Origin of the sequence: Roseomonas sp. HF4 (assembly GCF_005222755.1) — a bacterium.
Lineage (GTDB): Bacteria > Pseudomonadota > Alphaproteobacteria > Acetobacterales > Acetobacteraceae > Neoroseomonas.
Genome location: NZ_STGD01000015.1, coordinates 1 through 112,571, shown reverse-complemented (window position 1 = coordinate 112,571; position 112,571 = coordinate 1). Strand labels below are relative to the sequence as shown.

112 protein-coding genes are annotated in these 112,571 nt (G+C 69.8%); 83 read left to right on the top strand and 29 right to left on the bottom strand.

Annotated elements, in window-relative coordinates:
- Window positions 1-255: 255 nt before the first annotated feature.
- The 3 genes from E8M80_RS20680 (at window position 256) to E8M80_RS20670 (ending at window position 4,573) form a co-directional block, all read left to right on the top strand.
- Window positions 256-1,983: a DUF3363 domain-containing protein gene (locus E8M80_RS20680; RefSeq protein WP_137127619.1), complete on the top strand. Its 1,728-nt coding sequence runs from the start codon at window positions 256-258 to the stop codon at window positions 1,981-1,983.
- 154 nt (window positions 1,984-2,137) lie between these two features.
- Window positions 2,138-4,114 carry a conjugal transfer protein TraG gene (locus tag E8M80_RS20675; protein ID WP_137127618.1) on the top strand — a complete coding sequence of 659 codons (1,977 nt, stop codon included), beginning with the start codon at window positions 2,138-2,140 and terminating at the stop codon, window positions 4,112-4,114.
- 9 nt (window positions 4,115-4,123) lie between these two features.
- On the top strand, window positions 4,124-4,573 hold the full coding sequence (locus E8M80_RS20670; protein WP_137127617.1) for a CopG family transcriptional regulator: 450 nt from the start codon (window positions 4,124-4,126) through the stop codon (window positions 4,571-4,573).
- Window positions 4,574-4,907: 334 nt separating this feature from the next.
- Here E8M80_RS20670 and E8M80_RS20665 read toward each other — a convergent pair whose 3' ends face one another.
- Entirely contained in the window at window positions 4,908-5,486 is a 579-nt protein-coding gene (locus E8M80_RS20665; protein ID WP_137127616.1) for a bifunctional transcriptional activator/DNA repair enzyme AdaA, read from the bottom strand.
- 116 nt (window positions 5,487-5,602) lie between these two features.
- Between E8M80_RS20665 and E8M80_RS20660 the strand changes: the two genes are divergently transcribed.
- From E8M80_RS20660 to E8M80_RS20650, 3 genes are all read left to right on the top strand, one after another.
- Window positions 5,603-6,511, top strand: a complete 909-nt coding sequence (locus tag E8M80_RS20660; RefSeq protein WP_137127615.1) for a DMT family transporter — start codon at window positions 5,603-5,605, stop codon at window positions 6,509-6,511.
- Window positions 6,512-6,578: 67 nt separating this feature from the next.
- Window positions 6,579-7,382 carry an AraC family transcriptional regulator gene (locus tag E8M80_RS20655; protein ID WP_137127614.1) on the top strand — a complete coding sequence of 268 codons (804 nt, stop codon included), beginning with the start codon at window positions 6,579-6,581 and terminating at the stop codon, window positions 7,380-7,382.
- A 63-nt stretch (window positions 7,383-7,445) separates the two neighbouring features.
- The gene (locus E8M80_RS20650; protein WP_137127613.1) at window positions 7,446-8,375 is read left to right on the top strand and encodes a DMT family transporter; all 930 of its coding nucleotides are present in this window, start codon (window positions 7,446-7,448) and stop codon (window positions 8,373-8,375) included.
- Between the two features lie 124 nt (window positions 8,376-8,499).
- On the opposite strand, the gene E8M80_RS20645 is transcribed toward E8M80_RS20650, so the two are convergent.
- The gene (locus E8M80_RS20645) at window positions 8,500-9,516 is read right to left on the bottom strand and encodes a GlxA family transcriptional regulator (RefSeq protein WP_137127652.1); all 1,017 of its coding nucleotides are present in this window, start codon (window positions 9,514-9,516) and stop codon (window positions 8,500-8,502) included.
- A gap of 63 nt (window positions 9,517-9,579) precedes the next feature.
- On the opposite strand from E8M80_RS20645, the gene E8M80_RS20640 reads away from it, so the two are divergent.
- The 3 genes from E8M80_RS20640 (at window position 9,580) to E8M80_RS26095 (ending at window position 11,016) form a co-directional block, all read left to right on the top strand.
- A complete protein-coding gene (locus E8M80_RS20640; protein WP_137127612.1) occupies window positions 9,580-9,891 on the top strand; it encodes a DUF1272 domain-containing protein in 312 nt (103 codons plus the stop codon).
- Between the two features lie 74 nt (window positions 9,892-9,965).
- Entirely contained in the window at window positions 9,966-10,565 is a 600-nt protein-coding gene (locus E8M80_RS20635) for a LysE family translocator (protein WP_170979541.1), read from the top strand.
- 214 nt (window positions 10,566-10,779) lie between these two features.
- A complete protein-coding gene (locus E8M80_RS26095; RefSeq protein WP_170979540.1) occupies window positions 10,780-11,016 on the top strand; it encodes a hypothetical protein in 237 nt (78 codons plus the stop codon).
- A gap of 211 nt (window positions 11,017-11,227) precedes the next feature.
- Here E8M80_RS26095 and E8M80_RS20630 read toward each other — a convergent pair whose 3' ends face one another.
- Window positions 11,228-11,662, bottom strand: coding sequence for a 4-oxalocrotonate tautomerase (locus E8M80_RS20630; RefSeq protein WP_206035699.1), 435 nt, complete (start codon window positions 11,660-11,662; stop codon window positions 11,228-11,230).
- A gap of 66 nt (window positions 11,663-11,728) precedes the next feature.
- Here E8M80_RS20630 and E8M80_RS20625 point away from each other — a divergent pair, with 66 nt between their 5' ends.
- The 11 genes from E8M80_RS20625 to E8M80_RS20575 all read left to right on the top strand — a co-directional run bounded on the left by E8M80_RS20625 (window position 11,729) and on the right by E8M80_RS20575 (window position 22,071).
- Entirely contained in the window at window positions 11,729-12,562 is an 834-nt protein-coding gene (locus E8M80_RS20625; RefSeq protein ID WP_137127610.1) for a LysR family transcriptional regulator, read from the top strand.
- 386 nt (window positions 12,563-12,948) lie between these two features.
- Window positions 12,949-13,917 carry a P-type conjugative transfer ATPase TrbB gene (trbB, locus tag E8M80_RS20620; protein WP_137127609.1) on the top strand — a complete coding sequence of 323 codons (969 nt, stop codon included), beginning with the start codon at window positions 12,949-12,951 and terminating at the stop codon, window positions 13,915-13,917.
- Window positions 13,914-14,234, top strand: coding sequence for a TrbC/VirB2 family protein (locus E8M80_RS20615; protein ID WP_137127608.1), 321 nt, complete (start codon window positions 13,914-13,916; stop codon window positions 14,232-14,234). Before trbB ends, E8M80_RS20615 begins: the two co-directional genes overlap by 4 nt.
- Complete coding sequence (locus tag E8M80_RS20610; protein WP_137127607.1) at window positions 14,234-14,506, top strand: VirB3 family type IV secretion system protein; 273 nt, start codon at window positions 14,234-14,236, stop codon at window positions 14,504-14,506. Before E8M80_RS20615 ends, E8M80_RS20610 begins: the two co-directional genes overlap by 1 nt.
- 7 nt (window positions 14,507-14,513) lie before the next feature.
- A complete protein-coding gene (gene trbE, locus E8M80_RS20605) occupies window positions 14,514-16,952 on the top strand; it encodes a conjugal transfer protein TrbE (protein ID WP_137127606.1) in 2,439 nt (812 codons plus the stop codon).
- Complete coding sequence (gene trbJ / locus E8M80_RS20600) at window positions 16,949-17,698, top strand: P-type conjugative transfer protein TrbJ (RefSeq protein ID WP_137127605.1); 750 nt, start codon at window positions 16,949-16,951, stop codon at window positions 17,696-17,698. Before trbE ends, trbJ begins: the two co-directional genes overlap by 4 nt.
- Window positions 17,699-17,742: 44 nt before the next feature.
- Window positions 17,743-19,002, top strand: coding sequence for a P-type conjugative transfer protein TrbL (gene trbL, locus E8M80_RS20595; RefSeq protein WP_137127604.1), 1,260 nt, complete (start codon window positions 17,743-17,745; stop codon window positions 19,000-19,002).
- On the top strand, window positions 19,002-19,697 hold the full coding sequence (trbF, locus tag E8M80_RS20590; protein WP_137127603.1) for a conjugal transfer protein TrbF: 696 nt from the start codon (window positions 19,002-19,004) through the stop codon (window positions 19,695-19,697). The genes trbL and trbF overlap by 1 nt, the downstream gene beginning before the upstream one ends.
- Window positions 19,694-20,653 carry a P-type conjugative transfer protein TrbG gene (gene trbG, locus E8M80_RS20585; RefSeq protein ID WP_137127602.1) on the top strand — a complete coding sequence of 320 codons (960 nt, stop codon included), beginning with the start codon at window positions 19,694-19,696 and terminating at the stop codon, window positions 20,651-20,653. Before trbF ends, trbG begins: the two co-directional genes overlap by 4 nt.
- Window positions 20,650-21,810, top strand: a complete 1,161-nt coding sequence (locus E8M80_RS20580; protein ID WP_137127601.1) for a TrbI/VirB10 family protein — start codon at window positions 20,650-20,652, stop codon at window positions 21,808-21,810. Before trbG ends, E8M80_RS20580 begins: the two co-directional genes overlap by 4 nt.
- 3 nt (window positions 21,811-21,813) lie before the next feature.
- A complete protein-coding gene (locus E8M80_RS20575; protein WP_137127600.1) occupies window positions 21,814-22,071 on the top strand; it encodes a DUF2274 domain-containing protein in 258 nt (85 codons plus the stop codon).
- On the opposite strand, the gene E8M80_RS20570 is transcribed toward E8M80_RS20575, so the two are convergent.
- The 4 genes from E8M80_RS20570 to E8M80_RS20555 form a co-directional block, all read right to left on the bottom strand.
- A complete protein-coding gene (locus tag E8M80_RS20570; protein ID WP_137127599.1) occupies window positions 22,050-22,931 on the bottom strand; it encodes a LysR family transcriptional regulator in 882 nt (293 codons plus the stop codon). The genes E8M80_RS20575 and E8M80_RS20570 overlap by 22 nt on opposite strands.
- A 325-nt stretch (window positions 22,932-23,256) precedes the next feature.
- On the bottom strand, window positions 23,257-23,733 hold the full coding sequence (gene cueR, locus E8M80_RS20565; RefSeq protein WP_137127598.1) for a Cu(I)-responsive transcriptional regulator: 477 nt from the start codon (window positions 23,731-23,733) through the stop codon (window positions 23,257-23,259).
- Window positions 23,733-26,243, bottom strand: a complete 2,511-nt coding sequence (locus tag E8M80_RS20560) for a heavy metal translocating P-type ATPase (RefSeq protein WP_137127650.1) — start codon at window positions 26,241-26,243, stop codon at window positions 23,733-23,735. Before E8M80_RS20560 ends, cueR begins: the two co-directional genes overlap by 1 nt.
- Before the next feature lie 46 nt (window positions 26,244-26,289).
- The gene (locus tag E8M80_RS20555) at window positions 26,290-26,490 is read right to left on the bottom strand and encodes a heavy-metal-associated domain-containing protein (RefSeq protein ID WP_137127597.1); all 201 of its coding nucleotides are present in this window, start codon (window positions 26,488-26,490) and stop codon (window positions 26,290-26,292) included.
- 340 nt (window positions 26,491-26,830) lie between these two features.
- On the opposite strand from E8M80_RS20555, the gene E8M80_RS20550 reads away from it, so the two are divergent.
- From E8M80_RS20550 to E8M80_RS20475, 16 genes are all read left to right on the top strand, one after another.
- Window positions 26,831-28,021 (top strand): TolC family protein, encoded by a 1,191-nt coding sequence (locus E8M80_RS20550; protein ID WP_137127596.1) that lies wholly within the window; start codon window positions 26,831-26,833, stop codon window positions 28,019-28,021.
- Window positions 28,022-28,047: 26 nt separating this feature from the next.
- The gene (locus E8M80_RS20545; RefSeq protein WP_170979538.1) at window positions 28,048-29,733 is read left to right on the top strand and encodes an efflux RND transporter periplasmic adaptor subunit; all 1,686 of its coding nucleotides are present in this window, start codon (window positions 28,048-28,050) and stop codon (window positions 29,731-29,733) included.
- Between the two features lie 12 nt (window positions 29,734-29,745).
- Window positions 29,746-32,859 (top strand): efflux RND transporter permease subunit, encoded by a 3,114-nt coding sequence (locus E8M80_RS20540; RefSeq protein ID WP_137127594.1) that lies wholly within the window; start codon window positions 29,746-29,748, stop codon window positions 32,857-32,859.
- A 21-nt stretch (window positions 32,860-32,880) separates the two neighbouring features.
- The gene (locus E8M80_RS20535; protein WP_137127593.1) at window positions 32,881-33,267 is read left to right on the top strand and encodes a hypothetical protein; all 387 of its coding nucleotides are present in this window, start codon (window positions 32,881-32,883) and stop codon (window positions 33,265-33,267) included.
- A 10-nt stretch (window positions 33,268-33,277) separates the two neighbouring features.
- Window positions 33,278-34,012 carry a response regulator gene (locus E8M80_RS20530; protein WP_137127592.1) on the top strand — a complete coding sequence of 245 codons (735 nt, stop codon included), beginning with the start codon at window positions 33,278-33,280 and terminating at the stop codon, window positions 34,010-34,012.
- 62 nt (window positions 34,013-34,074) lie between these two features.
- The gene (locus tag E8M80_RS20525; RefSeq protein ID WP_240790148.1) at window positions 34,075-35,379 is read left to right on the top strand and encodes an ATP-binding protein; all 1,305 of its coding nucleotides are present in this window, start codon (window positions 34,075-34,077) and stop codon (window positions 35,377-35,379) included.
- 173 nt (window positions 35,380-35,552) lie between these two features.
- Window positions 35,553-35,993 (top strand): DUF305 domain-containing protein, encoded by a 441-nt coding sequence (locus E8M80_RS20520; RefSeq protein WP_240790147.1) that lies wholly within the window; start codon window positions 35,553-35,555, stop codon window positions 35,991-35,993.
- A gap of 15 nt (window positions 35,994-36,008) precedes the next feature.
- Window positions 36,009-36,635 (top strand): RNA polymerase sigma factor, encoded by a 627-nt coding sequence (locus E8M80_RS20515; RefSeq protein WP_137127591.1) that lies wholly within the window; start codon window positions 36,009-36,011, stop codon window positions 36,633-36,635.
- 81 nt (window positions 36,636-36,716) lie between these two features.
- Window positions 36,717-37,166 carry a hypothetical protein gene (locus tag E8M80_RS20510; protein WP_137127590.1) on the top strand — a complete coding sequence of 150 codons (450 nt, stop codon included), beginning with the start codon at window positions 36,717-36,719 and terminating at the stop codon, window positions 37,164-37,166.
- 5 nt (window positions 37,167-37,171) lie between these two features.
- Window positions 37,172-37,420, top strand: a complete 249-nt coding sequence (locus E8M80_RS20505; RefSeq protein ID WP_240790146.1) for a DUF2933 domain-containing protein — start codon at window positions 37,172-37,174, stop codon at window positions 37,418-37,420.
- On the top strand, window positions 37,417-38,076 hold the full coding sequence (locus E8M80_RS20500; protein WP_137127589.1) for an isoprenylcysteine carboxylmethyltransferase family protein: 660 nt from the start codon (window positions 37,417-37,419) through the stop codon (window positions 38,074-38,076). Before E8M80_RS20505 ends, E8M80_RS20500 begins: the two co-directional genes overlap by 4 nt.
- A 38-nt stretch (window positions 38,077-38,114) precedes the next feature.
- Window positions 38,115-40,217 carry a heavy metal translocating P-type ATPase gene (locus E8M80_RS20495; RefSeq protein ID WP_206035698.1) on the top strand — a complete coding sequence of 701 codons (2,103 nt, stop codon included), beginning with the start codon at window positions 38,115-38,117 and terminating at the stop codon, window positions 40,215-40,217.
- An 18-nt stretch (window positions 40,218-40,235) separates the two neighbouring features.
- On the top strand, window positions 40,236-40,715 hold the full coding sequence (locus E8M80_RS20490; RefSeq protein ID WP_137127588.1) for a hypothetical protein: 480 nt from the start codon (window positions 40,236-40,238) through the stop codon (window positions 40,713-40,715).
- 106 nt (window positions 40,716-40,821) lie between these two features.
- Window positions 40,822-41,670 (top strand): Spy/CpxP family protein refolding chaperone, encoded by an 849-nt coding sequence (locus E8M80_RS20485; protein WP_137127587.1) that lies wholly within the window; start codon window positions 40,822-40,824, stop codon window positions 41,668-41,670.
- A gap of 57 nt (window positions 41,671-41,727) precedes the next feature.
- Entirely contained in the window at window positions 41,728-43,503 is a 1,776-nt protein-coding gene (locus E8M80_RS20480) for a DUF3141 domain-containing protein (RefSeq protein ID WP_240790145.1), read from the top strand.
- 93 nt (window positions 43,504-43,596) lie between these two features.
- Entirely contained in the window at window positions 43,597-45,033 is a 1,437-nt protein-coding gene (locus E8M80_RS20475) for a multicopper oxidase family protein (RefSeq protein WP_137127585.1), read from the top strand.
- A 310-nt stretch (window positions 45,034-45,343) separates the two neighbouring features.
- Here E8M80_RS20475 and E8M80_RS20470 read toward each other — a convergent pair whose 3' ends face one another.
- The 3 genes from E8M80_RS20470 to mntR all read right to left on the bottom strand — a co-directional run bounded on the left by E8M80_RS20470 (window position 45,344) and on the right by mntR (window position 46,838).
- The gene (locus tag E8M80_RS20470) at window positions 45,344-45,763 is read right to left on the bottom strand and encodes a hypothetical protein (RefSeq protein WP_137127584.1); all 420 of its coding nucleotides are present in this window, start codon (window positions 45,761-45,763) and stop codon (window positions 45,344-45,346) included.
- Window positions 45,764-45,942: 179 nt separating this feature from the next.
- Window positions 45,943-46,386, bottom strand: a complete 444-nt coding sequence (locus tag E8M80_RS20465; RefSeq protein ID WP_137127583.1) for a helix-turn-helix domain-containing protein — start codon at window positions 46,384-46,386, stop codon at window positions 45,943-45,945.
- Window positions 46,383-46,838 carry a manganese-binding transcriptional regulator MntR gene (gene mntR / locus E8M80_RS20460; protein WP_137127582.1) on the bottom strand — a complete coding sequence of 152 codons (456 nt, stop codon included), beginning with the start codon at window positions 46,836-46,838 and terminating at the stop codon, window positions 46,383-46,385. Before mntR ends, E8M80_RS20465 begins: the two co-directional genes overlap by 4 nt.
- A gap of 83 nt (window positions 46,839-46,921) precedes the next feature.
- Here mntR and E8M80_RS20455 point away from each other — a divergent pair, with 83 nt between their 5' ends.
- Window positions 46,922-48,262 carry an Nramp family divalent metal transporter gene (locus tag E8M80_RS20455; protein ID WP_137127581.1) on the top strand — a complete coding sequence of 447 codons (1,341 nt, stop codon included), beginning with the start codon at window positions 46,922-46,924 and terminating at the stop codon, window positions 48,260-48,262.
- Between the two features lie 8 nt (window positions 48,263-48,270).
- Here E8M80_RS20455 and E8M80_RS20450 read toward each other — a convergent pair whose 3' ends face one another.
- From E8M80_RS20450 to E8M80_RS20435, 4 genes are read right to left on the bottom strand one after another with little or no spacing between them, the layout of a single operon-like run.
- Window positions 48,271-48,708, bottom strand: a complete 438-nt coding sequence (locus E8M80_RS20450) for a YqaA family protein (protein WP_137127580.1) — start codon at window positions 48,706-48,708, stop codon at window positions 48,271-48,273.
- 16 nt (window positions 48,709-48,724) lie between these two features.
- A complete protein-coding gene (locus tag E8M80_RS20445) occupies window positions 48,725-50,050 on the bottom strand; it encodes an MFS transporter (protein ID WP_137127579.1) in 1,326 nt (441 codons plus the stop codon).
- Window positions 50,051-50,075: 25 nt separating this feature from the next.
- Complete coding sequence (locus E8M80_RS20440; RefSeq protein WP_137127578.1) at window positions 50,076-50,354, bottom strand: metal-sensing transcriptional repressor; 279 nt, start codon at window positions 50,352-50,354, stop codon at window positions 50,076-50,078.
- A 44-nt stretch (window positions 50,355-50,398) separates the two neighbouring features.
- Window positions 50,399-50,593, bottom strand: coding sequence for a hypothetical protein (locus tag E8M80_RS20435; protein ID WP_137127577.1), 195 nt, complete (start codon window positions 50,591-50,593; stop codon window positions 50,399-50,401).
- Window positions 50,594-50,808: 215 nt separating this feature from the next.
- Between E8M80_RS20435 and E8M80_RS20430 the strand changes: the two genes are divergently transcribed.
- The 3 genes from E8M80_RS20430 to E8M80_RS20420 all read left to right on the top strand — a co-directional run bounded on the left by E8M80_RS20430 (window position 50,809) and on the right by E8M80_RS20420 (window position 52,783).
- On the top strand, window positions 50,809-51,531 hold the full coding sequence (locus tag E8M80_RS20430) for a HupE/UreJ family protein (RefSeq protein WP_137127576.1): 723 nt from the start codon (window positions 50,809-50,811) through the stop codon (window positions 51,529-51,531).
- A 12-nt stretch (window positions 51,532-51,543) separates the two neighbouring features.
- On the top strand, window positions 51,544-52,191 hold the full coding sequence (locus E8M80_RS20425; protein WP_137127575.1) for a transmembrane anchor protein: 648 nt from the start codon (window positions 51,544-51,546) through the stop codon (window positions 52,189-52,191).
- A 127-nt stretch (window positions 52,192-52,318) separates the two neighbouring features.
- Window positions 52,319-52,783: a DUF411 domain-containing protein gene (locus E8M80_RS20420; protein ID WP_137127574.1), complete on the top strand. Its 465-nt coding sequence runs from the start codon at window positions 52,319-52,321 to the stop codon at window positions 52,781-52,783.
- Window positions 52,784-52,835: 52 nt separating this feature from the next.
- On the opposite strand, the gene E8M80_RS20415 is transcribed toward E8M80_RS20420, so the two are convergent.
- Entirely contained in the window at window positions 52,836-53,852 is a 1,017-nt protein-coding gene (locus E8M80_RS20415) for a YncE family protein (RefSeq protein WP_240790143.1), read from the bottom strand.
- 202 nt (window positions 53,853-54,054) lie between these two features.
- On the opposite strand from E8M80_RS20415, the gene E8M80_RS20410 reads away from it, so the two are divergent.
- The 17 genes from E8M80_RS20410 (at window position 54,055) to E8M80_RS20330 (ending at window position 68,235) form a co-directional block, all read left to right on the top strand.
- Window positions 54,055-56,349: a heavy metal translocating P-type ATPase gene (locus E8M80_RS20410; RefSeq protein WP_240790142.1), complete on the top strand. Its 2,295-nt coding sequence runs from the start codon at window positions 54,055-54,057 to the stop codon at window positions 56,347-56,349.
- A gap of 88 nt (window positions 56,350-56,437) precedes the next feature.
- On the top strand, window positions 56,438-56,869 hold the full coding sequence (locus E8M80_RS20405; RefSeq protein WP_170979537.1) for a copper chaperone PCu(A)C: 432 nt from the start codon (window positions 56,438-56,440) through the stop codon (window positions 56,867-56,869).
- A gap of 131 nt (window positions 56,870-57,000) precedes the next feature.
- Window positions 57,001-58,515 (top strand): apolipoprotein N-acyltransferase, encoded by a 1,515-nt coding sequence (gene lnt, locus E8M80_RS20400; RefSeq protein ID WP_240790141.1) that lies wholly within the window; start codon window positions 57,001-57,003, stop codon window positions 58,513-58,515.
- Entirely contained in the window at window positions 58,512-59,234 is a 723-nt protein-coding gene (locus E8M80_RS20395; protein WP_137127572.1) for a cytochrome c biogenesis CcdA family protein, read from the top strand. Before lnt ends, E8M80_RS20395 begins: the two co-directional genes overlap by 4 nt.
- A complete protein-coding gene (gene lspA, locus E8M80_RS20390) occupies window positions 59,213-59,734 on the top strand; it encodes a signal peptidase II (RefSeq protein WP_170979536.1) in 522 nt (173 codons plus the stop codon). Before E8M80_RS20395 ends, lspA begins: the two co-directional genes overlap by 22 nt.
- 29 nt (window positions 59,735-59,763) lie before the next feature.
- Window positions 59,764-60,432, top strand: a complete 669-nt coding sequence (locus E8M80_RS20385) for a thioredoxin domain-containing protein (RefSeq protein ID WP_240790140.1) — start codon at window positions 59,764-59,766, stop codon at window positions 60,430-60,432.
- Window positions 60,433-60,478: 46 nt separating this feature from the next.
- A complete protein-coding gene (locus E8M80_RS20380; protein WP_240790139.1) occupies window positions 60,479-60,910 on the top strand; it encodes a M23 family metallopeptidase in 432 nt (143 codons plus the stop codon).
- 62 nt (window positions 60,911-60,972) lie between these two features.
- Entirely contained in the window at window positions 60,973-61,299 is a 327-nt protein-coding gene (locus E8M80_RS20375; RefSeq protein WP_137127570.1) for a YnfA family protein, read from the top strand.
- Window positions 61,296-61,688 carry a DUF2946 family protein gene (locus E8M80_RS20370; protein WP_137127569.1) on the top strand — a complete coding sequence of 131 codons (393 nt, stop codon included), beginning with the start codon at window positions 61,296-61,298 and terminating at the stop codon, window positions 61,686-61,688. The genes E8M80_RS20375 and E8M80_RS20370 overlap by 4 nt, the downstream gene beginning before the upstream one ends.
- Window positions 61,689-61,740: 52 nt before the next feature.
- Window positions 61,741-62,238, top strand: a complete 498-nt coding sequence (locus E8M80_RS20365) for a copper chaperone PCu(A)C (protein ID WP_137127568.1) — start codon at window positions 61,741-61,743, stop codon at window positions 62,236-62,238.
- Window positions 62,239-62,245: 7 nt separating this feature from the next.
- A complete protein-coding gene (locus E8M80_RS20360; protein ID WP_137127567.1) occupies window positions 62,246-62,866 on the top strand; it encodes an SCO family protein in 621 nt (206 codons plus the stop codon).
- 212 nt (window positions 62,867-63,078) lie between these two features.
- A complete protein-coding gene (locus E8M80_RS20355) occupies window positions 63,079-64,515 on the top strand; it encodes an amidase (protein ID WP_240790138.1) in 1,437 nt (478 codons plus the stop codon).
- 66 nt (window positions 64,516-64,581) lie between these two features.
- Window positions 64,582-65,139: a DNA-3-methyladenine glycosylase I gene (locus E8M80_RS20350; protein WP_137127566.1), complete on the top strand. Its 558-nt coding sequence runs from the start codon at window positions 64,582-64,584 to the stop codon at window positions 65,137-65,139.
- Window positions 65,140-65,153: 14 nt separating this feature from the next.
- Complete coding sequence (locus tag E8M80_RS20345; RefSeq protein WP_206035697.1) at window positions 65,154-65,522, top strand: ArsC family reductase; 369 nt, start codon at window positions 65,154-65,156, stop codon at window positions 65,520-65,522.
- Between the two features lie 43 nt (window positions 65,523-65,565).
- On the top strand, window positions 65,566-66,213 hold the full coding sequence (locus tag E8M80_RS20340) for a Hint domain-containing protein (RefSeq protein WP_137127564.1): 648 nt from the start codon (window positions 65,566-65,568) through the stop codon (window positions 66,211-66,213).
- 121 nt (window positions 66,214-66,334) lie between these two features.
- Complete coding sequence (gene ispD / locus E8M80_RS20335; protein ID WP_137127563.1) at window positions 66,335-67,501, top strand: 2-C-methyl-D-erythritol 4-phosphate cytidylyltransferase; 1,167 nt, start codon at window positions 66,335-66,337, stop codon at window positions 67,499-67,501.
- Between the two features lie 41 nt (window positions 67,502-67,542).
- The gene (locus tag E8M80_RS20330; protein ID WP_137127562.1) at window positions 67,543-68,235 is read left to right on the top strand and encodes an HD domain-containing phosphohydrolase; all 693 of its coding nucleotides are present in this window, start codon (window positions 67,543-67,545) and stop codon (window positions 68,233-68,235) included.
- Between the two features lie 17 nt (window positions 68,236-68,252).
- On the opposite strand, the gene E8M80_RS20325 is transcribed toward E8M80_RS20330, so the two are convergent.
- The 3 genes from E8M80_RS20325 to E8M80_RS20315 form a co-directional block, all read right to left on the bottom strand.
- The gene (locus tag E8M80_RS20325) at window positions 68,253-69,923 is read right to left on the bottom strand and encodes a bifunctional diguanylate cyclase/phosphodiesterase (RefSeq protein ID WP_137127561.1); all 1,671 of its coding nucleotides are present in this window, start codon (window positions 69,921-69,923) and stop codon (window positions 68,253-68,255) included.
- Window positions 69,924-70,224: 301 nt separating this feature from the next.
- Entirely contained in the window at window positions 70,225-71,337 is a 1,113-nt protein-coding gene (locus tag E8M80_RS20320) for a Hint domain-containing protein (RefSeq protein WP_137127560.1), read from the bottom strand.
- A gap of 132 nt (window positions 71,338-71,469) precedes the next feature.
- A complete protein-coding gene (locus E8M80_RS20315; RefSeq protein ID WP_137127559.1) occupies window positions 71,470-72,645 on the bottom strand; it encodes an acetyl-CoA acetyltransferase in 1,176 nt (391 codons plus the stop codon).
- 175 nt (window positions 72,646-72,820) lie between these two features.
- Between E8M80_RS20315 and dusB the strand changes: the two genes are divergently transcribed.
- The 16 genes from dusB (at window position 72,821) to E8M80_RS26330 (ending at window position 86,348) form a co-directional block, all read left to right on the top strand.
- The gene (gene dusB / locus E8M80_RS20310; RefSeq protein ID WP_137127558.1) at window positions 72,821-73,885 is read left to right on the top strand and encodes a tRNA dihydrouridine synthase DusB; all 1,065 of its coding nucleotides are present in this window, start codon (window positions 72,821-72,823) and stop codon (window positions 73,883-73,885) included.
- Window positions 73,882-74,199 carry a hypothetical protein gene (locus tag E8M80_RS20305; protein WP_137127557.1) on the top strand — a complete coding sequence of 106 codons (318 nt, stop codon included), beginning with the start codon at window positions 73,882-73,884 and terminating at the stop codon, window positions 74,197-74,199. Before dusB ends, E8M80_RS20305 begins: the two co-directional genes overlap by 4 nt.
- Complete coding sequence (locus tag E8M80_RS20300; protein WP_240790137.1) at window positions 74,196-75,329, top strand: nitrogen regulation protein NR(II); 1,134 nt, start codon at window positions 74,196-74,198, stop codon at window positions 75,327-75,329. The genes E8M80_RS20305 and E8M80_RS20300 overlap by 4 nt, the downstream gene beginning before the upstream one ends.
- Window positions 75,330-76,772 (top strand): nitrogen regulation protein NR(I), encoded by a 1,443-nt coding sequence (gene ntrC, locus E8M80_RS20295; RefSeq protein WP_137127556.1) that lies wholly within the window; start codon window positions 75,330-75,332, stop codon window positions 76,770-76,772.
- A gap of 19 nt (window positions 76,773-76,791) precedes the next feature.
- Complete coding sequence (locus E8M80_RS20290) at window positions 76,792-79,110, top strand: PAS domain-containing sensor histidine kinase (protein ID WP_137127555.1); 2,319 nt, start codon at window positions 76,792-76,794, stop codon at window positions 79,108-79,110.
- The gene (locus E8M80_RS20285; RefSeq protein ID WP_137127554.1) at window positions 79,100-80,518 is read left to right on the top strand and encodes a sigma-54 dependent transcriptional regulator; all 1,419 of its coding nucleotides are present in this window, start codon (window positions 79,100-79,102) and stop codon (window positions 80,516-80,518) included. The genes E8M80_RS20290 and E8M80_RS20285 overlap by 11 nt, the downstream gene beginning before the upstream one ends.
- 11 nt (window positions 80,519-80,529) lie before the next feature.
- The gene (locus tag E8M80_RS20280) at window positions 80,530-81,402 is read left to right on the top strand and encodes a D-amino-acid transaminase (RefSeq protein ID WP_137127553.1); all 873 of its coding nucleotides are present in this window, start codon (window positions 80,530-80,532) and stop codon (window positions 81,400-81,402) included.
- Window positions 81,399-81,806, top strand: a complete 408-nt coding sequence (locus E8M80_RS20275) for an ester cyclase (protein WP_170979534.1) — start codon at window positions 81,399-81,401, stop codon at window positions 81,804-81,806. The genes E8M80_RS20280 and E8M80_RS20275 overlap by 4 nt, the downstream gene beginning before the upstream one ends.
- Complete coding sequence (locus tag E8M80_RS20270; protein WP_137127551.1) at window positions 81,803-82,453, top strand: HAD family hydrolase; 651 nt, start codon at window positions 81,803-81,805, stop codon at window positions 82,451-82,453. Before E8M80_RS20275 ends, E8M80_RS20270 begins: the two co-directional genes overlap by 4 nt.
- A gap of 92 nt (window positions 82,454-82,545) precedes the next feature.
- Entirely contained in the window at window positions 82,546-82,866 is a 321-nt protein-coding gene (gene hfq / locus E8M80_RS20265; protein ID WP_137127550.1) for an RNA chaperone Hfq, read from the top strand.
- A complete protein-coding gene (gene hflX / locus E8M80_RS20260) occupies window positions 82,850-84,166 on the top strand; it encodes a GTPase HflX (protein WP_137127549.1) in 1,317 nt (438 codons plus the stop codon). The genes hfq and hflX overlap by 17 nt, the downstream gene beginning before the upstream one ends.
- A complete protein-coding gene (locus E8M80_RS20255) occupies window positions 84,163-84,990 on the top strand; it encodes an inositol monophosphatase family protein (protein WP_137127548.1) in 828 nt (275 codons plus the stop codon). Before hflX ends, E8M80_RS20255 begins: the two co-directional genes overlap by 4 nt.
- Complete coding sequence (gene greB, locus E8M80_RS20250) at window positions 84,987-85,520, top strand: transcription elongation factor GreB (protein WP_137127547.1); 534 nt, start codon at window positions 84,987-84,989, stop codon at window positions 85,518-85,520. The genes E8M80_RS20255 and greB overlap by 4 nt, the downstream gene beginning before the upstream one ends.
- A 93-nt stretch (window positions 85,521-85,613) precedes the next feature.
- On the top strand, window positions 85,614-85,799 hold the full coding sequence (locus E8M80_RS26340; RefSeq protein ID WP_206035696.1) for a hypothetical protein: 186 nt from the start codon (window positions 85,614-85,616) through the stop codon (window positions 85,797-85,799).
- A 12-nt stretch (window positions 85,800-85,811) separates the two neighbouring features.
- Entirely contained in the window at window positions 85,812-86,183 is a 372-nt protein-coding gene (locus E8M80_RS26335; RefSeq protein ID WP_206035695.1) for a bifunctional 2-polyprenyl-6-hydroxyphenol methylase/3-demethylubiquinol 3-O-methyltransferase UbiG, read from the top strand.
- Window positions 86,184-86,201: 18 nt separating this feature from the next.
- Entirely contained in the window at window positions 86,202-86,348 is a 147-nt protein-coding gene (locus E8M80_RS26330) for a hypothetical protein (RefSeq protein WP_206035694.1), read from the top strand.
- A gap of 285 nt (window positions 86,349-86,633) precedes the next feature.
- Here the strand turns inward: E8M80_RS26330 and E8M80_RS20240 are convergent, their stop codons facing one another.
- The 3 genes from E8M80_RS20240 to E8M80_RS20230 all read right to left on the bottom strand — a co-directional run bounded on the left by E8M80_RS20240 (window position 86,634) and on the right by E8M80_RS20230 (window position 91,130).
- A complete protein-coding gene (locus tag E8M80_RS20240) occupies window positions 86,634-87,854 on the bottom strand; it encodes an acyltransferase (RefSeq protein ID WP_137127546.1) in 1,221 nt (406 codons plus the stop codon).
- 281 nt (window positions 87,855-88,135) lie between these two features.
- The gene (locus E8M80_RS20235) at window positions 88,136-89,374 is read right to left on the bottom strand and encodes an outer membrane beta-barrel protein (RefSeq protein ID WP_170979533.1); all 1,239 of its coding nucleotides are present in this window, start codon (window positions 89,372-89,374) and stop codon (window positions 88,136-88,138) included.
- Between the two features lie 46 nt (window positions 89,375-89,420).
- The gene (locus E8M80_RS20230) at window positions 89,421-91,130 is read right to left on the bottom strand and encodes a sensor histidine kinase (RefSeq protein WP_137127544.1); all 1,710 of its coding nucleotides are present in this window, start codon (window positions 91,128-91,130) and stop codon (window positions 89,421-89,423) included.
- A 330-nt stretch (window positions 91,131-91,460) separates the two neighbouring features.
- Between E8M80_RS20230 and E8M80_RS20225 the strand changes: the two genes are divergently transcribed.
- Window positions 91,461-92,096 (top strand): response regulator transcription factor, encoded by a 636-nt coding sequence (locus E8M80_RS20225; protein ID WP_170979532.1) that lies wholly within the window; start codon window positions 91,461-91,463, stop codon window positions 92,094-92,096.
- A 127-nt stretch (window positions 92,097-92,223) separates the two neighbouring features.
- Window positions 92,224-92,847, top strand: coding sequence for a helix-turn-helix domain-containing protein (locus tag E8M80_RS20220; protein ID WP_170979531.1), 624 nt, complete (start codon window positions 92,224-92,226; stop codon window positions 92,845-92,847).
- Here E8M80_RS20220 and E8M80_RS20215 read toward each other — a convergent pair.
- The 4 genes from E8M80_RS20215 to E8M80_RS20200 are packed head-to-tail and all read right to left on the bottom strand — an operon-like array spanning window position 92,834 to window position 98,722.
- The gene (locus E8M80_RS20215; RefSeq protein ID WP_137127541.1) at window positions 92,834-94,276 is read right to left on the bottom strand and encodes a hypothetical protein; all 1,443 of its coding nucleotides are present in this window, start codon (window positions 94,274-94,276) and stop codon (window positions 92,834-92,836) included. The two genes, E8M80_RS20220 and E8M80_RS20215, sit on opposite strands and share 14 nt — an antisense overlap.
- Window positions 94,273-96,513, bottom strand: a complete 2,241-nt coding sequence (locus E8M80_RS20210; protein ID WP_137127540.1) for a polysaccharide biosynthesis tyrosine autokinase — start codon at window positions 96,511-96,513, stop codon at window positions 94,273-94,275. The genes E8M80_RS20215 and E8M80_RS20210 overlap by 4 nt, the downstream gene beginning before the upstream one ends.
- Complete coding sequence (locus E8M80_RS20205; protein WP_137127539.1) at window positions 96,510-97,475, bottom strand: glycosyltransferase family 2 protein; 966 nt, start codon at window positions 97,473-97,475, stop codon at window positions 96,510-96,512. Before E8M80_RS20205 ends, E8M80_RS20210 begins: the two co-directional genes overlap by 4 nt.
- Window positions 97,472-98,722, bottom strand: a complete 1,251-nt coding sequence (locus tag E8M80_RS20200; RefSeq protein WP_137127538.1) for a glycosyltransferase family 4 protein — start codon at window positions 98,720-98,722, stop codon at window positions 97,472-97,474. Before E8M80_RS20200 ends, E8M80_RS20205 begins: the two co-directional genes overlap by 4 nt.
- A gap of 287 nt (window positions 98,723-99,009) precedes the next feature.
- Between E8M80_RS20200 and E8M80_RS20195 the strand changes: the two genes are divergently transcribed.
- On the top strand, window positions 99,010-99,579 hold the full coding sequence (locus E8M80_RS20195; protein WP_240790136.1) for a polysaccharide biosynthesis/export family protein: 570 nt from the start codon (window positions 99,010-99,012) through the stop codon (window positions 99,577-99,579).
- A gap of 126 nt (window positions 99,580-99,705) precedes the next feature.
- Window positions 99,706-100,419 carry a sugar transferase gene (locus E8M80_RS20190; RefSeq protein ID WP_137127536.1) on the top strand — a complete coding sequence of 238 codons (714 nt, stop codon included), beginning with the start codon at window positions 99,706-99,708 and terminating at the stop codon, window positions 100,417-100,419.
- A 10-nt stretch (window positions 100,420-100,429) separates the two neighbouring features.
- On the opposite strand, the gene E8M80_RS20185 is transcribed toward E8M80_RS20190, so the two are convergent.
- On the bottom strand, window positions 100,430-101,710 hold the full coding sequence (locus E8M80_RS20185; protein ID WP_137127535.1) for a DUF4910 domain-containing protein: 1,281 nt from the start codon (window positions 101,708-101,710) through the stop codon (window positions 100,430-100,432).
- The gene (locus E8M80_RS20180; protein WP_137127534.1) at window positions 101,707-102,783 is read right to left on the bottom strand and encodes an NAD(P)-dependent oxidoreductase; all 1,077 of its coding nucleotides are present in this window, start codon (window positions 102,781-102,783) and stop codon (window positions 101,707-101,709) included. The genes E8M80_RS20185 and E8M80_RS20180 overlap by 4 nt, the downstream gene beginning before the upstream one ends.
- Before the next feature lie 369 nt (window positions 102,784-103,152).
- On the opposite strand from E8M80_RS20180, the gene E8M80_RS20175 reads away from it, so the two are divergent.
- From E8M80_RS20175 to E8M80_RS20155, 5 genes are read left to right on the top strand one after another with little or no spacing between them, the layout of a single operon-like run.
- Complete coding sequence (locus E8M80_RS20175) at window positions 103,153-104,031, top strand: hypothetical protein (protein WP_170979530.1); 879 nt, start codon at window positions 103,153-103,155, stop codon at window positions 104,029-104,031.
- 11 nt (window positions 104,032-104,042) lie between these two features.
- On the top strand, window positions 104,043-105,395 hold the full coding sequence (locus E8M80_RS20170; protein ID WP_137127639.1) for a glutamate-1-semialdehyde 2,1-aminomutase: 1,353 nt from the start codon (window positions 104,043-104,045) through the stop codon (window positions 105,393-105,395).
- Complete coding sequence (locus E8M80_RS20165) at window positions 105,392-106,738, top strand: DUF4038 domain-containing protein (RefSeq protein WP_137127532.1); 1,347 nt, start codon at window positions 105,392-105,394, stop codon at window positions 106,736-106,738. The genes E8M80_RS20170 and E8M80_RS20165 overlap by 4 nt, the downstream gene beginning before the upstream one ends.
- Window positions 106,695-107,939 carry a polysaccharide pyruvyl transferase family protein gene (locus E8M80_RS20160; RefSeq protein WP_206035693.1) on the top strand — a complete coding sequence of 415 codons (1,245 nt, stop codon included), beginning with the start codon at window positions 106,695-106,697 and terminating at the stop codon, window positions 107,937-107,939. Before E8M80_RS20165 ends, E8M80_RS20160 begins: the two co-directional genes overlap by 44 nt.
- Window positions 107,939-109,435 carry an oligosaccharide flippase family protein gene (locus E8M80_RS20155; RefSeq protein WP_137127530.1) on the top strand — a complete coding sequence of 499 codons (1,497 nt, stop codon included), beginning with the start codon at window positions 107,939-107,941 and terminating at the stop codon, window positions 109,433-109,435. Before E8M80_RS20160 ends, E8M80_RS20155 begins: the two co-directional genes overlap by 1 nt.
- Here the strand turns inward: E8M80_RS20155 and E8M80_RS20150 are convergent.
- Window positions 109,381-110,580, bottom strand: a complete 1,200-nt coding sequence (locus tag E8M80_RS20150; protein ID WP_137127529.1) for a glycosyltransferase family 4 protein — start codon at window positions 110,578-110,580, stop codon at window positions 109,381-109,383. The two genes, E8M80_RS20155 and E8M80_RS20150, sit on opposite strands and share 55 nt — an antisense overlap.
- Before the next feature lie 143 nt (window positions 110,581-110,723).
- Between E8M80_RS20150 and E8M80_RS20145 the strand changes: the two genes are divergently transcribed.
- Complete coding sequence (locus E8M80_RS20145; protein WP_170979528.1) at window positions 110,724-111,707, top strand: glycosyltransferase family 2 protein; 984 nt, start codon at window positions 110,724-110,726, stop codon at window positions 111,705-111,707.
- A 6-nt stretch (window positions 111,708-111,713) separates the two neighbouring features.
- Here E8M80_RS20145 and rfbC read toward each other — a convergent pair whose 3' ends face one another.
- Window positions 111,714-112,244, bottom strand: coding sequence for a dTDP-4-dehydrorhamnose 3,5-epimerase (rfbC, locus tag E8M80_RS20140; protein ID WP_137127527.1), 531 nt, complete (start codon window positions 112,242-112,244; stop codon window positions 111,714-111,716).
- Window positions 112,245-112,571: the final 327 nt, after the last annotated feature.

The following is a 112,571-nucleotide window of genomic DNA, read 5'->3' as shown; positions in this document are numbered from 1 at the left end:
TGCGCGCAGGCTCGAGTGCTTCTGTCGTGCTGCCGGCTACTCCAGGACCGACCACCAAAGCGGCGGAGGCGGCGAACCAAGGAACCCCGACCGCAGATTGCAAGATAAAGGCCGCGATGTGCGCGGCGTCGGTCGGGGCGGAGCAGGCAGGCAGATCAACATACTCGCGCGAGGTGCCTCCTGCTCTCGCAGCCTGCGCAACGCGGCAACCCGCTGCACCAGCATCACCTTGCGCGAGGTGCGCACAGGCGGCACATGACCCGCGACGATGATCTGCGCGTCCGGCCTGGCCGCATTCGCGACGTCAAGGCGCCGCGCCGGGCGCGCACCTTCGTCGCTCAGGCGCTCGCAGCCACGGAGAAGGCCGGCGGCTTTCAGCGTAGCAGCCAGCGCCACCCCTCCAGCCGCAGCACCTTCGGCAGAGGCCGCGCAGCCGCGGTGCAGGCCCGCGCGCGGCTCCGGCCCGAAAGCCGCGTCGTCGCCATCAAGGCACGTGTCGTCCGACACGGCATCCGCGCTGCACCTCTGTCGACGCACCTTTCCTACCTCCGGCGCGATGGCGTGACCCGTGACGGCGCGCCGGGACGCATGTTCGACTCAACCGGCGACGCCGATCACCGGGCCTTCGCCGAACGCTGCGAGGACGACCGCCACCATTTCCGCTTTATCGTCTCGCCAGAGGGTGCGGCCGAACTCTCCGACCTCCGCGCCTACACGCGCGACCTGATGGCGACCGCCGAGCGTGACCTCGGCACGCACCTCGACTGGGTCGCCGTCGATCACTGGAACACCGAGCATCCCCACATCCACGTCATCGTCCGTGGCCGGGCCGACGATGGCGAGAACCTGGTCATCTCGCGCGACTACATCAGCGACGGTCTGCGCGCCCGAGCGGCGGAGCGTGCAACGCTGGAGCTGGGTCCGCGGACCGAACAGGACATCCGCCGGGCCATTGAGCGAGACGCCGCTGCCGAGCGCTGGACGGGCCTGGACCGTGATATCGTACAGCGCGCCGATGGTGGGATCGTGGACCTGCGATCGGCAGCGGGCATCGCGGATCGCGCCGACACGGCCATTCGGATCGGGCGGCTTCGGACCCTGGAGCGCCTCGGCCTCGCGGAGCCGATGGGCCCGGCCCGTTGGCGCATCGCCGATGATCTGGAGCCCCGCCTGCGCGCACTCGGGGAGCGCGGTGACATCATCAAGCGCATGCACCGTGAGCTGACCGGCAGAGGCTGGCATCGCGGCGCGGAACGCTACGTGCTCGACGGCGAGCGTAGCACCATCGTCGGGAGGCTCGTCGCACGGGGCCTGGACGACGAGCTCAAGGGCACGGCCTTCGCCATCGTGGATGATGTGGACGGCCGCGCACATCATCTCCGATTCCGCGACCTCGAAGCCACAAGCGACGCCGCACCCGGTGCCATCGTCGAACTCCGGCACTTCACCGACGCCAAGGGGAGCGAGCGCTCCGCGCTGGCGGTTCGCTCCGACCTGTCGATCGAGGCGCAGGTGACCGCAAGGGGAGCGACTTGGCTTGATCGCCGCCTGCTCGATCGGGCGCCCAGCGCCCTGAGCGGGGACGGCTTTGGTGGCGAGGTCCGTGCCGCCCTTGCCGCGCGAGCCGACCATCTGGTCTCGGAGGGTCTCGCGCGCCGGCAGGGTCAGCGCGTGGTTTTCGCGCGCGACCTGCTCGACACGCTGCGTCAGCGTGAGGTGGAGTCGGTCGCGGCGCGCGTGACGGCCGAGACGGGGAAGGCGTGGCGCCCGGCACGGGAGGGTGACTCCGTCTCTGGGGTGTTCACCCGCCGCCTCGATCTAGCGTCGGGTCGCTTTGCAATGATCGACGACGGGCTCGGCTTCCAGCTGGTGCCGTGGAAGCCGTCGATGGAGCAGCAGCGCGGATTGGCCGTGGCGGGGAGCATTGCGCCGGGCGGCGGTCTGGAGCTCACGCCCACGCGCAAGCGAGGCCTTAGCCTCTGACCGGATGCCGCGCCGCGGTACTGGACTGGCACCACCCGCCGCCGTTTCGTACGACGCGCTCGCCGCCGGCACGATGCCGACTTCTGGCCGCTTGAAGGTCACCGCGTCGATTGCGCACCTCTCGCGCCATGGTCGTTGCGCAGCCCACCCACCCATGACCGCCACCAAGATCCTCTGGGGCCAGGTCCTGATCGTCTTCCTGATTGTGCTCGCCGCGGTCTGGGGCGCGACGCAGTGGGTTGCCTGGCGACTTGGCTACCAGGCCCAGCTCGGTCAGCCGATGGACGTCTGGGCGGACGTGCCGGTCTATCCGCCGCCCGCCTTCTTCCTGTGGTGGTACTGGTACGACGCCTACGCACCGCAGGTCTTCTACGAGGGCGCCATCATCGCTGCGGCCGGTGGCTTCGCGGCGATCGGCATCGCCATCGGCATGTCCGTCTGGCGCGCCCGCGAGGCGCGGGACGTGACCACCTACGGCTCGGCCCGCTGGGCAACCGAACGGGAAGTCCGCGAGGCTGGACTGCTTGCCCCCGATGGCGTTGTCCTCGGCTGGTTCGCGCAGCGCTACCTCCGGCACGATGGGCCAGAGCACGTCCTTTGCTTCGCGCCGACGCGCTCCGGCAAGGGCGTGGGCCTCGTCGTGCCCACGCTGCTGACCTGGCCGGGCTCGGCCATCGTCCACGACATCAAGGGCGAGAATTGGCAGATCACCGCCGGCTGGCGGGCGCGGTTCGGGCGCGTGCTGCTCTTCGATCCGACCAACCCGGCGAGCGCCGCCTACAACCCGCTGCTGGAGGTCCGCCGCGGCGACAGCGAAGTGCGCGACGTCCAGAACATCGCCGACATCCTGGTCGACCCCGAGGGCGCCCTGGAGCGCCGAAACCATTGGGAGAAGACCAGCCACTCGCTGCTAGTCGGCGCCATCCTGCACGTCCTCTACGCCGAGCAGGACAAGACTCTCGCCGGCGTGGCGGGCTTCCTCTCTGATCCGCGCCGCCCGATCGAGCGGACGCTGGCCGCGATGATGACGACGCCGCATCTTGGCGATCGGCCTCACCCTGTCGTCGCCTCCGCCGCGCGCGAGCTGCTCAACAAGTCGGACAACGAACGATCGGGCGTCCTGTCGACCGCGATGAGCTTCCTCGGCCTCTATCGCGATCCGGTCGTTGCGCAGGTCACCCGCCGGTGCGACTGGCGGATCGCCGACCTGGTCGAGGCGCGCGCGCCGGTCACACTCTACCTCGTCGTCCCGCCTTCCGACATCGTACGGACCAAGCCGCTGGTGCGGCTCGTGCTCAACCAGATCGGCCGCCGGCTGACGGAAGCGCTGGAGAACGAGCGGCGTCGGCATCGGCTGCTGCTCATGCTCGATGAGTTCCCCGCGCTCGGTCGGCTCGACTTCTTCGAGAGCCAGCTCGCCTTCATGGCGGGCTATGGCATCCGGTCGTTCCTGATCGCGCAGTCGCTGAACCAGATTGAACGTGCCTATGGGCCGAACAACGCGATCCTGGACAACTGCCACGTCCGCGTCGCCTTCGCGACGAACGACGAACGCACTGCCAAGCGGGTCTCCGATGCGCTCGGCACGGCGACGGAGATCCGCGATAGCCGGAACTACGCGGGGCACCGACTGTCGCCGTGGCTCGGCCACCTGATGGTCAGCCGCCAGGAGACCGCGCGGCCGCTGCTGACGCCAGGCGAGGTGATGCAGTTGCCACCAACTGACGAGATTGTCCTGGTGTCAGGCTGCCCTCCGATCCGTGCACGGAAGGCACGCTACTACGAAGACCGGCAGCTTCGTGCACGGGTGGTCTCGCCGCCTGACCCCACATCAGCTGAGCCATCCATGCCCCGCCTGGATGACTGGAGCGCGCTCCAGCCGTTCGCGCGCGAGGCAATGACGTCCGCCGCCGCTGCGGCCGACGATGCTGACGGCGGCATCCGTCGAGAACCGACACTGCCTGAGCACGAGCAGGTCGCACCCGAGCCAGGGGCACCGCCCGAGAAGGAACTGCCGCTGCTCGACGAGGACCAGGAAGACGATACAGCGCGGGCACGTGCGCTGCGCGTCCGCTCCGGGCGGCTGGCGCGCCAAGCGGCGCTCGACCCCGATGACGGCATCGCGCTCTGAGGCGCCGTCGTGAAGAAGGTGCGCCTCTCCGTCTATCTCGACCCGAACCTCGCAAAACAGCTCGAAACCTATGCGCAGGAGCGGCGCCGGTCACTTTCCGTCGTCGCTGAAGCCTCGATCGCCTCGTTCCTCTCGCCCGACGCACCGGACCGGATGGAGGCGGTCATGGCAAAACGCCTCGACAGGATGAGCCGCCAGATCGAGCGCCTGAACCGCGACACCAATATAGGCCTTGAGACGCTCGCGCTCTTCGTGCGGCACTGGCTGGTCGCCGTACCTGCGCCGTCGGAGGCGCACTACGCCGCCGCGCAGGCCAAGGGCCGAGAACGCTACGAGCGTTTCCTCGAAGCGCTTGGTCGCCGCCTGTCGAAGGGGCCGACGCTGCTGCGCGAGGTTTCCGTCGACGTTGCGGGAACGGAGGATAGGATGGCTGAGAGCGAAGGTGACGACGATGCTTGAGCGCGGATGAGCCCGTCCGATCCTTTACTCCAGCTGAAATTCATCAGGTTTGGCCAACTCCGCAACATCCCAGGGATTTCAGCACCGCGAAGGCGGTTCGCGGCAAGCTGGCAGCCTTGTCCTGGATCGCGCGCGGTGCCGTTTCGATCGCACTCGCCACCCCGAAGACAACTGACGCACCGCCCTGCACCCAGAGGGTCGGTGCAGCATGTGCCGCTAAATGGTCCCGGCATCATTCGCGGTATTGCCGAGCGCAAAGCGTTCCATTAGTGAGATTATCTTGGGTTTGGATCCCGCGCCGCCTATGCCACGCCCGAGGGCCACTTGCACGCCTCTACCGCTTCCGCGGGCCGCGTCTGATCGCACTCGGAGGCCGCCCATACACGTCGGCGAAGGCCGCGTTGAAACGCCGCAGGCTTCCGAACCCCGCGGCCATCGCGATCTCGGTCATTGTCAGATCCGTATCGGTCAGCAGCCGCTTTGCCCTTTGCACGCGAGCAGTCCGCGCGACGGCGCTCGGGCTAGCGCCCAGGTGGTGCGCGAATAGCCGACGCAGGTGCCGCTCGGTCACGCCCAGGCGGGCAGCCAGTCTCTCGACCGTGCTGTCTTCGCCGTCCAGCGCGCCGTCCTCGATGATAAGCCTCAAGCCCCGCTCCACGGTTGCCAAGGTGCCGTTCCAGGCGGGCGAGAAGGGTATCGTCTCGGGCCGGCACCGCAGGCAGGGCCGGAAGCCGGCAGCCTCTGCCGCCGCTGCGCTCGGGACGAAGTGCACGTTGCGGCGGAACGGCAGGCGCACGGGGCAGGTGCAACGACAATACACGCCGGTGGTCCTGACGCAGACAAAGAAGCGTCCATCAAAGGCGGGATCGCGCTCCGCCCAGGCCCTCTCCCATTTTTCAGCTTCAATGATCATGCAGCCGATCCTACCGCACGCGATCCCAGCTTGGAGGATGAGGTCCGATTACGGCGAGGCAAGTCCTGCACGATGCGCAATCCATGGGCGCATGTCCTGCTCTGAGGTCTCTTCGCATGTCCGATACAAGGCCGATCGTTCCGGGGGATTGGGGGCTCCTCTGCCTGCTTTCCCTCCTGTGGGGTGGCTCGTTCTTCTTTGCCAAGGTCGCGCTATCAGAGGTGCCGCCACTGACGATCGTGCTGGCGCGCGTGGCCATCGCCGCCAGTGCCCTTTGGCTCTACCTACGACTGCGCGGCACCCCGATCCCGTCCACCGCAGCGACCTGGTGGGCCTTCTGCGGCATGGGGTTCCTGAACAACCTTCTTCCCTTCACGCTGATATTCTGGGGCCAGACATTCATCGAAAGCGGCTTGGCCTCGATCATCAACGCCACGACACCGCTGTTCTCGATCCTTGTCGCGCACTTCCTCGCCGCTGATGAACGTCTTTCCCTCTACAAGCTGACGGGGATCGCACTCGGGATTGCAGGCGTCGTCGTGCTGCTGGGAGCACAGACATCGTCGGCGGCTGATGGTGCGGTGTGGGGTGTCCTGGCCTGCCTCGGCGCCGCCTTGTCGTATGGCTTCGCCAATACCTTCGGCCGCCGCTTCAAGCGCATGGGCATCGCGCCTGCCGTGGGCGCCTTCGGGCAGATCACGGCCACCGCGTGCATGGCGCTGCCGCTTGTCCTGATTGTCGATCGGCCTTGGCAGCACGGCATGCCCGGCCTCGCCACATGGGGCGCGCTGATCGGCTTGGCGCTGCTATCCACTGCGCTGGCCTACATCATCTTCTTCCGCCTGATCGCGACGGCCGGGGCGACGAACACGTCGCTCGTCACGCTGCTGATCCCGATCAGCGCGGTCCTTCTCGGTGCGGCGTTTCTCGGCGAGCGGCTGTCGGCACTGCAGCTTGGGGGCATGGCTCTCATCGGGCTTGGCCTGGTCGTTCTGGACGGGCGGCTCCTGCCCCGAAGCAGGTGACGGAGAAACCACAGGATTGCACGCCCGGTCTCGAAGGCCTGCGCCGCAGCATGGTAGAGGAGCGCCCATGCGTCAGGAACGGATCATCGTCCAGCGTTGCTTCCTGCCAGGCATCGAGGCCACACAGGCAGCCAGCGGCTTAGCGTTCGGACGCCACACGCATGACCAGTTCGGTATCGGCGTGCTGCGCCAGGGCGCGCAGCGCTCGGCCAGCGGGCGGGGCCCGGTCGAGGCCGTCGCCGGCGAGGTCATCACTGTCAACCCCGGCGAGGTGCATGACGGCGCACCGCTCGGCGGGCCACGCGCCTGGCGCATGCTGTACTTCGATCCGAGCCGCTTCCTGCAGTCGGCGGCGGAAGCCGGAACGCCAGATGCCGCGGGCGTCGTGTTCGGGCGCCCAGTGATCCGTGACGCGGTGCTCGCCGCGCGGGTGCTCCGCGCGCACGCGCTTGTCACTGATGGATCCGCTGATCCCTTGGCGCAAGAGACGGCGTTGCTCGACATGCTGCATGTCGTGCTGCGCCATCACACGTCGCGCCGGTCGCCGCCTGCCGGCGCCGCCGCGATAACGCGCGCGCGTCAGCGCATCGAGGACGACCCGGCCGCACCCGCCACGTTGGCCGAACTCGCCGCCGAGGTCGGCCTAAACCGCTTTCAGCTGTTGCACGGCTTCCGCCGCGAGATCGGCCTCCCACCGCACGCCTTCCGGATCGTCCGGCGCGTGCAGCGCGCGCGGGCGATGATCCGCGCCGGCGTTCCGCTTGCCGAAGTGGCGGCGGCGCTCGGCTTTGCCGACCAGAGCCACATGAACCGCGCCTTCCTGCGCGTCACCGGCGCTACTCCGGGCGCCTGGGCCGCGACGCGCGGCTGAAATTTCGTCCAAGACCCTATCTCCGCCAGCGCGTCCTCTCTTGGCGAGCGAGGGAGGTGGCTTGTGTCGGAGAAGCTTCTGGGATTCTTGCTGTGCGGCGCGGCGATGGTGACCGTCGGCAGCACAGTCGTGGCCAGCAAGGTGATTGGTTCGGGGATGCCGCCCTTCACTGCCGCAGCGATGCGCTTTGCGCTGGCCCTGCCGGTGTTCCTCCTGCTGATGCGCTTGGCGCGCCAGGGTCTGCCGCTGCCGGACCGCCGTGACGGCGTTCTGCTTATGACCCAGGCAGCCCTCGGCAGCGTCGGCTACATGCTGCTGCTCGTCCTCGGCCTGCGATTCACCGCGGCGGCCGATGCCGGCGTGGTGGCGGGCAGCCTGGCGGCGATGGTCGCCCTGCTTGCCTGGCTGCTCCTGCGCGAGCGGCCCTCGCACACACAGTTCGGTGCGATCGGGCTGGCGAGCGCAGGCCTCGCGCTGGTGACCGCGGGCGGCACGGCAGAGGTTCTCCGCGTGGATGTTGCAGCGCTGATCGGCAACCTGCTGGTGCTCGCCGCCGTCGCGTGCGAAGCCGCCTTTCTGCTGCTGAACAAGCGGCTGCGCGTGCCGGTCCCGCCGCTCGCCCTGTCCACCGTCATGACCGGCTTGGGGCTGGTGCTCGCCGCGCCCTTCGCGCTGTTGGAACGGCCGTGGGAGGCCGATCTCGCCGCGCCGGCCCTGCTTGCGGTGCTGTGGTACGCAATGGTGCCGACAGTGGGCGGCTTTCTGCTGGGGTATGCGGGCGCGGCGCGGCTTACGGGGGCGCAGGCTGCGTTGGCGACAGCGATCCTGCCGCTGTCAGCCGTGACGCTCGCGGCGCTGGTCCTTGGGGAACCGATCTCTCTCCCGCAGGGCATAGGGATGGCCTTTGTCCTCGCTGCGGTGGCGCTCGGCGCGCGCGACCGTCCGCGGTCTGTCCCGCGAGTGCCACCTGCTGTCACCGAGCGAAGGTCGTGATGCCCGCGGAGGCATCCGCGCCAGGTCAGCGACGCGGTGGCCGCCGTCGGAGTATCCGCCTGACGTACCGGCGAAGCGGGCGTTGTCACGACCTGGTGGTGCGTCGTGTACGGTTGAGCGGCAATCAAGGCCGGCTGCGGTTCCTCGATCCTCGGTCGAGCCGCCAGAGCTGCCGGTATTCTCTTGGCGTAACGGATGTCTGGCGAAGGAAGCACCGACGCAGGACGTCCTCGCTCGCGAAGCCGCAGCGCGCGGCGATCGTCTTCAGCGGCTCCGCGGTTTCGGTGAGAAGACGCTGCGTTGCCTCGATCCTCATTTGCTCCACCATCCGGGCAGGACTCAATCCCACCTCTGCCCGGTATCGGCGACCAAAGGTGCGCTCGGTCATCCCACAGCGCGTCGCGAGGACCTGGACCGAGAGATCGCCCGCGAGGTTCCCGCGAATCCAGTGGTGGAGATCGTCGAACTGCCCCGCGCGCTGGAGCGCGAGCGCCTCGCTGAACTGCGCCTGGTCACCGGGCCGCTTCAGGAACATCACGAGGTCGCGGGCGACCGCGAGCGCGATGTCGCGTCCCACATCCTCCTCGACGAGAGCGAGGCAGAGGTCCATCCCCGCGGTTACGCCTGCGGAACTCCAGACTCGGCCGTCACGCACGAAGATGGGCTTCGGCCGCACGTCGATTGACGGGAAGCGGCGTGCCAGCTCGCCGCAGCGGGCCCAATGGGTGACGGCCGAGCGGCCGTCGAGCAGCCCCGCTTCGGCCAGCAGGAAGGCACCCGTGCACACCGAGACCATGCGTTGTGCCATGCGCGACCGGCGCCGGATCCATGCCAGCAGGCGCGCATCCGACATTGCGGCATCCACGCCTGCGCCACCGGGCACGATCAGAGTGTCCACGGCGCGCCGCACGCCCCGGAACGGCGTCGCCGCAAGGCTCAGCCCGGCAGAGGTCGGAACCAGTTGCGCCGCGGCGACCAGCGAAAGGGCGTAGCGACAGGGCATGTCCCGGGCCGCAAGTGCCTCATTTGCCGAGGCGAAGATCTGCATCGGGCCCGTCACATCGAGCAACTGGACATCGGGGAACGCCAGGAGCTCGACCGCATGGATCGGGTGTGGCGGAAATCGTCGTCTTTGTGTCATCGCCGCCAAGCTCACCATGATGCATCACCGTCCGGAAGCCGGAATCCTGTGGGGCATGAAGCCGTGGCTCTCGAACTGAGACCGAACTGCGAATACTGCGACCGTGACCTTCCGCCGCACGCCGAGGACGCGCGTATTTGCACCTATGAATGCACCTTCTGCGCGCGGTGCGTTGACCAGCACCTCAGGAACGTCTGCCCGAACTGCGGCGGCGGCTTCCAACCGCGACCCATCCGGCCGAAGACGGCATGGCGCCCAGGTCTCTCGCTCGCGCAGCGCCCGGCATCGACGCAGCGGATCGCGCTGAGCTACGCGCACTCTGATATCATCGCGTTCACCGAGCGTCTGTCGCACATTCCGCCGGCCTCGCGCTGACTGGCCATGGCGGCGTGCGCGCTTCAGCCAGCAACCGCTGCACAATGACGGTATCCGTGCTGTCTCTCGGCACGATGCTGCTCGCCATGCTGACCCTCGCGGCGCTGCCGGGTGTCAGTGTTGCGACGGTGGTGTCCCAGGCGGTAGCCGGCGGCCTACGGGCCGCACTCGCGTGCACCTTCGGGATCATTCTTGGCGATGGCCTGTATCTCTCGGTCGCCCTGTTCGGCCTCGCCTGGCTGGAACCGGTGGCCGGGCGTTGGGCGTGGCTGCTCGCGCTGTGCGGCGGGCTGTATCTGCTCTGGCTCGGGGCCGCCATGCTCCGCGCCAAGCCCGCAGTGCGGTGGCAGGCGGTACCGCGCACGCCGCTGCTGCGCAGCATGTTGGCCGGCCTTGGCATCACGCTCATGGACCAGAAGGCGATCCTCTTCTATCTCGCCTTTGTCCCCGCATTCATCGACCTGCAGCAGGTCACTGCGATCGACCTCGCGTTGATCATTGCGACAATGACGTTGGGCGTGGCGATACCCAAGTTGGCGTACGCCGCCCTCGCCAGCGCCGTGGTGCAGCGCTCGGCGACATACGCACTCGTCTTGCATCGGGTCGCCGGGGCGCTCCTACTTGCCGTCGGTGCCTGGCTCGTCGTCCGGGGCTTGCGAGCGCTGCTCTCGTGACTGGCCACAAAGGGCTGTTCCACAGATTATTCGGGTGGAGCGTGACCCAAGCGCCGCTACCTGGGTCTACCCCCAATCGTAGGCGCGCTCGCTGTGGTGCTCGCCACCACCGTTCCCGCAAGGTCGCTACCGAACTAGACGCGCGCATGTTGAAGGACATTGGCAGGCCGCGCATTGATGCGCGCGGCGGAACAAGCCGATGGTCCGGGCAGCCATGACGGTCGTGTGGCTGCGAACCCGCTCCAGACAAGACTTGCCCGACAGAGACCTGTTGCGCCCCGGCTTTGAAGGGCTCGGCATGCCACGTCCACTGCTTTGGGCGTGCCGCATCTGGTACCGATCTGCGCTGCGCCGCCAGGTCCTGAACGAGCCCGAGGAGGTGTTGCGCGATTTCGGCGTGACCGGTGACACCCTGCGGACCTATCTCAACCGACGCTTCTGGGAGCCATGAACGCTCCCATGCCCCGCTTTCGCCCATGGTCGGCGTCCTGCGCGCCCGATCGCTAAGGGACGCAACATCCTCGTTGTCCGTCGTGCCCGCTTTGCGCGAGGTGACGATACTAACGACAACGGCCTTCACTTCGCGAACTTTCCCGCACGCGTGCCAGCGCCCGCAAACTGCGCGGCTTCAGTGCCGACCTCTGCCACGCAACGCCCGGGCGTCACCCAGGGTTTGCCTCGGCCCATCGCGCCTCCTGCGTCCGGCCGCCATAGCCGTAGGCGTGGCCGTCGGCTGCCTGCACCAGCACGTAGCTCTCCGCGTGCAACGGCCCCAGGAGCGCCTCCAACTCCACGAACGCCTCACGGACGAAGTGCGCGGTCTCCGCCTTGGTGTTGGTGCCAGCGGTAATGGTGATGGTGAGCCAGAACGCCGAGAGACCCACCTCGGTCGGGCGCTGGTCGGCGATGAACCACGCGGCTGGATCCGCCGGTTCGACGAGGACGGCGGTCAGCGTCCGTGCCTTGCCGAGCGTTTCCGCGGCGAGGCGCGCGGCCAACGCGGCGATGCTCTCCCGCAATTCCGGACGTGGCGTCGGCGTTACATAGCGCAGCGTGATCATCGGCATGGCGAGCTCCTGGTTCGTGTCGGCCGCCATGTCGCACGTCTCGGTGACATAAGAGAACGCTATCAATAACGATACCTGACATCGTAGTATGCAATCATGCTCGACCTTGCCTCAATCCGCCTGTTCGTGCTCGCGGCGCGCTTTGGAAACCTCACCCGCGCCGCCGAGGCAGCGGGGACGGTGCAGCCGGTCGTCAGCCAGCGCCTGAAGCAACTGGAGGAACGGCTGGGTCGGAGGCTGCTCGAGCGCACCCCCCGGCGCGTGCGGCTGACGCCGGAAGGCGAGGCGTTCCTGCCGCGGGCGGAGGCCCTGCTGGCCGCGCACGATGCCGCCGTCGCGCCCGAAATGCCGCGCCAGCGCTTCGCCATCGGCATCAGCGACCATGCCACCGGCCTCGCGCTCGAAGGCCTGCTTCGACGCGTGCGGTCGGCCCTGCCTGTGGAAGCCGAGCTTGAGGTTCGCGTCGGACTCTCCCATGCCATGCGCGCTGCGTGGGAGGAGGGGACCTGTGATGCCTGCATCCTTCGCCGCGACGGCGGCGGCAAGGATGGCGAGGTCCTGGGGACCGATCCGCTGGGCTGGCGCGCGGTGGCAGGTTTCGTGCCGACCACGAGCGTGCCGCTCGCCGTGCTGCCCGCGCCCTGTGGTGTGCGGGCGGCAGCGGTGCAGGCGCTGGAGGCCGCACGCTTGCCCTGGCGCGAAGCCTTCGCGGCCGGCAGTTGTGCCGCGTTGCTGGCAGGCGTCCGCGCCGGCTTCGGTGTCGCGCCGATGGGGCGTCTGGCAGCTGGGGATCTTCCCGATCGCGGGCCTGAGCTCGGTCTGCCGGCGTTGCCACCTTCGGAGATTGTGCTGTTCGGCCGCGCCGGAACGCCGCTACGGACAGCCGTGTTGCGGGCGATCGCGGCAGGACTGCGCACCAGCCTCGAGTGAAAAACTGATTGGCGCGATCAGGGGACCTCGCGCTCTGCAAGCGAGGTGCCGCGGTCGCGATTCTCAACGGGACGAATGTCTCGATCGCAACCGCAAGATCGGCGAGCTAGGCAATGCTGAAGCCGAACCGAAGCCGGGAGGATGCAGCGTCCTGATCGGCGAACGACGCGCGGCAGTAGTTGCTATAACGGAACGTTAGCTCTGCTTCGTGTCGCTGCCGTGTTGTCTAGCCGGCAAGCAATGCGCTCCGATCCGCCCCGGAGCCTGCCCTTTCTCGCCGCACCGCTACTACGCCCTCCCGCTTGTTGAACTCGCTTGGTTCTGCCGCTCTCTAATCGTCCCCGCCTGCTGCAGCACATGCGCCGCAGCAACACCACGGGGACCGCATGTCGCTGCTTCCGCTCAAGGCCGAGACGACTGCGCGTGGTGCGCGGATGCTGCGCACGGCTTTCGGTCCCGGCATCGCCGCGTGGCTCGAGGACCCCGCCGTCGTCGAGGTGATGCTGAACCCCGACGGCCGGCTGTGGATCGACCGTCTTGCGGAAGGCCTCGCGGATACCGGGCAGCGCCTCGCCTTCGCCGATGGCGAGCGCATCATCCGCCTCGTCGCGCATCATGTGGGCGCGGAGGTGCATGCGGACCGCCCCTGCGTATCCGCAGAACTGCCCGAGACAGGTGAACGCTTCGAGGGCCTGCTGCCGCCCGTGGTCGCTGGTCCCGCCTTCGCGATCCGCAAGCCCGCCGTCGTAGTCTTCACGCTGGAGGACTACGTCGCCGCCGGCATCATGACGGCCGCCCAAGCCGCCGCGCTGCGCACCGCCGTCGCGGAGCGCCGCAACATCCTCGTGGCCGGCGGCACCTCCACCGGCAAGACCACGCTGACCAACGCCCTTCTCGCCGAGGTCGCCGGCGAGGGCGGCCGCGTCGTGCTGATCGAAGATACGCGCGAGCTCCAATGCCGCGCGCCGAACCTGGTCGCGCTGCGCACCAAGGATGGCGTCGTCTCGCTTTCCGAGCTCGTCCGCCGCGCGCTCCGCCTGCGCCCCGACCGCATCCCCATCGGCGAGGTGCGCGGTGCCGAGGCGCTCGACCTTCTCAAGGCCTGGGGCACCGGTCACCCTGGCGGTATCGGCACGATCCACGCCGGCTCCGCCCTCGGCGCGCTGCGCCGCCTCGAGCAGCTGATCCAGGAAGCCGTCGTCACCGTCCCGCGGGCGCTGATTGCGGAGACGATCGACGTCATCGCCGTGCTCGCCGGTCGCGGCGGGGACCGCCGCCTTGCCGAGCTCGCCCAGGTCCGCGGCCTGACCGTGGCCGGCGACTACGACCTCACCCCAGCAGGAGACACCTCATGACGTCCACGCTGCGCACGCGCCTCGCCGGCGCGGCCGCCTTCGCGCTCTGCCTCGCGCTCACCGCACCCGCCCATGCCGCCGGCTCCAACATGCCCTGGGAGCAGCCGCTGCAGCAGGTGCTGGAGTCGATCGAGGGACCGGTCGCCAAGATCATCGCCGTGATCATCATCATCGTCACCGGCCTGACACTGGCCTTCGGGGATACCTCGGGCGGCTTCCGGCGGCTGGTGCAGATCGTCTTCGGGATCTCGATCGCCTTCGCGGCGTCGAGCTTCTTCCTGTCGTTCTTCCAGTTCGGCGGCGGGGCGCTGGTCTGATGGCCGCGCCGGCCGATTCCGTGCCGGGCTTCTCGGCGCCGGTGCACCGCGCGCTGATCGAGCCGATCCTGCTCGCCGGCGCCCCGCGCGCGGTCGCCATCGCCAACGGCACACTCGCCGCGGCGATCGGGCTCGGGCTGCGGCTCTGGGTCGCCGGCGTGCTCATCTGGCTTGTCGGCCACCTTGCCGCCGTCTGGGCGGCGCGACGCGATGCGCAGTTCGTCGAGGTGGTGCGCCGGCACCTGCGCTACCCCGCCTGGCTGCGCGCGTGAGGCGGCGATGCTGAACCTCGCCGAGTACCGCCGGAAGCCCCACACCCTCGCGGACTTCCTCCCTTGGGCCGCGCTGGTCGCGCCGGGCGTCGTGCTGAACAAGGACGGCTCCTTCCAACGCAGCGCGCGCTTCCGCGGCCCGGACCTGGACAGCGCCACGCCGTCAGAGCTCGCGGCCACCGCCGCGCGGCTGAATGGCGCGCTGCGGCGCCTCGGCTCAGGCTGGGCGGTCTTCGCTGAGGCGCAGCGGGTGCCGGCGCGCGGCTACCCCGCCAGCACCTTCCCCGACCCCGTCTCGGCCCTGGTCGACGCCGAGCGCCGCGCCCAGTTCGAAGAGGCCGGCGCGCATTTCGAGAGCAGCTATGTCCTCACCTTCGCCTGGCTGCCGCCCGCCGACGACGCCGCCCGTGCCGAGGGTTTTCTCTATGAGGGCACAGCGGGCGCCGAGGTGGCGGGTGGCCGCGAGGCGCTCAAAAACTTCATCGACCGCACCGACCGCCTGCTCGACCAGATAGAGGCCTTCGTGCCGGAGGCGCGCTGGCTCGACGATGCCGAGACGCTGACCTTCCTGCACTCGACGGTCTCGACCCGCCGCCACCTCGTCCGCGTGCCCGAGACGCCGATGCATCTCGACGCGCTGCTGGCCGACCAGCCGCTGGTGGGTGGCCTCGCACCCCGGCTGGGCGACGCGCACTTGCGCGTGCTCACCATCATCGGCTTCCCGAGCGCGACCTTCCCCGGGATCCTCGACGAGCTGAACACGCTCGCCTTCGAATACCGCTGGTGCACCCGCGCCATCTGCCTCGACCGCACCGACGCGCAGAAGCTGCTCACCCGCATCCGCCGGCAGTGGTTCGCCAAGCGCAAGTCCATCGCGGCGATCCTCAAGGAGGTGATGACCAACGAGCAGAGCGTGCTGCTCGACAGCGACGCCGCCAACAAGGCCGCCGACGCGGACGAGGCGCTGCAGGAACTCGGCCAGGACATCGCCGGCTGGGCCTACGTCACGGCGACCGTGACGGTGTGGGACGAGGATGCCCGCGCCGCGGACGACAAGCTCCGCCTGGTCGAGAAGGTCATCCAGTCCCGCGACTTCACGGTCATCCGCGAGGGGGTGAACGCCGTCGAGGCCTGGCTCGGCAGCCTGCCGGGGCACCTCTATGCCAATGTCCGGCAGCCGCCGATCTCGACGCTGAACCTCGCTCACATCGTGCCGATCTCGGCGGTCTGGGCCGGGCCGGAACGCAACGAGCATCTCGGCGGGCCGCCGCTGTTCCATGCGAGGACGGAGGGGGCGACACCGTTCCGCTTCTCGCTGCATGTCGGCGATGTGGGGCACACGCTGGTGATCGGCCCGACCGGCGCGGGCAAGTCGGTGCTGCTGGCGCTGATGGCCCTGCAGTTCCGCCGGTACGCCGGCGCGCAGGTCTTCGCCTTCGACTTCGGCGGCTCGATCCGCGCCGCCGCGATCGCCATGGGCGGGGACTGGCACGACCTCGGCGGCGCGCTGGCCGGCGAGATGGCCGAGCCGGTCGCGTTGCAACCGCTCGCGCGGATCGACGCACCGGAGGAGCGCGCCTGGGCGGCGGAGTGGATCGCGGGCCTGCTCGCCCGCGAGGGTGTGGCGATCGATCCGGCGGTGAAGGACCATCTTTGGTCCGCGCTGACCAGCCTTGCCTCAGCGCCCGTGCACGAGCGCACCCTGACCGGCCTCGCCGTGCTGCTGCAGTCCCAAGCGCTCAAGCGGGCGCTCGAGCCCTACACCCTCGCCGGCCCCTGGGGCCGGCTGCTCGACGCCGAGGCGGAGCGGCTGGGCGAGGCAGACGTGCAGGCCTTCGAGACCGAGGGGCTGATCGGCGCCGCTGCCGCGCCCGCCGTGCTCGCCTATCTCTTCCACGCCATCGGCCGGCGCCTGGATGGCCGGCCCACGCTGATCATCGTCGACGAGGGTTGGCTGGCGCTGGACGACGCCACCTTCGGCGCGCAGCTGCGCGAATGGCTCAAGACGCTCCGCAAAAAGAACGCCTCGGTGGTCTTCGCGACGCAGTCGCTGGCGGACGTGGATGGCTCGGCCATCGCGCCGGCGATCATCGAGAGCTGCCCGACCAGAATCTTCCTGCCGAACGAGCGCGCGCTTGAGCCGCAGATCGCTACCATGTACGCGCGATTCGGGCTGAACGACCGACAGACAGAGATCCTCGCCCGGGCGACGCCCAAGCGCGACTACTACTGCCAATCCCGCCGCGGCAACCGGCTCTTCGAGCTGGGGCTTTCGGAGGTCGCGCTCGCCTTCTGCGCCGCCTCCTCCAAGACCGACCAGGCCGCCATCGCGGAGATCCTCGCCACCCATGGCCGCGCCGGCTTCGCGCGCGCCTGGCTGCTGCGCCGCGGCCTCGACTGGGCCGCCGAGCTCCTGCCCGACCCTCCGGAGGACACCGTTCCATGATCCGCCGCCCGCTCCGCGCCGCGCTGCTCGGCGCAGCTCTTGTTGCGTCGCCTCTCCCCGTCACGGTCACCCCCGCGCAGGCGCAGTGGACCGTCTTCGATCCGTGGAACTACGCGCAGAACATCCTCTCCGCCGCCCGCGCGCTCGACCAGATCAACAACCAGATCGCCTCACTTCAGAACGAGGCGCAGATGCTGATCAACCAGGCACGCAACCTCGCGAGCCTGCCCTACTCCTCGCTCATGCGGCTGCAGCAGTCCTTCGCGCGCACGCAGCAGCTGATCGCCCGCGCACAGCGCCTCGCCTACGAGGTCACCGACATCGAGCGCGCCTTCACGCAGGGCTACGGCAGCGCCGCCTCGCTCGGCTCCAGCCAGCAGATGTTCGCCAATGCGCGCGAACGCTGGCAGACCTCCGTCGCCGGCTTCCAGGACGCGCTGATGACCCAGGCGACCGTGGTCGGCAACCTGACCGGCACGCGCGCCGAGATCGAGGCGCTGATCGGCCAGAGCCAGGGTGCGACCGGCGCGCTCCAGGCCGCGCAGGCGGGCAACCAGCTGCTCGCCTTGCAATCCCAGCAGATCGCCGACCTCACCGCGCTTCTCGCCGCGCAGGGCCGCGCCCAGGCGCTCGAGGCGGCGCGTGTGGCCAGCGGCGAGGAGCAGGCGCGCGAGCAGCTGGAGCGCTTCCTCGCCCCGGGCGCCGGCTACCAGCCGGGCTCGGCGCAGATGTTCCATGGCCGCTGAGCCGTGGTCGTGGCGCCGTATCTCCGCACATCTCGGGACGTGCCATGAACGGCACCGGCGTCATCGACCGCTTCCTCGACGTCTTCACCCGCTACATCGACAGCGGCTTCGGGCTGCTCGGCGGCGAGGTGGCCTTCCTCGCCGCGACGCTCATCGTCATCGACATCACCCTGGCCGCGCTCTTCTGGGCCTGGGGTGCCGACGACGACATCATCGCGCGCCTGATCAAGAAGACCCTCTTCGTCGGCGTCTTCGCCTGGATCATCGGCAACTGGAACTTCCTCGCCCAGGTCATCTTCGACAGCTTCGCCGGTCTCGGCCTGGTCGCGTCGGGCTCGACCATCACGGCACAGCAACTGCTCCAGCCGGGCCGCGTCGCGCAGGTCGGCCTTGATGCCGGGCGGCCGCTGCTCCAGGCCGTCTCCGGCCTGATGGGCTACATCTCGTTCTTCACGAACTTCGTCCAGATCGCGATCCTGATGTTCGCCTGGGCGGTCGTACTGTTGTCCTTCTTCATCCTGGCGATCCAGCTCTTCGTCACGCTGATCGAGTTCAAGCTGACGACGCTCGCGGGCTTCGTGCTGGTGCCCTTCGGGCTGTTCGGCAAGACGGCCTTCCTCGCCGAGCGCGTGCTCGGCAACGTCGTCTCCTCCGGCGTGAAGGTGCTGGTACTCGCCGTCATCATCGGCATCGGCTCGACGCTCTTCGCGCAGTTCACCGCCGGGTTCGGCGCGAACCAGCCGACCATCGACGAGGCGATGTCCATCGTGCTCGCGGCGCTGGCGCTGCTGGCGCTCGGGATCTTCGGGCCCGGCATCGCCAACGGGCTGATCTCGGGCGGGCCGCAGCTCGGCGCTGGCGCGGCGGTCGGCACGGGCCTCGCGGCGGGAGGCGCCATGATCGCCGGCGCCGCGGCCGTGCGCACGGGCGCGGCGGCTGTCGGCGCGGCGGGCTCCGCCATCGGCGCCGGCGCGCGCGGCTCAGCCTACGCGCTCGGCGCCACCAGCACGGCCTACCGTCGCGGGGGCGCGTCCGGCGTGGTGATGGCCGCGGGCTCCGGCGCGACCAGCCCGCTGCGCAGTGCCGCCGGCAGCCTTCGCGCCAGCCACGCCGCCGGCAGCGCAGCCGTCTCCGGCGGCGCACCGCCGCCCGCGGATCCGCCATCCTCCGGGGCCCCCGCCTGGGCCCGCCGCATGCGGCGCGGCCAGGCGCTGAGCCACGGCGTCACCACCCTCGGCCACGCCATCCGCTCCGGCGATGGCGGTGGCGCCGGCTCCTCCATTCGCCTCTCGGAGGATCGCTGATGTCATCCTCTCCCTTTCGGCGTCCCTCCGTCCGCTACGGCCGCACGCCGGAGCCCGAGACACCCTACCAGCGCGCCGCCCAGGCCTGGGACGAACGCATCGGCTCCGCCCGCATCCAGGCGCGCAACTGGCGCCTCATGGCGCTCGGCGAGCTTTTCCTGATCGCGGGGCTGGCCGGCGCCCTGGTCTGGCAGTCCGCCCGCGGCACCATCGTGCCCTGGGTCGTGCAGGTGGACCGGCTCGGCGAGGCGCAGGCCGTCGCCCCCGCCATCGCCAATTTCCGCCCGACCGACCCGCAGATCGCCTGGCACCTCGCGCGCTTCATCGAGCAGGTGCGCGGCATCGCCGCCGACCCGATCATCGTCCGGCAGAACTGGCTGCGCGCCTATGACTTCGCGACCGATCGCGGCGCGCTGGCGCTGAACGACTTCGCGCGCGCCAGCGATCCCTTCGGCCGCGTCGGCCGTCAGCAGGTGGCCGTCGAAGTCTCCAGCGTCATCCGCGCCTCCGACGACAGTTTTCGGGTCGCCTGGATCGAACGCACCTACGAGAACGGCCAGCTCGCCCGCACCGAGCGCTGGACGGCGATCCTGACCATCATCGTCCAGCCCGCACGCGACGCCGAACGCCTGCGCAAGAACCCCCTCGGCATCTTCGTCCACGCCATCAATTGGTCGCGGGAGCTCGGGCAATGAGGCACGCAACCCCCACCCTGGCGCTCCTCCTGCTCGGCCTCGGCGCCTGCGCCTTCCGCCCGCCCGAGATCAGCTACGACGACGAGCCGATCCAGGCGACGCAGATCCCGGAGCCGCCGCGGCCCGTGGAAATCGTCGAGGTGCCGACGCCGCTGCCCTTGCCGGGCCAGCTCCAGCGCATCCCACCCTCTCGCCGCACGCCGGAGCCCCCCGATCCGACCGTGCGCGTCAACCAGGCCAACGCCGCCGCGCGCGTGCAGCCGGTCCGCGCGGGCTTCATCAACGCGGTGCAGGTCTACCCCTTCACGCCCGGCGCGCTCTATCAGGTCTACACCGCGCCCGGCCAGGTCACCGCCATCATGCTGCAGGAGGGCGAGACGCTGGTCGGCAACGGCCCCGTCGCCGCCGGCGACACGGTGCGCTGGATCATCGGCGACACCGAGAGCGGCACCGGTCCCACGCGCCGCGTGCACATCATCGTCAAGCCGACGCGGCCCGACCTCACCACCAACCTCATCATCAACACCGACCGCCGGACCTACCTTCTGGAGCTGCGCTCCACCGAGCGCACCTACATGGCCTCCGTCTCCTGGCAGTATCCGCAGGACGCGCTGATCGCGCTGCGCCGGCAGAACGCCGCCGCACCCGTCGAGCAGGGGCTCGATCTCGCCCGTCTGCGCTTCCGCTACGAGATCGACGGCGACAGCCCCGCCTGGCGGCCGCTGCGCGCCTTCGACGACGGGCGCCAGGTCTTCATCGAGTTCCCGCGCGGCATCGGCCAGGGCGAGATGCCGCCGCTCTTCGTCATCGGGCCGGAGGGCGAGGGGCAGCTCGTCAACTACCGCGTCCGGCAGAATTTCATGATTGTCGACCGGCTCTTCGCCGCGGCCGAGCTGCGTCTCGGCGACCGGCAGCAGCGCGTGCGCATCGTGCGCACCGATGGCCGGGCGCGATGAGCGGGGCGGCGCCGGAACGGGGCGGGAGCGAGCGCGACATCGCCGCGGCGCTCCGCCTGCGCCCCGATCCGCCGCGCGTGGTGCGGCTCTCCCGGCGGGTGCTGATCGGGCTCGGCGTTGCGGCGGGGCTGGGGATCGGCGCGGCGCTGATCGTGGCACTTCAGGGCCGCGGCGGCGGCGAGGGGCCGCGCGAGCTCTACAGCACGGACCGGAACCCGCAGGCCGGCGGTCTCGCCACCCTGCCGCGTGACTATGCCGGCATTCCGCAGCTGGGGCCGCCGCTGCCAGGCGATCTCGGCCGACCGATCGTGCGGGCGCAGGAGCGCGGCCAGCCGGTCGTGCCGCCGGCCTCGCCCACAAGCGCCGATCCGGCCGAGCAGCGGCGGTTGCAGGAGATCGAGGCGGCGCGCACCAGCCGGCTCTTCGTGCAGGTCGAGGCGCGGGGCGAGCCGCGCGGCGCCACGCCCGCCGGACCCCTGGCAGCGGATCAGGGCGCGATGCCGATCGGCCCCGACGCCACCGACCGGCGGCTCGCCTTCCTGGGCGGGCCTGCCGATCGCCGCACGACCTCGCCGGATCGGCTCCAGGCGCCGACGAGCCCCTTCGTCATCCAGGCCGGCAGCGTCATCCCCGCTGCGCTGCTGACCGGCCTCCGCTCCGACCTGCCGGGGCAGATCACCGCCCAGGTCACGGCAAACGTCTTCGACAGCCCGACCGGGCGGCACCTGCTCATCCCGCAGGGCACGCGCCTGATCGGCGCCTACGACAGCCGCATCAGTTTTGGGCAGCGCCGCATACTGCTGGTCTGGAACCGGCTCATCCTGCCCAACGGCCGTTCCATCGTGCTGGAGCGCATGCCCGGTGCCGACGAGGCAGGCTATGCCGGGCTCGAGGACGGCGTGGACTACCACTGGGGACGGCTCTTCCTGGCCGCAGGGCTGGCGACGCTGTTGAACCTCGGCCTGGAACTCGGCCGCGACGACGAAAGCGACATCGCCCACGCCATTCGCGAAAGCGGCCAGGACACCGTTGGCCGCGCCGGCGAGGAGATCGTCCGCCGGCAGCTCTCCGTCCCGCCGACGCTGACCGTGCGCCCTGGCTTTCCCGTCCGCGTCATCGTCCACCGCGACCTTGTGCTCGAGCCCTACGGAGGCTGACCTATGCCGAAGCTGAAGCTCGGCCCGATCCTTGATGACCGTCCGGTGAAGCTCACCGTGGAGCTGCCGGCGGATCTCCACCGCGACCTGGTCGCCTACGCCGAGGCGCTCTCACGCGAAACGGGGCAGCAGGTCGAGCCCACGAAGCTGGTGGCGCCGATGCTGGCGCGGTTCCTGGCGAGCGACCGAGGCTTCCGCTCTGCACGCCGGCCCGCGCCTCGATCGCGCGGACCACAGGCTCAGCCAGCGCGCGATCCCTGAGTCGCGCGCAGTTGCGCTAGGAACCGACGCAAGGCGGGGTTGTCGCGCTTGGGGTCCCAGTACGCCGCGGCCTCTACCATCGTCGGGCCGGTCTGGTCGCCAACGGGCCGGAACACGACGCCCGGATAGGACGCGCCTGACGCGGATTCAGCGAGCACGGCGACGCCAAACCCCGCGCCGACCAAATTGAACATGCCCTCCCGACTGACATCATGCGCTGCGAAGCGAGCTGTCGTCCCAGGCGGCAGCAGTCCTTGGACCGTGATGCGGGCCTCTGGTCCGGAACCACGCGACGTGACTATGAATGTCTCGTCCACCAAGTCCCGCCATCGAATGAAGTCGGCGTCGGCAAGGGGATGGCGTTCGGGCAAGGCCACCATGCCGGCCTCTTGCCAAAGCGTCAGGCGGTCCAGCGCCGCCTCATCCATCGGCCCCAGCAGCAATGCGAGATCCACCTCGCCGCGGCGCAGGGTCAACAGGAGCTCATCGCGGCTTCCCTCACGAAGCCAGATCTCGACGCCTTGGTTCTGCTCGACGAACCGCATCAGCGCCTCTCGGAACCGTCCGATCGAGGCCGAGAAATATGTGCCTATCACCAATCGGCCCGTCGCTGCCGATCCAGCCCCCCGCGCCCGCAATACGGCAGATTGCAGGCCGCCGAGCACGCGCGTTGCCTCAACAAGAAACTCGTCGCCGGCGGCTGTCAGCTTCACGCCCGACGGACGCCGCTCGAAGAGCGATACCCCGAGCCCGTCCTCAAGCGCCCGAATACTGCGGCTGACGGCCGAAACAGTTCTGCGCGCCTCGCGTGCCGCCAAACGGATGCTCCCGGTGCGTGCGACCAAGATTGCCAACGACATTCCACGCAGGTCAATTTCGCCCCGAAGTGGTTCGCCTCGTTTCGGCCGCTGTAGCCGTTGCGGCACTTGCCCCAGCCTCCAATGCCGGCCGACCCCGATCCCGGTCGTGCGCGGGCCTTGGAGCGCGCTCCAGACGCGCAGGACCGGCCTTCATCTTCTACGATGACGGGAGCATGCCGAACTCAGTTGTCCGTGTGCAATCACAAACGAGATGAAATAACCGTGCCCGAGGTCATCGGTTCTCGGCCCGCTGCTTGCGGTCCTCGGCTGCAGCGTGGGAACCCAGGCCTCGATTGCAAATCCGTAAAGAGCATCGCCAACACATTCACCCGCGCGGTTCGGCGCTGATCCCGCTGTGTCGCAGTCCTCCTCCGGACCGTGAGGCGCGCGTCGCCGAGGGCGCCGCTGGCGGCTCGCGTTCGGAAAGACCCTGCAGGATCGGGCACTCGGGCCGGCCATCTCCGTGGCAGGCTTTCGCAAGGTGTCGCAGAGTCTCACCGACTGCCTGCAACGCCCTGACTTTCTGTTCGATCGTCGCGAGATGGCCAAGGGCAAGACGTTTCACGTCCGCACTGCTTCGCTCCCTGTCTCGCCACAAGCCAAGCAGCTCCTCGATCTCCGCGAGCGCGAAGCCAAGGTCGCGAGCATTTCGGACGAACCTCAGCGCGTGCACATCCTCGGGTCGGTAGACGCGGTAGCCGCTCTCGGTCCGCGTCGCCGCCGGCAGCAGGCCGATCGCCTCGTAGTGGCGGATCATCTTCACCGAGACGCCCGAGGCCTTCGCCGCATCGCCGATGTTCATCACGCATCCTCCCGCGCGGTGGCTGCGGCGGGTTGGAACCGCCGCAGCCGGAGTGCATTCGCCAGCACGAAGACGCTGCTGAGCCCCATCGCCCCCGCCGCCAACATGGGCGAGAGCAGCGTGCCGCCGAAAGGCCAGAGTATGCCCGCGGCGACCGGGATCAGCGCAACATTGTAGGCGAAGGCCCAGAACAGGTTCTGCCGGATGTTCGCCATGGTGGCCCGGCTGATCCCGAAGGCGGTCGCCACCGCGCCGAGGTCGCCCGACATCAGCACCACGTCGGCGCTCTCGATCGCGATGTCCGTGCCGGTGCCGACCGCGAGGCCGACATCGGCGGCGGCAAGCGCCGGCGCGTCGTTGATGCCGTCACCGACGAAGGCGACCTTCCGCCCGCCCTCACGCAGGCCCTGCACGGCGGCAACCTTGCCGTCCGGCAGCACCTCGGAGACCACCTCATCGATGCCGAGGCCGCGGGCGATCGCTTCCGCCGTGCGCCGGTTGTCGCCGGTCACCATAGCGATGTGCAGCCCCTGTGCCCGCAGCGCGGCGAGAGCCGCCGGCGTGCCCGGCTTGACCGGATCGGCCACCGCGAGCGCCGCGACGAGGCGCCCATCCACCGCGGCGTAGAGCGGCGTGCGGCCCTGGTCCGCGAGCGCGGCCGCCGTGGCGGCGAAGTGCGCGACGTCGAGGCTGAGCCGCGCCATATAGCGGTCTGCGCCGACCGCGACGCGCCGCCCGTCCACCAGCGCGGTCGCGCCGTAGCCGGGCACGGCCTCGAAGGCCGTCGCCTCCGGCAGGACCAGCCCGCGCGCCCGCGCCGCGGCGACGATGGCCTGGGCGACCGGGTGCTCGGACTGTGCCTCCACCGCGGCGACGAGCGTCAGGATCGCGGCCTCATCCTCGCCCGGCACGACCGCGAGGTCGGTCAGGGTCGGGCGGCCTTCCGTGAGCGTGCCGGTCTTGTCGAGAGCGACGACCTCAACGTCCCGCAGGGACTGAAGCGCCTCGCCCTTGCGGAACAGCACGCCGAGCTCCGCCGCGCGACCGGTGCCGACCATGATCGAGGTCGGCGTCGCCAGGCCCATCGCACAGGGGCAGGCGATGATCAGCACCGCGACCGCGTTCACCAACGCGAAAGCCAGCGCCGGATCGGGGCCGAACAACAGCCACACGCCGAAGGTCAGCGCCGCGATGGCGAGCACCGCGGGGACGAACCACATCGTCACCTGGTCCACCAGCGCCTGGATCGGCAGCTTCGATCCCTGCGCCTGCTCGACCATGCGGACGATCTGCGAGAGCACCGTCTCCCCGCCCACGGCGGTGGCGCGGAAGCGGAAGGCGCCGGTGCCGTTCACCGTGCCGCCGGTCACGCGCGCGCCAGGGGTCTTCTCCATCGGCACGGGCTCGCCGGTGATCATCGCCTCGTCCACGAAGGAGGCGCCGTCGGTCACCTCGCCATCGGCGGGGATGCGCTCGCCCGGCCGCACCAGGACGATGTCGCCGGTCAGCAGTTCCGCCGCCGGGATCTCCTGCTCCTGCCCGTCGCGCAGCACGCGCGCGGTGGGCGGCTGCAGGCCCATCAGCCGCCGGATCGCCTCCGACGTGCGGCCCTTGCTCCGCGCCTCGAGCCAGCGGCCGAGCAGGATCAGCGTCACGATCACCGCCGCCGCCTCGAAGAAGACGTGTCGCGCGCCTTCCGGCAGCAGGGCGGGTGCAAAAGTTGCGACGGTGGAATAGACGAAGGCCGCGCCGGTGCCGATCGCGACCAGCGAGTTCATGTCGGGCGCGCCGCGCAGCAGCGCACGCCAGCCTTTGGTCTGGAAGCGCAGGCCGGGGACGAACATGACGAGTGCTGCCAGCACGAACTGGATCTGCCAGCTCAGCGCGAAACCGATGCTGTCACGGATCACGTGGTGCAGCGGCATCGAGAGATGCGCGCCCATTTCCAGCACCACCAGCGGCGCGGTCAGGACCGCGGCGAGGCCAAGGCTGCGCGCTAGGCCGCGGATCTCGGCCGAGCGCGCGGCGCGCTCGCGGTCGCCACGGTCGGATGGGATTTCATCACCGATGCGCTCGGCGCCGTAGCCCGCCTTGCGCACCGCCTCGATCAGCGTTGCCGCAGTGACCGAGGGCAGGTGCGTGACGCGGGCGCGGTTGGTGGCGAGGTTCACCACGGCCTCCGTCACGCCGGGCACGGCCTTGAGCGCCCGCTCGACGCGGCCGACGCAGGAGGCGCAGGTCATGCCCTCCACGGCGAGGTCGGTCGCCTCGGTGCCGATGTCGTAGCCAGCCCCACTAACGGCGCCGAGCACCGCCGCGAGGTCCGGCGCGCCGTCGAAGCGCACCTCCGCACGCTCGGTCGCGAGGTTCACAGAGGCGTCGGCCACGCCGGGCACGGCCGCGATGGCCCGCTCGACGCGGCGCACGCAGGACGCGCAGGTCATTCCCTCGATCGGGACCGAGAGCGTTGCGTCCAGCGAAGTGGAGGTGGAGGCCGCGAGCGCGGGCATCCACTCCTTGACGTTGGTGTCTGGGGCCATCCCGGCTGCTCCTGCCTCAGGCCCGGGGGGTGTTGGCGTAGCCAGCGGCGGCGATGGCGGCCGCGAGGCTGGCCGCGCTCGCGCTGCTGGTCACGCTTATGCTGTGCGTGGCGAGGTCCGCCTGGACCTGCGCCGCCGCGTCAACCGATTGCACGGCCTGCGTGATCGTCTTCACGCAATGGCCGCAGGTCATATCCGGAACGTTGAAGTGCTGCATGTGTGTCTCCTGTTCAGAAGCTGCGGGAGACGCCTTCGTCGTCCCTCCCACGTTGGCAGGGTCAAGCGGAATCTCAACCCTGATGTCGCCTCGCCCGGCTGGCATCGGTGAACGTCGTCATGATGCGCCGCACTGCGTTCGTTCTCTTCGATCTGCGGCGCGGAGTCTGCTGTGCAAGGCGATGACGACTGACCGCAGCGTTGCGTGCACGACTTCAGCGCCTGAGCCCGGCGCACCAGCGAGCCTCCCGTTTTGCAATACTTTGTCATGATCGGGAAAAGACCCGTTCGCGTGAGGTCGCCATACCCGTCCGCACAGGGGCGACGCGGAAGGGGATTCAGTGCTGATTCGGTTCATCTTGGCTGCCGTGCTAGCGGGCGGTATCGCCACGGCGCATGCCAGTCCGTTGCGCGACGCTTTCGAAGCTGCGGCCGCACTGAACCCCGAACTGCGGACACTCGAGGCGCAGCGTGCAGCGATCGATGCACGGCTGCGCGGCGCCAATTCGCTGACACCCGGGGCTCCCAGTGTAGGGCTGGGCTACACCACCGATCGCTTCACCCAAAATCGTGGCTTTCGCGAAGCCGAACTGGAGGTCGGCGTCCCGGTGTGGCTTCCAGGGCAGTCTCGCGCACAGCGTGGTCTCGCCGATGCTGAAGGTCAGCGTCTTGCGGCGCAAATTGCGGCTCGTCGCCTGGCTATCGCCGCTGAGGTTCGTGACGCGTACTGGACCTGGGCGGCCGCGGAGGCCGCCCTGGCCGCGGCACGAACGCGAACGGCGAGCACGGCGGCGCTGACGCGCGACGTCACGCGCCAGGCTCGGGCCGGCCAGGTCTCTCGGGCGGAGGAACTGCTCGCGACCGCAGATGCCAGGGAAAGCGAGGGCGCATTGCGCGAAGCCGAGGCCGCTGTCCGCGAGGCACGGATCGCGTTTCGCGCGCTGACCGGACGTGATCCCGCGCCTGGATCGCAGGAAGTGTTGCGCGACGCTGCCGCGCCTGCCGAGCATCCCCGCATCGTCGCCGCACGGCTCGGGCTCGACGTCGCCCGCGCCGGCATTCGAATTGCCGAGGTCGAAGACCGCGAAAGCCCGGAGATAGGGGCGTTCATGCGGCAAGAGCGCGACGACCGTGATTCCGGATGGGACACCCGGTTCGGCGTGCGCGTGCGGATACCGTTCGCTCATCCGCCGCGCAATGCGGAACGACGCGCGACCGCGCAGGGTGAACTCACCACCGCAACCGCAGAAGCCAGTGCCGTCGATCGCCTCATTACCGCGGAGCGGGAGCGGGCCCGCGCAGCCCTGGCCGATGCGCGGGCCGCCGCGCGCTTGGCCGATCAGCGGCATGCGGCGCTCGCGGAAGCCGCGGGCCTGGGAGAGCGCGCGTTCCGTGACGGCCAGACAACCCTCGCGGAGACGCTTCGGCTGCGGACCAGCCTTGCCGGCGCCGACGCCGATCGTCGGCGGATGCAGGTCGCGGTCCGCCAAGCCATATCACGCTACAATCAAGCGATCGGGGTCGAACCATGAAGCGTGCCACATCTCTAATTCGCTGCTTGTTCGCCGCTACGTTCCTGACGCTTCTCACTGCCGCGCCGGTAACCTTGGCTCACGAAGGCCATGGCGAGGAGCCACCGCCACCCGCCAACGCCGCTCCGCGTGCGATCGCGCATTCCGACATTTTCGATCTCGTCGGCGTCCTCGGTCCGGATGCGCGCCTCTGGCTCTACCTGGACCGCTACGCATCCGCCGAGCCGATCGACAACGCCGAGATCACCGCCACGCTCGACGGGCAATCCGTCCCGGTCACCCGCAGTGCGGAGGCGACCTACGTCGTCTCCCATCCCCTGCTCGGGCAGGCGGGCCCGCGCAACCTCATCTTCACCATCACCGCAGGGTCCGATGTGGATCTGCTGCCGTTCGAGATCGAGGTCCCGGCCGTTGCGGCCGCAGCCGCGGCGGCGCCGGGCTGGCGCGAAACAGCGATGCGCGCCGCGGTGGAGCCTGTGATTTGGGCTGCGGGCCTCGCGCTGCTTCTCCTGGGCGTTCTGGTTGGCAGGGTAGCAGCACCGCGCAACCTCCCGCCGTTGGTGGCGGCGGACACCGTCTCGCTCAAGCCGCGTGCGGAGCCGGCCCTGGAAACACCACACAAGGCCGCTGCCGGTGGCGTGCCGGTGCGGGCAGCAGCTGCCCCGATGGCTCTGATTCTGGCGCTCGTAGCGCTGCCGGTCCTGGCACAGCCGTTGGACCAGCCGCGCCGGCAGCCGGACGGCAGCGTCTTCGTCCCGAAGCCGACGCAGCGACTGCTCGGCGTGCGCGCCACCATCGTCGACCGCGCCGACGCGCCCGTCTCGTTGCAGTTGGTTGGCCAGGTGATCGCCGATCCGAATGCATCCGGGCGCGTTCAGGCGCCCCAGGCCGGTCGGGTGGAGTCGCCGGAGGGGGGATTTCCCGCCCTCGGCAGCCGCGTCGACCGCGGGCAAACCCTGGCCTATGTCGTTCCGGTGCTCGGCGCACAGGAGCGCAGCGGGGTGCAGGCGACCCTCGCCGAGCTCGACTCGCAGATCGGAATCGCCCAGCAGCGTACGCAGCGTCTTGCAGGCCTGGCGGGCAGCGTGTCGACACGCGAGATCGCCGAGGCACGCGCGGAGCTTGACGGGCTGCGCGCCCGCCGGGCCGCGGTGGCCGAGGGCCTGAACGGCAGGCTGGCCGTCCAGGCCACCGCGTCGGGCTTCATCAGCGTCGCGGCAGCCGTCGGCGGACAGATCGTCGATGCGCGCGAACTGCTCTTCGAGATCGTCGAGCCGACCCGCCTATGGGTTGAAGCCGTTGCCTATGATGGCGGGATGGTTGCCGACATCGCCGGCGCCAGGGCCACGACCTCGGCGGGACTTACCCTGGACCTCGCGTTCATTGGACGCGGCCTTGCATTGCGCCAACAGGCGGTTCCCCTGCAGTTTCGTATCGTGAACGCTTCGCCCGGACTGTCGGTGGGAACGCCAGTTACCGTGACGGTGCAGACGAACCGCCGTGCGGCCGGGATCGTGCTTCCCGGTGAAGCCGTGATCCGGAGCGCGGAGGGCCCGCCCATCGTCTTCGAGATGACGACGGCCGAGCGCTTCGTGCCGCGCCCGGTGCGCGTGCAGCCGCTCGACGGACGCAACGTGCTCGTCATCGCAGGTCTCGACGCGGGAAAGCGTGTCGTCACTGAAGCGGCCAGCCTTATCGCGCAGATCCGCTGAGGGCCGCCTCGGATGTTCAACTTCCTTGTCTCGACGAGCCTGCGCAACCGGCTCTTCGTCCTCGCAGCAGCGGCCATCCTCGTTGTCTATGGTTCGCTCACGCTCCGCCAATTGCCCGTGGACGTCTTCCCGGATCTCAACAAGCCGGTGGTCACCCTGCTGACCGAGGCCGAGGGGCTGGCACCGGAAGAGGTCGAGCTGCTGATCTCCTTCCCGATTGAGACTGCCCTCAACGGCATGCCTGGCGTGACCCGCGTGCGGTCGGTGTCCGGGGTCGGCCTGTCGATCGTCTTCGTCGAATTCGACTGGGGCACCGATATCTGGATCAACCGCCAGCAGGTCGGCGAGCGCCTCTCGCTTGTGCGCTCGCAGCTGCCGCCGAACGTCGTGCCGCAGATGGCACCGGTCTCCTCGATTATGGGCGAGATCATGCTGGTGGCGATGTCCACCGATGGACGGGCGAGCCCGATGCAGCTGCGCGAGCTGGCCGACTGGGTCGTGCGGCCACGCCTGTTGACCATCCCGGGCGTCAGCCAGGTGATCCCGATCGGCGGTGAGGTGAAGCAGTATCGCGTGACCCCGGACGTGGCCCGCATGCATGCGCTCGACATCACGCATGAGCAGATCGTCACCGCCTTGCGGCAGTTCGGAGCCAATAGCGGCGGCGGCTACGTCGATCAGGCCGGCCGCGAATACCTCATCCGCAACATCGGGCGCACGACGCGGATCGAGGATCTGGCCAATGCGCCCATCGCGCTGCGGAATGGCCAGCCCATCCTTCTTCGCCAGGTCGCCGGCGTGGACTTCGCGGCACGCTTGCGGCGCGGCGAGGCCGGTAGCATGGGCCGGCCGGCGGTGATCCTGTCGATCCAGAAGCAGCCCAATGCCGACACGGTCGTCGTTACCCGCGCGGTCGAAGAAGCGTTGCGCGAACTGCAGCGCGTGATGCCGGCGGGCGTCACGGCCGACAATGTTCAATTCCGCCAAGCTGACTTCATCCAGGCGTCGATCGGCAATGTCCAGACCGTGCTTCTGGAGGCGGTGGCGGTGGTCGCGGTCGTGCTGTTCCTGTTCCTGTTGAACGTGCGAACCACGGTCATCTCGCTCACGGCGATCCCGCTCTCGGTACTGATTACGGTGGTCGTCTTCCATCTCCTGGGCCTGTCGATCAACACCATGACGCTGGGCGGCTTGGCGATCGCGATCGGCGAGCTGGTAGACGATGCCGTGGTGGACGTCGAGAACGTGTTTCGGCGCCTGCGAGAGAACCGGGAAAAGGGCAACCCGTTGCCGGTCTTCACCGTCGTCGCCAAGGCAAGCCAGGAGGTGCGTTCCGGCATCGTCTACGCGACGATGATCGTGATCCTCGTCTTCGTGCCGCTCTTTGCGCTCTCCGGCATTGAGGGCCGGCTGTTCGCGCCTCTGGGCGTCGCCTACATCGTCTCGATCATGGCGTCGTTGATCGTGTCCATCACGGTCACGCCGGTGCTTTGCTACTACCTGCTGCCGCGGATGAAGCGGATGGACCACGGCGACGGCTGGATGGTGCGCAAGCTGAAGGCCGGCAACGAGCGCGCGCTGCTGTGGGCGTTCCGGCGCGAGCGGCTGATGTATGTCATGGCGGGCGGCGCGATCGCGGTTGCGGTGGCAACGTTGCCATTCCTGCCGCGCGCCTTCCTGCCGCCCTTCAACGAAGGCACGCTCACCATCAGCCTGCAGTTCCAGCCAGGCATCAGCCTGGCCGAGGCCAACCGCCTGGGCACGGCCGCGGAACGGCTGATCATGCAGGTGCCTGAGGTGCGGTCGGTTGGCCGAAGAACCGGCCGCGCCGAACTCGATGAACATGCCGAAGGCGTCCATTCCTCGGAGATCGACGTCACGCTGCACCCTTCCGGCCGTGGCAAGCAGGAGATTGCCGCGGATATCCGCGCGCGCCTCGGAATCATTCCCGGAAGTCTGAATATCGGCCAGCCAATCGGACACCGGCTCGACCACATGCTCTCGGGCGTTCGGGCGGAGATCGCGCTGAAGATCTACGGCGACGACCTCGACACCCTGCGCACCATCGCCGAGCAGATGCAGCAGCGATTGGCCGGAGTGGCAGGATTGCGCGACCTGCAGATCGAACGGCAGGTGCGCGTCCCGCAGCTGCAAGTGACGGTCAATCACGAACGCGCGGCGCTTCACGGCGTCTCGGCCGCGACGATCGGCCAGGCGGTGCAGGACATGTCCGGCGGCCAGGTCGTCAGCGAGGTTGTTGACGGTGCCCGCCGCTTCGACCTTGTCATGCGGCTTGCCGACCAGGACCGCACCGGCAGCGGGCTGTCGTCGATCATGATCGAGACACCGGGTGGGCGTGTTCCCCTCTCGCTGCTGGCCGAGGTACGCGATACCGACGGTCCGAACCAGATCCTGCGGGAGAACGGGCGGCGGCGCATCGTGGTGCTGGCGAATACCGATGGGAGCGACACGGCGGCGATCGTGCAGCGCATCCGCACGGAGATGGCCAATGCGCCGCTCCCGCCGGGCTACTTCTTCGCGCTCGAAGGTACGTTTCAGGCGCAGGAGGAAGCAACCCGCCTGATTGCCATGCTCTCACTTGTTTCGCTGACGCTGATCTTCATGGTGCTCTACAGCCGATATCGCTCAGCAGTCCTGGCGCTGATCATCATGGGTAATGTGCCGCTGGCGCTGGTGGGCGCCATTGCGGCGCTTTGGATCGCGGGCCAGCCGCTATCGGTCGCCTCCATGATCGGATTCATCACGCTGGCCGGTATCGCCGCACGCAATGGGATCCTGAAGGTCAGTCATTATCTGAACCTGGCCCTGCTCGAGGGCGAGCCTTGGGGCCTCGGGCTTGTGGTGCGCGGTAGCTTGGAGCGTCTCACGCCAGTTCTCATGACCGCACTGTCAGCGGGCTTTGCGCTCGTCCCGCTCATGATCGGCGCCAGCGAACCCGGCAAGGAGATCCTCCACCCCGTCGCCGTCACGATCTTTGGCGGACTGGTAACCGCGACGTTGCTTGACACCTTCCTCACGCCCCTCCTGTTCCATCGCTTCGGCAGGCCGGCGCTCGCGAGCCTGATGGATCGCCAGCAGGAGATGAAAGTTGCCGAGGCCTACTGATTCGATGAAAGGACAACACCCATGAACCGACGCACCCTCCTTGCCGCTGCAACGATGCTGCCCGTCCTCGCGCCGGGTGCGCGCGCAAGCATCACCCGCGGCCCGAATGGCGGCCAGCGGATCGACCTCGCCGGTGGACACGCCGAGCTTGTCGCCGACGGGAATGAACTCAGACTCTATCTGACCGACAACTCGTATCGTCCTCGCTCTGCCGAGGGCGCGAGCGGCCAGGCGGTCGTGCTGGCCGGCGGCCGCCAGACAACGGTTCCCCTCACGCCCGCCGGCGCAGATATGCTGCGAGGGCAAGGGGATTTTACCGCGGCTGCCGGAATGCGCGTGGTCGTCACCCTAACCATGCCGGGACAGCGCCCCGCGCAGGGGCGATTCACGCCGAGGGATCAGGCTTGAGGATGACCGAATGGCGCCGGACCTGCTGAAGCCGGAGGCGCATGTGCTCGTCGTCGAGGATGACGGCGAGATGCGCAATCTGATCGCGAAGTTCCTGCGTCAGAACGGCTACCGCGCGACCGGCGCGCGCGACGGCCGCGAGATGTGGGAAACCCTCGCGAATGCCGCGGTGGACCTCATCCTTCTTGATGTGATGCTGCCGGGGCAGTCAGGCCTCGACCTGACGCGCGCACTGCGCGCGAAGTCCCAAGTCCCGATCATCATGGTGACAGCGCGCGGCGACGAGGCCGACCGCGTGCTTGGCCTCGAGCTTGGTGCCGATGACTACATCCCGAAGCCGTTCTCGCGGCCTGAGCTTCTCGCGCGGATCCGTGCCGTACTGCGGCGGGCGCAGGGAAATGACCAACGTGCCTCGGGACTGGTTGCGGACCGCCTGCTCTTCGCCGGATGGGCGCTCGACACGCGGCGACGCGAACTCACGGCGCCCGATGGCGTCGCTGTCGATCTCTCGGGCGGCGAATACGATCTTCTGCTGGCGTTCTGCGAACACGCCCAGCGCGTCCTCAGCCGCGATCAGCTGCTCGACCTCGCCCGCAACCGGGTCTCGGACGCGCTTGATCGCACGGTGGACGTGATGGTGAGCAGGCTCCGCCGGAAGATGGAGCCGACGGAGGAAAGCCCGACCATCATCAAGACGATCCGCGGAGCCGGCTACATGTTCGTCCCTGCGGTCGCCCGCGGGTGAGCGGGACGCCTCCTGGCCGATTCCGGCTCCGTCTCATCCCCGATACCCTTGGCGGGCGCATCGTGCTCGTTTTGCTGATCGGGTTGCTGACATTCCACGTGGGCAGCCTTTGGTTGCACCAGGTCGGCACCGACGCGTTGCTCGGTTCCACGCGTGAGCGCCAGACCGCGGAGCGCCTCGCCGCGGCCAAGCGCGCCGTGGCCGAGCTGCCTGTCGCCGATCGCGACAGGACAGCGCATGCGCTCTCGTCCGCCAGCCTCGACATGCACTGGACGCCTGCGCCAACCGTCCGCTTGGTCGATGAGACAAGCCCACGGATCGAAGCGCTACGGACCCGGCTCGTCGAACTGGTTCCGGAACTTCGGAGCACCGGTTTACGGCTGGGCTATGCGGAGGACGGCACATCGCCGATGCCCGGTGGCGAGCAATTCCGTCACGTGATCATCGGCGCGGTCGAGCTGCCTGACGGGTCCTGGCTCAATTTCTCGGCCGGCCTGTTTCGCCCCCCCACCGTCGAGCATGCGAGCCTGTTGTCCACCAGCGCCATGGCGGCCGGCATCCTGCTCCTGGGATTGCTCGTCGTGCGCCTCATTGGGCGGCCGCTGCGGCAGTTGTCGGATGCCGCCGATCGGGTCGGCATGCCCGGCGTGACGATCGCCATGCCCGAGACCGGCCCCTATGAGGTGCGTCATGCGGCGCTCGCCTTCAACCGCATGCAATCCCGCATCAACAAGCTGATCGCGGATCGTACGCAGGCGCTTGCGGCGGTCAGCCACGATCTGCGCACACCAATCGCACGGATGAGGCTGCGCGCAGGCTTCCTCGACGATCCTGAAGCGCAACGCCAGATCGATGCCGATCTCGACGAAATGGACGCGATGATCGGCGCGACGCTCGCCTACCTTCGTGGAGAGGACGAGCTCGAACCTAGGCGTCCCACGGACATCGTGGCCCTGCTCGAAACACTGTGCGACGCCGCAGCCGACACCGGCGCAGAAGCGCATTACGATGGACCCGGGCAGGCTCGCCTGACTTGCCGTCCGGTGGCCATCAAGCGCGCTTTCGCGAACCTCATCGAGAACGCGGTGAAATACGGAAAGGTGGCGCGGGTTCAACTCGATGATCTCGCTGAGCGCATCCTGGTGCGCATCGACGACGATGGCCCCGGAATTCCCGAAGCCGACATGGAGGTCGTCTTCGAACCCTTCCGGCGGCTCGATCCTTCGCGCAACCGCGGTACCGGCGGAACCGGTCTTGGCCTCACGATCGCGCGGCAGGTGATCTCGCAACATGGCGGCACGATCCGGCTCCTGAACCGGCCGGCGGGTGGGTTGACCACTCTCGTGGAGTTGCCGCGCACGCGCTGATGGCGTGCCCTAAGCAGACTGCGTCCGGTGCGATTCCGTGGCCACGTCGGGCATTTCGTCCCTGCCAGCCTCGCCTGACATATTTTGTCACACTGTGTTGATGCGCGGGACATGCGCTGGTCCGAACTTCACCTCGTCACCGATCAGGTGCCGAGACCATGAAGGAGTTCGAGATGCGTCGTTCCATTCTTGCGGCGGCGGCCGCCGCCGCTCTTGTCGGCGGTGGCGCGGGCTATGTCCTCGCCCAGGGCATGCCGCCAGGCCATCGCATGCCCGGCGGCCAGATGATGCCCGGCATGCAGCACGGCCAGATGCCGATGCAGCAGGGCATGCAGCCCGCCGGCCCCGGCGCCTCCGCACCGTCGTCGCAAGCCTTCGCCGCGGCGATGGACAAGATGCATCGCGACATGGCGATCCAGTACAGCGGCAATGCCGATCGCGACTTCGTCACCGGCATGATCCCGCATCACCAGGGCGCGATCGACATGGCACGGATTGTCCTCCAGCACGGCCAGGACCCGGAAATCCGGCAACTGGCGCAGGAGATCGTCACCGCGCAGGAACGCGAAATCGCCCAGATGCGCGCCATGCTGGCGCGGCTGCCGGCCCGCTGATCGGCGGACGCAGCCATGCAGATCCTCGAAGATCGGCCCGCTGATCCAGCCCCCAAGCGTCGGGGAGAAACGGCGGTCCGCGACATTCTCGTTGCCGACTTCGAGGTGATCCGCCGGTGGCTATTGCGGCGTTGCGAAGGCGATGCGCAGGCTGCCGGCGAGATCTTGGCCGCATTCTGCCTGCGCGCACTCACGCGCGCACCAGAGTTGCGTGACGTGTCGGCGGTGCGCGGTTGGCTTGCGATTGTGCTGCGCACCACCGTCGCGGATCACTGGCGATCGGCGCGATCCGAACGCCGCAGGTTCCGCTCCGACGATCCCCACTCTCTGGAGCATCGAGAAGAGTATACGCTGCCACACCCAATGTCGTCTCGCCATAGCGAGTCCTGTGACTGCCTCCCCGATGTCGTCGCCAAGTTGCGGGAGGGAGAGCGTGATTTGCTTCAAGCAATCGATCTCCGGGGAAGTGATCGCGCAACGCACGCCGAGCGTCTCGGCCTGACGCGAAACGCGCTCGACGTGCGGCTGCACCGAGCGCGGGGAGCGTTGCGGACCGCGCTTCTCGTGCATTGCGACGTCTGTTCCGAGGGCGGACGTTTCGACCCATCGGCCTGCCCATCGTCTGCCGCGCGCGGCGTGTAAGGAAACGTCCCCGGCACCGTCTGTTCCGATGTGGCCCTGCAACGTCGCAGCCGGCCACGCCACGGAGAGGGAGTGCATGCGATGCACCGCGAAGCAGAGGCAAAAGGACAGCCGGCTGATACCCGACGTCTCGATCCGCTCATGCTCACCATGGACCTCGCTACTCAAGTCCAGGGAATAGGCGGCGCATTTTTCGCCGCGCAGGCAGGCGCCGCCCAGGATGCAATGCATCGTTTGGTCGCGCATGGCCGCCGGCTCGCGGAGGCGCGAGACCCTGTCTCGGCCCTGGCTATTCACATGGATTGCTGCGTTTCCCTGCTCGAAGTCGTGACCGCGCGGTTCGGGGCCGCGTTGGAGGATCTGCCGCATCCACGTGCGGCCATCATCACCGGCGCGCCCGAACTCGGAGCATCAACGGTGCAGAACAGCGTCGAGCATCCTGCGGACAGCCACGCGCCGCGCCGTCCCTCACATGCTGCCGATGCAGCCGGCGCTTCCGGCGATCCGACGCCCGGCGCACACCAGGAGTGACAAGCATGTCCCAGCAGTCGCACGAAATGGCCGTGGCAGCGACAACCGCGAGCTTCTGGCGCAGCCGTACCGGCGTCGTCTTCATCATCTTCGCGGTCGCGGTCGCCGCCTACCTGCTCTTCAGCCATACCGCGCACGTCTTCCAGTGGCTGCCCTTCGGGCTGATCCTCCTGTGCCCGCTCATGCACATCTTCATGCACGGCGGTCACGGCGGTCACGGCCGACACGGCGGGGATGCGGAGAAGCGGTCATGAGCCCGACCGCCGAGTACGGCTTCTGGCTCCTGGCCGCGGCCAATGCCGCACTCTTCATAGGCTTCGCCTACAGCTTCGCCCGCCCGCTCGATGGGCGGGACTGGCGCAGCTTCGGCGCTTTCTCGGCCTTCATCGTGGCGCTCTTTGCCGAGATGTACGGCTTCCCCTTGACTATCTATCTCCTCGCCGGTTGGCTTCAGACGCGTTGGCCCGGAGTGAACTGGCTCAGCCACGACAGCGGCCATCTGCTGGAGATGGTTGCAGGCCCGGGCATCAACCCGCATTTCGGCCTATTCCACCTGCTCAGCACGATCCTCATTCTCCTGGGCTTCTGGCTGATCGCGGCGGCCTGGCCGGTGCTCTACCGGGCCGTGCGGCGCGGCACGCTTGCGACTACGGGCCCATATGCGCGGATCCGGCATCCGCAGTACGCGGGGTTCATCCTGATCATGACCGGCTTCCTTCTGCAGTGGCCGACCCTTGTCACGCTGGCGATGTATCCTGTGCTGCTCGTCATGTACCTCCGCCTCGCCGCACGCGAGGACGCCGCCGCGGCCGCGCAGTTCGGCGCCGAGCACGCCGCCTGGGCGAGGCGCGTTCCCTCATGGATTCCAAGGCTGAGCAGCCCGTCTCCCGGGCCGGCGATCTCGCCGTGACCCTCGCGCCACGGAAACGAATGCAGGGCAAGTCCGACATGACCGACCACGCCGCGCATCACCACCGCCAACATGCCCCGCCCGCGAGCGGCGGCGCACCGCACACCAGCCATGGCGAGGCAGGTCACGACCACGGCGCGATGGTCGCCGATTTCCGCCGCCGCTTCTGGATCTGTCTCCCGCTGACCATCGCCGTCGTGGTGCTCTCGCGGCACATCCAGATGCTGGTGGGCCTGCCCGGCGTCCTGGCCTTCCCCGGCAGCGCGTTCGTCGAGGCCGCGCTCGCGACCGTGATCTTCTTCTACGGCGGCTGGCCGTTCCTCGCTGGCCTGTCAGGGGAATTGCGGCGCGGCAAGCCCGGGATGATGACGCTGGTCAGCCTCGCCATCGTCTCCGCCTACGTCTATTCGCTTGCCGTGCTCGCCGGGCTGCCGGGCGACGTGTTCTTCTGGGAAACCGCGACCCTTATCCTGGTCATGCTGCTCGGCCATTGGCTCGAGGCGAAGTCGGTGCTCGGCGCTTCCGGCGCCCTTCAGGCCCTTGTGCGCCTGATGCCGTCAACGGCGACCCGGCTCGGCGAGGGCAGCGCGCAGGAGGAGGTGCCGATCGCCGCGCTGCGGCCCGGCGACCTCGTGCTCGTGCGCCCGGGCGCGAAGGTGCCGACGGATGGCATCGTCACCGAGGGCCGCTCGTCCATGGACGAGAGTATGCTCACCGGCGAATCCCGCCCGGTGGACAAGGCCGTCGGCGCCCGCGTCGTCGGCGGCGCGGTCAATGGGGAAGGCGCGCTGACCGTGCGGATCGAGCGCACCGGTGGCGAGACCTATCTCGCGCAGGTGATCCGCCTCGTGGAACAGGCCCAGGCCACGCGGTCGCGCACGCAGGATCTCGCCAATCGCGCCGCCGCCGTGCTCACCTGGGTCGCGATCGGGGTCGGTGGCGGGACATTCGGCGTCTGGCTGCTCCTGGACGCGCCGCTGGCCTTCGCGCTGGAGCGGATGGTGACCGTCATGGTCATTTCCTGCCCCCATGCGCTCGGCCTCGCCGTGCCCCTGGTGGTGGCTGTCAGCACCGAGCTCACCGCCCGCAACGGCCTGCTGATCCGCGATCGCGCAGCCTTCGAACGGGCGCGCGCGCTCCAGGTCGTCGTCTTCGACAAGACCGGGACGCTGACCGAAGGTCGCTTCGGCGTCGCTGCCGTGGTCCCGCTCGGCGTCGGCTTCGACGAGGCCGCGGTGCTGCGTCTGGCCGCCGGTCTCGAATCCTCCTCCGAGCATCCGATCGCCAAGGGAATCCTGCGCGGCGCGGAGGCGCGTGGCATCGTGCCGCCGGCGGCGACCGAATTCCGCAACCTGCCCGGCGAAGGCGCGCGCGCGACGATCGAGGGGGTCGCGGTCGAGGTGGTCAGCCCCGGCACGCTTCGCCGCCGCGGCGTCGAGATAACGGATGCCCGCGTTGCCGAGGAGCAGGCAGCCGGCCGGACGGTCGTGTTCGTCACGGCTGACGGCGCGCTGGCCGGCGCGGTCGCGCTGGCGGATGTCGTGCGGCCCGAGAGCCGGGAAGCCGTCCGCCAGCTCCGCGCGCTCGGGCTGCGCTGCATGATGCTGACGGGCGATGCACGGCCGGTCGCCGAACAGGTCGGCCGCGAACTCGGCCTCGACGAGGTGCGCGCCGAGGTGCTGCCGCACCAGAAATCCGAGGTGGTGCAGTCCATACAGGCGCGCGGCCTGACCGTCGCGATGGTGGGGGACGGCGTGAACGACGCGCCGGCACTCGCCCAATCCGACCTCGGCATCGCGATCGGCGCGGGGACGGACGTCGCGGCCGAGGCCGCCGACATCGTGCTGGTGCGCAACGACCCGCGCGATGTCGTCGCGATCCTCGCGCTCGCGCGTGCGACCTATGCGCGCATGGCCCAGAACCTGGCCTGGGCGACCGGCTACAACGTCGTGGCGATCCCGCTGGCCGCCGGCGTCGGTGTGCCGTGGGGGATTCTGCTCACGCCGGCGGTCGGCGCGGCGCTGATGTCGCTCTCGACCGTCGTCGTCGCGGTCAACGCGCGGCTGCTGGGCCGCCAGGGCGAACGCCGGCTCGCGGCGCTGCGCGCCGACGTCGCGCGCAGCGACCCGGCCGCACCATGAACGAAGGCGCACCACGCAATGCCGACCAGCCACGCGACGCGCGATTCCGCGACCTGGCTGCCCATGATGCGCGGCACGATGATCCGGCTCGTGCCGGCGATGCTCGCATGGGAGATCGTGCAACTGCCGCTCTATACGCTCTGGCGCGACGGTACGGCGTGGGAGTTGGCCTTCGCCGTTCTGCACTGCACCGCCGGCGACGCGCTGATCGCGCTCGCCGCATTGTCCTGGGCGCTGGTGATCGTCGCTGCGCCGCAATGGCCGGGGCAGGGCTTCGGACGGGTGCTCGCCGCCACTGTCGTGATCGGTCTCGTCTATACGACCTACAGCGAATGGCTGAACGTCGAGATCCGCGGCAGTTGGGCCTATGCCGCCGCAATGCCCCGCCTGCCCATTCTCGGCACCGGGGTCGCCCCGCTGCTGCAATGGGCATTGTTGCCGCCGCTGGCACTGGCAGGCGCGCGCCGTGCGCTGCGCGATCAGGCCGGCAAGCCGTGACCTGCACCTGCATCGCGGCGCCGCCGCGCGCCGCGATCGGACCTGGATCGGGTCCGCAAATCCCGCGCCGGAATTCCTGCGCGGCCCTACGGAGAGGAAATGTGCCATGACCAGCCACGCACCAGGCGCCGCCGTCGCGATGACGGCATTGCTGCTCAGCCTGCCGGCCGCGGCACAACAGGCTCCAGCACCCGATCCGCACCATCCGGCAGGCAGCGCGCCGCCGGCCACCACAACAGCACCAGCCCAGGCGACGCCAGCGCCGGCACCTGCGACGCCCGGGGGCATGGGGATGATGAGCGGCCCCGGCGGCATGGGCATGATGGGCATGATGGGCGGCGAGGGCCGTCCGTCCGGCATGCCGGCGATGCGTCATCATGGCGCGTACGGCTCGCCGACGAACGTCATCATCAACATCGGCCCGGGGATTCGTCTCGAAGTCGAGGATGCCGACCGGTCGCCCGGACCACCCCGGCCCGGCATGATGCAGGGCATGATGCCCGGCGGCATGCAGGGCGCTTCGCCCATGGGCGGCATGGCGGGGCGTTCCGGCATGGCTGGCAGCTCGCCCATGGCGGGTCCGCTGCATGAGATGCTGGCCGAACGCGTCGAGGGCGGCCTGGCCTTCCTGCGCGCGGAGCTGCGCATCCGTCCCGACCAGGAAGCGGCCTGGACCGCCTTCGCGGGGCGAATCCGCGAAGCCGCGGCGCGCTACCGCGGCGCGGTCGAACGGATGCCGGCCCCGGCCGCCGGGCTCGAGGCGCGTCTTGCCATGGCGGAATCCCGCCTTGCCGCCGAACTCGAGCGCGCGCGGGCCTGCCGCGAGGCGGCCGCCGCGCTCCTGCCGGCGCTCGACGACGCCCAGCGGCGGACCGTGGACGCGTTGGCGTGGCTCGTCATTCCTGGCAGCGGCGCCGGCATGATCGCCGGCGCCTCGAGTGGCACCGGCCGGTGAGGGACCGCCGGCGGGGACACCCACCCCGCCGGCCCTCGCCACATGGAAGGCAGGACGATGGCAGACCTTGGCAGCGCCACACCGACCGATCCCGCAACGCCTGCGGTCCTGCCCGACATGTCTGATGCTGCCGGATACATGATCGACGCGTGGCAGCGCGCAATTCTCTTCTGGGACGTGCAGCGCGAACGCGCCAACGACATCCTGAGCCAGTACAGCGCAGGCGCGCCGGATATCCTCGCGTTCCGGCACGAGACGCTGCTCGATGCGCGACGTTTTCCGCGCCCGGCGAACTACGCGCTCCTGCGCATCACGGCATATGGAGAGGACGAGGCTGACCATTGTCTCGACCCGGCGAAGCCGCCCCTGATTGTCATCGACCCTCGCGCCGGGCACGGACCGGGGATCGGTGGAACCCGACGCGAGTCCGAACTCGGCATCGCGCTGCACGAAGGATACCCCGTCTACTTCGTGACGTTCTTTCCCGCACCGTGCCCCGGGCAGACGCTGATCGACGTGCTGCACGCGCTGCGGCGCTTCGTGGATGCCGTCGCCGCGCGGCACGAGGGCAGGCCACCGATTCTCTACGGGAACTGCCAGGGTGGATGGGCAGCTATCCTGTTGGCGTTGCACTGCGAGGGATCGCTCGGCCCCGTCGTGCTGAACGGATCGCCGCTGTCGTACTGGTCGGGGGAGCCGGGTGTGAACCCGATGCGGCTGGCGGGGGGCTTGTCCGGCGGCGTCTGGCCGGTGCGGCTGCTCGCCGATCTCGGCGATGGCCAGTTCGATGGCGCTTGGCTCGTGCAGAACTTCGAGGGCCTGAAGCCCGAGAACGCCTTGTGGGAGAAGTACCTTCCGCTGTTCCTCGACCCGGAAGGAGAGCGTGCCCGTTTCCTCGCCTTCGAGCGCTGGTGGAACACATTCTACGCCCTGAGCCGCGATGAGATCACCACCATCGTCCGACAACTTTTCGTCGGCAACGAGCTCGAACGCGGCGTGCTCGACCTCGGCGACGGCACGCGGATCGATCTGCGGGAGCTGCGCAGCCCGCTGGTGATTTTCGCATCGCAGGGCGACAACATCACGCCGCCGCACCAGGCCCTCGGCTGGATCGCGCGGGTGTACCGCGATACCGACGCGCTGAAGCAGGCGGGACAGCGCATCGTGTATCTGCTCAACCCGAAGGTGGGTCACCTCGGGATCTTCGTCTCGGCTTCGGTCGCCCGCTTCGAGCATCGCGCCATCCTGGAGGCGCTCGACGATGTCTCCCTGCTAGCGCCCGGCCTCTACGAGATGTCGATCGACAACCCGACCGGCGATCCGGAGTGCCGGAAACCGCAGTACAGCGTCAGGTTTGTCGAACGCCGGGTCGAGGACCTTCGCTTCGAGCCGCCGTCCGCCGCCTTCGAGCGCGTCGGGGAGGTCTCGAAGTGGAACGATGCACTCTATGGCGCCCTTGTCTCACCATGGATCCGGGCCGCGGCGAACCCCGCGGCAGCCACGATGGCGCGCTGGATGCATCCGATGCGCGTCAGCCGTTATCTGCTTTCGGAACGGTTCGCACCTTGGATGGGCGGCGTCGCGCTCATGGCCGATGCGGTGCGCGCTGCAAGGGCCCCGGGCGGGAACGACAAGTTCCCAACCCTGCGACTTGCCGAACGTGACGCGCTCGCCACGGTCACACAGGCCCTGCGCGCGACGAGGGAGATGCGCGACACATGGCATGAGTTCCTTTTTCGGGCGCTCTACGGCGGGTTCCAGCGGAATGCACCGGGCGGCTCCGGCCCGACCATCCAGGAGCGGGATGTGTCGGGAATACCAGCCGCCGGATGAGTGATCAGGCGGAAACACTTTGTAGCGCTCCGTTCAATTCCGGGTCGTCTTGCGGTGGGCAGACTTCCCCGGTTGCTGATTGGAGCGAAAAGCATGAGCCTCTCACGCCGTGTCCTGATGGCAGGCGGCGCAGCACTACCGCTGTCGATCTCGAGTGCGGCCCATCGGCCCGCACAGGCATCCACCCAACTTGCGGTGATCCGTGCCACGTCACGCACGCTCGACATCGACGGTCGTGCGGCGACGGTCCTGGGCCTTCTGCGCCCGGATGGCGGTCACGGACTGGTGCAACAACCCGGCGAGCGGTTCCGCGTGCGCCTGGAAAACCGGCTGCCGGAGCGGACCATCATCCACTGGCATGGCCAGACCCCGCCCTTCGCGCAGGACGGTGTGCCCGATACGCCGCTGCCGTTGATCGCAGCCGGCGCGGACCGTGCCTTCGACTTCGTGCCCAATGCCGGCACCCACTGGATGCATGCCCATGTGCCCGACCAGGAGATGCGCCTTCTCGCGGCGCCGCACATCGTACGCAGCGCGGAGGATGCCCGGGCGGATCGGCAGGAGGTCGTGATGATGCTGCACGACTATTCGTTCACGCCGCTCGGCGAGATCCTCGCCCGGCTCGGGGCGGGCGGTGGCGCGCCGCATGCCGCGGCGGGCAATCCGCATGGCGGGATGTCGCCTTACGCAGCGCCGCACGGCGGCATGCCGATGGGCGCGGCGGACATCAATGACATCGACTTCGACGCCTACCTCGCCAACGACCGGACGCTGGGCGATCCGGAGGTGGTCCGGGTCGAGCGCGGCGGCCGCGTTCTGCTGCGCGTCATCAACGGCGCGGCGGCGACGGTGTTCTGGATCGATACGGGGCGCCTCGAGGCGTCTGTGGTCGCGGTCGACGGGCATCCGGTCGATCCACTTCGCACAACTCGCTTCGCGCTTGCGATGGGCCAGCGCGCCGATCTCCTTCTCGAGCTGCCAGGTGAAGGCGGCACCTTTCCGATCCTCGCGCTGCGGGAAGGCGCGCGTGAGCGGACCGGAATCATCCTGGCCACGCCCAATGCTCCGGTCGCGCGCATCGCCCCGGAGGCGGAGAGCGCCGCGCATGGCTTCGACGGACGGCAGGAGCTACGGCTGCATTCGACGAGCCCGGTGCCCGCGCGGCGCGCTGATCGGAATCTGGCGGTCACGCTCAACGGCGGAATGACGCCCTATGTCTGGTCCATCGATGATCGCCCCTGGGGTCGGCACAGGGTGCTCGAAGCCCGCCGTGGCGAACGCGTTGAGCTGACGATGACGAACGTATCGATGATGGCGCATCCGATGCATATCCACGGGACGGTGTTTCAGGTCGTGGGATGGGGATCGCAGCGTTTCGTCGGCGCGAGGCGCGACACCGTCCAGGTGCCGCCGATGGAGCGGGTTACGCTGGCCTTCGAGTTCGCAACGCCTGGTCGCTGGATGTTCCATTGCCACCACATGCCGCATCTCGCGACGGGCATGATGACGGAATTCGTCGTGGCGGGCTGATACCCACGGCACGAGCGCTTGACTCGTGCCGAGCGCCCGAACGGGCGCCGCCGGGAGACCGGCGACGCCAAGGAAGCCGAAGGTTTCCGCCTGGCGTCTGAGGGTCGGCAAAGGCGGATACCAACCGGTCGAAGAATTCGACCGTTGGTATGAGTGGCTCCTGCGTCGCCAAGAGCGCGGTCAGGAACGCAAAAGTACTCTTCAGCGGCATGCTGAAGAGTGTTGCTTCGCGGCGATGACCAGGGGCTTCGATCCGTTGTCGGCAAGGCTGCCACAAAGCCCGGGCCATCGCGGCCCGGGCTTGTCTGCTTTATCGCAGCGACGGCGGCAGCGAGCGCAGGTTCCACAGGCCTGCGTTGTGGCCGCCGCCGACATTCGGCATCGCATGCGGCATGTTCGAGGCCTGCTGGTCGTCGTACTCGACGCTGAGGTTCTCGCCGCTGCCCACGATGCGCGCGACCGGGCGGGACACGACCATGCGCGGCGGCGCGGACGTGTCGTACTCGATCTCGACATTCTCGCCGTTCGTGATGACGCGGCGGACCGGCAGGGACGACAGCGGCGACGCGCGATCGGAATAAATCATGAAGCCGGTGCGGCCGAGCATCATGGGCTCGAGCGACACCACGGGCTGGCCATCCGCCTTGGCCGCGGTGGCGATCGTGCCGAGGATTACCAGCGCGGTCGCGGCGGAGAGAACGACGCGCGGATTGCGGATCTGGGTGGGCATGGATGCATTCTCCTTTTCGACCGTTGCTTGGCCGACGAGGCGAACATGCCGATCGGAGTTTTCCGGCTAACGACAGTCCCGTGACAAAGGATTCCCGCGCTGTAGCACTGTTGCAGCTTCGAAGGGCGCGCGCGCCTGGGTGACGGCAATGCGCGGCGCTCAGGTGCCTTCGGGCGTGATCATCCGCGCTCCCGATGGATCGGATCAGCGCAGTGCCCATGCGCGAAATCGGCGAGTGTCTCGATGATCCTGCAGTCGCCGACCACGCCGCCCTCGCAGCTGGTCGCCATCCGCTGCAATTCGGCGCGCAGTGCCGCGAGGCGCCGCAGCCGCGCATCGATCTCGCTGATCTGCGCCGTGGCAAGCGTGTGCGCAGCCCCGCAATCGGCTTCTGGATGATCGGCCAGGTCGAGCAGCGCGCGGATTGCCTCGCTCTCAAATCCCAGTTCGCGCGCATGGCGGATGAAGCCGAGGCGTCGGAGATGTGCCACACCATAGACCCGATGCCCACCTTCGGTGCGCGCGGGAGGGGGCATCCAGCCTTCCTGCTCATACCACCGGATTGTCGTCGGCTTGACGCCTGTCGCGCGCGCGAGGTCGCCGATCGAGTAGGAGTCGGTCATGCGCGATCCGTCTCCGCCTTCGCGACAAACCTTGCAAAGGCCGCGAGCGCCTTTTCGCTCGCGTGGTGCTCCAACCCCTCTGCGTCCTGCTCGGCGGTTTCCGCGTCAAGCCCGACGGCGATCAGGAAGCGGACCACGAGGTCGTGACGCGCCTTGGCAACCTCGGCCATCGCCCGGCCGGCGTCGGTGAGGAACAGGCCCCGATAGGGCTTCGTCTCGACCAGCCCGTCGCGCTGCAGGCGTCCGACCGTGGCCGTCACCGTCGCCTGCGATACACCCATCCGCCGGGCGAGCTCGACCGCCCGCGCTTCGCCTTCCTCGCGCAGCAGGTCGGCGATGAGTTCGACGTAGTCCTCGGCGGTCGCCGTGCGGTCGGCCTCACGCTGGCGCGCGAACCGCACGGCGTGGTCATCGGCCGGTGGAAGGGATCGCCTGGCAGGGCTGCGTGTCATGACTCGGATATGGCGATGGAAGCGGACCCACTTGATAGTCGTGTTGGCATAACTTAGCCTAGGCTGAACTTCGGAGCTTCGACATGACACCGCCTCCCGATGACGCCGCCGCCGCGACCACCATATCCGGCCCGCCCAGCCTGCCGGAAGTTCACCGCAGCGTCGCCGTGCCTAACGCCGGCGGCTTCCTGCGCAAGCTGTTCGCCTTCATGGGCCCGGGCTACCTCGTCGCTGTCGGCTACATGGATCCGGGCAACTGGGCGACATCGCTCGCCGGCGGCTCGGCCTTCGGATACACGCTGCTCGCGGTCGCACTCACCTCCTCGCTGATGGCGATCCTGCTCCAGGCGCTGTGCGTGCGGATCGGCGTCTCCACCGGACGCGACCTGGCCCAGTTGTGCCGGGAGCGTTTCCCCAAGGTCGTCGCCTATCCACTGTGGCTGTTCGCCGAGATCGCCATCTGCGCCACCGACCTGGCCGAGCTGATCGGCACCGCCATCGCGCTCGAGCTGCTGTTCGGCATTCCGCTGCTGTATGGCGTGTTCCTGACCGCGCTCGACGCCTTCCTGATCCTGTGGCTGCAGAACAAGGGCGTGCGCTGGCTGGAGGCGCTGATCTTCGGCTTCATCGTACTGATCGTGGGCTGCTTCGGCATCCAGATCGTGCTGTCGGACCCGGATTGGGCGGCAGTGCTGAACGGCTACATCCCCGCCGTCTCGATCGTGACGAACCAGACGCAGCTCTACATCGCCATGGGCATCCTCGGCGCCACCGTGATGCCGCACAACCTGTACCTGCATACCGCCGTGGTGCAGTCGCGGTCGTGGAACCTAGACGAAGCGGGCAAACGCGAAGCGATCAAGTTCGCCACCATCGACAGCTCGCTGGCGCTGACGCTCGCGCTGCTGATCAATTCCGCCATCCTGATCACCGCGGCCGCCACGTTCCACGCCAGCGGCAATACCGAGGTGGCCGAGATCGGCGAAGCCTACCAGCTGCTGACGCCGCTGCTGGGCGCGGGCATCGCCGCGACGGCGTTCGGCGTGGCGCTGCTGCTGTGCGGGCTGAACGCCACAGTCACCGCGACATTGGCGGGCCAGGTGGTGATGGAGGGCTTCCTGCGGTTCCGGCTGCCGCCGGTGCTGCGGCGGCTGGTCACGCGGCTGATCGCCATCATCCCGGCGGTGATCGTGACCTGGATGTATGGCGCGTCGGGTACCGCGCAATTGCTGATCCTGAGCCAGGTGATCCTGTCGATCCAACTGCCCTTCGCGGTGATCCCGCTGATGCTGTTCGCGCAGGACCGCAAGCGGATGGGGGTCTTCACCGCACCCGCCTGGCAGTTGGCCCTGGGCTGGGCGACCGCGGCGGTGATCGTCGGGCTGAACATGAAGCTGCTGTTCGACGCCGCCTTCGGGGACTGACGGAGGCGCTAGGCCAGGCCGAGCGCGACCGCCGCGACAACCAGGTAGCGCCCGACCTTGGCCAGCGCGACGAGCGCCAGGAACGGCAGGAAGGGTTCCTTCAGCACGCCGGCGGCGACCGTCAGCGGATCGCCGATGACCGGCGCCCAGCTGAGCAGCAGCGACCACCGTCCCCAGCGCCGGTACCATCCCTCGGCACGGGCCAGCGCCTGCACCGATACGGGAAACCAGCGCCGGTCCCGGAAGCGGGCCACGCCGCGCCCGAGGCCCCAGTTCAGCGCCGAGCCGGCGATGTTGCCGAGGCTCGCCACCGCCAGCAGCAGGACCACGGGCTGCTGCCCGGCGACAAGCAGGCTGGCCAGCGCGATCTCGGACTGCGCCGGGATCAGTGTCGCGGCGGCGAAGGCGATGGCGAACAGGCCCGCATAGGCGGCAAGGTCGGGCACGGCGATGATGGGCGCTTCAGCCGCCGCGCATCGCGTGCAGTGTATCGGCGACCGGGGCATGGACGTGGCGAAAGCCGCCGTCCGGCAGGGGCTGCGCGCCGTTCAAATGCGGGTGGTCCGCCGGCAGGCCGTGGTGGTCGTGCGGCGCGGCGCGCTCGGCCTCCGCCGGCCACAGCCGGATGGCGAGCCATGTGCCGGTAGCCGCCAGCGCCGCCAATAGCAGGAAGGTCGGCGCCAGCCCCGCCGCTGCCCCCAGCCACCCCGCCAGCGGATAGGCGAGCAGCCAGCAGGCGTGGCTGAGCGCGAATTGCGCCGCGAACAGCGCGGGACGGTCGCCCGCGTCAGAAGACCGCCGTAGCAGTCGCCCCGAGGGCGTCAGCACCAGCCCATTGCCGAGGCCAAGCAGCGCCCAGAGCGCCAGCACGAGCCCCCAGTGTTGCAGCGTCAGCGGCCCCGCGAGCAGGCCTGCCACCAGGATCACGGCGCCCGCCAGCATCACCGGGCGGTCGCCGACGCGATCCAGCACACGCGGCAACGCGAGTGCGGCGACCATCGAGCCGAAGCCATAGGCCGCCAGCGTCCATGCCAATTGCCCTGCACCCAGCCCGAGCCCCGCCTGTATCAGTACCACCGTGTTGACGATGACCATCGCCCCGGCCGCGGCGACCGCCAGGTTCAGCGCCAGCAGCCCGCGCAGCCGCGGCGCGGCGAGATAGAGCCGTGCGCCGCGCGTCGTGCGCCCCCAGGCGCTCTCCTGCGTCGAAGGCGGCTTGGGCGAGGGGAGCAGCACCGAGACCACCAGCGCCGCCGAGGCGATGAAGCCGAGCGTCGTGCCCGCGAACAGCCAGTGGAAGCCGATGACGGAAAGCAGGGCCGCGGCCAGCATCGGGCTGGTCAGTGCCTCCACGTCGTAGGCGAGGCGAGAGAGCGACAGAGCGCGGGTGTATTGCGCCTCATCCGGCAGCACGTCAGGGATGGTGGCCTGGAAGGTCGGCGTGAAGGCGGCCGAGCAGGCCTGCAGCAGGCCGATCAGCAGATAGACCTGCCAGATCTCGGTGACGAAGGGCAGCGCCAGCGCGACGGCGGCGCGCAGCAGGTCGAGCGCCACCAGCAGCGCGCGCCGCGGCACCAGGTGCACGAAGGCGCCGGCGACTGGCGCGATGCCGACATAGGCCACCATCTTGATCGCCAGTGCCGTGCCCAGGACCGCGCCGGCATTGGCGCCGGCGAGGTCGAAGGCGAGCAGGCCGAGTGCCACGGTCATGAGGCCGGTGCCGATCAGCGACAGGATCTGCGCGCCGAACAGGTGGCGATAGGTGCGGTCGGCCAGCGGACTCAGCATTTCGCCGCTCCTGATAGGAAGAGCATCACAGGTATTTCGTGATCTGCTTGAACGCCTCCATTGCGGCGCGCCGCTCGGCGCCGGTCTCCTCCGCGGCGTGATCCAGGCAGTGGTCAAGGTGGTCGCGGATCAAGCTGCGCTTGGCCTCGCTGACCGCGCGTTCAACCGCATGCAGTTGCTGAGCGATGTCGAGGCAAGGTCGCCCCGCGTTGATCATCTCAACCACGCTGCGCAGATGACCCTCGGCCCGCTTCAGCCGTTTGGCGATCTCGGGGTGGGATCCGTGGACATGCTGTTCGCTCATGGGCCTGTCCTATCCCCCTGGTATGGATACCGTCAATCTGCTAGTCACCATGGGATGGCGGATTGGAGCAGCAGCGCGGCATGAGGGGGTTTCGACACATCGTCAGGCTGCTGCTCGTGGCACTGCTGGTGGTTACCTTCGCGCCGCCCCTCGCCGCGGTGTCGATGCACGGTGCTGCCGACCATATCCACGCCACGGACGATCAGGACCTGCGCGGACCCCACGATGCCGTCGATCATGCGATCACAGACCATGTGCATGAGGCGGTAACCGTGCGTCCGGCCTCCTTGGCGCCGCGATGGATGCCGCGTGCCGGGCTCGCAATCCTGGGGCAGGAGGGCCTCGCGCCGGGGCCAAACAGCAGGATGGAACGGCCGCCCCGCGGGCTCGGCTGAGCTGCCCATGCCGCCGTCTTCGGACAGTTCCTTCCTTTCTCACCTGAGCGGTCTCACTCATGAATCCCATCATCGCGGGCGACGTGCGCCTGTCGCGAATTCCATGGCTATGCCTGTGCGTCCTCGGCCTGACCCTGCTGGGCGCCACCACCGAGGCGCTCGCCCATGCCGTCGCCGAGGGCGACAAGGGCTACATCCAGGAAATATCGGGCATCCAGCTGCTGCCCTTCGTCTATCTCGGCGCCAAGCACATGGTCACCGGCTACGACCACATCCTGTTCCTGTTCGGCGTGATTTTCTTCCTGTACCGGCTGCAGCACATCGCGATCTATGTGAGCCTTTTCGCGCTAGGCCACTCCACGACCATGCTGGCCGGCGTGTATTTTGGCATCGGTATCAACAGCTACATCATCGATGCCATCATCGGCTTCTCGATCGTCTACAAGGCGCTCGACAATCTCGGCGCCTTCCAGCGCTGGCTCGGCTACCAGCCGAACACCAAGGTGGCGACGCTGGTCTTCGGCTTCTGCCACGGCTTCGGCCTGTCCTCGAAGATCCTCGACTACAACGTCTCGCCCGATGGCCTGCTGCCGAACCTGCTGGCATTCAACGTCGGCGTCGAGGTCGGGCAGTTGCTGGCGCTCGCCGTCATCCTTATCGCCATGGGCTTCTGGCGCCGCAGCCCGAGTTTCCTGCGCCATGCCTACACCGCCAACGTCGTCATGATGACCGCCGGGTTTGTGCTGATCGGCTATCAGCTCACCGGCTGGTTCGTCTCTTGAGGGATCCCTGACATGTACAACACCGACCTGCCGACCCGCGCGGAACTGCCTTCCTCAAAGCAGCTGCTTCGCTCCACCGCTATCGCAGCCGCGGCCGCCGTGGCCATCCTCATCACCGTGGTCCTGCCCGCTGAGTACGGCATCGACCCGACCGGCGTTGGCCGTCCCCTCGGCCTGACCGAGATGGGCGAGTTGAAGATGCAGTTGGCGGCCGAGGCTGCAGCCGATCGGGCGCCACCGGCCGCAACGCCAGGCCCGCGTTCGAGCCTGCCTGGCGCGATCTTCGCAGGGCTGTTCATCCGCCCGGCCGCCGCTCAGACGGCGCTGCCGGCCGTCGCCGCGCGAACCGACGAGACCATCATCACGCTCCGGCCGAACCAGGGCATCGAGGTAAAGCTCGACATGCGCAGTGGTGCGCGGGTCAACTTCAATTGGACCGCCACCGGCCCGGTCAATTACGACATGCATGGCGAGCCGCCCAACGCCGGGCGAAACTCGACATACAGCTATCGGAACGGCCGCGGCTCCTCCGGGGAGCAGGGCGAACTCATCGCCCGCTTCGACGGCACCCATGGCTGGTTCTGGCGCAACCGCTCCGACCGCGATCTGACCGTAACGCTGCGGACCAGCGGCGACTACGCGCGCATCATCCGACCCTGACGCCCGAGCGGCGCCGCTGCGCACGATCGGCGCGGCGGCGCGTCTGGTGATCTGGGGCACTACGCCCATTTACTTCGAAGGCGGAGTGCTATCTGACTGCTGCGGCAAGAGGGAGAGGAACCGTCACATGCAGAAACGCCGCTTGCTGCTGGGATCCGTGGCGCTTCTCGCCACCGCCAGAGCCACGCACGCCGCCGCACCCACGCGCGTCAGCGTCTGGCGTGACCCGAACTGCGGCTGCTGCACCGGCTGGGTCGCGCATCTGCGCGCCGAGGGCTTCACCGTGGTGGACCAGGTGGTGCCCTCGGTCGCGCCGGTTCGGCGTCGCCTCGGGACACCGGCAGACCTGCTGTCCTGCCATGCCGGCGAGGTCGAGGGCTTCGTGCTCGAAGGCCACGTGCCCGCCATCGCCATCCGCCGCCTGCTGGCCGAACGCCCTGCCGGCGTCCGCGGCCTCGCCGTGCCGGAGATGCCGGTCGGCTCGCCCGGCATGGAAGTGCCCGGCGCGCCGGTCGACAGCTACGACGTGATCGCCTTCGGTAGCGGTCCACACCGGTCCTTCATGCGGTTCAACGGGTCGCAACCCGCCTGAGGCGACCGGACCAGGGTCCGGCTCGCCCTTCGGCGCCGTGCCGGCGCGGCCGTCAGGCGCCAGTCGCCGGCGCGAACACGATGCCGTGCGGCGACCGCCCGACGCGCGACACCCGCGTCAGGCCACTGCGCGGATCAATGGCGGCGACGCGCCCGGTCCAGCGCAGCGTCGCCCAGATCGTGCCGTCCGCGTCGAAGGTCAGGCAGTCCGGCCCGCCGCCGATCTCGTGGACGCGCTTGATCTCCAGCGTCTGCGGGTCGAGCGCGGTGATCCGGCTGTCGACGCGCGAGGTGACGTAGACCAAGCCATCCTGCGGCCCTTCGAACAGCGCGTGCGCACCGCGCCCGACCGTGATGCGCCGGTCGGCGCGGCGCGTCGCCGGGTCGATGACGGAGACGTAGTCGCTGCCCATAACGCCCACCAGGATGCGGCCCCGATGCCACAGGATGCCGGCCGGGTCGCGCCCGACCTCGGCGCGCCAGGCCTCGGTGCAGGTGTCGAGGTCGATCGCGATGGCGGCGGCCTCGCCCTGCAACGTCACGAAGGCGTAGCGCGAATCCGGCGAGAAGGTGACGTGGCTCGGCTTGCGCCCGGCCTGCAGCCGGCCCTCGAAGGCCAGGGCGGCACCGTCCCAGCGGTAGATGTCCACCTGGTTGCGCCGCAGGCTGGTCACGACTAGGCGTTTGCCATCCGGCGTGAAGCCGAGATTGTAGGGGTTGCTGATCGGCTCCCGCCGCCGCACCTCGCCGCTGCGCGGATCGAGCAGGAACATCTCGTTGGCGCCGGAATCGCCGACCAGGATCAGGTCCCGCGCCGGCGTCAGGACCAGGTGGTGCGGTTCGCGGAGCACCGGTACGCGGCGCAGGTCATTGCTGCTGGCAGGGTCCAGCACCTGCACATTGGCATCGAGCGAATTGAGCACGAACAGCGAGCCGGCGGGCGGCGCGGGCGCCTCGGCCACCGGCTGGGCACCGGCGTCGCGTCCGGCAGCGATGAACGGCGCAGCCAGCGCGGCGCGCACGACGAGACGGCGACCGATGCGCAGATCTCGTGAATTGAACGACCGCACGGCAAGGCTCCTGGCCCGGGGGGGGGGAGCGATCTATCCCAAACATCGCGGTCAATGCGCAAGCGGCGTGGACCGAGCGCGCAACGTCCCGACCGCGCTCCCGCTGAGGGTGGCCAGTGATGACATGAGGCCGAAAAAAGCCCCTTGAACCTCCAGTCACTGGAAGTGCCATACCGATGCCCGCGACGTTGGAACGGGTGCCATGAGTGAGACGACCAGACTGACCTGGCGGGTGGAGGGCATGGACTGCGCCGCCTGTGTCGCCAAGGTGACCAGGGCCGTCGAGCGGCTGCCCGGTGTCTCGGACGTCCAGGTGAACCTGATGGCCGAACGGCTGACCGTCGCGCTCGCGCCGAACACTACGCAGGGCGACGCCATCGCCCGGCAGGTCGAGGCGCTGGGATATACGGTGGCGCCCATGGTGACCGCCGTCGCGGCTGCGCGGACTGAGCCGGCGCATGCCCATGGTCCCGATTGTGGTCACGACCATGGCGCCGATCGTCATGGTCACACGGGCGATCATGCGGGCCAGGCGCACGGCGGCGCGCGGGCATCCGCCGCCGGCCCCGCGGCGCATGGCCACGACCACGACGACCCGGCCGATGCCGGCAAGCCCTGGTGGCGCACCGGCAAGGCGATGCTCGTCTGGCTGCTCGGCGGTCTGGTCGGCGGCGCCTATGCGCTGTCGCTGGCGCTGCCGGAACGGCTGACCTACCCGCTGTTCCTGGCCGCCACCACCGTCGCCCTGGTGCCCTTCGGCCGCCGCGCCATCGCGCTCGCCCGCGCCGGCAGCCCCTTCAGCATCGAGACGCTGATGGTGACCGCCGCGGTCGGCGCTGCCATCATCGGCGCTGCCGAGGAAGCCGCCGTCGTGGTGCTGCTGTTCGCCGTCGGCGAATTGCTGGAGAACGTCGCCGCCGGGCGCGCCCGCGCCGGCATCCGGGCGCTCGCCGACCTCATGCCACGCACAGCCCTACGCCTGCGGACGGACGGCACGACCGAACAGGTGGCGGCGGACCGGCTCGCGGTCGGCGACCTGGTGCTGATCCGCCCCGGCGACCGCGTGCCATGCGACGGGCTGATCGAGGAAGGCGTCTCCGCCCTCGATGAAAGCCCCGTGACGGGGGAAAGCGTGCCCGTCTCGCGCGGCCCTGGCGACCCAGTCGTCGCCGGCAGCATCAACGCCGAGGGCGCCATCCGCGTGCGCGTCACGCGCGCGACATCCGACAACACCATCGCGCGTATCATCCGTATGGTGGAGGACGCCACCGCCTCCCGCGCGCCGACGCAGCGCTTCATCGAGCGCTTCTCGACCTGGTGGACGCCGGGCGCGATGATCGTGGCCCTTCTGGTCATCCTGCTGCCGCCCTTCCTGTTCGGCTGGGACTGGAGCACGAGCATCTATCGCGGCCTGGCGGTGCTGCTGATCGCCTGCCCCTGCGCGCTGGTCATCTCGGTGCCGGCGGCGATGGCCTCGGGGCTTTCGGCTGGCGCGCGGCGCGGCCTGCTGATCAAGGGCGGCGCGGCGCTCGAGGCGATTGGCAGCGCGAAGACCGTCGCCTTCGACAAGACCGGCACGCTGACCGAAGGCCGTCCGCGCGTCACCGACGTGCTGCCGGCCGAGGGGCGCACCGCGGAGTCCGTGCTGGCGCTCGCCGCCGCTATCGAGCAGGGCTCCTCCCACCCGCTCGCCAAGGCGATCCTGGCGGAAGCGGCGGCGCGCGGCGTCGCGGTGCCGGCGGCCGAGGCGCAGTCGGCCATCCCCGGCCGCGCCGTGGCCGGCACGGTCGATGGCGTGCAGGTCAGCATCGGCAGCCCGCGCCATGCGCGCGAATCGAATGCCGCGCTCGGCCCGCTGGAGGCCGAGCTGGAGCGGCTCCAGGGCGAGGGCAAGACGGTGTCGGTCGTGCTGGCGGGCGGCGTGGTGGCCGCGCTGGTCGCGCTGCGCGACGAACCGCGCGCGGATGCCGCGGCCGGCATCGCGGCGATCACCGCGCTCGGCGTGCGGCCGGTGATGCTGACCGGCGACAACCGCCGCACCGGTGAGGCGATCGCCATCTCGCTCGGCCTCGACGCCAAGGCGGAACTGCTGCCCGACGACAAGCTGCGCGAGATCGGCAAGCTGCGCGAGCGCGGCGCGGTGGTGATGGTTGGCGACGGCATCAACGACGCGCCGGCGCTGGCGGCGGCCAATGTCGGCGTGGCGATGGGCGGTGGCACCGATGTCGCGCTGGAAACCGCCGATGCCGCCGTGCTGAAGGACCGCGTGACGGGGGTGGCGGAACTCGTCTCCCTGTCGCGCGCGACCATGGCTAACGTGAAGCAGAATGTCGCTGTCGCCATCGGGCTGAAGGCAGTGTTCCTCGTCACGACGATGCTCGGCATCACCGGCCTGTGGCCGGCCATCATGGCGGATACCGGCGCGACCGTGCTGGTGACGCTGAATGCGCTCAGGCTGCTGCGTTGGACACCTGCCGGGCCCAAGGATGCTGCCTGATGTCCTTCGTGGTGGGTCCCTGGGTGACACGGAACATTACAAAGGCGACCGCATGATGCCCGGCAACATCCTCGGGCGGCGCTGGTTGATGCCCGCTGTCCTCCTCGCGTGGCGCCTGATCCTGTCGGGCCCGGCCGCGGCCCAGGATGTTCAGGCGGGCTGCCTGCTCCTGACCGGAGCCTGGGCGAAGGCCGCCGACAACGACCAGCGCCTGTCCTTCGGCTTCGTGACGATCCGCAACCGGGGCAGTGAGGCGGAGAGGCTGCTCTCCGCCACGTCGTCCGGCGCGGCCGCCGTGGAACTGCGAGAACCAGACCCGTCCGCCTCCGGCGGTGCGCGGGCCGTGACCGAGGGCTTCGTCATCCCAGCCGGTGACGTCGTCGCCCTGGAGCCCGGCGGACGGCACCTTCTGCTGCGCGACCTGCAGGTACCGCTCGCGCTCGGCGACGAGATCCGCGTCACGCTGCGCTTCGAACGCGCAGGCGCAGTGGTCGTGTCGCTTCGGGCGCATTGGCACTGATGATGGGACGCCCGGCTGCGAGCGACCGCGCTGAGCTGCACCGCGCCATGAAGGGCTTCTTGCTGCCGTGGACCCGCCACGACGGCGCGTGCGTGACGCGGCCGCAAGTGGCGCGCGGACCAATCCACCACGTGACGCACCGCATGGCCTATGGCGCCACCGCGCTCGGGCTCGGAGCGCTCAGCGCCATTGCGCTGGCGCCACTGCACATCGCGCCCGCTGGCGTGGTGGCCTTCGGCGGCCTGTGGTTCGTGCTTGAGCGGACGGCGTCCTTGCGCGGCGCCTTCGTGCTCGGCTGGCTGTTCGGCTTGGGATCGTTCCTGGTCGGCCTGTCCTGGATCACCGAGGCCTTCAGCGTGGATGCGGCACGCTTCGGTGCGCTGGCGCTGCCGGCGCTGGCCGCGCTCAGCGCCGGGCTTGCGCTGTTCCCCGCAGTCTCGGTCGCAGCCGCGCGGCTGCTGGCGGGCCGCGCGTGCGGCGTGCCGCTCGCCCTGGCGCTGGCCGCGTGCTGGGTCGCGGGCGAATGGCTGCGCGGCATGGTTTTGACCGGCTTTCCGTGGAACATCGCCGGCCATTCCTGGGGCGGCAGCGATGCCGGGCTGCAGGCGGCGGCGCTGGTCGGCATCCATGGCCTCGGGCTGCTCGCTGTGCTCGCGTCGGTGCTGGCGGCGGTGGCGGTGCGGCAGCGGCGCGTCTGGCCCGCGGCGGTCGCGGTGGTCATCATCGCCCTGCCCGGGGCCTGGGGCACGGCGCGCCTTGCCGATGCGATGCCCGGCGACGCCCCGAGCATCCGGCTGCGCCTGGTGCAGCCGAACATCCCCCAGAACCTGAAATGGGCCGAGGGCGAGCGCGAGCGCATCCTCGGCCAGCTGCTGGCGCTGAGCACGGCGCCGGCGGCGGATGGCCAAGCGCCGACGCATATCGTCTGGCCGGAAAGCGCCGTGCCCTATCTCCTCGCCGAGGCGCCGGCGATCCGCGCGGCGGTCGCGCGCATCATTCCGCCGGGCGGCGCGCTGCTGACCGGCGCGGTAAGGCGGACCATCGCGGACGATGGCGGCCTGGCGCTGCTCAACAGCCTGGTCGCGCTCGACGACACCGGCGAGATCACCGCCGCCTACGACAAAATCCAGCTGGTGCCCTTCGGCGAATACCAGCCGCTCCGCAGGCTGCTCACGGACCTGCCGAAACTCACCGCCGGGACGGTGGACTTCATCCCCGGCCCGCCGCGCCGGGCGATGCGCGTCGCCGGGCTCCCGCCGTTCTGGCCGCTGATCTGCTACGAGGCGATCTTCCCCACCACGCTGCCGGCGCAAGGCCCGGCGCCGGCCTGGATCCTGACGGTGACCAATGATGCCTGGTTCGGCACCTCCTGGGGCCCATACCAGCATGCCCTTGCCGCCCGGCTGCGCGCCATCGAGCTCGGCCTGCCGCTGGTGCGCGTGGCGAACAGCGGCATCTCCCTGGTGACCGACGCGATGGGGCGCGAGCGCGCGCGGCTGCCGCTCGCGACCGAGGGCGTGCTGAACCTGCCGCTGCCGGCGGCGCTGGCCGGCGGCACGCTTTATGCGCGCTTCGGCGACCTGCCTTTCGCGATCGGCGTCGCGGCGCTGGCGGGGCTCGCGCTGGCCGCAGGGCGGCGCGCATGACGATCGACCTCACCCTGTTCGGCCTGGTGCTGGCCTTCGGCGGGGGGCTGGTGTCCTTCCTGTCGCCCTGCGTGCTGCCGCTGGTGCCGGGCTATGTCGCCTGGGTGGCGGGGACGGATCTTGCGACCGCGCGCGCGGAACGCTGGCGGGCGCTGCGCCTGTCGGCCTTCTTCGTGCTCGGCTTCGGGCTGGTCTTCGTGCTGCTGGGCCTGGGGGCGACCGCCATCGGCGGGCTGCTGCGGCGCTGGTCCAACGAGCTCACCGTCGTTGCCGGTCTGCTGATCGCGGCGATGGGCCTCGTGCAGATGGGCCTGCTGCGCGTGGCGCCGCTGATGCGCGACCTGCGCTTCAAGCCGCCGGGCGAGGGCGGCGGCCCGGTCTCCGCCACGCTGATCGGCGTCGCCTTCGGCTTCGGCTGGACGCCGTGCATCGGGCCGGTGCTGGCCGGCGTGCTGACGGCGGCGGCGCTCACACCCGGCGCGGGGGTGGGGCTGCTCGCCGCCTATGCGCTCGGCCTCGGCGTGCCGTTCCTGCTCGCGGCCTTCTACCTGCCGGCAGCGATGGCCCGTGCGCGGCGGCTCGGGCGGCTGGGGCGCATCCTGCAGGTCGCGAGCGGCGCCATCATGGTGGCGGCGGGCCTGGCCATCGCAACCGGCGAGATGACCCGTCTCGCCATCTGGATCCTGGAGGCATTTCCATGGCTGGCACGGCTGGGATGACCACGCCCGCCCCGCGCGCGCTGCGGCGCTTCGGCCTGATCGCGGCGCCGATCGCAGCGGTCATCGACCAGGCGACCAAGGCCTGGGCGCTGGAGGCGCTCTGGCCGCCCTACAGCGAGGGCATCACGCTGCTGCCGGTGCTGAACCTGCGGCTTGGCTTCAACACCGGCGTCACCTTCGGGATGTTCGCCGATAGCGCCGCCGGCGCTGTCTGGCTGCTGGTGGGCATCAAGCTCGCCGTGGTCGCCTGGCTGCTGATGTGGCTGCGCCGCGCGGCCAACCGGACCGAGGCGACGGCGATCGGCCTCATCATCGGCGGGGCGATCGGCAACATCGCCGACCGCCTGCGCATCGGCGCGGTCACTGACTTCATCGACGCGCATTACGGCGGCTGGCACTGGCCGACCTTCAACATGGCCGATGTCGCCATCGTCTGCGGCGTCACGCTGCTGGTGCTCACCAGCTTCCGCGCGCCGGCGCCACAGGCGCAGCCCCTGTGACCACCATCCCTGAACCGGAGGAACTACCGATGTCCCACGCCACAACCCGCCGGGCGGCGCTCGCCGTCGCAATCTCCATTCCCGCGGCGGCCGCATTCGCCCAGGCGCCCGGGCCCCAGGCCTTCGAGCCGACGGCACCCGGCCCCGACACGCCGCGCCCCCTGCCGGGCGAGCGCATCATCGGCCGCGCCGACGCGCCGGTGGCGGTCATCGAGTACCACTCCCTGACCTGCGGCAATTGCGCGAACTTCCACACCACGATCTTTCCGCGCATCCGCACGACCTTCATCGAGCCGGGCCTGGTACGCTTCGTGATGCGCGACTTCCCGCTCGACCGCGTCGCGCTCGAAGCCGCGGCGATGGTCCACTGCGGCGGACCGGAGCGCTACGAGGCGCTGATCTCAACGCTCTACGCGAACAAGGAGGCCTGGGCGCACAGCCCGGATGCGCGCACCTGGCTGCGCCGCGCCGGCACGCTCGCCGGGATCCCGGCGGCGCGGATCGACGCCTGCATGACCGACCGCGGCTTCACCGACCCGATCATCCTGATGCGGCTCCAGGGCGAGCGCGAGTCGGGCGTCAACGCGACCCCGTCCTTCGTGATCAACGGGCAGTTGCATCGCGGCGTGCAGAGCTTCGAGCGCTTCTCCGCGCTGGTCCGCCCGCTGCTGCCGCCGGGCACGACGCCGCGTGGCTGAGGCTCCGGGGTTGCCTTCCGGCGCAGGTCAAGGCACGGACCGCGCCATGATCCATCGCCCCTCCCTGATCCTGGGTGTCGCGCTCGTTCTCGGCACCGGGTCCGCCGCGCTCGCAGCCCCCTGTCCAGCGACCATGCCGGTCGCAGGCGAATTCTCCTCCGGCTTCGGCTCGCGCCACGGCAGGCCGCATCCCGGCGTGGACATCCGCGCGCCGATCGGCACGCCCGTGGTGGCGCCGAGCGACGGCGTGGTGGTCTTCGCCGGCCGCTACTACGACTACGGCCTGATGATCGAGATCGAGCACGCCGATGGCTCGCGCGCTCGATACGCCCACCTGGCACGCTTCGCGCCCGACGTGGCGGCTGGGCGTCCGGTCGCGGCGGGCCAGGATTTGGGCGTGGTGGGGCGCACCGGCCGCACCACCGGGGCGAACCTGCATGTCGAGCTGCGCCGCGACGGGCGCGCGGAGAATCCCTGACCCTGGCTGACGCGGCAGTCCTGCATCCCGGGCATCGAGGTCGCCGAGGCGCCCGCCCGGCGATGAGGACGGTCGCGATCTACGCCGCGGCGGCGCTGGCGGAGATTGCCGGCTGCTTCGCCTTCTGGGCGTGGCTGCGGCTGGGCCATTCGGCCCTGTGGGCAGCCGCGGGCGTCGTTGCGTTGATCGCCTTCGCGTGGTTGCTGACCCTGGTCGAGGTGGAGCACTCCGGCCGCGCCTATGCGGTCTATGGCGGCGTCTACATCGCGGCGACACTTGTATGGCTGCGGGTGGTCGAGGGCTTCGCGCCCGATCGCTGGGACCTGATCGGCGGTGCCGTTGCCCTGGCTGGCGCGGCGATTATCCTGTGGGGGCCACGCGCAGCATGAGGCGGGCTTGGGCCGAGCTGCGCGCGCCGATCTCCGCGCTGCTGCTTCTGGCCATGGTAGCGCGGCTGCTGGCGCCGCTGCCGGCTCTCGCGGCGATGGACCGGGCCGCTTTCGACGCGATGCTGCGCGCGACCCTGTGCCTGCCGTCCGGCCTGCCCGCACCGGAGGCGCCCGAGCAGGCGCCGGACGCCACGGCCGCGACGCATTGCCCGCTGTGCCGCCTGCCCGATGCCGCGGATGCGCCGCCGCCGGCCCCACTCGTGCTGCCGATGCCGGCCTGGGCGGCGCTGGCCGCGCCCCGCGCCGCGGTCGCCGGCGCATCTCCCCTGCCGCCGGCGCGGGCGCCGCCGCCGGCCCGCGCACCGCCTGCCGCTCCGATCCTCGGCTGAAGCCCGCCCCGCCTGGCGCGGGGCTGTTCCATCCTTGTCGGAGTATCCTTCCATGCGTCGCACCCTTCTGCGCGCGGTCCTGATGACCGGCGCCGCCTTCGTCCCGCTGCCCTTCCTGGGCACCCCGGTCGCCGCGCACGATTTCCGTGCCGGGGACCTGGCCATCGACCATCCCTGGACGCGCGCCGTCGGTGCTGCGGCGCCCACCGCCGCCGCCTACATGGTCATCCGCAACACCGGCGCCGCGCCGGATCGCCTGGTCGCCGCCGAGACGCCGCGCGCCGCGCGCGTCGAGATGCACGAGATGTCCGTCACTGACGGCATCATGCGCATGCGCCCGATTGCCGGCGGCATCCCGCTGCCGCCGGGCGGGGAGGTCCGGCTCGCGCCCGGCGGTCTGCACCTGATGCTGATCGGGCCGCAGGGCGGCTTCCAGCAAGGCGCTCGCGTGCCGGTGACGCTGGTGTTCGAGCGCGCCGGGCGGATCACGGTCGAATTGGCCGTCGATGCGCCGGGTGCGCGCGGCACCGGGCCGCACCAGGGCCATTGAGGCGACAATGCTCCGCATCATCCGTTGGGTTGCCTGGGGCGCCGTTGGCGTCGTGGGCTTTCTGCTGCTGGCCACCACCGGCGGGTGGCTGGTCTCCGATGGTCCGCTGGCGCCGCCGCGCGTCGCGACCGGGCCACAGACATTGGCGATCGGCGGGCCCTTCAGCCTGACCGACCACCGCGGCCGCGCGGTGACGGAGCGCGACTTCCGCGGCCGGCCGACGGCGGTGTTCTTCGGCTTCACGTACTGCCCCGATGTCTGTCCGACCACCCTCACCGAGATGACGGGCTTCATCGAGGCCATGGGCGCCGAGGCGGACCGGGTTCACTGGCTGTTCGTGAGCGTCGACAGCGAGCGCGATACGCCGCAGGCGATGGCCGGCTACCTGGAAGCCTTCGACCGTCGGATCACCGGCCTGTCGGGCACCGAGGCCGAGATTGCGCGGGTCGCCCAGAGCTTCCGCGTCTACTACCGGCGCGTACCGGTGGACGGCGGCGGCTACACGATGGACCATTCCGCCAGCATCTTCCTGCTTGACGCGTCGGGGCGGTTCGCCGGGACGATCGACCATAAGGAAAGCGAGCGTGTAGCGTTGGAGAAGCTCCGCCTTCTGACGCGGCGCGACTAGAAGTGCGCGCTGATTGGCTGTGAGCGGCGATGCTCGGGCTGCCATGCGGGCGGGCTTTCTGAGGCTATCATCTGACGGTATGGATGACGGTATATGGCGGCGTTATGGGGCGAATTTCTGAATGAAAACTTGTGCCTAAGACTCTGATTGACCATCGAGTGGGAGTGACGGCGCGCCGCCACCGGTTGCGCGCCACCTGATGCTCGCCCATCGTGGTGCGCGGCCTCGGCCGCTACCGGCCGGGAGGGCACCCGATGGAATTGTGGGAACTGACCGCGACCGAGGCCGTCGCAAGGCTGCGCCGCGGGGAGGTCTCGCCGCTCGAGATGGTGGAATCCGCCGCCGCGCGCATCGCGGCCGTGGAGCCCAGGATCAACGCGCTGCCGATCCGTTTCCTCGACGCCGCGCGCGCGCAGTCGCGGGACTTCCCGCGCGAGGGCAGGGACCATCCCGGCTGGCTCGCCGGCCTGCCCGTCGCGATCAAGGACTACAACGATGTGGGCGGGCAGCTCACCACCTTCGGCTCGCCAATCTACGCGGACCATGTCGCGCCGGCGGATGACCGCACGGTCGCCACGCTGCGCGCCAACGGCGCGATCCCGGTTGCGAAGTCGAACGTGCCCGAATTCGCCGGCAGCCATACCTTCAACCCGGTCTGGGGCGTCACGCGCAATCCGTGGGACCTGGGGCGCACGGCGGGCGGGTCCTCCGGCGGGGCGGCGGCGGCGCTGGCGGCGCAGGAAGTGTGGCTGGCCAACGGCTCCTGCCTCGGCGGGTCGCTGCGCATCCCGGCCGCCTTCTGCGGCGTGGTCGGGCTGCGCCCGAGCGCGGGCGTGGTGCCGCGCGGGGATGGCCTGCCGGCCTTCGACAGCCTCTGGGTCGATGGGCCCATGGCGCGCAACGTGCCGGACCTCGCGCTGATGCTGGACGCGATGGCGATGCAGACGCCGCATGACCCGCTCTCCCGCCCCTTGCCGGCGGGCGGCTACCAGGCGGCCATGCGGGCGGGGCGCCCGCCGGCGCGGATCGGCTTCAGCGCCGATCTCGGCCTGCGCAAGGTGGACCCCGAGGTGGCCGCGATCTGCGAGGCGGCGACGCGGCGCTTCACGGCGATGGGCACGGCGGTGGAAGCGGCCGCGCCGGATTTCGCCGGCGCCATCGAGGCCTTCCAGGTGTTGCGCGCGCTGCTGTTCGCCGATGTGCGCGGTGGCCTGCTGCCGCGCGAGCGCCAGCGCATCAACCCCGACATCGTGTGGAACATCGAGAAGGGCTTCGCACTTACGGCGGAGGAGATCATCGCCGCGCGCCGCGCCCGCTCCGCGCTGTTTCATCGCGTCGCGCGCTTCTTCGACGAGTTCGACCTGCTCGCCTGCCCGACCGTTGCGGTGCCGCCCTTCCCGGTGGAGCAGCGCTTCCCGACCGAGATCGCGGGCGAGGCGCTCACCACCTATATCGACTGGATGTTCCTCACCTTCGTGGTGACGCTGACCGGCTGCCCGGCGATCTCGATCCCGTGCGGGTTGACGAAGGAAGGCCTGCCGGTCGGGTTGCAGCTGGTCGGGCGGCCGCATGGCGATGCCGCGCTGCTTGGCCAGGCGCGGCTGGGCGAGGAGGCGCTGGGCTTCCGCCCGACGATGCTGGCGACCTGACGCGGAGCCACGGGGCGGCCGCGAACAGGGCTGGCCGGGCCGGGAACACAATGCGAACATGAATCCATGACGACGACGCACCATCCCCGCTGCGCCTGGGCCGAGCGCAACCCGCTCGAGCGCCACTACCACGACACCGAATGGGGCGTGCCCGTACGCGACGGCCGCATGCTCTGGGAAACCCTGATGCTGGAGGGCTTCCAGGCCGGCCTGTCCTGGACCGTCATCCTCCGCAAGCGCGACGCCTTCCGCGCCGCCTTCGCCGGCTTCGACCCCGCCCGCGTCGCGCAATTCACCGAGGCCGACATCGCCCGCCTGCTGGCCGACCCCGGCATCGTCCGCTCCCGCGCCAAGATCGAGGCGACCATCGCCGGCGCGCGCATCTTCAACGCGATGCAGGCGGCGGGCGAGGATTTCGCGGCGTTCTGCTGGTCCTTCACCGGCGGCGTGCCGGTGCGGGGCGACGGCATCGCCAGCGTCTCCCCGCTGTCCGAACGCGTCTCGAAGGAATTGAAACGGCGCGGCTTCAAGTTCGTCGGTCCCACCATCGCGCATGCCTGGCTGCAGGCCGTCGGCATCATCGACGACCACGCGCCCGGATGCTTCCTGCGCAAGCCCGCCTGACCACGGAGGCCCCCTTGCCCGACGCCATCACCCTGCACGGCATCAAGGCCTGCGACACCATGAAGAAGGCGCGCGCCTGGCTCGACGGACGCGGCATCGCCTACGCCTTCCACGACTACAAGACCGCGGGCATCGACCGTCCCACCCTGGAATCCTGGGCGAGGCAGGTCGGCTGGGAGGCGCTGCTGAACCGTGCCGGCACCACTTTCCGCAAGCTGCCGGAGGCCGCGAAGCAGGGCCTGACCGAAGCCCGCGCCATCGCGCTGATGCTGGCGCAGCCTTCGATGATCAAGCGCCCGGTGCTGGTGCAGGACGGCGCCGTGCTGGTCGGCTTCGACCCGGCGCGCTACGCCGCGGCGCTGGCGCCAAGCGCCGCCGGTTGACGGCCGGCCCGGCCTGCCGCGAAGTGACGTGGCGCTGGCCGGCATGGCCGATCGCCGCGATGCGGGAGACGACGTGACGCCGACCTTGCCGGAAAGCGGCCTGCCCACCGGCACGCTCGTGCTGACGCCGGCCGGCGAGAGGCCGGTGGAGGCGCTGTCCACCGGCGATCTCGTCATCGCGGTGTCCGGCACGGCGGCGCCCTTCCAGCGCGTGGCCGACATCCGGCGCGTCGCGCTCGCCGGGCCGCTGGTGCGGATCCGCGCCGGCGCCCTCGCCGACGGTGCGCCGCGACAGGACCTGCTGGTGCCTGCCGGGCAGGGGCTGCTGCTCGATGGTGCACTGGTCGGGGCCGGCGCCCTGGTGGACGGCCTCGGCATCGTGGCGGAAGCGACGGAACCGGGGCGCGAGGCGATCCTCCTGCTGCTCGCCGGGCATGACGCCGTGCTGGCCGAGGGCGCCGCGGTCGAGACGGGGTTGCCGAGCCCGGACGCCGCGCCCTGCCTGCCGCGCGCGGCGCCCGGCGGCCCGCTGCTGGCGCTGCTCGGCTGGCGGGCCGAGGCGATGGGCTGGTCGTCCCGCGACGCCACGCCGGAACCCGCGCCCGCGGTCGGGACACTGCGCGAGCGCCTGTCCGCCTTCCCGCTGACGCCGGCCATGGCACCGGCCCTCCCGCTGCGGCCGCCGCGATGACGGGCGGGCAGCGCCGCCACGACGGGCACTCGGGCCCGGCGTCCCGGCATCGCATGCCGGCGGGCGCGGCAGATCCGTTCCATCGGCTTCATCCGCTCGGATATTCCTCTAGAAGCCCCGCATGAGCATCGTCGCACTTCTCATGGCCGCCGGCAGCGGCACGCGTTTCGGGGCGCCCGAGCCGAAGCAGTACCTGCCGCTGCTCGGCCGCCCCGTGATCCGCCATGCGGCGGAGGCCCTGCTGTCGGGCGGCCTCGTCGACGCCATCCAGCCGGTGGTGGCGGCCGGGGAGGAAGCGCGCGTCGCCGCCCTGCTGGCCGGCCTGCCCGCCCGACCGCCCGTCCCCGGCGGCGCGACGCGCGCCGGGAGCGTCCGCGCCGGCCTCGCCGCCCTGGCGGCGGACCCGCCCGCGGTGGTGCTGGTGCATGACGCGGCGCGCCCGGTCATCCCGCCGGGGACGATCGCCGCGCTTCTCGCGGCACTGGACGGGGCGCCCGGCGCCATCCCCGCCCAGCCCGTCGCCGACACCCTGAAGCGCGGCGCTGCAGGGCGGGTGCAGGAGACGGTGCCGCGGGACGGCCTGTTCCGCGCCCAGACCCCGCAGGCCTTCCGCTTCGAGACCCTGGCCGCGGCCCATCGCGGCGGCGATGGCGGCGCGACGGACGACGCCGCCCTGCTGGAGGCGGCGGGCCTGCCCGTGGCCCTGGTGCCGGGCGCCGAGAGCAACGTGAAGATCACCTGGCCCGAGGACCTCGCCCGCGTGGAAGCCCATCTCGCCGCCCGCCTGGTCCCGCGCATGGGCACGGGCTTCGACGTGCATCGCCTGGTCGCGGGCAGGCCGCTCATCCTGTGTGGCGTGACCGTGCCGCATCCGCTTGGCCTTTCGGGACATTCCGATGCCGATGTCGGCATCCACGCCCTCTGCGACGCGATCTACGGCGCGCTGGCGGAAGGCGACATCGGGCGCTGGTTCCCGCCCTCCGAGGCCGAGTGGAAGGACGCCGACAGCGCCCGCTTCCTGCGCCATGCGGCGACGCGGATCGCGGCGCGCGGCGGCGTGCTCGCCAATGCGGACGTGACGCTGATCTGCGAGCGCCCGAAGATCGCGCCGCATGCCGAGGCGATGCGCACGCGCCTCGCCGACCTGCTCGGCGTCGGCCTCGGCGCCGTCTCGGTCAAGGCGACGACGACCGAGCGGCTCGGCTTCCCGGGGCGCGGGGAGGGGATCGCGGCGCAGGCCGCCGCGGTTGTGCTGCTGCCGCCGGACGCCGCCTTCACTATGGCGTGACCCCGCGCCGTATCGGGCGAAAAGACAGGGCGTCCCGCGTTATGGTCCCGGCTCGTCAGGCCGGGATCATGTCTCGCATTTCAAGAATTCGCCCCGTCGCGCAACGCGGCTCGGCGGCCTCGCCAGGGCCCCTCGAGCCCGACGCCTATCATGACGCGGCGCTGGAAGCCTTCGCGCGGCAGGCCATCGCGACCGATCCGGAGGGGCCGGATCATCCCTTTCGCGTCGGGCGCATCGCCGGTCTGCTGGGTGGGGCGCTCGGCCTCCCGCGGCAGGATCGGGCGGTACTCGAGCGGGCCGCTGCATTGCACGATGTCGGCAAGGCCCTGCTTCCCCCAGGCGTGCTTGGCCGCGCGCGTACGCTCGGCCGGGGTGCGCGGCGGGTGATGGAAAGCCATACCACCCTCGGTGCCGGCATCCTGGCGAATGGCGCCGCGCCGTGGCTCAGGCTCGGCGCCGTCGTGGCGCTCGGCCACCATGAGCGCTGGGACGGCAGCGGCTATCCGGCCGGTCTGGCGGGGGAGGCGGTGCCGCTCGCGGCGCGCATCGTGGCCGTGGCGGATGTCTACGACGCGCTGCGCTCGGAGCGTGCCTACAAGGAGGCGCAGTTGCACGAGGAGGCGCTGGCGCGGCTTGCGGAAGGCGACGAACGCATGTCGCCCGGGCAGTTCGACCCGGCGGTCCTGCGCGCGCTGGCGCGCGTGGCGCCGCTGCTCGCGACCATGCCGCGCTGACGCCAGGCCGCAGGGCCTCAGGCCGCTTCGAGCCCGGCGATCATCTCCGCCAGCGCCGCGCCGGGCATCGGGCGACCGAACAGGTAGCCCTGCGCGGCGTCGCAGCCCTCCTTCAGCAGTTCCTGCAGCTGCGCCTCGGTCTCCACGCCCTCGGCCGTCACGGCGATGCCGAGGCTGCGGCCCAGACCCGTCACCGCCCGCACGATGGCGGCCGCATCGCCGCCCGAGGGCAGGTCGGTCACGAAGGAGCGGTCGATCTTGATGCGGTCGAAGGGAAAGACCCTGAGTTGCGTCAGGGAGGAATGGCCCGTGCCGAAATCGTCCATGGCGATGCCGACCCCGAGCCGGCGCAGCGCCAGCAACTGGCCCAGCGCGGAATCCCCGCTGGCCAGCAGCACGGTCTCGGTCACCTCGAGTTCGAGCGCGCCAGGATCGAGGCCGCTGGCGGCCAGGGCCTCCCCGACCGCCTCGGCCAGCCTGCCGTCCTCGAACTGCGAGGGGGCGATGTTGACCGCGACGCGCAGCCCGCCGCCCCAGCCGGCGGCGGCGCGGCAGGCCTCGCGCAGCACCCAGGCGCCGATCGGGCGCATCAGGCCGAGGCGCTCGGCGACCGGCAGGAAGCAGGCGGGGGTCAGCACGCCGCGCTGCGGGTGGCGCCAGCGGATCAGCGCCTCGAACCCCGTCAGGCGTCCTTCGGGCAGGGCGACCTGGGGCTGGTAGTGGAGTTCGAACTGGTCCTCGGCGACGGCCAGGCGGAGCGCGGCTTCGATCGCGCGGGTCTCGCGCCAGCGGACATCCATCTCGGGGCTGAAGCGGCGCCAGGACCCGCTGCCCTCCGCCGGGGTCTCGTGCCGGGCCATGGCGGCGCGGCGCAGCAGCAGCGCCGCATCAGCGCCGTCGGCGGGCGCTATCGCGGTGCCGACGCGCGGCGTCACGACGACGGTCTCGCCCGAGATGATGTAGGGCCGGCCGAGCAGGTCCACGAGCCGTCCGGCCAGCGCCGCGGCCTGGGCTGCGTCTGGGACGTTGCCCTGGAGGATGGCGAATTCCTCGCCCGCCAGCCGCGCCACGAGGTCGCCGTCGCGGACCGCGGCCTGGAGGCGCCGCGCGGCGGCGCGCAGCAGGTCCTCCCCGATCGCGTGGCCGAGCATGTTGTTGACGGCGCGGATGCCTTCGAGTTCGCAGAGCAGCACGGCACAGCCGCCGACGCGCCGGGACGGCCGGTCGAGGGCCGCGGCGAGGCGGGCCTCGAACATCGGGCGGTCGGCCAGGCCCGTCAGCGGGTCGGCGCCGCCGCCGCCGGGCAGGCTGCGGTCCGCCGCGACCTCGATCAGCCAGCCGACGGCGGAGGCGGGGTTGATGCGGAAGCAGAGCCCCGGTGCGCCGGTGAAGCGCAGGCCCGCCGTGCCGTCCTGAATGCCGAGGGCCGCGGCGTGGCAGGCGGCGGTCAGCGCCGCCACCGCCGCGCGGTCGAGGCGCGGGCTCGCCTCCAGCAATTCGGTCAGGGAACGCAGCCCGGGCGTCGCCCGTGAAAGGCCGAGCAGCGCCGCCGCACCACCGGACACGATGCCGACGCGAAGGCCGGCGTCGAAGCTCAGCACCGCCTCGGCCGCGGCCGCGGAGGCGCCGGCCCCTGGAGTGCCCTTCCGCGCGGCTTCCGCGGCGCCGGCTTCCGCCATCCCGTCCATCGCGCCCTGCCTGCCTTCCCTGACTAGCGCGGGCGGCGCATGGCCTGGTTCGTCCGGCGCGCCCGCAATCTCAACCTGCGCACGCGGAGATGAAAAAAGGATGGACAGTGCCGCACAGGGTGGTTCGCGTTCGGCGTCGCGCCTCGCTTCGCATTCTGCGAATCGATGAGGACAAAAAGAAGGGCCATCCGTGTGGATGGCCCCGAGGCAAGGTTGAGGAAGGCTAAGCTGCCAGGCCCGGGAGGATCCCGCTGTCTGACACAGCGCATGATGCAGGTTGCGTGCCACGGATCGCGTGAGCCTACCCGGCCTGCTTCAGGCCGCCAGGGCCGCCGCCGCCGTCGCCCCGGCGGGCAGCGATGGCGGCCAGGATCCGCGCGAGCCGCGGCCCGCCGGTGACCAGCTCGGCGCAAGCCGCGGCGCCGCGCGGGGCGGCGAAGTCCGGATGGAGCCGGGCCACCAGCCCGCCATTGGAGAACTGGTCCCGGTTGCCGCAGTCGAGCCAGGATTCCGCCGGCGCCCCCTCGGCCAGCAGCACGTCATGCTGGTCGAGCTCGACGTGGAAGTAGCGCACTTCGCGTGCCGCGACCTCGCGCACCGCCGCCGTGCCGTCGACCAGCATGGCGGCCGGGACCAGCGCGCCGTCGAGGTAGAGCGCGTGGTCCGGCGAGACCAGCAGGTCGCGGTGCGGCACGCCGGGGCCGAGGCTGCCGGCGCGGATCCGTATGGGCTGCACCGCGGCCGGCCGCGGGTGCCGCCGGCAATCGACGCGGCGATGGCCGATCCATTCCACCGGACGCAGCCACGGCCCCCGGAGGCCGAGGGTCACGGCCAGGTCCCCCACGCGCAGCATCTCGACCGGCACCTCCCCCCGCGCGGTCATGATCCGCGTGCCGGCGGCGAAGCAGGGAGTGGGCAGGATGTCGCCCGACGCGTTGTACTGGATCCACTCGACGTCGGAGGCGATGAAGTCGGTACCGTCGTCCTCGTCGTTGACGTTGAGGTCGGTGACGATCCAGCCACCGGCCGTGGGTGTCCAGGAATAGCCGCCGGGCGTGCCGCCCAGCACCACGGTGTCGCTGCCCTCGCCGCCGTAAATCTTGTCGTCGCCGTCCCGGCCGGAGAGGAAATCGTCGCCGGCGTCGCCGATCAGCGTGTCGTTGTCCGCGCCGCCGTAGAGCTCGTCGTCCCCGGCGCCGCCGTCGAGAAGGTCCTCCCCCTCGTCGCCGGACAGCAGGTCGGTGCCGCCGAAGCCCCGCATGGTGTCGTTGCCGAGGCCGGCGCTGATGATCGGGCTCTCGCCGCCGGTCTGGATGTCGTCGCCTTCGGTTCCGACGAAGCTGTCATCCCCCGGGGTCGGCGCATTGCCGGGACGGGGATTGCCATCGGGATCGAACCACCCGGTGCCGGACATCGCGCGCCTCCGCAAGTTGAGCGGCGCCGGCGCGGATCGGCCGGCAGCCCTCAACTAAAGCGCGATATTCGACTCGCACAATTTAAAGAAATCGGTTTGACGCTGGATTCACGCGGCGCTCGCGCAGCCCCGTCAGCGCGCGCGCTCCAGGATGCTGACGTAGTTCGCGACGGCGGCGCCGCCCATGTTGAACACGCCGCCGAGATCGGCCTTCGGCAATTGCATCGTCCCCGCCGTACCGGTGAGCTGCATCGCCGCCAGCACGTGCATCGAGACGCCGGTCGCGCCGATCGGGTGCCCCTTGGACTTGAGCCCGCCCGAGCGGTTGACGGGCAGGCGTCCGTCCGCCGCCGTCCAGCCTTCCAACGCGGCGCGCGCGCCCTGGCCTTCGGGTGCCAGGCCCATCGCCTCGTATTCGATGAGCTCCGCCACGGTGAAGCAGTCATGCGTCTCGGCGAAGGACAGGTCGGCGACGGTGACGCCGGCCGCCTCGTAGGCGCGCGCCCAGGCCTCCCGCGCGCCCTCGAAGCGGGTGATGTCGCGCGCGGCGATGGGCAGGAAGTCGTTCACCTGCACCGCCGCGCGGAAGCGGACCGCCTTGGCCATGGCGGCGGCGGTCTCGGCGTCCGCGAGCACCAGCGCGGCCGCGCCGTCGCTGACCAGGGAACAGTCGGTGCGCTTCAGCGGGCGCGCGACATAGGGGTTCTTCTCGCTCTCCGTGCGGCAGAAGGCGAAGCCGAGGTCCTTGCGCATCTGCGCCCAGGGATTGTCCACGCCGTTGCGGTGGTTCTTGGCCGCGATGGCGGCCAGCGCATCGGACTGATCGCCGTGCTTCTGGAAATAGGCTTCCGCGATGCGACCGAAGACGCCGGCGAAGCCGCCCTCGATGTCCTGTTCCGTCCGCCGGTAGGACGCGGTCAGCAGGATGTCGCCGACCTTGGGCCCGGGCGTCGCGGTCATCTTCTCGGCGCCGACCACGAGCGCCAGGCGGCCGCGCCCGGCGGTCAGGAAGTCCCGTGCCGCGTGGATCGCGGCCGAGCCGGTGGCACAGGCATTCTCGTAGCGCGTGATCGGGCGGAAGCGGAGTTCCGGCAGCGATTGCAGCACGAGGGAGGAGGGGAAGCCCTGCGGCGTGAAGCCTTCCCCGAAGACGCCGACGAAGCCGGCGTCAATCTCCTCGGGCGCGACGCCGGCATCCTCGATGGCGGCGCGGGCGACGCGAGCCATGAGCGTCTCGAGGTCCGGGCAGTCCTCGAGCTTGCCGAAGGGGCTGTGCGCCCAGCCGATGATGCAGGGGTCGGTGGTCATGGCGGGTCCTCCTTCAGCGCATCATAGGGCGAAGCGGGCGCCGGCGCGCCCCTGCGCTGCGGGCGGACCGGGCGCGTCGTGCGGGGACGGAGGTGCCACCCGCTGAACAAGAATGCGGCAGTCACCCCGGGTTTCCATTGCGAAGCGGCCGCCGACGCCCTATCCAGCCCAAATCATGAGCATTCCATCCGCTCCCCGGCTGGCGCCGATCGATCTTGGCGGCCCGGTCATCGCGATGCCCGTCATCCTGGCGCCCATGTCGGGCGTCACCGACCTGCCGTTCCGGCGCCTGTCCCGCGCGCTCGGCGCGCCGATGGTGGTCAGCGAGATGATCGCGTCCCAGGCCATGGTCCGGACCAACAGTGCGACCCTGAAGATGGCCGAGGTGGACGGCTTCGGCGGCCCGGCCTCGGTGCAGCTGGCCGGGTGCGACCCGGCCACGATGGCCGAGGCGGCGCGTCTTGTGGTCGATCGCGGCGCCGCGGTCGTGGACATCAATTTCGGCTGCCCGGTCAAGAAGGTGGCGGTCGGGCAGAGCGCCGGCTCGGCGCTGATGCGCGACGAGATCGCGGCCGCGCGCATCCTGGAGGCGACCGTCCGCGCCGTCTCGGTGCCCGTGACGCTGAAGATGCGCATGGGCTGGGACCACGGCAGCCTGAACGCCCCGCGCCTGGCGCGCATCGCCGAGGAATGCGGCATCCGCATGGTCACGGTGCACGGCCGCACGCGCCAGATGTTCTACACCGGCCGCGCCGACTGGGACTTCATCCGCGGGGTGAAGGAGGCGGTCCGCATCCCCGTGATCGCGAACGGCGACATCGTGACCGTCGAGGATGCCGAGGAGGCGCTGCGGCGATCCGGCGCCGATGGCGTGATGATCGGCCGCGGCTGCTACGGGCGCCCCTGGTTCCCGGCCGTGGTGGCGGCGCGGCTGGCGGGCGACGCCACGGCCGCCGAGCCGTCCCTGGCGGAGCAGAAGCGCATCCTGCTGGGCCATTACGAGGACATGCTGCTGCACCATGGGCGGGGGACGGGCGTGCGGCTCGCCCGCAAGCATGTCGCCTGGTATTCCAAGGGGCTGCCGGGCTCGGCCGAGTTCCGGGTCGAGGTCAACCGCTGCGAGACGCCCGAGGCCGTGACCGACCTCGTCCACGCCTTCTACGACCCGCTGATCGAGCGCGGCGTCGAGGCGGTGCGCGAAGCGTTCCGGGAGGCGGGGGACGACCGCATCGCGGCGTGAGCCGCGTGGTGGCGAAGCACGGCGTGAGCCGCGTGGTGGCGAAGCACGGCGTGAGCCGCGTGGTGGCGAAGCACGGCGTGAGCCGCGTGGTGGCGAAGCACGGCGTGAGCCGCGTGGTGGCGAAGCACGGCGTGAGCCGCGTGGTGGCGAAGCACGGCGTGAGCCGCGTGGTGGCGAAGCACGGCGTGAGCCGCGTGGTGGCGAAGCACGGCGTGAGCCGCGTGGTGGCGAAGCACGGCGTGAGCCGCGTGGTGGCGATGCGCGGCGTGAGCCGCGTGAACCGGAGGCGCGGCGCGAGCCGCGTGCCGGCGTGAGTCGCGGCATTCCCGGCCGGGCGGCGCTGCGCGCGATCCTGCTGCGGCCGGACGGGCCTGACGCCGCGGCGATCCTCGGCGCCATCGCCGTGCCCATCGTCGTGCTGGACGCGGAGAACCGCTTCGTCAGCGCCAACGCCGCGGCCGAGCAGTTTTTCGGCGCCTCGGCGGCCTCGCTCGCGCAGGTGCGCCTCGATGACCTGCTGCCGCCGGACAGCCGGATCTTCGCCGTCATCGCGCAGGTCCGCCAGGAAAACAGCAACGTCTCGGACCACGACCTGATGCTGGAAAGTCCGCGCCTGGCGCGCCGCGGCGTCAGCGTCCACGCCGCGCCGCTGCCCGAGATGCCGGGCGCGGTCGTTCTGACGCTGCAGGACGGCTCGACGGCGCAGATGCTGGACCGGCAACTCAATTTCCGCGGCGCGGCGCGCGGCGCCTCGGCAATGGCGGCGATGCTCGCGCACGAGGTCAAGAACCCGCTCTCGGGCATCCGCGGCGCCGCGCAGCTGCTGGAGCAGAATGCGGAGGAAGGCGACCGCGAGCTCTGCGTCCTGATCCAGGACGAGGCCGACCGCATCCGCGGCCTGGTCGATCGCTTCGACATGTTTTCGGAACGGCCGGTCGACCTCGCCCCCGTGAACATCCACCAGGTGCTGGACCACGTGAAGCGGATCGCGGCCACCGGCTTCGCCTCCCACCTGCGGCTGGTGGAGGACTACGACCCCTCCCTGCCGCCGGTCTGGGGCAACCGGGACCTGCTTGTGCAGATTCTGCTCAACCTGGTGAAGAATGCGGCAGAGGCTGTCGATCCCGTTGGCGGCGAGATCGTCCTGGCCACCGCCTATCATCACGGCGTGCGCATCGCAGTGCCAGGTTCGGCCGAACGTGTGCACCTGCCGCTGCAGATCAGCGTGCGGGACAACGGCACCGGCATCGCCGAGGAAGTGCGCGGCACGCTTTTTGAACCCTTCGTCAGCACCAAGCGGGGGGGACAGGGGCTCGGCCTCGCGCTCGTCGCGAAGCTGGTGGCCGACCAGGGCGGGCTGATCGAATGCGACAGCCGCCCGGGACGCACCGTCTTCCGGCTCTCCATGGCAACGCCCCCGCCGGGAAGCACTGGGACCGAGTGAATGACCGCCGAAGCGCGCACCATCCTGATCGCCGATGACGACCGGGCCATCCGCACCGTGCTCAGCCAGGCGCTGGGGCGGAGCGGCTACCAGGTCCGGGCGACCTCCTCCGCCGCAACGCTCTGGCGCTGGGTCGAGGACGGGGAGGGCGACCTCGTCATCACCGACGTCGTGATGCCGGACGAGAACGGGCTCGACCTGGTCCCCCGCATCCGGCGCGTGCGCCCGGAATTGCGCGTGGTCGTCATGAGCGCGCAGTCGACCTTCGCGACAGCCGTGAAGGCGACCCAGCGCGGCGCCTTCGAATACCTGCCCAAGCCCTTCGACCTGAAGGAATTGCTGTCGGTGGTGGAGCGCGCGCTGGCGGCGCCGCCCTCCGCCCAGGCGGCGGACGAGCCGGAGGGCGAGAAGCTGCCGCTGGTCGGGCGCAGCCAGGCGATGCAGGAGATCTACCGCACCGTCGCCCGCCTCACGACGACCGACCTGACCGTGATGATCACGGGGGAAAGCGGCACGGGCAAGGAACTGGTCGCGCGCGCCCTGCACGACTACGGCAAGCGCCGGGCGGGGCCCTTCGTCGCGATCAACATGGCCGCGATCCCGCGCGAGCTGATCGAGGCCGAACTGTTCGGCCACGAGCGCGGCGCCTTCACGGGCGCGCTCAACCGCGGCATCGGCCGCTTCGAGCAGGCCGCCGGCGGGACGCTGTTCCTGGATGAGATCGGCGACATGCCGCCCGAGGCCCAGACCCGCCTGCTCCGTGTGCTGCAGGAAGGCGAGTTCACGACCGTCGGCGGCCGCCAGCCGATCAAGGCGAATGTCCGGATCGTCGCGGCGACGCACCGCGACCTGCGGCAGCTGATCCGCCAGGGCATGTTCCGGGAAGACCTGTTCTACCGCCTGAACGTCGTGCCCATCCGCCTGCCGCCGCTGCGCGAGCGGATGGAGGACATCCCGCTGCTGGCCCGCCACTTCCTCGACCGCGCGCGCGCCGCGGGGCTGCCGGGCAAGCAGCTCAGCGCCGAGGCGCTCGATGCGCTCAAGGGCCATGGGTGGCCGGGCAATGCGCGCGAGCTCGAGAACCTGACGCGCCGCCTGGCCGCGCTCTATCCGCAGGAGGTGATCGGCGCCGATGCCGTCGCCGCCGAGTTGGCGGAGGCGGTGCAGCCCGCCGGCCCGGACGGGCAGGCGCAGCCCGCGACGCTCGAGCAGGCGGTCGAGCGGCACCTGCAGTCCTTCATGTCGGCGCACAAGGACGGCATGCCGGTGCGCGACCTCTATGACCGCGTCCTGGCGGAGGTGGAACGCCCGCTGCTGCGACTCGCCCTCGGTGCTACAAGGGGCAACCAGATCAAGGCCGCCGCCATGCTCGGGCTGAACAGGAACACGCTGCGCAAGAAGATCCGGGAGCTCGAGCTTCCCGTGGTGCGCGGCCTGACCTGAGCCATGCGCGGCCCCTGACATGTCGGGCCTGTTCCGCCGCCGCCGGGCCGCGCGGCGCGGGCCGGCGCCTGAAGCGCCGCCGCAGCAGGGCGCGCCCGTGCGGCGGTCCCTCCTCCGCCGCGTGGGCGATGCGCTGCAGGGTGCGCCGGCCACGATCGGCCTCGCGCTCATTGCCTTCGTGCTCGGGCTTGCGACCTTCGCGGCGCTGTCGGGCGGCACGCCACTCGGGCCGACCAGCCCGGGGCAGGTGGTCGGCATCATCCTCGCCAACCTGGCCGTCCTGCTGCTGCTGGCGGCCTCGCTGGTCGCGCGGCTCGTGCGGATGTGGGCGGAGCGCCGGCGGGGGTCGGCCGGGTCGCGGCTGCATGTGCGGCTCGTGCTGCTGTTCGGCGTGGTCGCGGTCGGGCCGGCCATCCTGGTCGCGGGCTTCGCGGCGCTCTTCTTCAACCTCGGCATCCAGGCCTGGTTCAGCGACCGCGTGCGGGACACGCTTGAAGCCTCCCTGGTCGCGTCGCGCGCCTATCTCGAGGAACACCGAAACACGATCCGCGCCGACATCCTGGCGATGGCGAACGACCTCAACCGCGCCGGGCCCGTGCTGCTGCCGGACAACGGCATCGCCTTCGCGCGGCTGCTGGCGACCCACACCGCGATCCGCGGCCTGACCGACGCGCTGGTGGTGGAGCCGACCCTCGGCCAAGTGGTGGCCTCGGCCGGGTTGACCACGGGGGCCGTGGTGAACGTGCCGCCGACCTGGGCGCTGGAGGCGGCGCGGGCGGGCGAGGTCGCGGTGCTGCCCGGCGAGGGCGGGGAGGGGCGCGTGCGCGCGCTGGTGCAGCTGAACATCCCGCCGGGGCTGCTGCTGATGATCAGCCGCCCGGTTGACCCCGGGGTGCTGGAGCACATCCGCCGCACGGAACTGGCCTTCCAGGAATACGACCGGCTGGAGCGCAACCGCGGCGACCTGCAGATCACCTTCGTGCTGGTCTTCGCCATCGCGACGCTGCTCGTGCTGCTGGGCGCCGTGCTGCTCGGCCTGCTCATCGCCAACCGGATCGCGCGGCCGATCTCGCGCCTCATCACCGCGGCGGAACGGGTGCGGGCGGGCGATCTATCGACGCGCGTGCAGGAAGGGGCGGCGGATGACGAGGTCGCCTCCCTCGGCCGCGCCTTCAACCGGATGACCAGCCAGCTTTCCGCGCAGCGTGGGGAGCTGATGGAGGCCTACCGGCAGATCGACGAGCGGCGGCGCTTCACCGAGACGGTGCTCTCGGGCGTCACCGCCGGCGTCATCGGCCTCGATGCCGAGGGGCGGGTGAACCTGCCGAACCGCTCGGCCTCGGCGCTGCTGGGCGTCGATCTGGATGCCGCGATCGGGCTGCCGCTGGCCGGCGTCGCGCCGGAATTCGCGCCCCTGCTTGCCGCCGTGCGCGCGAGCCCGGATCGGCCGCAGACCGACGAGATCCGCACCGGCCCGCCCTCCGCGCGGCGGACCCTGATTGCGCGCCTCGGCGCCGAGGCGCAGGGCGGGCGCGTCGATGGCTACGTCCTGACCTTCGACGACATCACGGAACTGCTGTCCGCCCAGCGCAAGGCGGCCTGGGCGGATGTGGCGCGGCGCATCGCGCACGAGATCAAGAACCCACTGACGCCGATCCAGCTCTCGGCCGAACGCCTGAAGCGCCGCTACCTCAAGCAGATCACGGACGACCCCGAGACCTTCCGGCAATGCACCGACACCATCGTGCGCCAGGTGGGCGATATCGGGCGGATGGTCGACGAGTTCTCGGCCTTCGCGCGGATGCCGCAGCCGGTCATCCGCCCCGAGGACATCAACCAGTTGCTGCGCGAGGCGCTGGTGCTGCAGCGCGACGCCCATCCGCGCATCGTCTACGAGACCGCCTACGCCGACCCGCCGCCCGTCCTGCCCTGCGACCGCCGGCTGATCGGCCAGGCGCTGACGAACCTGCTTCAGAACGCGGCGGACGCCGTCGCCATGCGCGCCGAGGAAGGCGCCGGGCGCATCGAGGCGCGGGTCGAGAGGGGGCCGGACCGGGTCCTGATCGTCGTGACCGATGACGGAGTCGGGCTGCCGAAGGACGAGGATCGCGACCGCCTGACCGAGCCCTATGTCACTCACAAGGCGAAGGGAACCGGGCTCGGACTTGCCATCGTCAAGAAGATCATGGAGGACCATGGCGGCGGGCTGGTGCTCGAGGACCGGGAAGACGGCCCGGGCGCCCGCGTGGCGCTGATCCTGCCGGTCCGCCCGGCAGGCGAGGCAGGCGGGGAGTCGACGCCGGCGGCGGAGGGAGCGAAGGTCGCGCATGGCGCATGAGATCCTGATCGTGGACGACGAGCCCGACATCCGGGCCCTCATCGAGGGCATCCTGTCGGATGAGGGCTACGAGACGCGCCAGGCGCACAACGCGGATTCCGCCATCGCCGCCTTCCGGCAGCGCCGGCCCTCGCTCGTGATCCTCGACATCTGGCTGCAGAATTCGCGCCTCGACGGGCTCGGCATCCTGGAGGCCCTGCATGTCGAGGAGCCGCAGGTGCCGGTGGTCATGATCTCCGGCCACGGCACCATCGAGACCGCTGTGCAGGCGATCCAGCAGGGCGCCTACGACTTCATCGAGAAGCCCTTCAAGTCCGACCGCCTGCTGCTCATCGTCTCCCGCGCGCTGGAAGCGGCGCGCCTCAGGCGGGAAAACAGCGAGCTGCGCCTGCGCGCCGGGCCCGAGACCGAGCTGGTCGGCGGCTCGGGGCCGCTCGGCGCGCTGCGCGGCGCGATCGAGAAGGTGGCGCCGACCGGATCGCGCGTGCTGATCACCGGGCCGGCCGGCGCCGGCAAGGAAGTAGCGGCGCGCATGATCCATGCGCGGTCACGCCGCACCGACGGTCCCTTCCTGGTGCTGAACTGCGCGACGCTGAACCCCAGCCGCTTCGAGGAGGAGTTGTTCGGCGTCGAGGCCGGGCCCGACCCATCCGCCCAGCCGCGCCGGGCCGGCGTGCTTGAACGCGCCCATGGCGGCACGCTGCTGCTGGACGAGGTGGCGGACATGCCGCTCGAGACCCAGGGCAAGATCGTACGCGCCCTGCAGGAACAGGGCTTCGAGCGCGTCGGTGGCGGCACGCGGGTCAAGGTGGATGTGCGCGTGCTCTCCACCACCAACCGCGACCTCACGGCCGAGATCCAGGCCGGGCGCTTCCGGGAAGACCTGTTCTACCGCCTGGCCGTGGTGCCGCTGCGCGTGCCTGCGCTGCGCGAGCGCCGGGACGACGTGCCCGTGCTGGCGCGCCACTTCATGGGGCGGTCCGCCGAGACCACCGGCATGGCGCCGCGCGAGCTCAGCGAGGACGCGCTGGCCGCCATGCAGGCCTATGATTGGCCCGGCAACGTGCGCGAGTTGCGCAACCTGATCGACTGGCTGCTGATCATGGCGCCGGGCGAGGCGCGTGAGTCGATCCGCCCCGACATGCTGCCGCCGCAGGTGGGCGCGGCGGCGCCGGCGGTGCTGAAGCTCGATCGCAGCAGCGAGATCATGACCCTGCCGTTGCGCGACGCACGGGAATTGTTCGAGCGCCAGTACCTCGAGGCGCAGCTGCTGCGCTTCGGCGGCAACATCAGCCGGACGGCGAATTTCGTCGGCATGGAGCGCAGCGCCCTGCACCGCAAGCTGAAGTTCCTCGGCGTGCATGCCGAGGACCGCGCCACCACGGCCGGCACGGTCGGCAACGCCTGAAGGACGGACGCATGTCCCGCATCGCCTACGTGAACGGCCGCTACCTGCCGCAGCCCGAAGCCAGCGTGAACATCGAGGATCGCGGCTACCAGTTCGGCGACGGCATCTACGAGGTCGTCCACCTGTTCGACGGCCGCTACATCGACGAGGACCTGCACCTCGACCGCCTGGAACGCTCGCTGCGCGAGATCCGCCTGCCCATGCCGATGTCGCGCGCGGCGCTCCGCCTGGTGCTGCGGGAGGTGGCGCGACGCAACCGCGTGACCGAGGGCCTGCTCTACATGCAGGTGACCCGCGGCGTGGCCCGGCGCGACCACGCCTTCCCGACCGAGCCGGTGCCGCCGGCGCTGGTGGTGACCATCAAGCGCATCCCGCCCTACCCGACCGATGTGGACAAATGGGGCTCCGCCGCGATCACGACGCCGGACCTCCGCTGGGCGCGCTGCGACATCAAGACCGTGAACCTGCTGCCCAACTGCCTGGCGCGCCAGGCGGCGCGCGAGCAGGGGGCGATCGAGGCGGTGCTGTTCGACCCCGACACCGGCATGGTCACCGAAGGCGCCGCGACATCCTTCTGGATCGTCGATGAACATGGCGTCATCCGCGTTCGCCACCTCGACCATGCCATCCTGCCCGGCTGCACCCGCGCGGCGTTGCTCGATGAATTGAAGCAGGCGGGCATCCCGTTCGAGTTGCGGGAATTCTCGATGGAGGAGATGCGCCGCGCGCGGGAGGCCTTCATCACCTCCGCGACCTCCTTCGTGAAGCCGATCGTGAAGATCGACGGGCAGCCGGTCGGCGATGGCAAGGTCGGGCCCGTGGTGCGGCAATTGTTCGAGATCTTCGCCCGCCACGTGAAGGGCGGGCTGAAGAACGCCGCGTGACCGCGGACACCGCCAGCGTCGTCCGCGCCTTCTACGCCGAACTTTGGGAGAAGGCGGATTTCTCCAGACTGCCCGCGCTGCTGACCGAGGATGTCGCCTTCCAGGGCACCTTCGGCCAGACCATGCGCGGCCTCGAGGCCTTCGGCGCCTATGTGCGCAGCGTGAGGGAGGCCTTCAGCACCTATCGCTGCGACCTGCGGGACCTGGTCGTGGAGGGCGCCCGCGCGGCCGCGCGCGTCGGCTTCTCCGGCACGCACGACGTGGGACCCTTTCTCGGCGCGGAGCCCTCGGGGCGCGACCTCGCCTGGGAGGGCGTGGGCTTCTTCGAGGTGCATGAGGGCCGCATCCGCCACCTCTGGGTGATGGGGGACATGCTCGGCCTCATGGCGCAGCTGAAGAAATGACCCGGCCGGATGCCATCCTCTGGGACTGGGACAACACGCTTGTGGATGGCTGGGCCGCCATCGAGGCCGGGCTGAACGCGGCCTTCCGTGCTTTCGGCATGGCGGAATGGACCCGCATCCAGGTGCTGGCCAATGTGCGGAAATCGCTCCGCGAGAGCTTTCCGCCGTTGTTCGGCGCGGAGTGGGAGAGGGCGCGGGACATCTTCTATGCCGAGGTGCGCGCCACGCATCTCTCGGTTCTTGTGCCGATGCCGGGTGCGGCGGCGGCGCTGGCGGCGGCCGGGCGGACAGCGCCGCAGGCGGTCGTCTCGAACAAGCAGGGGCCGCTGCTGCGGGCCGAGGCCGCGCATCTCGGCTGGACCGCGCATTTCGGCACGCTGGTCGGCGCCGGGGATGCGGCGCGCGACAAGCCCGACGCGGCACCGCTGCTGATGGCGCTGGCCGCGATCGGCGTGCCGCCCTCGGGCCGGGTCTGGTACGTGGGCGATACGGCGCTCGACATGCAGGCCGCGCGCGCGGCCGGCTGCCGCGCCGTGCTGCTCGGCGACGCGTCGCATGATGGCGGCATGGCGGCAGTCGCGCCCGACATCGCCTTCGCGGATGGCCATGCGCTGGAAGCGCATCTCCTGCCACTTGCCATCCGCTGATGTCAGGACAACACTGAGCACGCCGGCGGCCGGAAATGGTTTTCGCCGGTCCGCCCCTGGTCGGTGACCAGCAAAAACAGAGGACCGGTCCCATGGCCGCCGAGAAGTCCCAGAACGTGCAGGACGTGTTCCTGAACCACGTTCGCAAATCGAAGACCCCCGTGACGATCTTCCTGGTGAACGGCGTGAAGCTGCAGGGGATCATCACCTGGTTCGACAATTTCTCCGTGCTGCTCCGGCGTGATGGCCATACGCAGCTCGTGTACAAGCACGCCATCAGTACGGTCATGCCCGGCGCACCGATAATGCTGTTCGATGCGACCGCCCAGGCGGGCGCGCAGCCCGCCGCGCCGGCCTCGGAAACGCGCATGACCCTGGCGCGGAGCGAGGTGCCCACTGGCGGTGGCGACTGACGCGCCCGGCGGCCGCCCGACGCGCGCCGCCGTCATCCTCCCCTTCGAGCGTCCCTCCCGCGTCGCCATCGGCGACGGCGGCGGGCATCGCGCGGCCGAGGCGCGGCTGGCGGAGGCGGTCGGCCTGACGGCCTCGATCGGCGTGGCCGTCGTCCATGAGGCGGTGCATCCGCTGCGCGAACGCCGTCCGGCGACGCTGCTCGGCGAAGGTCATGTCGAGATGATCGGCCGCGCGCTGAAGGAACAGGAAGCGGAGCTCGTCGTCGTGGACGCGGCGCTGACGCCCGTGCAGCAGCGCAACCTCGAACGCGCCTGGGCCTGCAAGGTCATCGACCGTACCGGCCTGATCCTCGAAATCTTCGGCGAGCGTGCCCGCACCAAGGAAGGCGCGCTGCAGGTCGAGCTGGCGCACCTCGAATACCAGCGCACACGCCTCGTTCGTTCCTGGACGCACCTTGAGCGGCAGCGCGGCGGGTTCGGCTTCCTGGGCGGGCCGGGCGAGAGCCAGATCGAGATCGACCGTCGCCTGATCGGCGACCGCATCGTGAAGCTGAAGCGCGAGCTGGAGCAGGTACGCCGCACCCGCGGCCTGCATCGCAAGGCGCGCGAGCGAGTGCCCTATCCGGTGGTCGCGCTGGTCGGCTACACCAATGCAGGCAAGTCCACCCTGTTCAACGCGCTGACCGGTGCCGGCGTCTACGCGCAGGACCAGCTTTTCGCGACGCTCGACCCGACCATGCGGGCGATCCGCCTGCCGTCGGGCCGCACGGCCATCCTGTCGGATACGGTCGGCTTCATCTCCGACCTGCCGACGCAGCTGGTGGAAGCCTTCCGCGCGACGCTCGAGGAAGTGGCCGCGGCCGACATCATCCTTCATGTGCGCGACATCGCGCATCCCGACAGCGCGGCGCAGCGCGCCGACGTCCTCGGCGTGATGGAGGAGATGGCCGAAGGCCCGCATGCCTCGCTCGAGGAAGGCTGGCAGGACCGCGTGGTCGAGGTGCTGAACAAGGCCGACCTGCTCGGCGGCATCGAGGCGGTGCAGCGGCGCGCACCCGGCGCCGTGCCCGTCTCGGCCCTGACCGGGGAGGGGCTCGAGGAACTGCGCGCCGCCATCGACGCGCGCCTCTCGGCCGGGATGGAGACGATCGAGGTCAGCCTCCCCACGACCGACGGCGCCGGCCTCGCCTGGCTCTACGAGCACGGCGAGGTGCTGGCGCGCAACGATGGGGACGAGGCGATCCGGCTGACCGTGCGAATCTCGCCGGCCGATCGCGCGCGCTTCGAGGATCGCGCATGATCACCGCACGACACGCGACCGAGGTCGCGACCCTGCTGCGCGAGGCCGCGCGCGCCGAGATCCTGCCCCGCTTCCGCAGGCTGGCGCAGGGGGAGGTGCGGTCGAAGTCGGGGCCGCTGGACCTCGTGACCGATGCGGACGAGGCGGCCGAGCGCGTGATCGAGGCGGGCCTGCTGCGCATGTTCCCGGGCGCCGTGATCGTGGGCGAGGAGGCGGCGGCGGCCGACGAGGGCGTGCTCGACCGTCTGGTTGGGGCCGACCTCGCCTTCGTGGTTGATCCGGTGGACGGGACGGCCAACTTCGCCTCCGGCACGCCCCTGTTCGGCTGCATGGCGGCGGCCGTGGTGCGCGGCGAGGTGGTGGGCGCCTGGATCCACGACCCGCTCGGCGACGACACGGCGATCGCGCTGCGGGGTGAGGGTGCCTGGATCGCGGACGGGGAGGGGCGGCACATGGCGGACCTGCGCGTCGCGGCGCCCGTGCCGGTCGAGCGCATGATCGTCGCGGTGTCCTGGACCTACCTCAAGGAGCCGATGCGCAGCCAGGTCGCGGGACGGCTCGCGCGCTTCGCCGGCGTCGTGGGCTTCCGGTGCGCGGCGCACGAATACAGGCTTTCCGCCAGCGGGCATTGCCATGCGCAGTTCTACAACCGGCTGATGCCCTGGGATCATCTGCCCGGATGGCTGATCCACCGCGAGGCCGGCGGCTATGCCGCGCGCTTCGACGGCAGTGCCTATGGCCCGCTGCACCGTGACGGCGGACTGATCGTGACGCCCGACCGTCACTCCTGGGACGCCGTGCGGCACGCCCTGCTCGACCCGTGAACGGCGACGACGAGGACGGCGACGACGCGCCGCCCGGCCTCCCGCCCGGGACGCCCTTCTACATGACGCCGGAAGGTGCGGCGCGACTGCGCGAGGAGATCCGCGCGCTCTGGGAGGATGAACGGCCGAAGGTGGTCGAGGTGGTGTCCTGGGCAGCCGCGCTCGGCGACCGGTCAGAGAATGCCGACTACCAGTACGGCAAGCGCCGGCTTCGGCAGATCGACGGCCGCGTGCGCTTCCTCCGCAAGCGGCTGGAGCGTGTGCAGGTGGTGGACCCGGCGGCGCAATCGCGGCGCGACAAGGTGTTCTTCGGCGCGACTGTCACCTATGCGCGACTGTCCGACGACGCCGAGGCGACCATCCGGATCGTGGGCGTGGACGAGGCGGATGCGGACCGCGGCGACGTCTCCTGGGTCGCGCCCGTGGCGCGCGCGCTGCTCGGCGCGCAGGTGGGGGATGTGCGCCGCGTGCGCACGCCTGCGGGCACGGATGAGGTCGAGGTCGTGTCGATTTCCTATCCCGCCGGGTGAAGTGCGGACACGTTTTCGGCAGATGCCCGCCACGCCGCGCCACGGACCGCCCTGAAAAACGTCCTTGGCCCTATCTTGCCGGCGGTCGGCGTGGTGACCAGCCCCCTCCTCCACGACACGACGCTGCAGCGGCCCTTTTGGAACCGTTGGAACGCCGAGACGCGCGAGCATGCCGTCGACGAGATGCCCGCGCGCCAGCGGCGGGAGGTGCTGGAGTGGCTGGCGACGCGCGGTCGCCGTGACCTCGACATCATCGACGTCGGCTGCGGCGCGGGCTGACTCGAGAGCGACGTGCTGCCCTTCGGTCGCGTCACGGCGGCGGACCTGTCGGACCAGGTGCTCGCCCGCGCCGCGCGCCGCGTACCCCGCGCACGCTTCGTCGCGGGCGACTTCATGACGCTCGAGTTCGGCGAGGCCGCCTACGATGTGGCGGGCAGCCTCGAGGTGCTGGCGCATGTGGCCAACCAGCAGGCGTTCCTCGGGCGCATCGCGCGCCTGCTGCGGCCGGGCGGGCACCTGTTGCTGGCGACGCAGAACCGACCCATCCTCGAACTCAACCGCATCCCGCTCCCGGCGCCGGGGCAGTTGCGGAAATGGATGGACCGGCGTGAGCTCCGCCAGCTACTCGCGCGGATTTCGACGTTCTTGGCATGCGGACCCTAACGTCGCGCGCGGCAGGGCGTGCTGCGGCTACTGAACTCTCGCAAGCTGGACCGGTTGGCCCGCGCGGTGGTGGGCGACCGGTTCGAGCGGCTCAAGGAAGACCTGGGCCTGGGCTGGACCATCCTGGCGCTGGCGCGCCGGAAGGGCCCCGGCAGCGGCGCCTGACGCGCGCCGCCCCGCCTGGAGCAGCGCCGTGCCTGGGGGGGCACGGTCTCGCCGGTCGGACGTAAGTTCCTCCAGAACCGATGTTTTCCGAAGCAAGAAATCCGATCAGATGTTTCCCTTGTTGCTCAAGGGCGTGACGGCGCGCGCTGATCCGAAAGACAAGCCTCATCGTCGCGCCGACTGCCGATGGCATGGCAAGCGGGGATCATGGCCAGGAGCGACCTGTCAGCACCTGCCGACCATCAAGACGGCGGGGCAATGCCAGCTTCACCGAAGCCTTTGGCATCAGGCCGAGCGGTGGCTCGCCTCGACGCCGACCGTGCGCCGCGTCTCCGCCTTTCGTGCCATTTGCCTGCCGCGCAGGGCCGACTGGACTGGCGCATCCAGCCAGCGGTGGAAGCTGGCCCCCACCGCAAGCGCGGCGACCGCACAGGCGAGCGCCGTAGCTTGTCCGACAGGCATGCCGAGCGATGCGATGAAGCGGACGGACAGCGTCAGCACCGCAAAATGCGTGAGGTATACCGAATAGGAGATGGAACCGAGTGCCGCCAGCGGACGCGGCGCTTTCCAGCCACCGCGGCGCTCCAGCGTCGTGACGGTCAGCAGGACGGTGCCGGCGGCCAGGTCGAGCAACAGGATCGGCAGGCCGTGGGTGTCCCGCTCGCCGATCCCTTCCCAGACCATGTCGCCCAGGAAGAGCCCTGCGGCAGCGACGAAGGCGAAGGACATTGCCCGAAGGCCGCAACGCTGTTCGATCCGCCGGCCGAGCATCGCGAAGGCGATCCCGATGCCGAGGCCCAGGCACCTCGGGCTGAGGTAGTTGGGAACCTCCGACGGCCCGACATGCTGGCCAGCCAACAGCAGCGCCAGCACCAGGCCTTGCCATGCGAAGATGGCGGCGAAGCCGATGCGCCGGTCGAACAGCGCGAGGGCCACCAGCAGGTAGAAGAAAGCCTCGTAGACCAGGAACCAACTGACATTCAGGAGAGGCTGGTGGTCCTGCGGCAGCAGCAGGAAGCTCGCCAACAGGCGCAACGGCTCAAGCTTCGTCGCCTTTTCCATACCGCCGTATCCGGCCACATAGAGCGCGAGCGCGGCGAGGCTGACGGTCCAGAAGGCCGGCAGCAGGCGCTGTGCCCGCTGGCGGAGGAACGCGGTCGCGCTTGTCCTTCGTTCGCGGTCCATCAGGTATACCCGGGCCATGACGTAGCCGCTGAGCACAAAGAGGAAGTCCACGCCGCGCGCGCCGCCATGGCCCAGGCCGCCGAAGGGCGGGTCGGCGCCCAGCGCGACGAGCACGTCGTCGAGATGGTAGAACAGCACCAGGAGGCTGGCGGCGCCGCGCAGCGCGTCGAGCGTGGTCAGTCTTCCAGGGGATGCCGCGGCTGGCCCGTTCTCCTTCGCCGACACCGTCGCACCGCCTCCCGACCTCGGCTGAAACATCAGTATGGTCGAAAGGTTCAGGCGGGTCCCTGAGGGCTGGCGAAAACTTGTCGGCACACACACGGGAGGACTTCAGGGCGCACGCACTGGCGGAGCGGCCTGACCTAGGCCGATACGCGCCAAGGCATTGATGCGGGAGAAACGTGCACGCATGGCGCGATCCAACGGCAGCAGCTTTCCGAAGCGTGCGTGGCCCGCCGGGCGTTCCGGAGAGCCTCCTGACGCAATAACCTGCCAGCCGGAACCACCCGGCCGGATGGCTTGCCCGGCAAACATACGCTTCGGAGCAAGCCAATGCCTGGGTGCCAGACCCTCGCCGAGGTTACGCCTGGCCGGACGCCGCCCTAGATCGCAAAACGCGCGCGGAGGAAGACGACATTCTCGTCGAAATCCGGAATGCCGCCCGAGCGCGAGAGGCGGTTCGTATACTGATAGTCTAGCGTGACGGCGATATTGCGGTTGACGAGCCATGTGGCCGAGGCGCGCAGGACGCCGTCCAGCGCGCTTTCCGAAGGCTGCTGGTAATCCTGCCTATTGAGCCCGGCCGAAGCGGACAGAATGATGTTGCGATAGAGTTCGTGGTCCGCGCGCAGCACCGCGTAGTCGCTCACGTAGCTCGCGCTGTTCGTGCGGATGGATTCGCGGATCGCCCGGCCGGCCGCGAAGCTGATCGTGGTCAGCGGCGTCACGTTCCAGGTAACGGCGATGTCGACGGCCGGCGTCTCGATCGGCTTGAACTGCGCGCCGCTGTAGTCGCGCCGGGCATAGCCGACGGCGATGCGTGCGGCCCAGACGCCGTCGAAGTCATAGCGGAAACCCACGAGGCCAGCCCAGGTCTCGCTGTCGCGGTCGCGCAGCAGGAGGTCCTGGTAGGTCACGGTCTGGTGTCGCACCCCGATCGTCAGCGTCCGGCCGGGCATGAACTCGTAGCCGCTGTCGAGGCGCAGCGTCAGGGTATCGTAGTCGAACACGGAGAAGGCCCCGACGCCGCCGGCACCCGCTTCGTCCTGGTAGCGGTACCGGGAATAGGTCGCCGAGGCGCCCAGCGGGATGCGGTTCAGCATGGTCGCGATGCCGGCGTCGATCTCGTCGACATCGTATGGAACCGGCTCGACGAGGCCCGCCTGCTGCGCGTCGACATTCTGCGGGTCGAGGTGTTCGCGCCGACGGACGTATGACGCGCGGACCGCGGTGACGCTGTCGATGTCGTAGCGCCCGAAGACGGAGGCGTCCCAGTCGGTCCAGTCGAGGTTGCGCTCGCTGAAATAGCGGCGGTCGGTCAGCCCCGCCGAGACGCCGACCGCATGGGTCGTCCAGTCGCTCGCGAGACGGGCGCGGAGCGCGGTCTCGCCGAAGCCGTCGCCACGCCGGGTCCTGTTCGACCCGAACAGGTTGTCGTCGTAGCCGATTCCCGCCGCCGCCGAGGCATCGAGCCGGAAGCTGCCCATGCGGACCCCGGCCGGGTCGACCTCGGGGCGCGGCCTTTCCATGACGGGCTGCCCGCGCGCGGGGACGGTGCGCAGATCCTCCTGCGCCGCCGCCGGCGCTGCCGGCGCGAGAAACGCCGCGACCAGGCATGCCATGAATGCCGGGGCGTGGGGCGACCTGACCGCATGCCGCATCTGACTGCTACCCCTTGATGTGCATCGCCCCTTGCGGGGGAGCGGTGTTGCCCGAAGCATTCAACGCGGCGTCCAGGTCGGGCACAGCCACGTCGTCCGTCAAGTTTTCCTGCGAAGCCGGATGCAGGAGAAGGCTCGCCCGCGTGCCGACGCCGGGCGTGCTCTCGATTTGCAGCATGCCGCCCGAGCGTTCTGCGAATTCGCGCGCCAGCGCTAGGCCGAGGCCGGTCCCCCGGCCGCGCGGCTTGGTCGTGAAGAAGGGCTCCAGGGCGTTGGCAAGCGTCTCAGCATCCATGCCGATTCCGGTGTCGACGATATCGATGCGGATCCATTCGCCGCCCTGCGATGCCTCGTCGGGCTTGGCCGAGCCGGGGCTTCCGATCAGCGCGGCGGAAATGGTCAGCATGCCCGAGCCCGCCGCCGCCATCGCGTCGCGCGAATTGGTGGCGAGGTTCACGAGCATCGCCTCGAGGTCGCCGGGGTCGGCGAGGGCGGGCGGCAGGGCCGCCGGCACGTCGAGGCGCACCGTGAACGTCTCCCCCAGCAGTTCCTGCATGACGTCCGCGAGCTCGGCAAGGAGCGAGGGGACATCGACCGGGCGCGGCCTGCGGCTGCTGCCGCGCGCGAGGGCCAGGAGGTCGCGTGCCCCATTCGCGCCGCGCCGCGCGGCGCCGCGTGCCCGATCGAGCAGCCGGGTCATCTCGGCCGGGTCGCCGGCGGCGCCGGGGATGGCCCTGAGGTAGGTCTCGACCACCTGCATCACATTGCCCATGTCGTGCGCGACGCCGGCCGTGAGGCGACCCAGGGTCTCGAGGTCCTGGCGCTCGGCCAGGGCGCGGAGCGCCGCATCGTGGTCCCGCCGGGCACGGGCGAGAGCCGCGCCGAGGTCCCGCCGATCCTCGCGGCGCCGCGCGAGGTCGGTCACCAGGATGCCGAGCATGGCGCCAAGGATCGCGGCCAGGATGACCGGCGGCGGGAAGACCTGGCGCGGCGCGACGGGCGCGACCGACACGGCGGCAACGGCCGCCAGATCCGTGCCCGCGACCGGTGTCCAGGCGACCCGGGCCGTCGTTCCGGCATCGTCGGGCGGCATCGCAAGGGCGCCGGGCGCCGCAAGTGCCGTCCGGGGGAGCCCCGACAGATACCGTTCCGCCGCGCGGAGCGGTCCGGCGGCGGCCGGCCGCAACGCCGGGGCCATTCCGACCCGGAACAAGGCGACCTCCGCCGCGCCGTCCGATGCAGACAGGCGGCCGAGCGGAAGCGTCACGGTCACGGCCCCGCCGGCGGGGGGCGCAGCGGCGTGCTCGACGACGATGCCGAGGACGCCCGGCGAAGGCTCAGTGAGATCGACCCTGGGGGAGGAGCGCGGGACCAGGGGATCCTGCGGCGTATCCGCATCCGGCCGGAGCAGGATGGTGACGCCGGCGCCGCCTTCGATCTCCCGACGGGCGGCGGTCGCGCCGTCCTGCGATGCGAGCGCCAGTCGGGCGATCGCCTGCGCTTGCCCGACCGCGGCGGCGACGTGGGCCGCCGTTGCGGCTGCGACCTGCTGCGCCTGGCGCCCCGCCGCGCTGCCCGCCAACTCCTGGCGTTCCGCCGGCATCAGCGTCATCGCCAGTCCGCCCGCCGCGATGCAGCCCGCGACGGCGGACAGCCCGATGAAGGGCCAGCGCGAGGCGCGCCGCCCCGACGCGGCGCGGGAAGTCGGCTGTTTCACCTAGCGCCCGACGCGGCCGGCGCGTTCCACCCGGCCCGTGCCGTCATGGCGGAGGCAGTCCGGCCTGGGAACACCTGCCGTGACATGATCCTCGGCCCCCTCGACACCGCGCATTTACGTATACCGCGCGCCTCGCTCGCTGCAGGCATGCTTTTTTCGATACAGTTTGCCAGATAGAAGCACGGATTTGCGGATGAAAGCATGCCCGGCTTGTGATCCAGATCAAATGAAAAATGCTCTTGTGGTCGTCGAGTATGTTAAAGAATATTGCCGGGGGCGGTCCAATATAATCTGCTCGTTGAGGTTGATGTCATGAATACAGACCAGATCGTGCATCTGCTCGATGATGACGCCGATATCCGCGAGTCCGTGGGCATCCTACTCACGCAAAACGGGTATTCGGTCCATAAGCATGCCTCGGCAGACGCCTTTCTGACCACATTCCTCCCCCACCGCCCGGGCTCCAGGCCGATGGTCGTCATCACGGATGTCGAGATGCCGGGGCGCAGCGGTCTCGCCCTGCTGCACGACTTGCGGCCGGGGCAGGAAGGACCTGGCCAGGCGCTGCGCATCATCCTGCTGAGCGGGCACGCCTGCGTGCCGCTCGCGGTCCAGGCGATGCGCAGCGGGGCAGCCCATGTGATCGAAAAGCCGGCGGACCCCGACCTCCTGCTGAAGGCAGTCAAGGACGCCTTCGCAGACCTCGAGCAGGGCGATCCCAAGGATCCGGCCGCCGCCGAGCGCCTCAGGTCCCTCACGCCGCGGGAACGCGAGGTGCTCGCGAGCTTCGTGACCCGCGGGTCGAACAAGGGCGTGGCGAACGCGCTGCGCATGAGCCCGCGGACGGTCGAGGTCCATCGTTCCCGCATCGTCCGCAAGTCGGGCGCGAGTTCGGTGCCGGAACTCGTGCGCATCGCGATCGCGGCGGGGATCGTGGAGGAAACCTCGTCGTCGACACACGCCTGACGCGAGTCGCAGCGTGAATATAACGTGAGGGTACCGTCAGGGTTCTCCCGTATGGCGGTGCAGCATTTCTCTTCATACCGTCTGTCCAACGCCGGGCCTTCCAGCCCCCCCCCGGATGGAGGACGCCATGTTGATCAGGCAGCACGACCCCGAGCTCCTGCGTGAGCTGCGGTCCTCCCCGCCCTTGTCCTCGGGCGTCGCGAAGCGGTTGCGCCGGGGCGAGGTCCTGCGCACCCAGGATCGCGGCACGGAACAGGCCCTGCAGGTCGAGCAGGGCTGCCTGCGTGTCTGTCATCCCCATTCGGACGGCAGGCGCCAGATCACCGAATTCCTCTTTGCCGGTGACCGGATCGGTCTGGCAGAGGTGCGCTCGCACAACGGCAGCATCGAAGCGGTGACGCCCGCCGCCATCACCCTCCAGCCGACCGATCCGCGGGACGAGGAACAGGCGACGGACTTCTACAACGCCCGGCTCGGCGTGCTGCAGGCGAAGCTTTTCATGCTCGGCCACAAGAACGCACGCGAGAAGCTCGCCGCCTTCATCATCGAGATGTCGGACCGGATCGCCGCCGGTGGCAACGAGGTGGTGCTGCCGATGTCGCGCTACGACATTGCCGACTATCTCTGCCTCTCGCCCGAGACCGTGTGCCGCAACTTCACCCAGATGGTCGCGGACGGGCTCGTGGCTCTGCCCGAGAGCCATGCGGTGCAGATCCTGCACCGCGCCTCGCTGGAATTCATCGGCCGCTGAGCCCGCCGGGCGCGGGATAGGCAAGCATCGTCGCCACGCGCGCGATCGCGTCACGCTCCCGTCGGGCATCCATGCGCGCCCGGATCGCGGCGGCGGCGAGGATCCCGATTTGCACGAAGAAGATCGGGGTCGTTATCACCGGCGCCGAGAGCAGTCCGGCAAGGCATTGCCCGGCAAGCGCGGCGCCGAAGGCGTCCATCGCGATCGCCGACGGGTGCGGCGGCAGCGCGCGGGCCATGCGGACCGCGCGCCGCAGACAGAGCCCGAACCACACGACCGCGACCAAGCCCACCAGCCCGGCGCCCGCCAGAAGACCGGGCACCACGCTCGAGGCCCGCGTGCTGCCCCAGCCGATCCCGAGCCCGCCGCTCGCCATGAACGCGTCCCAGGCGGCGGCGTTCATCGCGCTCCGTTCGGCGAAGGAGTCGGACTCTCCTTTGCTGAGCGTCGTCGCCACGACATCGCCGATCTGCACCAGGAGTTCGGGGCGCAGCACCAGCAGCGCCGTGGCCCCAAGGGTCGCGGCCACAAGCGGCATGGCGAGGGTCCGCAACAGCTTCTTCAGCGCCACTTTTCGGCCGCGCAGCGCCGCCATCACCAGCATGCCGGGCAAGCCGATAGCGACCGCGGCGATCCCGGTCGTCGAGGTGGAGAGGAAGATCGCGACCAGCACCAGCACGAGCAGGATGTCGGCGCGCATCACTGTTCGGCCACGAAGGCAGAGGCCCGTGCAGGCGAAGGCCACGCCGACCAGATAGAAGCTGAGCGCGGATGGCTCGGCGAAGGTCGATTGCAGGCGCGGCATCGCGCCGAGGCTCTGCTCGACGATCGTCCAACCGGGGTTGGAGTAGAACAACTCGCGCGGGAAGGGCAGGCGGAGCGTGCGCGCGACGAACTCCCACCCGGCGATCCCGACGACCAGCCAGCCCCCCAGCAGGTAGGCGCGCACCAGCGATGCCCATGCCGTCCCGGGCCGCCCGAAGGCGAGCGCCGCGGCGCAGCTCAGCGCAACATTGGCCGCAAGGTAGACGACTTGGTTCAGGTTGCCTTGGCCGGGCGCCAGCGGAACCGGCTGAAGCCACAGCGGGTCGAGCTTCTGCGGCCAGACGATGATGTGCCCGGCAAAGACCTCGGGCATCAGGACCGCGGTCAGCGCGGCGTAGGCGAACATCACGAGCAACGGCGCCATGATGCCCAGCACCGGCGCTTCGGCGGGGCTGCGCCGGCCGGCCAGGTAGTGTATCGCGACCAGCCCGACCAGCATCCCCGCCGGCACCAGGCCGGGTTGCACGCCGAGCGAGCCGAGGATGACCGCCGCCGCTGCTTCGAATACCCCGGCCACGAGGATCAATTGCGCGAGCCGCGTGGCGTTCCCCATCGCGAGGACGCAAAACGCGAGGACGACGATGCCGATCGGCGTCGGTGTCACACGCGCCCGTCCGTCGGATGCCCGTAATAGCCACGATGATGCCGGAAAAGGTGGGCAAGGCCGTGGTCGGCCTGGCGGGCGAAGTGCCGGAGCTTCACCTGCGTCATCACGGCGCCGAGCACTTGGGCCCCGCTGCCCTGCAGCAGGCGCAGCGCGTCGCGCGCAGCCGCGCGCGGCGTGTGTTCCCACCGGACCGCGAGCACCGTTGCATCCGTCGCCCGCGCGACCAGCAGCGCATCGGCCGCCGGCAGCACCGGCGGGGTGTCGAGCACGACCAGGTCGAAATTCTCCGACGCCCATTCCAGGAATTTGCCGAGGCGTGGCGAGCCCAGCAGTTCCTGGGCATCCCCCGCGAGGCGCCCGCTCGGCAGCAGGTGGAGGCCCTTCTCGATCTCGCGCAGCACTTCGCGCCCGTCGCCCACGAGGTTCCCGGCCAGGATCTCGGCCAGGCCGGCGCCGCGATCGGCCTCCCCTGTCCCGGTCATGATCGGGTTGCGCATGTCGGCGCCGACGAGCAGGACGCGCGAGCCGCTGCGCGCCGCGCTCCGCGCGAGGCCGAGGGCGAGGGCGGACTTTCCTTCGCGCGGCAGGGCGGAGGTGACCGTGACGGTGCGGATGCGCCGCTCGCGCCCGAGCACCTGGATGATGCCCCTGAGGCGCGCGACGGATGCGGCGTACTGCGCGGCGGCGACGCCGCTGCCGCCCAGCATCGCCCGTTGGCCGACCTTGGGCAGCAGCCCGATCGAGGCGACGCCGAGCGCCCCCTCGAGCGCATCGGGCGTCGAGAACCCGTCGCGCAGCCGTTCGATGAGGAAGGCGAGGACGATGCCGGCGACCAGCGACCCCCCGAAGGCGAGCGCCAGGAGGCGTCCGCGCCGCGGCCCGCTCGGCGCCTCGGCGGGGATCGCCTCGGAGACCAGCTCGGCATCCGCCTCCTGGATGCCGGATGCGTTCGCGAGCTGCGTGGCCCGGTTGAGGAAGCTCTCGTAGATCGCGCGGTTGGCTTGGGCTTCCGCCTGCAGGCTCTGCAGGCGCACCTCCGCGATGTTGTCCCGCGCGACGGTCGCCCGGAGCGCGGCCATGCGGTCGCGCAGGGATTGTTCCTGCGCACGGGCCGCCGCGACCTCGCTGCGCAGCCCGGCCATCGCGTTGGCCATCTCCTCGCGCAGGCGCCGCTGCAGTCCCACGAGCTCCGCGCGCGCGGCCATCATGTCGGGCGCGCGGGCGCCGAGCCGGGCCGAGAGCTGCGCCTCCCGCGCCGCGACCACCGCCTCCTGGTCGCGCAGCGTCCGGATGATCGGCGAATTCATCACCTCGGGCAGCGCGTCCGCGCGGCCGCCCGCACGAAGCGCCGCCTGCGCCTCGTCGAGCTGGCCCTCCTTGCGCAGGCGGTCCGCCTCGGCGGCCACGAGCTGGCGCGCGATGTCGTCGAGCTGCTGCCGGTTGACGGTCAGGACGGGGGTGGCGCCGGAACGCATGCCGATCATCTCGGTCAGCCCGTGCTCGATCCGATACGCCTCGATGGCCCGCTCGGACTGGCGCATGCGCTCCGCCAGCTCGCCGAGGCGATCGTTGAACCAGGCATGGGCGCGCTCCATTGCGGCGCCCTTCTGCCGCCGCCGGAATTCCAGCAAATCATTTGCGAGCGCGTTGACGATCCTGGCGCTCAGCTCGGGCGATTGGGTCTCGATCCAGACGATCAGGACATTGGAGCGCGGCTCGTTCTGGACGCCGATGCGCGACGCCAGAATCGCCGCCGCCATCTCACGCGCATCGCCGGTGGCCGGGATTCGCACGGCATCGGGGAACAGGCCGAAGGTATCGTGCAGCATCGCCATGACGCGGGCGGAGAGGCCCGGGCCGCCCTTGAACTCGGGCTCCTCGGCAAGGCCGAGTTGGTCGACGACGCGGCGCGAGATGGCGGGGGAGCGCAGGATGTCGATCTGCGTGCGCATGACGTTCGCACTGCTGGAGTCGGCCGAGATCGCCTGCAGGTCGCTTACCTGCGTGCTGCGCGGCTCGATGAGCACCGAGGCCTCGGCGCGATAGACGGGCGGCGAGCGGTCGAGCCAGGCGAAGGCGGCGGCAAGGCCGGCCACGAGCACCAGCAGCACCAGCCATGCCCGCCGGATCAGCACGGCGAGCAGCCGCCGCACCGGGACGCCGAGCGGCTCGTCCTCCCGGAAGGCGTCGGCGTCCTGACGGGACGGGGCGAGCGTGAGGGCGGGCAGGGTCATTGGCGTGATTCCCGGCGGTAGGTCGTGCCGGGCCCGGATGCAACGGTCCCGATCATGCCCCGCCCTCCACGCCCGCTATTCGATGGGCCGAGCGCCAGGACGCGCTCGGGCGTCAGGCGTCCGCGCACGAGGTCGACAAGCCCCAGCATGTTGCCGCGCAGCCGACCCCGCCGATCGATCCATGGCTCGGGTCGCACCGCGCGCAGCAGGTTCGCCGCCAGGTTGCGCCCGACCTGCAGCGCAGCGCGACGCAGCCCGTAGGCCGGGACACCGCGGGCGATGTAGAAGGGATTGATGACTTGGGAGTAGCCGAGCTGCAGCCCTGCGGTCCGGCCGCCCTTGACCCCGAGATGCACGCCGCGCGCGCCCGCGACGCGCAGGATCTCGCCATGCGCAGCAAGCCGGCAGGACAGTTCGGCATCCTCCTGCCAGGCATAGAGCGGCATCCGCTCGTCGAAGCGGAGGCCGGTCCGGCGGAGGGTCTCGAGTCGGATCGCCATGTTGCACCCGTAGCCATTGGGCACGGGCGTCGTGGCGAGCGGGTCCGCGCAGGGCGAGGCGGCTTCGAGGACCGCGCGCGCTTCGGCGAAGCCCAGCCCCTTGCCGGTCGCCCCGTCCGCCAGGACGGTCCCCGTCGCGACCACGAGTCCCGGCCGCAGCGTGAAAAGGCGCGCCATCACCGCAACGTAGTCCTTGCGGAGCAGGAAGTCGTCGTCGAGGAACAACAGCAGGTCGCAGTCCCGCACATGGTCGATGATACGGTTGCGCTGCCGCGGCAGGCCGGGCTCGGCGCTCACGTACTCGACCCCGGATGCGCGGGTCGGCGCTGCGGGCACGTCCTCGGCGCGCGCATGGCAGACCACGATGCGGTCGGGCCGCCGCGTCTGCCGCGCGAGGTCCGCGACGGTCTGCGCGAGGACCGCCGCACGGCCGAAGGTGGGAATGCCGATGGCGATCCTCATCCGTGTTCTCCCTGGACGGGTTCCCAGGCAGGCGGCGCGCCGCGCAGGGCCGTCGGTGCTGTCTGGTTCGGGCCGGCCATTCGTGCGGCGACGGTGGCGCGGATCTCATCGCGACGACGGCGTGGCTGCAGCAGCGCCGTCGGGACCTGCCGGGCGAGCGCCGATGCCGCGGCGTGCGCAGCCACGGAGAGCCGCGACCAACGCTCGGGGTCCTGCGCGAGTCCGCGCAGAGCCGCGGCCGCGACGTCGAGGTCCGGTTCCGCCCAGACGCTGTCGCGGTAGATGCCCGCATCGTCCACGACCGGCACGAGCCGCGCAGGCACCAGCACCGCATTCGTGCCGTCCATGAAGTCGAGATTGCCCGACCATGCGGTGGCGATGACCGGGACCCCGTGGCCCATCGCCTCGATCATCGGCAGGCCGAAGCCTTCGGCACGGTGGAGAGAGAGGAGAACGTCGGCGGATGCGTGGAGGCGCGCCAGCGCATCTGCATCGAGGAAGTCTCGAAGGATGGTGACATTGGCGCAGCCGGCCGCAGCACGCGCCAGTTCGCAGCCATCCTCGGCGCCGCCGTTCAGCTTGACCACGAGGCGTGCGCCCGGGCTGTCGCCGAAGGCCGCGCGGAACGCAGCGATCGCACCCATGGGGTTCTTGCGCGCGAAGCTCGACCGACTGTCGCCAAAGCAGAGCACGGTGAAGGGACACGCGCCATCCCGCGTGCGCCGCCGCGCAACCGGCACGACATGGGGAACGACCTCCATGGGAAGGTCCGTCAGCCGGCGAAGGCTCCGCTGCGAAAAGCGGCTCGGTGTCCAGACTTCATGCAGCAGGCTGTCGAAGCCGTGCCAGTCTCTCGGCGGGTCGGGCAGCTCCCAGGCCCAGTAGCCGATGCGCCACGCACGCGCCGCCGCAGGCATCATGGCGGTGAGGAGCTGGGCTGTCTGCGGGCCGCCGCAATGCACGACATAGGCCGATGCCGGCGTGTGGCGCGAGCGGAACAGCGGGTTGCGCAGAACCGCGCCGGCATCGATCAGCTCGGCATCGACGCCCATGCGCCGCAGCATCGCGTGCTGCAGGCGGGCGCCGTTGGCGATGCCGTTGTTGCGCCCGAGCGCGGCGACGATGGCGACGCGGCCGAAGCTGCGCTCCGCCTCTGCGCTGCCGACGGACAGCCGAACGTACTGCGCGCAGGCCCGCGAGTAGACCTGCGCGAGCGCCGGCTTGAACTGCGCCTTCCAGGGGGTCATGGCCGACCCCGGTACGGGCGTGCGCGCATCGACGGCGTCTGTTCCGAGATCATGCGCATTGATGGCGGCCGGGGGCGGCGCGCTTCAAACGGCACCGCGGAAAAGTCTTCCCTCGAAGCGCGCGGGGGGACGCTAAACCCTTGGTCGACGGTCGTCGCGACGCGCGCAGTGCTGACTGTGCGAGCAGGATCAATGCGTGGCGCTTTGCTCCGTGGTGGCCCTATGCTCGGATGGAGCGGTCGCAGGCGCGCAGGATGCGCCGACCGCAGAAGGGGAGAGAAATTATCGTGAGCCTATCCTTCGCCCGCAGGAGCTTCCTGCCCGTCGCCCTTGTCGTTGCCGGCTGCGCCGGACCGGGCGCGGACCTCCCGCCGCTGCCCGGCGCGCCGAGCGGGCCCTACAGGCTCGCGGCGGAGGACCAGCTCCGCATCACGGTCTTCGAGGATACCCGCCTGTCGGGCGAGTTCCGCGTGGCGGATTCCGGCACGGTCGCGATCCCTCTGCTCGGCCCCGTGCGCGTGCTCGGCCTTACGGTCGCCGAGGCCGAGGCCCTGATCCGGCGCGAGTTCCAGCGCCGCCAGTTGCTTCAGGACCCGGGCGTCGCCGTCCAGGTCGTCGCCTACCGCCCGCTCTTTGTCCTCGGCATGGTCGAGCGCGGCGGGCAGTTCCCCTTCCAGCCGGGGATGACGGTGCTTTCGGCCGTCGCGCTTGCCGGCGGCTTCAACTACCGCGCCATCCAGGACCGTGTCTCGGTCACGCGCCTCGACGCGGATGGGCGCAGCCGTGAGTACCGCGCCGGTCGCGCGGATCTGCTGCAGCCCGGCGACGTCGTCACCGTGTTCGAGCGGCGCTTCTGACACTTTCGCAGCGTCAGCACGACAACCGACGGATGCGCGGTCGCCGGAAGCGTCGCGCGGATGCAGCCAAGAGTTTTTGCTCCCTGTCTTTGAACGGCAAGCACGCCGCATCGCACCTTCCACGTCATGGATGGCATGCGAACGACCGGCGGCGCGGCACAACTCGAACGGACGGTGTCGGCACCGCAGGGCACGGTCCGGATACCGCGCGCCGACGCGGCGTGGTCGGGGCGCCCCAAGCGCGCCATGGACCTTGTCCTCGCCGTGGCGCTTATGGTTCCATTGGTTCCGATACTCGCCGCCATTGCCCTGTTGCTGCGCATCACGAGCGGGCCGCAGGTGCTGGTGCGTCACCCGCGCATCGGGCGCAACGGCCAGGTGTTTCCCTGCCTCAAGTTCCGCACGATGGTCCTCAATTCAGACCGGGTGCTCGCGACGCATCTCGAGCGGAATGAGGCCGCGCGGCGCGAATGGCAGCAGCGCCGCAAGCTGACGGACGACCCGCGCGTGACGCCGGTCGGGCGGCTGCTGCGGCGCAGTTCGCTTGACGAACTCCCGCAGATCCTGAACGTGCTCCGCGGCGAGATGAGCCTGGTCGGCCCGCGCCCCGTCGTGCAGGCCGAGCTCGACGAGCACTACCGCGGCGAGGCTGCGCACCTCTATTGCAGCGTCAGGCCCGGCGTGACCGGCCTCTGGCAGGTGAGCGGGCGCAGCGGGCTCGCCTACCACGATCGCGTACGCCTCGATGTCGAGTACGTCCGCAACGCATCTCTGGCTCTCGACCTTCGTATCCTTTGCAGGACCCCCTTGGTCGTGCTGCGCGCACGCGGCGCCTGCTAAAGCAGCCCGTTCAGTCGGGAACCAGCAAGCCCTCGCGTTCCAGGACCGCGGCGGTCGCGGCGATCGTCGCGAAGGGGAGGGCGGCGCGCTCGGCGATGTCGAGCAGGCTCCGCGACCCGTCCGCCTGGTTCAGCAGCCAGAGCATCGCGAGGTTGCGGCGGGCGGCGTCGGGATCGCCCCCGAGCGCGGCATAGAGGCCCCTGCGACCGAGCTGCGGCTCACAGAACGGGAAGGCGTTGCGCAGGTGGCGATCCTGCTCGAGGATCGAGAGCGCGTTCTCGATCAGGGCGAGCGAAGCCGCGAGCTTCTCGGGCCGCACGAAGTCGAGGTCGTCGGCCGAGGTGTGGTATTCGGGGAACTCGCCATACGGGCTGCGCTGCAGGAGGCCGACCGGCAGGTCGAAGCCGGGCGAGCAGAACTGCCTCTCGTCGTAGCCATAGGGCGAGAAGTCGCGCAGCCGGGCCGACGGTTCGGCGTGTTGCAGCACATGCGCCATGGCGGCGTCGATCGGCGCGTCGCCGCGCCGGCTGCGCTTGTAGGTGGCCGCGCCCGCATCCCCCACGCCCGCGACGACCAGGCCGTGGCGGATGCGAAGTGCCGTCTCCCGGTTGCGGGCCAGCCACGTGATCGCGCCGATGGTGCCGGGCGCGAACAGGAAGCGGTAGCTCAGCCGCGTCCGCCGCCCCGCCATGCGGGCCGCGAGGAACGCGAGCACCGCCATCCCCGAGCAGTTGTCGTTGGCAAGGGAGGGGTGGCAGCAATGCGCCGAGAGCAGCACCTCCTCCTCCGTCTCGCCCCGGTGCAGGTACTCGCCGTAGGTGAGGCTGCCGTCGAGGTGCTCGGCATCGATGCGCGCGCGATAGAGGCCCTCCGGCAGGGCTTCGAGCGCGTCATGCGCCATGCAGAACCCCCATGCCTCCGCGTAGTAGGAGGTGCGGTACGGGATCACCGAGGGCTGCGCGGGCAGGGTGTGGATGTGGCGCCGCAGTTCCGCGAGCGGCAGCACGGCATCGACCGCGGCGCTGTAGCTCACGACATGCAGGCTGGAGGCGCGGAAGTCGAGCACGCGGCGCCCCGCGGAGTCCTCGATGAACGCGTCGCGGATGCGCCATTCGCGGGGCACCGTCCAGTCGAAGACCGCGGTTCCGCTCGGCACCTCGTGGATCGCCAGGGGCACGTGCCGGCGGAGCATGTCGAGGCTCCGCCGCAGGCCGTCGCCCGTGATGCTGCGGCAGATCGGGTAGAGCCCGGCGACGAGGGCGTGCAGCGCCGCGCCCGTCTCCGCGGTCATGGGGCCGGCAGCAGCGCGGCGTCCGTCCTGTCCTGGCCCTGCGCCGCGCTGCGGCGGAGGTCGGGGCCGAGCACGCCCTCCGCCATCAGCATCCGGATGTGCCCGATGCGCTGATAGCGCGGTCCCTCGAACGCCTCGAGGTCGAGGTCCGATGCGCGGTAGGCCTCATAGAGCTGCTCGGCGCCGCGCCGGACGTCCCATTCGGGCCGGAAGGCCGGCAGGCAGCGCGCGATCTTCGAGAAGTCCACGCGATACGACCGCAGGTCGGGCCCGGCATCGGTCGCGATCTCGATGCGGCAGCCCGGCACGACCTCGGCCACCACCTCGGCGATGTCGCGGATGCGGTAGTTGTGTGCGGTCTGCCCGACGTTGAAGGCCTGGTTGAAGACCACGTCCTCGGGCGCCTCCAGCGCCGCGATGAAGGCGCGCGAGATGTCCTCGATATGGACGATCGGCCGCCAGGGCGAGCCGTCGGACTTCAGCAGGATGCGCCCCGTCGTCGTCGCCCAGGCGACGAGGTTGTTGAGGACGATGTCGAAGCGGATCCGCGGCGACAGCCCATAGGCCGTGGCGGGGCGGAGGAAGGTCGGGCAGAAGCCGTCACCCGCGAGCGCGCCGATGTCGCGCTCCGACCGGACCTTCGACCGGCCGTAGGCGGTGACGGGGTTGAGCGCGCCGGTCTCATCGAGCAGCCCTTCTCCGGCCTTGCCGTAGTTCGAGCAGGAGGAGGCGAGCAGGAAGCGGCGCACGCCGACGCGCTTCGCGAGCCGTGCCAGGCGGACGCTGCCATGGTGATTGATGTCGTAGGTCCGCGCCTCGTCGAGGTTGCCGAGCGGATCGTTGGAGAGCGCTGCGAGGTGGATGACCGCGTCGAAGCCGGCGATCTCCTCCGCCTCGACGTCGCGCAGGTCGCGCGCGATCGTGGGCACGGAGACGATCGGACCGCCGGGGGCGTAGGTGCAGCGTTCATAGAGCCCGCTGTCGAGGCCGGTGACGTCGTGCCCCGCGGCGAGCAGCATCGGCGTCATCACGGTGCCGATGTAGCCGAGATGACCGGTGATCAGGACCTTCATGTCGCGGCTCCTCGGCTTTGCGATCGAACGAGGCGAGAGTGGCCGGCCCGCGGTGTCGGGGAGAACGGCCGCACGGGGAAAACTTGTCGTGCGAATGTGGCGTCGCGCATCCCGCGATCGGCGGGCGAACGCGCCATCCGCGGCAGCCTTGGGTTGAATTCCTTGCCATGCGGCTTGAAGGGGCGCCCGGGTTTCCCCGGTGTTGCGTCGTCGCCGCGGCCGTTGCGAGCCATGGATGCAACGCCGGGCGCGTGTTCAACCCTGCGGCAATGACGGATGTCAGTGCGCCGCGTCGACGCAGCATCGATGTTCCCCCTCGAACGACGCAACGCACGAAGGGCCTCGGCCCGAGGGCAGGGGAGTACGATGATGATGGGCCATGCCGCCTCGACCCTGTTGCCGCGCCTGGCCGCGGCGTCGCCCGCGTCCCGGCCGGCCGGGCAGGACGCGCGCTTCCGCACCTTCCGCGAAGGTCCCTTCGTCGCGAACTTCCTGCGCCAGGCGCCGATGGAGCGCTTCTGGCTTTCCGACCTGCGACGCTTCTGCCTGTTCCTCTATATGCTGCGTGAGTCCGATTGGATGCGCGACGGACAGGCGGGACGCGTCCCCTTCGCGCTGGCGGCCACGCGGTCGCAACTGTCGCTCGCCCGCCTGTCGCAGTTGCTCGAGATGGCGCATGCGACCGGCGACTTCGAGCGCCGCCGTGACCCGCGCGATGCGCGCCAGTACGTCTTCGAGCCGAGCGCGCGGGCGTTCGACCTGCTCGATCGCCTCGTGGAGGACTTCCACGAAGCCGCACCCGCGCTGATCGGTCGCCGCGCGCCCGTGACGATGGCGCGCGGGCGCGCGGCGCAGCGCCGCTTCATCGAAGGCATGCTGCAGTTCCTCGGCGGCCTCGATCTCGGGAATCGGGGCGTGGGGAGCCTCAGCTTCATGCTCGCGATGCTCGACCTGCATCTGCACAGCCCGCTCGCGACGACGGACCTGATCCGGCGCGAGGCCGATAGGCTGCATGTGACCCCGGTCACGATCCGCAACCTGCTGCGGCGCGCGGAGCAGCGGGACATGCTTCGTCGCGACAGGCGCATGCTATCCCTGAGCGAGCAGGGCCTGCGCCGCGTTAGGGTCGGGATGGACGCGTTCGAGGCGCTGGTCGCGCAGGTCCTGCTCCCCGAGGCAATGCCGGGCCGAACCGCGGAGTGGCGCCGTTCCGGCCGTCCGTCGCACGTCCCGGCCTCGATCGCATGACGGTGGGCAGGATGGGCATCCAGCATCGCGGCTTCGCAACCTCCGAGCGTCTCCGCAGCGTGGCGCATCACCTGATCCCCGGCGGCTGCCATACTTATGCGAAGGGGGATGACCAGTATCCGGTCCTTTCGCCCGGCTTCATCGCACGCGGGTCGGGATGCCGCGTCTGGGACGTCGACGGCAACGAGTACATCGAGTTCGGCATGGGCAATCGCGCGGTCGGCCTCGGGCACGCGTGGCCTGAGGTGGTCGCCGCAGCGCGCGAGGCCATGACGCATGGCGCGAACTTCACGCGCCCGGCGGCGATCGAGGTGGAATGCGCCGAGCAGTTCCTGGACCTGATCGGCACGGCGGAGATGGTGAAGTTCTGCAAGGACGGGTCCGACGCGACCTCGGCCGCGATGCGCTTGGCGCGCGCCTGGACGGGGCGGGATCTGATCGCGATCTGTAGCGATCATCCTTTCTTCTCCACCGACGACTGGTTCATGGGCACGACACCGGTCGATGCCGGCATCCCCGAGACGGTGAAGCGCCTGACGCTTTGCTTCCGCTACAACGACATTGGCAGCGTGCGCAGTCTGTTCGCGGAGCATCCGCGGCAAATAGCCGCCCTGATCCTCGAACCTTCCCGCGGGGAGGAGCCGGTCAGCGGCTTCCTGCACGAGGTGCGACGGCTCTGCACCGAGAACGGAACGCTGCTCATCCTTGACGAGATGATCACGGGCTTCCGTTGGCACGTGAACGGCGCGCAGCGGCTCTACGGCGTGGATCCGGACCTCAGCACCTTCGGCAAGGCGCTCGCCAACGGCTTCTCACTCTCGGCCCTCGCCGGCAAGCGTGAGATCATGAGCCTCGGCGGCCTGGAGCAGACGGAACGGCCGCGCGTCTTCCTGCTCTCCACGACCCATGGCGCCGAGACCCACGCCATGGCGGCCGGCATTGCGAACATGCAAATCTATCGCCGCGAGCCGGTCATAGAGCACCTGCACCGGCAAGGGGCCTCGCTGCGCACTCAGGCGGAGCAGGCAATCCAGCGACATGGTCTGCAGGAGCATGTCCGTATTGTTGGACGGAACTGCTGCCTGGCCTATGCGACGCTGGATGTGGAGGGAAAACCGTCGCAGGCGTTCCGCTCGCTCCTGCTGCAGGAGACGATCCGCCGCGGCGTCCTGATGCCCTCCCTGGTTGTAAGCTATGCGCACCAGGACGAAGACATCGCGCGGACAGTCGACGCCCTGGACGGCGCCCTCAACGTCTACCGCATGGCCATGGAGAGCGGCGTCGAGCGGTTCCTGGTCGGTCGCCCGTCGGATATCGTCTATCGGCGTTACAACACGGCCCGTCCCGTGTCGGTCGCGGGATGATCAGCTTGAAAGGCGGCTCCCCGCTCCCCCGACGGATCCTCCTCGGCGCTGGTTCCGCCTTTGCCGTCCTGCCTCGACGTCCTTCGGCACAGGCGCGCATATTTCCCCTGCGCATTGCGCCCGATCGGCGTCGCCTTGTTGATTCGGCAGGATGGCCCTTTCTCGTGCACGGCGACACGGCCTGGTCTTTGCTTGCCCAGCTGCGCTTCGAGGATGCGGAGTTCTACCTTCAGCGCCGAAGTGAACAGCGGTTCAACACTCTCCTTGTGAACCTCATCGAGCACAAGTTCGCTTCCCGAGCACCTCTCAACGCCTATGGGGATGCACCATTTCTCAGGTCGGGAGACTTCGCCGCACCGAATGACGCCTACTTTGCGCATGTGGACCGGGTGCTGCTCCGCGCGAGGGCACTAGGCTTCCTTGTGCTGCTCGCGCCGGCCTATCTCGGCTACGGTGGGAACGACGAAGGCTGGTACCAGGCGATGGTGACCGCGGGCGAAGATCGCCTGCTTCGTTATGGCGAGTTCATCGGCCGGCGCTACGGCGGCATGGACAACATCATCTGGGTCCATGGAGGCGACTACAACCCGCCGAGGCGATCCCTCGTCGAGGCGGTCGTCGAGGGCATTCGCAAGCACGCGCCGAACGCCCTTCATACGGCGCATGGCGCACCGGAAACCGACGCGGCCTTGTTCTGGGGCGGGCTTCCCTGGCTCGATCTCGATACGCTGTACACCTACCGGCCCGTGCATACTGCGGCGCTACGGGCGGAAAACCGACGACCTCGCCGGCCCTTCCTGCTCATCGAGAGCGCCTATGAAAATGAGCATGGGGTTCGTGCGGATAGGCTGCGTACCCAGGCATACCAGGCCGTGCTCGGTGGCGCGTGCGGCCAGGTCTTCGGCAACAATCCGATCTGGCATTTCGGCACGCCCCATGCCCGTCCAGCACCGGTCACTTGGCGGCAGGCGCTGGACGGCCGAGGCAGCCGCAGCATGGAGCACTTGCTGAAGTTCTTTGCCGAGGTCTCCTGGGCACAACTCGTGCCGGTGGCGACAGGTGCCATGCTTGCCGAGGCGTCGTCGCAGTCGGCCGAACCGATCTCGGCTGCCATGACGTTGGATCGTCGGACGGCACTGCTGCACTTCACGGAAGTGACGCCGTTCAGAGTGGCCTTGGAAGGGCTGCAGGGCCGGCGCCACACCGCGCGATGGTACGACCCTGCAAATGGAACCTACCGCCCGGCGATTAGGTTGGGCCGTTCAAGCGGCCGGTATGAGCTGCCAGGAACAAATGCCGATGGTGCAGCCGATTGGATCTTGGACATCAGGTCGTATGACTAGCAACCCGAGAATTGCCCTCTTCGGCCAGTTCGGCATCGGCAACCTCGGCAACGATGGTTCGCTCGAAGCGATGGTGCTCGCCATTCGCCGGCACCACCCCGAGGCCAGGATCTATGCCGTCTGCTCCGCGCCTGACGCGCTCGATCCGGGTCTTGCCGTCCCCGGCATATCATGGACCCGCAAGGAACTGCGGAACCCGGTGCTCAGGTGGCTGAACGGGACAGCATTGCGCATTCCCTACAAGCTGCTGGGCCCCATCCGCGCGCGCCGCATCCTCCGCCGCTTCGATGCGCTGATCATCCCGGGGACCGGCATCCTCGACGATTTCGGTGAACGCCCGCGCGGTGTGCCCTTCGTCATCTTCAAGTGGGCTTTGGCGGCACGCCTAGCGGGATGCCCCTTCGCCATGGTCAGCATCGGCGCAGGTCCCATTCATCGCCGTCTCAGCCGGTTCTTCATGCTCACAGCCTCACGTTACGCGCACTTCCTCACCTTCCGCGATGAGCCATCCCGGGACTTTGCTCGACGGCATCACGTGCCTGTCTCCGCCGATGACGTGTTTCCGGATCTTGCATTCGGGCTGCCGATCCCCGAGCGCGCATCATGGCCGCCCGCGAACGCACCGGTCCTAGGCCTCGGTGTCATGCGTTACCGCGGTTGGACCAACGATGATGGCGGCATCTACCAAGCCTATATCGGGAAGCTCGCACGGTTCGCGATTGCCATGCTCCAGCAGGGCTATCGAATTCGACTGATGATCGGTGAGGATGCGGACGAGGAAGCCGTCGAGGCCCTACGGACCACCATTGCGGAGCAGGGGGCGCGCGGCCTGCTTGCATCCGTCGAATATATGCCGGCCCGGAGCCTGGGCGATGTCATGGAGCAAATGGCGAGGGTTGATGTTGCGGTTGCGACGCGCTTTCACAATGTCGTCTGTGCACTCATGGCTGGCACGCCGGTAATCTCGCTCAGCTATGGCAGCAAGAATGACGTCCTGCTTCAGGACATGGGCCTCGGGGCCTTCACCTCTCACGTTGAGCGGTTCGAGCTTGGTTGGCTCGAGGATCGCGTGAAGACACTGATGGCGGAGCGGGAGGAGCATGCACTGCGCATAGCCGAGCGCGTCGAGGCCTATCGTGACCGCCTCGCCTCACAGGAGAAGCGTATGTTCAGCGCGCTCCGCCTGTCCGAGGCGCACTGATGGAACTGAGGCTCGCGCTGCTGGTGACGACGGGCGACCGCTACGTCTCGATGGCGGTCAACTTCATCTCGCTCGCTGTTGTTGCTCGCCTCATGGCGCCTGAGGATTTCGGCGTCGCGGTCCTCGGCGCGGCGATCACGTCAGTCGCTGTGGCGGCCCGGGAGTTTGCCTCTCAGACCTGGCTGATCCAACGCCAGGAGCTCTCCACCCCCACCGTCAGGTCGTTCTTCACAGTCATGGTCCTCGTCACCTTGCTGATAGTCGGTGGAATCTATGGGGCCGCCGATTGGATCGAGCAGATCTACGATCGGGAAGGAATCACGTTCTATCTGCATCTGATTTGCCTCGCTCTACTGATCGAGCCGATCTCCCAGACTATCGGGGGCCTACTGCGTCGCGAGTTGGCATTCGGCAAAGTTGCAATCCTGAATATCACGAATGCCATGGTCTACGGCTTCGTCATAGTGGAGTTGGTCGCCCTTGGCATGACATTCGAGGCGTTCGGATGGGCTTGGCTCGCTTCAGCATCAACGACGTCTGTAGTGGCGGTTTTCCTTCGGCGGGATCTACGCATCTTCGTACCCCTCGGCGCAGGGCTCCTGGAGCCCTTGCGGTTCGGCGCCTACAATGGAAGTTCTGCCCTCCTCCATCGAACGTTCGAAGCGCTTCCGCTGCTGGCCGTGGGCCATATCCTCAACGTCGCCGCGACCGGCATGTTCCAGCGCGTGCTGACCGTTGCCCAGTTGCCGGATCGCATGCTCTTGAGCGGCGTCATCTCGGTCGCCCTGCCAGCCTTCGCGCGCGAGGCGAGGAAAGGCGGTAATCTCCGTCAGGCCTATCTGCGCGCTATCGAGTATATAGCGGCTTTTCAGTGGCCGGCCCTCGCGCTGCTCGCAGTCCTGGCGGATCCCATCATCCTGATGCTCTTCGGCAGCCAGTGGACCGACGTGGCGGATCTTCTACCCATCGCGGCAGTCGCGTGGATGTTCTTCTTTACCGCGGAGATCAACTATCCGGTTCTCGTGGTCTGCGGCGCGATCCGGGCCAATCTGATCAGGGCGGCGATCATCTATCCCGCGAGTGGTGCTCTCATCATAGCTGCTGCCGGGTGGGGTCTCGAAGCGGCGGTGTGGAGCCTGCTCATCGTCGGTCCCTTCCAATGCGTCGTTTCGATGCTCTTTGTTCGCCGGGTCGTGGCTTTCTCAGCGTGGGATCTCCTCGCGCATGCTTGGCGAGGAATGGTCCTGGCACTGGCAGCATCTATCGGACCACTGCTGCTGACTCAGATCGGCTTCCTCGGACTCACGAATCCCGTCGTTCAATTGCTCCTGGCCGCGCCACTAGCCGGGATAGGTTGGCTGCTGGCCATCCTTGCCACGGCTCATCCGCTGCGCGGGTCGCTTTCCGGCGTGCCCGGAGCACGCTCGAACACTCTCGTGGCCTATCTTTTGCGGATCTCTTCGAAGCGCCGGATACGCTCTTCGACCGCTCCGTAAGCGGCATCCTCCGAGAAAAACCTCTCGAACACGACGCGCGCCCCGCGAGACTTTTCCGCCAGAAGGACCGGATCGCGAAGCAGTTCGATCGCGCGATCCGCAAAGGTATTGCCGTCATCCGCCACGAAACCCGCCAGGTCCAGTTGATTCGGGTGGGCGGGATCCACGCCGACACGGGTGGTTACGATGGCACGGCCGAACGAAATCGCTTCAGCGACCTTGGTCTTGACACTCGCTGTACCTTCGATGAGCGGCGCCACCACCACTTGCGCCTTCCTGTACTCGGCGGCGAGATCACCAACTGGTCCCACGGCCTCGACCCCCTTCGGAACAGGACCGAGAGACTGCACCACTCGGCCGACGACGCGCAGCCGCGCGGAAGGCAGATCCGCGATGATGCGCGGCCAGGCCTCGGCTAGGAACCAGGCAATGCCACTGCGATTGAAAGGAGTGTCGTTGCCGACGAAGAGCAGGCGCTGGCCGCCGTCCATCAATTCCAGTTCGGCAAACTGTGCCGTCGAGCCCATGCCGACGACCACGACATCCGCGCCGGGCAGGGCCTGGGCCAGCGCGCGCGCATCGTCGTCGATGTTTGCGGCGATGACGTCGCAGGCTCGCGCGGCATCAAGGAACCACTCTGGGATTGCGTCGGTATCCTGTCCCAATCCAAGGGTCCGGCCCGGTATGATGGATGGTAGTCCAATGATGCGCGGGCCTGAATCGCGAAGCATCGGTGCCATACGAACGGCGCCGAAGCACAACACGGCCACCTGGAACCCGAGGTCGCGCAACTCCTTCCGGATCCATGCCACCTCCACTTCGCTGAACTCGGATGCGCCGGGCTGGGTTGCCGCCATCTGAGTGCCCAGCTTTCGTGCCAGCACGCGCAGCGAGAAGCGTGGATCGAGGCATGCGACGACACGCCCGATTCGAACCCCGTTCCTCATGCGATAGGAGGAATAGCTCTCGATTGCGTACGGGCTCCGGAAGAAGGGCATCGAACGGCCGCGTGTCATGTCCGTGACGCGGAAATGACAGTCATGGCCGCGTCTTTTCAGACGGCGAGCCAGCCTATGAATGTATTCGGGGTCACCACCGTAATCCGCCTCGTAGGGGTAGGATTGGATAAAAGCGATGAGCGCCATGGTTCCGGTTGTCCACTCAGATCCAATTTTGCCGAAAGGTCATCCGGTACGATAGGAAAAACTTTCAGGGGATTCACGACTTACCGTGGATTTCCGCGCCCGGTGCGGCATCCTTGAAGCATTGACTGATCCCGGAGAGGGCCGTGCCAACCGTCGACGTTGTCATTCCGAATTATCGCTATGGTCGCTACCTGCGGGACTGCGTCGGCAGCATCCGCGGGCAGGGCATCGAGGGGTTGCGGATCCTCATCGTCGACAATGCGTCCGATGACGACAGCCGGCAGGTCGCACGCTCGCTCGCCGCCGAGGACGCACGAATTCACCTGCTGCTGCGCGAAAAAAACCTCGGTCCTCAAGCTTCCTTCAACGCCGGCATCGACTGGGCCGAGGCTGACTACATGCTGATCATACCGGCCGACGATATGCTGACAGAGTCGGCCCTGGATCGCGCGCTCACGACCCTGGAGATCGACCGCGGCGCCGCCATGGCGATCGGCGAGGAGGCAATCTTCGACGAGACTGTTGGACCGCCCGACCTCACCAGGATGCCGCATCAATTGCATTGGCGCTTCGATGGCGGGTGCGACTTCATCCGTACTCTCTGCGACGCCCCTAACACATCGCTCGCTTGTGCTTCCGTCCTCGTTCGCACGCCGATCCAGAAGCGCGCTGGCCACTACCGGCCAGAACTGCCCTACACCGACGACTGGGAGATGATGATGCGCCTCGCCCTGTTCGGGCGCGTCGCGCGAAGCCAATGCGTTCAGGGGCTGCGCCGTGAGCATGGTGCCAACATGTCGTGCCTCTTCTGGCGTCGCCGGATCGACTCCCTGCGCCACCGCGAGGACGCATTCGTGAGCTTCTTCTCGCACGAAGGCGCTGCGATGGCGGAAGCGTCTGATTTGCTGCGGATCGTCCGCGCCCGGCTTGGCGCCGCAGCTTGGTGGGCGGCCGCCTCTCATCTCGTGAAGGGCGACGTGAATGCCGCGATGGAGCTGCTGCGCTTCGCCTACTCGCGTGCGCCGCGCAGCCGATGGATGCCGCCGCTCGAGCACCTCTGGCGCATGCCGAATGCGAGGGGTCACGCTTTGCGGGTTATCCGCGACTCGCTGTTGCCGCGACGCTGAACGACCTCAGCGAGCGAAGGCAGGCCAGTCACGATCCTTCTCCGAGATGGCGGACGGCGGAAGCGGCCATTCTATGCCGAATGCCGGATCGTCATGCCGTACGCCGTAGGACGCCTCCGGTACGTAGAACTCGGAGATGAGGTAGGCGACGACCGTCTCGGCCTCTAGTGTCTGAAAGCCGTGCGCTACGCCCTTGGGAACGTAAAGCGAGCGGCCGTTATCCGCCGTTAGATCGAAGCCCTCCCAACGTCCAAAGGTCGGCGAGTCAGGTCGCAGGTCGACGAGAACGTCCCTGATGGCGCCGCGGATGCAACGTACGATCTTCACCTCGGCATGAGGGGCACGCTGGAAGTGCATGCCGCGGACCGTGCCGCACAGTCGTGAATGGGAGACGCTGTGCTGGACGAAGGACGTCTCGAGCCCCTGTGCGGCAAATTCTCTCGTGCAGAAGGTGCGCGCGAAGGACCCGCGTACATCGTAATGCGGTTCCGGCTCGATCAGGACAACGTCAGGCAGTGTGGTCGGGCTAAAGCGCATGTGAGAGGGCCTCTGTACGGGCGCGATGGAGTTGCCCCCATCAAACCGGACAGTCGGCGTGGGTTGCTGACTGCGTAGCGATGAACTCACGGGGCGAGCGCATGCGCAAGCCGCCGTGAGGGGTAAGCGTGCGCCGACGACTGCGGCGTGATGGCCTTGACGCGGCTCAGGTGGCGTCGGGCCGCAGGTTCCATGGCGCGAGTTCACTTGAAGTTGCCCCGGTTCTGTGGACGGTCTGCGGGCAGTGGTCAGTCCTTCATGAGCATCTTCCTTGCTTCGAATTCGATGGGCGAGAGGTAGCCGAGGGACGAATGGCGCCTGGTCGGG

Coding starts and splice junctions, on each gene's coding strand:
- mntR (WP_137127582.1), bottom strand. CDS start 46,838: ATGACACGCAGCCCTGCCAGGCGATCCCTTCCACCGGCCGATGACCAC.
- E8M80_RS20255 (WP_137127548.1), top strand. CDS start 84,163: ATGATCACCGCACGACACGCGACCGAGGTCGCGACCCTGCTGCGCGAG.
- E8M80_RS20270 (WP_137127551.1), top strand. CDS start 81,803: ATGACCCGGCCGGATGCCATCCTCTGGGACTGGGACAACACGCTTGTG.
- E8M80_RS20535 (WP_137127593.1), top strand. CDS start 32,881: ATGAACCGACGCACCCTCCTTGCCGCTGCAACGATGCTGCCCGTCCTC.
- E8M80_RS20510 (WP_137127590.1), top strand. CDS start 36,717: ATGCACCGCGAAGCAGAGGCAAAAGGACAGCCGGCTGATACCCGACGT.
- E8M80_RS20580 (WP_137127601.1), top strand. CDS start 20,650: ATGAGCGGGGCGGCGCCGGAACGGGGCGGGAGCGAGCGCGACATCGCC.
- E8M80_RS20630 (WP_206035699.1), bottom strand. CDS start 11,662: ATGGCGGCCGACACGAACCAGGAGCTCGCCATGCCGATGATCACGCTG.
- trbL (WP_137127604.1), top strand. CDS start 17,743: ATGAACGGCACCGGCGTCATCGACCGCTTCCTCGACGTCTTCACCCGC.
- E8M80_RS20500 (WP_137127589.1), top strand. CDS start 37,417: ATGAGCCCGACCGCCGAGTACGGCTTCTGGCTCCTGGCCGCGGCCAAT.
- E8M80_RS20655 (WP_137127614.1), top strand. CDS start 6,579: ATGCGTCAGGAACGGATCATCGTCCAGCGTTGCTTCCTGCCAGGCATC.
- cueR (WP_137127598.1), bottom strand. CDS start 23,733: ATGAACATCGGCGATGCGGCGAAGGCCTCGGGCGTCTCGGTGAAGATG.
- E8M80_RS20150 (WP_137127529.1), bottom strand. CDS start 110,580: ATGGCGCTCATCGCTTTTATCCAATCCTACCCCTACGAGGCGGATTAC.
- E8M80_RS20445 (WP_137127579.1), bottom strand. CDS start 50,050: ATGCTGAGTCCGCTGGCCGACCGCACCTATCGCCACCTGTTCGGCGCG.
- E8M80_RS26095 (WP_170979540.1), top strand. CDS start 10,780: ATGACGGTCGTGTGGCTGCGAACCCGCTCCAGACAAGACTTGCCCGAC.
- E8M80_RS20530 (WP_137127592.1), top strand. CDS start 33,278: ATGGCGCCGGACCTGCTGAAGCCGGAGGCGCATGTGCTCGTCGTCGAG.
- E8M80_RS20190 (WP_137127536.1), top strand. CDS start 99,706: ATGGATGGCATGCGAACGACCGGCGGCGCGGCACAACTCGAACGGACG.
- trbF (WP_137127603.1), top strand. CDS start 19,002: ATGTCATCCTCTCCCTTTCGGCGTCCCTCCGTCCGCTACGGCCGCACG.
- E8M80_RS20440 (WP_137127578.1), bottom strand. CDS start 50,354: ATGAGCGAACAGCATGTCCACGGATCCCACCCCGAGATCGCCAAACGG.
- E8M80_RS20395 (WP_137127572.1), top strand. CDS start 58,512: ATGACGATCGACCTCACCCTGTTCGGCCTGGTGCTGGCCTTCGGCGGG.
- E8M80_RS20555 (WP_137127597.1), bottom strand. CDS start 26,490: ATGCAGCACTTCAACGTTCCGGATATGACCTGCGGCCATTGCGTGAAG.
- E8M80_RS20340 (WP_137127564.1), top strand. CDS start 65,566: ATGGCCGATCGCCGCGATGCGGGAGACGACGTGACGCCGACCTTGCCG.
- E8M80_RS20185 (WP_137127535.1), bottom strand. CDS start 101,710: ATGACCGCGGAGACGGGCGCGGCGCTGCACGCCCTCGTCGCCGGGCTC.
- trbE (WP_137127606.1), top strand. CDS start 14,514: ATGCTGAACCTCGCCGAGTACCGCCGGAAGCCCCACACCCTCGCGGAC.
- E8M80_RS20210 (WP_137127540.1), bottom strand. CDS start 96,513: ATGACCCTGCCCGCCCTCACGCTCGCCCCGTCCCGTCAGGACGCCGAC.
- E8M80_RS20325 (WP_137127561.1), bottom strand. CDS start 69,923: ATGGACGGGATGGCGGAAGCCGGCGCCGCGGAAGCCGCGCGGAAGGGC.
- E8M80_RS20330 (WP_137127562.1), top strand. CDS start 67,543: ATGGTCCCGGCTCGTCAGGCCGGGATCATGTCTCGCATTTCAAGAATT.
- E8M80_RS20625 (WP_137127610.1), top strand. CDS start 11,729: ATGCTCGACCTTGCCTCAATCCGCCTGTTCGTGCTCGCGGCGCGCTTT.
- E8M80_RS20420 (WP_137127574.1), top strand. CDS start 52,319: ATGCAGAAACGCCGCTTGCTGCTGGGATCCGTGGCGCTTCTCGCCACC.
- E8M80_RS20675 (WP_137127618.1), top strand. CDS start 2,138: ATGACCGCCACCAAGATCCTCTGGGGCCAGGTCCTGATCGTCTTCCTG.
- lspA (WP_170979536.1), top strand. CDS start 59,213: ATGGCTGGCACGGCTGGGATGACCACGCCCGCCCCGCGCGCGCTGCGG.
- E8M80_RS20570 (WP_137127599.1), bottom strand. CDS start 22,931: ATGTCGTTGGCAATCTTGGTCGCACGCACCGGGAGCATCCGTTTGGCG.
- E8M80_RS20200 (WP_137127538.1), bottom strand. CDS start 98,722: ATGACCCCCTGGAAGGCGCAGTTCAAGCCGGCGCTCGCGCAGGTCTAC.
- E8M80_RS20560 (WP_137127650.1), bottom strand. CDS start 26,243: ATGCCCGCGCTCGCGGCCTCCACCTCCACTTCGCTGGACGCAACGCTC.
- E8M80_RS20170 (WP_137127639.1), top strand. CDS start 104,043: ATGGGCATCCAGCATCGCGGCTTCGCAACCTCCGAGCGTCTCCGCAGC.
- E8M80_RS20470 (WP_137127584.1), bottom strand. CDS start 45,763: ATGCCCACCCAGATCCGCAATCCGCGCGTCGTTCTCTCCGCCGCGACC.
- E8M80_RS20520 (WP_240790147.1), top strand. CDS start 35,553: ATGCGTCGTTCCATTCTTGCGGCGGCGGCCGCCGCCGCTCTTGTCGGC.
- E8M80_RS20455 (WP_137127581.1), top strand. CDS start 46,922: ATGACACCGCCTCCCGATGACGCCGCCGCCGCGACCACCATATCCGGC.
- E8M80_RS20615 (WP_137127608.1), top strand. CDS start 13,914: ATGACGTCCACGCTGCGCACGCGCCTCGCCGGCGCGGCCGCCTTCGCG.
- E8M80_RS20360 (WP_137127567.1), top strand. CDS start 62,246: ATGCTCCGCATCATCCGTTGGGTTGCCTGGGGCGCCGTTGGCGTCGTG.
- E8M80_RS20475 (WP_137127585.1), top strand. CDS start 43,597: ATGAGCCTCTCACGCCGTGTCCTGATGGCAGGCGGCGCAGCACTACCG.
- E8M80_RS20425 (WP_137127575.1), top strand. CDS start 51,544: ATGTACAACACCGACCTGCCGACCCGCGCGGAACTGCCTTCCTCAAAG.
- E8M80_RS20205 (WP_137127539.1), bottom strand. CDS start 97,475: ATGAGGATCGCCATCGGCATTCCCACCTTCGGCCGTGCGGCGGTCCTC.
- E8M80_RS20485 (WP_137127587.1), top strand. CDS start 40,822: ATGACCAGCCACGCACCAGGCGCCGCCGTCGCGATGACGGCATTGCTG.
- E8M80_RS20280 (WP_137127553.1), top strand. CDS start 80,530: ATGTCCCGCATCGCCTACGTGAACGGCCGCTACCTGCCGCAGCCCGAA.
- E8M80_RS20495 (WP_206035698.1), top strand. CDS start 38,115: ATGACCGACCACGCCGCGCATCACCACCGCCAACATGCCCCGCCCGCG.
- trbB (WP_137127609.1), top strand. CDS start 12,949: ATGTCGCTGCTTCCGCTCAAGGCCGAGACGACTGCGCGTGGTGCGCGG.
- E8M80_RS20235 (WP_170979533.1), bottom strand. CDS start 89,374: ATGGCATGCCTGGTCGCGGCGTTTCTCGCGCCGGCAGCGCCGGCGGCG.
- hfq (WP_137127550.1), top strand. CDS start 82,546: ATGGCCGCCGAGAAGTCCCAGAACGTGCAGGACGTGTTCCTGAACCAC.
- E8M80_RS20290 (WP_137127555.1), top strand. CDS start 76,792: ATGTCGGGCCTGTTCCGCCGCCGCCGGGCCGCGCGGCGCGGGCCGGCG.
- E8M80_RS20680 (WP_137127619.1), top strand. CDS start 256: ATGACCCGCGACGATGATCTGCGCGTCCGGCCTGGCCGCATTCGCGAC.
- E8M80_RS20370 (WP_137127569.1), top strand. CDS start 61,296: ATGAGGCGGGCTTGGGCCGAGCTGCGCGCGCCGATCTCCGCGCTGCTG.
- E8M80_RS20155 (WP_137127530.1), top strand. CDS start 107,939: ATGGAACTGAGGCTCGCGCTGCTGGTGACGACGGGCGACCGCTACGTC.
- E8M80_RS20385 (WP_240790140.1), top strand. CDS start 59,764: ATGTCCCACGCCACAACCCGCCGGGCGGCGCTCGCCGTCGCAATCTCC.
- E8M80_RS20365 (WP_137127568.1), top strand. CDS start 61,741: ATGCGTCGCACCCTTCTGCGCGCGGTCCTGATGACCGGCGCCGCCTTC.
- E8M80_RS20350 (WP_137127566.1), top strand. CDS start 64,582: ATGACGACGACGCACCATCCCCGCTGCGCCTGGGCCGAGCGCAACCCG.
- E8M80_RS20575 (WP_137127600.1), top strand. CDS start 21,814: ATGCCGAAGCTGAAGCTCGGCCCGATCCTTGATGACCGTCCGGTGAAG.
- dusB (WP_137127558.1), top strand. CDS start 72,821: ATGAGCATTCCATCCGCTCCCCGGCTGGCGCCGATCGATCTTGGCGGC.
- trbJ (WP_137127605.1), top strand. CDS start 16,949: ATGATCCGCCGCCCGCTCCGCGCCGCGCTGCTCGGCGCAGCTCTTGTT.
- trbG (WP_137127602.1), top strand. CDS start 19,694: ATGAGGCACGCAACCCCCACCCTGGCGCTCCTCCTGCTCGGCCTCGGC.
- ispD (WP_137127563.1), top strand. CDS start 66,335: ATGAGCATCGTCGCACTTCTCATGGCCGCCGGCAGCGGCACGCGTTTC.
- E8M80_RS20515 (WP_137127591.1), top strand. CDS start 36,009: ATGCAGATCCTCGAAGATCGGCCCGCTGATCCAGCCCCCAAGCGTCGG.
- E8M80_RS20430 (WP_137127576.1), top strand. CDS start 50,809: ATGAATCCCATCATCGCGGGCGACGTGCGCCTGTCGCGAATTCCATGG.
- E8M80_RS20435 (WP_137127577.1), bottom strand. CDS start 50,593: ATGATCGACGGCATCGTGGGGTCCGCGCAGGTCCTGATCGTCCGTGGC.
- E8M80_RS20645 (WP_137127652.1), bottom strand. CDS start 9,516: ATGACACAAAGACGACGATTTCCGCCACACCCGATCCATGCGGTCGAG.
- E8M80_RS20410 (WP_240790142.1), top strand. CDS start 54,055: ATGAGTGAGACGACCAGACTGACCTGGCGGGTGGAGGGCATGGACTGC.
- E8M80_RS20610 (WP_137127607.1), top strand. CDS start 14,234: ATGGCCGCGCCGGCCGATTCCGTGCCGGGCTTCTCGGCGCCGGTGCAC.
- E8M80_RS20165 (WP_137127532.1), top strand. CDS start 105,392: ATGATCAGCTTGAAAGGCGGCTCCCCGCTCCCCCGACGGATCCTCCTC.
- E8M80_RS20480 (WP_240790145.1), top strand. CDS start 41,728: ATGGCAGACCTTGGCAGCGCCACACCGACCGATCCCGCAACGCCTGCG.
- E8M80_RS20465 (WP_137127583.1), bottom strand. CDS start 46,386: ATGACCGACTCCTACTCGATCGGCGACCTCGCGCGCGCGACAGGCGTC.
- E8M80_RS20375 (WP_137127570.1), top strand. CDS start 60,973: ATGAGGACGGTCGCGATCTACGCCGCGGCGGCGCTGGCGGAGATTGCC.
- E8M80_RS20505 (WP_240790146.1), top strand. CDS start 37,172: ATGTCCCAGCAGTCGCACGAAATGGCCGTGGCAGCGACAACCGCGAGC.
- E8M80_RS20490 (WP_137127588.1), top strand. CDS start 40,236: ATGCCGACCAGCCACGCGACGCGCGATTCCGCGACCTGGCTGCCCATG.
- rfbC (WP_137127527.1), bottom strand. CDS start 112,244: ATGCGCTTTAGCCCGACCACACTGCCTGACGTTGTCCTGATCGAGCCG.
- E8M80_RS20320 (WP_137127560.1), bottom strand. CDS start 71,337: ATGTCCGGCACCGGGTGGTTCGATCCCGATGGCAATCCCCGTCCCGGC.
- E8M80_RS20180 (WP_137127534.1), bottom strand. CDS start 102,783: ATGAAGGTCCTGATCACCGGTCATCTCGGCTACATCGGCACCGTGATG.
- ntrC (WP_137127556.1), top strand. CDS start 75,330: ATGACCGCCGAAGCGCGCACCATCCTGATCGCCGATGACGACCGGGCC.
- E8M80_RS20540 (WP_137127594.1), top strand. CDS start 29,746: ATGTTCAACTTCCTTGTCTCGACGAGCCTGCGCAACCGGCTCTTCGTC.
- E8M80_RS20635 (WP_170979541.1), top strand. CDS start 9,966: ATGCTGCTCGCCATGCTGACCCTCGCGGCGCTGCCGGGTGTCAGTGTT.
- E8M80_RS20405 (WP_170979537.1), top strand. CDS start 56,438: ATGCCCGCTGTCCTCCTCGCGTGGCGCCTGATCCTGTCGGGCCCGGCC.
- E8M80_RS20315 (WP_137127559.1), bottom strand. CDS start 72,645: ATGACCACCGACCCCTGCATCATCGGCTGGGCGCACAGCCCCTTCGGC.
- E8M80_RS20175 (WP_170979530.1), top strand. CDS start 103,153: ATGATGGGCCATGCCGCCTCGACCCTGTTGCCGCGCCTGGCCGCGGCG.
- E8M80_RS20220 (WP_170979531.1), top strand. CDS start 92,224: ATGTTGATCAGGCAGCACGACCCCGAGCTCCTGCGTGAGCTGCGGTCC.
- E8M80_RS20160 (WP_206035693.1), top strand. CDS start 106,695: ATGGTGCAGCCGATTGGATCTTGGACATCAGGTCGTATGACTAGCAAC.
- E8M80_RS20285 (WP_137127554.1), top strand. CDS start 79,100: ATGGCGCATGAGATCCTGATCGTGGACGACGAGCCCGACATCCGGGCC.
- E8M80_RS20665 (WP_137127616.1), bottom strand. CDS start 5,486: ATGATCATTGAAGCTGAAAAATGGGAGAGGGCCTGGGCGGAGCGCGAT.
- E8M80_RS20380 (WP_240790139.1), top strand. CDS start 60,479: ATGATCCATCGCCCCTCCCTGATCCTGGGTGTCGCGCTCGTTCTCGGC.
- E8M80_RS20660 (WP_137127615.1), top strand. CDS start 5,603: ATGTCCGATACAAGGCCGATCGTTCCGGGGGATTGGGGGCTCCTCTGC.